The following is a 115,343-nucleotide window of genomic DNA, read 5'->3' as shown; positions in this document are numbered from 1 at the left end:
TAATTCTTGTTTGGATCTAGCAGTAAATCCAGCATCAATCAAATGGCGCAAACCCTGGCCGAGGCCAAGAGTTACCCCTGCCGTAAAAAGTAAGGCAAAGGAGGAAAGAGCCATTTGGAGTCTGTATGGTTTTAAATAAGAAAATGTTTTAGAGAGGACACGAAGATTTTTTGACTTAGGTCGGTCTGGAGTTTGCAAAGATTTATCCTTTTAGATCAATAAGTAGACCTCTGATTTCATCTAATTGTTTCAAAATCACGAACGCACTGTTGTTGGGAGAAAACATTGTTTTGGCGAGTAGATCCAATTTTTCATCTACGACCTTTACATAACGTACGTCTTTTTGGTCATTTCGTCCCCGTTGTGGGGCTTGCATGACCTTGTAGTTTTTTTTCAAAATTAGTTCTGCAATTTGTTTGATATGTTTTTTGTAAGATTCGAGATTTTTGTGATTCGGATCTTTGATGAGATCTTTTTCCAAATCTGGTAAATCTTTCCAAAGTTCATTTAGTTCCCTGGTTTCTTCTTTTCCAGAGGGAACAATGGATTCTAAAATTTCTAAAAAACTTTGTTTGGATTCATCAACTGGCCCAAGAGAACCGTTTAATTTTTCCTTGGATCCTTTTTTCGCCTGAGTGGATACCGACTTAGGGTTGTTGTTTTGGATGATCATAAACCCGCCTAGTGACGAGTGGGATTAATTGTGCATTTTCCGTGAAACACTACACCTTCTTCCACGATGAGGCGAGGAGTGACAATGTCTCCTTCCAATCGACAGCTAGAAAGTAATGTAACTCGTTCTGTTGCATAGATATTACCGCGAATTTCTCCACCGGCAACAACCACTCGTGCTTTGATATCTGTATCGACGATTCCAGATTTTCCTATAAGTACCTTTCCGGTAGTTTCAAGGACTCCTCGAAATTTTCCATCGATACGAATGAGGCCAGGGAATTTAAATTCACCGACAAACTCGGCTCCTTCCCCAATGATGCTATTAACTAAAAATTCTTCTTCTGTAGATGGATTCGGCATTATTCTTGAATTTGGTTGAGAAACGAAAACGGATTCAACGCTTGGGTACCAACATGTACTTCATAATGAAGATGGTAAATCGGATTTTCTGGAGATTTTCCAACATAACCTAAGATGTCACCCTTGGAGAGTTTTTCATTTTTCTTAACACGAATTCTATCAAGGTTGGAGTAGATTGTTTTCCATCCAAATCGATGTGATAATTTTACGTAGTAACCTGTAGCTGGTGAATATCCAGTATCAAAAACAATTCCAGGAGCAGTTGCGATGACTTCCGCACCAGGAAAGGATCCGATGTCGAGTCCTCTATTGAATTCTTCTTTTCCAGTCACTGGCGAAATGTATTTTCCAAAAGGAAATAATACATAACCTTTTGTTGGCCAGATGGATGGAGTGTTACGAATGATGCTCTTTCTTTTTTTGATGAGTTTGATGATCTCTTCAGAAAGTTCGGAGGATAATTTTAAATTATGAATGTCTTCTTTGATGCGGAAAGATTCATCAGTGATGTCAGACTGCGGTGTTCCTTGTAATGCGAGGAATTGTCCAGCTTGTCCACCCATCCCTTTAGAAACGCGAGAAGGATCTCCACCGAGTTTGATATAGAGGTTAGAAATTCTTTCGTAATAATATTGGATGGTTTCGTGAAGAGAGTTCACCTCTTCTTTCATCTTTGAAGATTGTCTGATAAAGTCTTTGTTTGTTAAATTGAGTTCTGTGAGTTGGTGGATGGATCCACTATGAGAAAGAACGTTCACAGCACTGATCACAAGAAGCACCACCATGATTCCAATAAAGATGGAAATGGCTTTGTAGGAGATGACAAAGTTAATTGTTTTTCGATCGGTGTGAGGAATGACCATAATCGTCAAACGTTCACGACCTTTTTTGTCAAGGTCCTCGTAACGTTGGGATAACTTAAGCTTCCATTCCTGGACTTTATACCGTAATCGGTAAAAAATTAGATGTAGTCTTTGTTTTGCTTCCACGTTCTCTTTCTAGCCTTCGACTATTTAAACAAAAGTTAATGCACCCACTATATCTTTCGATTGAATTTTCATTTTCATCCAGTGGAAATTACAAATCTTGCTATTTATGGGATATTCAACCATTGACACTCATTGCCACTTAGACATAATTCGGGAACAAGGCCAAGAGATTGAAGAAACACTGGCGAAATCCCGCATTGCTGGAGTAGACCGGATGGTTCAGATTGGGATTGATTTACCCAGTTCCATCGAAGCGGTTCGGATTTCTGAAACACATTCCAAAGATGATTTAGAAATTTTCTATTCGATTGGTTGTCATCCTACAGAAACTCATGAATTCCCTAATGCCGATCAGATTTTAGATTTAGCAAAATCCCGAATGAAAGATCCAAAATTTTCTGCAATTGGTGAGATTGGTGTCGATCTCTATCATGATGCGAGCACTCGTTTGGCGCAGAATGAAGTATTACGTAAATTTTTAGAATTTTCTTCTGAATATAAATTACCGGTAGTGATTCATTCACGTGACGCCTTTGAAGATACTTATGAAGCGCTAAAGGAATATAAGTCAAAAGCCTTTGGTGTGATTCATTGTTTTACTTATGATTATGAAGCCGCAAAACAGTTTGTAGATTTAGGTTATTATGTTTCTTTTTCAGGGATTGTTACTTTTAAGTCAGCAACGGATATCCAAGAAGCAGCGCGGAAGATTCCATTGGAAACTATCCTGATAGAAACAGATGCTCCCTTTTTATCCCCGATGCCACATAGAGGAAAACGAAATGATTCTTCTCATTTGCCATTTGTTCTCGAGAAAATGTTTTCTTTACGAACAGAAACTAATGCAGAAGTAGCAGATCGCATTTATCAAAATTCATTAAAATTCACACAAAGAAAGGCCTATCACCATGCTTGATATCAACCGTATTGTTCAAAACCCTGAAGAGTTACTTTCCACCTTACAAAAACGAGGTGTTGTCTCTACAGACATTGAAGCTAAAATTAAATCTGTCTCTGAAAAACAACGAAAGTTAAAATTGGAAGTAGAAGACCTTCGGGCCGAAAGAAACCGAGTTTCTAAAGAAATTGGAATTCAGAAATCACAAGGCAAAGACATCACTGAAATTTCAGCTTCGATGAAAGGTGTTGGTGATCAGATTAAAGCCATTGAAGAAGAACTAACCAAAGAAGAAGAATCTTTACATGAACTCAATTTAGGTCTTCCGAACTTACTCGATCCTTCTGTTCCGGAAGGAAAATCGGAAGCAGATAATGTTCTTGTGCGCCAGTGGGGAGATGTTCCTAAACTTTCCTTTGAAGCAAAGACCCATTTTGATATTGGGGAGGCTTTAGGTATTTTCGACTTTGAACGCGGAGTGAAACTTTCTGGTGCTAGATTTTATACCTACCGTGGTCTTGGTGCCAAATTGGAAAGAGCACTTATGAATCTAATGCTCGATACCCATACTTCGGAAAATGGATACGAAGAGATGTGGGTTCCTGTTCTTGTGAATGATGAATCCATGACGGCCACGGGACAACTCCCCAAATTTGCAGAAGATTTTTACCGATTGGAAAAAGACGGACTCAACTTGATCCCAACGGCGGAAGTTCCGCTCACCAATTATTACCGTGATGAAATCATTTCTGAAAAAGAATTACCCATTTCGGTTTGTGCACATACATCTTGTTTTCGTAGAGAAGCAGGATCTTACGGGCGTGATACACGTGGTCTTGTGCGAGTACACCAATTTCAAAAAGTGGAACTTGTGAAGTTTGTCGAACCGGAAACTTCGCAAAACGAACACGAAAAGATGCTCCAAGATGCTGAATCCATTTTGCAAAAGTTAAAACTTCCTTACCGCGTGATGTTACTTTGTAGTAAAGATATGTCCAGTGCCTCCTCCAAAACTTACGATATCGAAGTTTGGATGCCGGGACTTGGTCGTTTTATGGAAATTTCCTCTGTTTCTAACTTCAAAGACTATCAAGCAAGACGCGGAAAAATTCGATACAAGTCAAAGGAAGGAAAAAACCTGCTCGTCCATACTCTGAATGGTTCCGGTCTTGCGATCGGTCGAACACTCGCAGCAGTGATTGAAAATTACCAATCAGTAGATGGAACCTTCCAAATTCCGGATGTATTGAAACCTTACATTCGTTAGTAATTTAGGGCAGATGACCGAGGTGTCAAATGCCCTATTCGTTTTTTCCAAAATATAATACCAATCGCAAACCAAACCTTCTATCGTCGGATGAATTCAGTTTTAGGACACTTATCATTGAAGGGGGGATTTATACGCAATACAGATATCCAATCCGTCTCGGTGAATATCCGTTCAGCAGAAAAGAAACAATAAATAGCAGTTATGCGAATTGCGGATATTTCCAGTTCCTTATGTTTGGTATGGATGGTCAAGCTTGGGGAAATATGCGTAGTGCAGATATTTCCGAGAATGTGATCTGGTGTAAAAAAACGATCATTCAATATATAGTGAATTCGAAATTTTCCTTTGTTCCTTTATATCTATTTCTAGCCTTTTTCCTTTTATTTTCCCTTCCTGTTTATAGCCAAACACAAGGTAGTGAACCGACTTTGGTTGTGGCTCCGATCCAAGGTCCCATCAATACAGAATTCCAAGAATTTGGTCCGACGATGACACCTGATGCCAAAACTTTATATTTCTATTCGAAACGTTCGAGTAAGGGTTATACGGAAATTTTTAAATCAGAACGAAAAAAAGATGGGACTTGGGATTTTCCAGAAGAAGTGGATATTTTGAATTCTCCTTTTGATGACCAAAGCCCATTTATCTCTCGCGATGGAAAAACTCTTTTGTTATCCTCAAATCGAGATGGATCCGTAGAAGTAATGTTACCTGATGGGAAAGTCGGAATTTCTAGAGACTTATATGTTTCTAATTGGAATGGAAAGGAATGGGGTAATCCAGTCGCTTTGCCAAGTCCCATCAACACAGAGGAAATAGAAGAAAATCCACATCTCCTAGGTGATACTTTGCTTTTTACAAGATATCCCTTTGGTAAACCTAATCTTGCAAAAGTGTATTACAGCCAATTCAAAGATGACAAGTGGTCTACACCAAAACTTTTGCCTTCGCCCATTAATGATAATTATGCGACCATTGCTGCAGCTTTTAATGATGATGGTAGTATTTTGTTTTTTTCCTCGAATCGTCCAGGTGGTTATGGCGGATTCGATTTATACATGGCAAAAATAGATGGAGAATCCTTTAAGGACATTGAAAATTTAGGGGCGCCTATTAACTCGAGTGAAGACGAAGCATATATTGTTTTCCAGCAGGTCAAAAAAACATTTTTGTTTTGTAGAAGAGTGGATGGAAGGTCGTTTGATCTCTTTACGGCTTCTATCCCGAAACAAGAAAACATCGTACAAAAGAAACTGGAAGAAACCAAAAAAATTTCTTTGGATTCCGTTTATTTCGAAAGAGCCTCCTCTGTATTGAAACCAGAATCTTCGGTACCTTTGGATGCTATTGTTGATTATCTGCACGAAAATTCGGATAAAAAAATGAAAATTATCGGCCATACAGATCTAACAGGAACATTTGAAGACAACATGGTTCTCTCAAAAGAACGAGCGGAGTCCGTTAAACAGTATTTAGTCTCTAAAGGAGTGGATCAGAAACGTTTGGTAACAGATGGAAAAGGACCAACACAACCTATGGTTCAAGGAACAGATGAGGCATCGTCCAAAAAAAATCGAAGAACAGAATTTGTACTGATTGATCCTTAATTTTTCCTTGCCCTTTCTATTTCCGAAGAAAAGGTAATGGGGATGTTGCTTCTTCTCCGGATCCATTATTTTGGGTTTGTTTCTTTTTTAGTATTTTTTTTGTCTGTTTCTCTTTCGGGAGAATCAAGTCAGGTTTTAGAAAAAATTAAAAAGACAAAAACTCTGACTGTTTCCGTAAATGAATTTTACGATCCATTTTATATTGAAAATCCAAATCCCAATTTTCCAGGATTAGATGTAGAGCTCGCCCAAGAGTACGCTAAATTTTTAGATGTGGATTTGAAAATCATCCCACTCCGAACCTTCGACCAACATGCGAGGATGTTGGAAAAGGGTGATACTCAAATTGCGATGGCAGGACTTTCTTCTTCAATCAATCGTTTTAAAGATGTGTATTTCTCTGACCCTTATTTGATTTCGACACCGGCAGCACTAGTCAACAGAACAGCACTTCCTCCAGAACCAGAGGGACAGATTGTGACTGTTCAGTTGTTTAGAAATTTAAATGACCTAACAAATATTACGGGAATTTCTTATTCGGTACTAGCAAATAGTTCCAATCACCAGTTCCTTAGAGATGCTTTCCCAAAAGCACAAATTTTCTCTTATTTTACAAATGAAGCGGCTTTAAACGAACTAAAGAAAAATAATGTAAATGCGTTCGTTGCGGATTCGTTTTACATTCAGGCACTTTTACAAAAAGATTCTTCACTCAGGGCCAATTATCTTCCCATTCTAGGAGTGGTTCAGGAAGATCATATTAGTATGGCAACTGCGAAACGAGATGTAGAATTTCTTTATAACTTAAACTTCTTTATCAAAGAACTGAAACGTACAGGGAAAATTCAAGGTTTGATCAACAAATATTTTAAATCCAACCAATGGGTTAAAAAAGAATAAACTCAATGGTATTACGAAATTTATTTTTCTTTAGTTTAGTTTTTCTTTTGATTCCTCAGAGTATTTTGTTTGCGCAAGAAGAAGAATCTCAAAGAACCTTTATGAATTTTAATGGATCTTTTCGCGTCCGTGCTACGAACGTAGGTCGCGATGTTTTATTAGAAAGAAAAACGCCTATAACACCAATTAACAATTTAGAAAAAGAAAATACGGAGCGCCAACAAGCCGAGCAACAAACCATACAATCGGATTTAGAAAGAAGACAACAAGGATTACCTAGTCAAATCACGCGAAGAAAAGAAGACGTGAGTTATTACGATTCACGTTTTTTGTACAATATGAGTTTTTCCGCTAACAAATATGTGGAAGGCGTTTGGGGGATGCAAGTTGGTGATATTCCCTTTGGTGGAAAAGGACTTCGAGCAACTGGTCCCGATGGTTTCGATCCTGGTTTGGTTGGTCCCGGTTCTGGTGGAGAAAGAGGACGAACGGCCGCAGTCAATGTCCAAACAAACTTTTTATATTTAAACTTTCGCATCCCTGAATCGGGATTATTTATTAAGGTAGGGCAACAACTTTTTAGTTCTGCCCAAGGCCGTGTTTTGTTTTCTACAGGAACGGGTGTTAGTATCCTTAAAAACTTTCAGTTTTTACGTTTGTCCTTGGAAGGTGGGATTTTGCGTGCTCGTGACCAAAGTTTTATGGACGTGGATAAAAACGGATTTGCTGATAAAAATTACCAAAGTTCCAATATCTACTACAATCGATTAAAGTTTGAATATTTTCGTAATATCCGAAATGAAGTGTATGCTTATTTTTTAGATGATAATGATAAATCTGATAATGAAACTGCAAGACTTGCTTGGTATGGCATGCACAATGAATTTAATTTTCAAAAGTTTTCATTTATTGTTCATGGAATTCTGAATACAGGAACTGTAAAAAAACTTCGCGCTGTAACTGATACCAACGATGTCACTATCTACAATACAACCCAAAGACATTTTATCAAAGGGGGAATGTATGATTTTCAATTTACTTATCGTTGGAGTGAGTCACTTAACTTTAATTTGATTGCTCTAGGAACTACAGGAAGACCGGGATATGACGAAAAAGGTCATGAAGCGAACTTAAAAGGTAATGGATACCGAACTTTAGCTCCCGGGTTTTCCATTTCGAACATTGCGACCGACTTCACAGGTGGTTATGCTTTATTTAATGGTTCTAGTTTTTCTGGATTGAATGAATACGGTTTTTATTCCAACATCATTGCTTTTGGTCCTTACCAATTTACCTTGGGTTACTACCAGTTATGGGCAACCAAATCACCAGAGATCCGAATTAATCGCGAGTTTAGCGAACTTAACGGATACAGAACTTCCACTTATATGGGTATGGAATATAATTTTAACATTCGCTATAACGTTACTTCTGATTTTCAAATCATCTTTCGATCTGGTTATTTTGTCGCGGGTGATGCACTTTTTGTACTATTAGACTCTAAATATGGAAGAGTGCTTCGGGAAGCATTCATCGTATTTGAACATCGATTCTAATTTAACTACAAAGTTGAATTTCTATTCTAAATTATAGAAGTTGCAGAAAGTTAATAAAACTTTCGCATAATATTAATTAAAGAGTTAATCTAGACTTAATTGCTTTGCCTAAAGTGTATTGGTCAGAATATTCTAAGGTTCCACCAATGGTGATCCCATGAGCAATTCTAGTGATTTTAATTTCCATAGGTTTGATGACTGTGGATAGGTAAGAGGCCGTCGCATCTCCCTCGAGGGTAGGATTGGTTGCAATAAGAACTTCCTTGACCGCACCTTCTTCCAAACGTTGCAACAGTTGGCGAATCCGTAATTGGTCAGGACCAATCCCATCTAACGGAGAAATTGCACCATTCAATACATGATATTTGCCCACGTATTCTTTTGTGTTTTCAATGAAGAAAATATCTTCTGGTTGTTCGACAACGCAAAGGATTGCATTATCTCGTCTATCTGACAAACAAATAGAACAAACTGAATCCTCAGTAAGGCCACCACATTCATCACAAAATCGTAATTTGGCTTTCGCTTCTTCGATATTTGAGAGCCAAGCTCGAAAGGAGGAAGGATCCATTCTTAGAATGTGGAATCCGATTCTCGTTGCACTTTTTTTTCCAATACCAGGAAGACTAGAGAATGATTGGATTAGTTTTTGGAATTGTGGATCAGACAGGTGGAAATCCTCCATCCTTTTGCATTTGGTTGAAAACGCCTTCGAAGTCACTTGGATTGAAACCAAGAACATTTTTCATTTCATGAGCCATAGTTTCTTTGGCTTTTCTCTGTACTTCGTTTGTTGCAGAAAGGATTAGATCTTCTAACATCTTTTTATCATCAGCATTGAACATAATGGGGTTGATGTTAAGATTGGTAAGAGTTCCATCAGCGGTTGCAGTTACTTCCACCATTCCTGCCCCAGCCGAAGCAGTGACGCGAATCTGAGCAAGTCGTTTGGAAAGCTCTTCTTGTTTCTCTTTGATGTTCCCTAGTTGCGAGAAAGCTTCTCGCATTTGTTTCATTTGATCAAAAATTCCCATAGTACCTTTTGGACTTATAAATTCTTAAATTGGTTAGGGTCTACTTCCATACCGGAAAATTTTTCTTTCAGAAGTTTTTCCATATCTTCGGCCGCTGCTGGACCTGATGGCATAGGTTTGGGTGTAGCGACAGGATTTTGTTGTGTTGCAGGATTTGGTTTACTCTCTAGTTCTATATTTGGCTTTGATTTTTCAGCCACAGGTTGTACTGGTTCTGATTTTGGGACAGCAGGTGTCGCAACAGGCTCAGTTTGTTTTTTTACCGGTTCCAAATTTTCCGGAAGATGAGAAATATCACCTTGGACAAGTTTGGTGAGTTCCGCGATTTTTGCTAACAGTCCAGATACACTAGGTTTTTCGCGATCCAATATCAATTTACGGAATTGAATTTCCAAATACACCTTCATCTCGTAGGAACTGCGAAGTTTCATTAAATTCAATTTTTCATGAACAGAAAAAATTCTTTCAGCGAGTAAAACTAAAATCTCACGATCTAAATCGCGATAATTTTGTTTTAGTTTTTGTAAATCTTCTTGGGGAATGTTGATCGATTCTCTATCGGCTAAATTGTCTTTAATGAGGAGGAGGGAATTCAAAAATTCTACGAAGTCCCAAACGAATTTACTGAGATCAATCCCAGCTTGGAAAAGATTTTCAAGTGTTTCAAATATTTGTGCACTTTGTGCGGAATCTAAGAGTTGGTTTAAAAAATCGGTAAAGGTATCAATTCCATGATATCCAATCATTTTTCGAAGTTTGGCGCCAGTAAGATTGCCATCTGTAAAAATAACGGCTTGCTCCATAAAGGACAACGTATCTCGTACGGAACCATCACCTTTTTTTGCGATCCAGAATAAACCTTCAGAATCGTATTTTAAATTTTCTTTTTCACAAAGAGTTTCGATGTAGTTTTGTAAAACCGTTACAGGAACTTTTCTAAAATGAAAGTCTTGGCAACGAGACAGAATTGTCTCCGGAATTTTATGATACTCGGTAGTTGCTAAAATAAAAACAACATGAGCCGGTGGTTCTTCTAAAGTTTTGAGTAGAGCATTAAACGCAGCCCCACTGAGCATATGTACCTCATCCAAAATATAAACTCTGTACTTTCCACCCATCGCATTGAATTTTACATTTTCCCGTAATTCGCGGATATTATCAACACCGCTATTGGAAGCTGCATCGATTTCAAACACGTCGTTTGAATTTCCTTTTGTAATCTCCAAACAAGATGTACATTCGTTACAAGGTTCTACTCCATCTGGTCTCTCACAGTTCAGACGTTTTGCCAAAATTCTTGCAATGGTGGTTTTACCAACACCACGAGGGCCTATGAAAATATAAGCATGGCCAATCTTTTTTGATTTAAATGCATTTTGTAAGGAACCAACCGCAAGGTCTTGGTAAATCACGTCGCGAAAGAATTGGGGTCTGTATTTTCGAAAGAGTACTTGGTGGTTTTCGCTCATGTAAGTTCGTTTCTCGAGGGGCTATGAAATGAAAAATTTGTGAATCACTTTGATCTTGGAAGTTCGTATGGTGGAGGCAATGAAATATTTATCAAGGTGATAGATATTTTCTTCTGAAACTGGAAAACAGAACACGAAGCCTAGTATTACGATTTGGAGAGATTTCCAATGAGTTCAATTCAGAGTGGAGATTGAACTAAGGATTGGAAAGGAAGTTGGTGTAAAACCTGGCGGAGAGACCGGGATTCGAACCCGGGGTGCTTTTGGCACACATGCTTTCCAAGCATGCACAATAGACCACTCTGACATCTCTCCAATGGTTTCTACTGGCTTCCATAAAAAGAAACGGTCGTTAGAATTCTACCTTTTCTCTTTGAAAAAACTCAGAAATTCAAATTTTATGTGGGATCTTGGAATGAGTGTACACTTGGGAAAGTGATTTAGTAGATAAATGGACTCAGTTGTGTAGGAAGAAATTCCTTCCCCAGGCTTTGCCGGAACAAAATAAACCACTTCTGGAATTTTTACTCGTAAGATAGCACCAGCACAAAGGAGACATGGTTCTAAAGCAGTGATTAAAACGCAATCAGTGAGATAGCGGCCTTCCGTTTTGGAAAGTGCTTCTTCAATAGCTAGGATTTCACTATGCTTTGTAGGGTTTAATGTTTGTTCGACGGAGTTAAAAGTTTTGGATAAAAGAATGCCGTCTTTTGTAAGGATTTCAGAATAGGAAGGGATTTCGTTTGGATGGTTGGAAACTGCTTCCGAGTATCGTTTTAGAAACGAGTCGAATGCTTCCACGTGCGCCCAAGAGGATTTGAACCTCTAACCTTCTGATCCGTAGTCAGATACTCTATCCAGTTGAGCTATGGGCGCAATGAATGCTTGAAGCACTTTTACCCAGTCCAAAAGAACGGGTATCTCTATGGTTTTTTTCAAGCGGATGGAGTAAATCAAAAATCCAGAAATTCCTAGATAAAGTAGTACGGAAAGTAGATGGATGGTGGCAGCAAAATAGAGTCCGACAAAAGGGAGAATGGAAACCGCTTGGGCGAATAATAACCCTAACAAGAACAAACAAGTATTAACTGCGGAGTACAAACAAACCATTACAAAGTTTGGATTGTTTCGTTTCCAAGTAAATACAGGGACCCACGAAAAATACAAAGGTAAAACAGCAAAAATTTTTGCAGCTTCATCAGTGACTAAGTAGGCCTGTAATTTTTGTAATTTGTCTTTGATTTGAGTGGTATTCATGACGGTAACAACGGAGACGCAGGGATTCGAACCCTGGGTACGATTGCTCGTACGACGGTTTAGCAAACCGCTCCTTTCGGCCACTCAGGCACGTCTCCAGCGACTCGGAGAAGGTAGGATTCGAACCCACGGTGGGATTACCACGACGGTTTTCAAGACCGCTGCTTTAGACCACTCAGCCACTTCTCCAAGAGTACCTATCCGTTATGTTAAATGCGAGTGCAGTGTCAAATGAATATTCAATGAATGGTTCTAGAGAATGGAAAAGTTGCGTATAAAACTAGAAAAGTGGGTGAATGGTGGCTTTTGTATAGCGCATCATGAGGGACATGCCGTCTTTGTTGAGGGTGGCATTCCGGGCGAATTGGTAGACATAAGTCTTTATAAGACCGGAAACAAAGAATGGTTTGGATCTGTTTCCGAAGTCATCGAAGCTTCCGATCGAAGGACTCCCTCTGATTGTTCCGTTTTTATGGAATGTGGTGGTTGTAGTTACCGCCATATTTCCTACGAAGACGAAATCAAAATCAAAACATCACTTTTGGAAGGAATGTTCCCGCAGTGGAAATCTAAAATACAAGTATTCATCGGGCCAGAGAACGAATATCGAAACAATGTGCAATGGCAATCTAATGGAAAAGAAATTGGATATTTTGCAAAAAATAGCCACAGGGTTGTGAACGAATCTCAATCTGTTTGTAAAACTGTCGATAAACGATTGTTATGGGATTCAATACCACAAGGGCTGAAAAAATCTGTATCCAAACAAAAATCCATCCAACTCAGGCTTTCTTCAAAATCGGTTGTGAATTATGAAAGAGACCAAACAGAAATTAATGTTTTTAACACAAAACTAAAAGTTCCCGAAAGAGGTTTTTTTCAAATCAACAGATTTCTTTTGGAACCTTGGCTTGAAAAAATCAAAACCCTCTTACCCGATTCTAGTGAAATTTTGGAATTATTCTGTGGATGCGGAACCATTGGAATTTCCATACGGGAAAGAATTGCTTCTCTTTATGGAATCGAATCACACGAAAAAAGCATTCGTTATGCAAAGGAAAATGCCAAAACCAACAGTGCTTTGATGTTTGAATATGAAGTCAGTGATTTGTATCAAAAACATTTACCGAAACATACTTCGAAATATCCAATTTGGATTGTGAACCCGCCAAGAGCCGGCCTAACAGAGGGAATCATTGAATCGGCTTCTATGTTTTCTCCGAAACAAATTGTATATTCTAGCTGTAATCCAAGTACTTTAAAAAGGGATATTACTAGATTAGAAAAGATAGGATACCGATTACAGTATATGGGTTTATTTGATTTTTTTCCAAGAACGCAACATTATGAAGTACTTGTGAGTTTAAAAAAATAACAAATGACTCAACTCACAAACAAAAATCTGTGAGTTGGATCTTTACCTAAATTTAGGTTATTTTTCCTTTGTTGTGATTTTGAAAGGAAGGTAAGCCGGGCAGAATCCAATAGCAGAGGTTGCAATCATCACAAGGCCAATCACAAAAAGAACAATTGCTGTTGTTCCTTCCACGACTCCACTTAAATACAAACCACCTAATACCAATCCGACGACTACACGAATGATCCGGTCATAAAGACCCATATTTTGAAACATATCCACTCTCCTTAAAGTAGATTGGACGAAAAATTCTCTTTGGATTTTTTATTTATTTTTTTCTAACCATTCTAAAATCAGCTTGGTTACCTCTTCTCTTTTTTCCCAATGAAGGAAATGTCCCGCATGATCGAAACCAATTTTACGAAATCCACACGGAAAGTCAGTTTCATCTAACAAATGTTCAAATAAATTTTTATGAAAACAACCATCATTTAAACCGTAGAGAATTTGTGTGGGAACAGTAATTTGTGAATCTAAAATTCCTAAAATACTTTCTCTACCTGATTCGGTGAATAGGTCGTTTAAATTTCGATAGTAGGCTAGGGCCGAAGATAAAATTCCTGGATTTTGAAAGTTGGCTTTAATCTCTGCTAAATGGTCTTGGTTGGGAGAATATCCGGGCGACCAATCTTTCCATAAATAGTCAACCAAAGCAAATCCATTAGAACGAATGGTAAGTTCTGCCAAAAAGGGAATTTGAAACAAAACCACATACCAAGAATGAATGGTTTGTTGGGGTGCCCAAAGAAAAGAGTCTTGGTATGTACGTAGCAAGGGGACACCAAGACTTGTGATGGATTTAATTCGGTTAGGGTAGTACATTCCGGCCGCAAATGCAATCACGGAACCCCAGTTGTGCCCTACCAAATGTACTGAATCCCATCTGCGGTCTTCCATCCAGCCAAGAATGTCATCCACGAGATCTACTACATGTAATTTATGGGCATGAGAAATTGTTGAAGGTTCGTACCCTCGCATAACGGGTGCAATGCACTGGAATCCTTTTTTGCCAATTTGTTCCATAATGGGAGCAAAGGTTTTATGATTATCGGGAAAGCCGTGTAGGAAAAGAACGGGATCGCCTGATCCTGTTTCTAAAGTGGTAAATACGCTGGATAAATTTCTAATTTCCGAGTGGTGCATTGTTTACCAACTTTTCTTTTTTATAGGTTGTTCGAAAGAATTGTAACACAATTTCCCTTGTATCCAAGTCCTTACTTAAGTATCCGTATTGTTTTTCATTTTGGTAATAAAATCCATTCGGCCAGATATGACCACCATTAGGGATCAAATATCCCTCTACTTTTTGGTCCGATTGACAATCGGTAAATTGAGTATATTGAATGTCTCGTTTCCAGAATTTGTTTAAATGTCTTTTTTGAGATTTTATTTCTTCTTTGCATGAGAAACTAGAACTCCAAAATTCTAATGATTCCAAATAGGATATCACATCTCCTGCTGGAATTCTTTTTGCATTGGGGCTTGAGTCAGACGGAATGGAAACAGTCCCACCTTTATATGGTACTACGTCATCCGAAGTTCCCATAATGAATCCAATTGATTTTTGTGGAGGGGGATTACATATATCTTTTAAACCCTTAGAAGTTACCGCTGCTATCGAATATCCAGAACTAAATAAATCGTCTGCTTCGCATAACAAGCGCTGTGTCATAAAACCACCGTTGGAAATACCTGCCACATGAATACGGTTATAATCAATCGGAATTTCTTTATCGATAAAACGAATCATGTCCCGAAAAAATTCTACATCATTTGTATTTCGTTTGTCTGTTAAGGAATGTGGGATTTTTCGTCCATCATTCCAACGATTGGCATAACCATCTGGATAAACGGCAATAAAACCATACTCTTCTGCTTTTTCTGACATTCGAGTTAGATAAATCATTCCTTCGCCGCTACCTCCTCCGCCGTGTAAAAGAAAAATCACAGGTAGACGTTTTTCGTTAATTTGTTTGGGTACGTAATAACGAAAAGTACGTACAATCCCATCCGAAGAGATTGATTCTAGTTTATGTTCTTTTACTGGTACAATCGATGGAAGGGATTTACAAAAAAAGGAAAAGGAAATCATGACAAGTAGTAGATATCGTTTTTGATTAGTAAAGATCCAATTCATAGAAACAAAGATTCATACCAAACAATAGTTTCTCTTACTTTAGGGTCACCTTCGAGTGGATAGTTTGGATGGAATTCTTTATCTACGGTCGGATCATAGGGCCCCGACTTTCCTTCAAAACAAACAGCATTCTCAGACAAACAAACCAAACTATGCCATACACCCGGTTGTAGATCAATTCCTCGTTTGGGACCAATGGCTGAAAGTTTATGAGATTCTTTGATCTCTCCATTTTCTTTAAAAATTAAAAATCCAATTTCACCTTCGAGAACCACAAAAGTTTCTGGTTTTGGATCCGACAAATGTCTGTGAGGTGGAATGTATGTATTTTTTGAAAGAACGTTGAGAAACCTTTGGTAGACTTCCTGTTGTTCATGGAAGTTATGATTAGTACGTTTTCTTTCGGCGTTTTGAGCTTTTTTTACGAGGGTTCCGATTAAGTCGGAATCAATGAGTTGTATTTCCTGCAAGTTGACCTTCCAATTCCTGCTCGATGAAGGCTAACATATCCGGAACACAAGCCGTACAAGTATCAGCCGCTCCCATCTCGCGGGCGACTTCTAGTATAGGGCGATTGGATTCTTTGACAACATTTAAGATAGATTCAAAGAAAACTTCTGCACAGTGACACTTGATCATGGTTCTGAGAATCAGTCTCTAGGTATCTAAATGGTACGACAAGAATTTTTTTTGAGCAGATTAAGGCAAATTTCCTAGAATTCCAGAAAATCTGCCTAAAATTCTCTAATTTTTTGGTTTGAGGAGTGGTTCGTAGGTTTGGTTCAGAGTTTCGAGGGCCGATTTCCACTGAAAACGTTTGGCATTTTTTTCACCCAAAACTTTTAAAACACTGAGTCTTTTAGAATCTTTCAATAGAGAGAGCAATTGGTTTTGGAAGGAATCCGAATCTTTGGGATCAAAGGCTTCGTAACTATTTCCTAAAACTTCTGGTAATACGCTGGCGTTAGATGAAAAAACCGGTGTTCCAACACTTTGGGCTTCCAAAACAGGAAATCCAAATCCTTCAAAGAGAGACGGATAGAGAAATAACCTTGCTCCTTGGTAAACAAGAGGAAGTTCCGCGTAAGGGAGATGGGATAAAAAATAAATTTGATTAGGATGTTTTCTTTGGATTTCCAAAAACTCTTCTGGGATTTCTCCTTTGAGACCACCCACCACTAAAGGTAAGGAAAGTTTTTGTTTTTCCCAAAGTATTTCTAAATTGGATAATAAAAAAGGGAAATTCTTATGTGTTTTTCCAATTCCTACAGTAAACAAATAGGATTTTGGAAGGTTATGTTTTTTGATAAATTGAGAAACTTTTGTTGTTGGTTGTTTCGAGAAGTTTTGTAAGTCGATTCCGTTGTAAACAACAGTAACTTTATCTTTTGGATAACCGAAACTTTCTACCAAATCCTGTTTGGTGTATTCCGAAACAGTAATGATTTTACGAGCAAACCATTTGATCCAGCGAAAGACAATTTGCATATACACTCGTTTGACGAGAGAACTATGAGCCGTTTTAAAATGATAAGGAATGAGATCGTGAATGGTAACAATACAATTACGAATGTAAGGAAATGGGATATTGAAATGAGGGATGTCTAAAAGATCCATTTCTGCCATCCGGCGATGACCTAAAAATTCTTTAGGCGAATAGATACTGGTTTTGTATTCAATGATTTCTGCGTTTTTGGGGAGGTCATATTTTTTTAAAACGGTGGGGTCACCAAAAATAAAAATATCAGCTACCTTTGCCGGAATGGGCCAAAATTTTAAAATATGTTGGATACGAATTCCAATCCCCGAATTTTCGATCATTCGTGCATCGTAACCTATTTTCAGCCGCATTGGATCTAAATTATGTCCTTTAGAATTAAATTAAAAAAAGGAAATGTGTCTTTTCCTTATCAGTCAAGTCTAGTCAAATTGGTAGTGAATATTCTGCATTCATAATTTGGACGGCAGGATCACAGGGAACTTATCTGTAAAAGGAATCAGATGGAAAACTTAATCGAAGAAATCCTAAAACAAATTGGTGAAGATCCTACTAGAGAGGGTCTCATGAAAACGCCCAACCGAGTGAAAAAGGCTTATGACTTTTTAACTAGTGGGTATAAAGCCGATTTGAACCAAATTGTGAACGGAGCTATCTTTGAAGAGAATACAACAGGGATGGTTCTCGTAAGAGATATCGAAATGTATTCCTTATGCGAACACCACTTACTTCCTTTTTACGGAAGGGCTCATGTTGCCTACATTCCTAATAAAAAGATTATTGGAATCAGTAAAATTCCAAGAATTGTAGATGTATTTGCGCGTCGTTTGCAAGTTCAGGAACGCCTCACAGACCAAATCGCGCAAGCCATCCAAGAAACATTGGATCCTTTGGGTGTGGGTGTTGTCATTAAAGCAAAACATTTATGTATGATGATGCGCGGAGTAGAAAAACAAAACTCAGAACTATTCACTTCCAGTCTACTTGGTCTATTCAAAACTGATCCCACTACCCGGAGTGAGTTTTTAGATTTGATCCGAACCGGTTCCCACTAAGTTCATTTTTTAAATCCAAATTTTCAGATTCATGCTGGACTTTTTTAAAAAAAAGTTCAGCATTCTTTCTCTAGAGGGAACCAATGCCGAAAGAAAGAATCGTGGCACCGTCCAAAGACTTCGCTAAGCTTGCGAACGTTAGTTTAAAAGAATACAAAGCCAAATATAAAGAATCCATTGAAAAACCCGAAAAATTTTGGGCTGAACAAGCAAAACGCCTAACTTGGTTTAAAAAATGGTCAAAGGTTCTCAAACATGACTTTGCCAAGGCAAAAGCAGAATGGTTTGTTGGTGGGAAACTCAATGTTTCTTACAATTGTTTAGACAGACATTTAGATTCTCCTTTAAAAAACAAAGCCGCACTCATTTGGGAAGGGGACAACCCTGATGAATCCAAAGTTCTTACCTATCAAGACCTCCACCGCGAAGTGAATCATTTTGCAAACGTTCTAAAAAAATTCGATGTGAAAAAGGGAGACCGGGTTCTCATTTACCTCCCCATGATTCCAGAACTTGCCATTGTGACTCTTGCCTGTACTCGCGTGGGTGCTGTACATTCTGTTGTTTTCGGTGGATTTTCTCCTGAGGCACTTCTTGGTCGTATTGAGGATTGTAAACCAACACTGGTGATTACCGCTGATGGTGGGTATCGAGGTGGTAAACCCATTGAGTTGAAAAAGAATGTGGATGTTGCTTTGGATGAAACTAAAGTTAAGGTAAAAGATGTAATTGTTGTTAAGCGAACAGGCGATGAAGGGAATTTAAACTGGAAAGAAGGTAGAGACCATTGGTATCACTACTTGATGAAAGACCCGGACATTAAAAAAGAATGTGCGCCTGCAGTTATGGATTCGGAAGATCCGCTTTTTATCCTTTATACTTCCGGTTCAACGGGAAAACCAAAGGGAGTTCTTCATACAACCGCTGGATATCTTCTAGGTGCTAATCTTACGTTTGCGACCATTTTTGATTATAAAGAAACAGATACTTACTGGTGTACGGCAGATATAGGTTGGATTACCGGTCATAGTTATATTCTTTATGGACCTTTATCGAATGGGGCCACTTCCCTTATGTTTGAAGGTGTACCTAGTTATCCCGATGCTGGTCGGTTTTGGGATGTGATTGATAAATACAAAGTCACTGTATTTTATACAGCTCCAACGGCCATCCGTGCACTTATGCGAGAAGGTATCGATCATATTAAGAAAAGATCACTTAAGTCTTTGCGTCTCCTCGGTTCTGTAGGGGAACCCATTAACCCCGAAGCTTGGGAATGGTATTATACCAATATAGGAAAATCTAAATGCCCGATTGTGGATACTTGGTGGCAGACAGAAACTGGATCGATTATGATCTCAGGTGTTCCAGGAGCCATTCCACAAAAACCAGGTTCAGCAAGTTGGCCATTCTATGGAATTTTACCTGTACTTGTAGATAACGAAGGTATAGAAATCAAAGGGAAAGGGGAAATTTCGGGAAACCTATGTATTGCAAAACCTTGGCCTTCTATGATGCGAGAAGTGTATGGAGATCCAAAACGTTTCTTCGATACCTACTTTTCTCAATTTAAGGGTTACTACTTTACGGGAGACGGAGCCAATAAAGATAAAGATGGATACTTTCGCATAACAGGAAGAGTCGACGATGTCTTAAATGTTTCGGGCCACCGAATTGGTTCTGCTGAAGTGGAAAGTGCTCTTGTAGAACATAAATCTGTAGCCGAAGCCGCAGTAGTGGGATTTCCACACGATATCAAAGGCCAAGGGATTTATGCTTATGTTACCGTGAAACAAGGTGTCACAACAAACGATGCATTGAAGAAAGAACTCATCGCCATGGTAGAAAAAGTGATCGGTAAAATTGCAAGACCAGAAGTCATCCACTGGGCACCAGGACTACCGAAAACTAGATCAGGGAAAATCATGCGCCGAATATTAAGAAAAATCGCCAATAACGAATTTGATACTTTAGGAGATATCAGCACACTTGCCGATCCATCCGTTGTACAGTCGTTAATTGATGATAAGAAAAAGTTCCATAGTTAGTTTTTTTTGGTGTTTGTTGTTCTATAGATCTTGTGGGAGGGCAGAAAAAACTCCCATCACCCGCAAGAATTCTTGTTCTTCAAATTCCATATCTCGATCTTTTAATCTTTGGCGATAATCATTGGCCTTTGCCGTATCTCGTTTAGAAAACCAATGAATACAAAACAGTAAATACTCTCTGTTTTTACGATATGTACTTTGGTGGTTTTCTAACTCTGTAGCTGTGATTTTTTTTTGGTTTTGGAAGTCTTTGACAAGGGAATCAATGGCAAGAGTATCTCTATCTTTTCCAAGATTCGCATAACTTTGACGAATTAGAAAAAGAATTTCACCAGCGTCCGAGTCAGGATAAAATTTTAATAAATTATAAAACCCACGACGAAATAAGGACAAAGCTTCTAAATATCTTTGTTTCTCCTGAAGATACACTCCGTAACGTGTGAAGTATCTTGTTTCAGTTAAAAATACAGTGGTTGTCCATTGATAAGCCTGTTCTAAAAGTTCGGAATTTCTACCCCTTCTTGCAAGGATTAAGGTTTCATACATCCCTTCTTCTCTTGGGAAATAAACTAAATACCGTAAACTCAAATCATCAGCTTCTTTCCATTTTTTACTTTTGATATTTTTTTGAAGGCTTGTTTGTAGTGCCTCTTTTTCGGAAAGAAAAGTTTTGTCTGATTCTAATATTTGAATATAGGATTCGTAATCGGATTCCAATCCAAGTTGTCTGGATAAGATGGCTGCTGTATACAATCTGTACTTTGCATTTGGTTTTTGTTCTAAGTAAATTTTGGTATAGAACAAAGCTTCTTTAGGTTTTCTTTCCTTTTCATAAAAATCAGCAACATAGAGAACTAAATCTAGTTGGTCATTTTTCTTTTTGATGGATTCTTCATAGGCGTGGATTCCGTCGAAGATCTGCCCCAGTTTTATATGAGCTCTTGCAGATAAATTGTAATATCGATAGTCTGGATCTGGATTTATTTCTTTGGCTTTGATGAGAAAATCGAAGGCTTTGGCAGGAGTTTCTTGGATAATTTTGTCCTCAGCCATACGTAATAGATCTTCATAACCGTACAAAGCCTTAACGGGGTTCAGAACCTCTGTTTGTGCTAAATTTGGACTGGAAACCAGAAATAGACTTGTTACCAGAACACCAAATTGCCATATTCTCCTAGACCGAAGTATCATCTATGGATTCTCATCGGTCATCTTCTAAATAATCTTAGAAATTCAAATAAACAATCTCAAAGAGGATCTCATGAATGTAGAGTTAATCATCATCGTCATGGCACTAGTTTCCATAGTCACGGCGATATTCTACGCGGCTCGGGTGGTTCGCATCCAAGTGGGCGCAGGCGGCGGCAACGAAAAAGAAACCGCTAAATTGAAAGAAATCTCCGCTGCGATCGCAGAAGGGGCCATGGCCTTCCTTCTCAGAGAATACCGAGTCATATTACTATTTATCAGTTTCATGACGGTTCTCATCTATTTACTTTTGGATAACCCAAAAACTGAATTCAACGAAGGTATTTATACTGCCGTTGCTTTTGTTTCCGGTGCCCTCATTTCTTGCCTTTCTGGTTTTATTGGAATGAAAATTGCGACTGCTGGTAATGTTCGCACTGCAGAAGCCGCAAAAACTTCTCTTTCCAAAGCTTTCCGCGTTGCTTATGATTCTGGAGCCGTAATGGGTTTTGGTCTGATTGGTCTTGCTGTTCTTGGTATGATTGGACTATTTCTTCTATTCACAGGAACTAATGTCGGTGTAGCTAAACACATCCTTATGGAATCACTTGCTGGTTTTGGTTTGGGTGGATCTTCCGTTGCGCTTTTTGGTCGTGTGGGTGGTGGTATTTATACCAAAGCTGCCGATGTTGGTGCTGACCTTGTTGGTAAAGTAGAAAAAGGAATTCCAGAAGATGATCCTCGTAACCCAGCAACCATTGCTGATAACGTAGGAGACAACGTAGGTGATATTGCTGGTATGGGAGCTGACCTTTTTGGTTCGGCCGCGGAAGCAACTTGTGCGGCTTTAGTGATTGGTGCGACAGCATCAGCTCTTGCTGATAATAACTCTGCTTTGCTTTACCCACTTTTGATTTCTGCTATTGGAATTCCAGCTTCCCTCATCACTACTTTCTTTGCTCGCGTGAAAGAAGGTGGAAATGTAGAAAAAGCTCTCAAACTCCAACTTTGGATTTCTACATTCATCGTAGCCATTGCACTTTATTTTGTAACTGACATCTTTATGATCGATAGTTTCCAAATCGGAGACAAAACCATCACTAAGTGGAATGTTTTTACTTCCGTCGCATTAGGTTTGTTTGCTGGTATGTTTATTGGTTGGATCACTGAGATTTATACTTCTCATTCTTACAAACCAGTACGTGAAGTTGCTGATGCTTGTGAAACAGGTGCTGCGACGAACATCATTTACGGACTTGCTCTTGGATACAAATCCACTGTGATTCCAGTGATTTTACTTGTGATCGTAATTGTTGTTTCCAATATCCTTGCGGGTATGTATGGAATCGCGATAGCCGCTATTGGTATGATTTCCACTATTGCCATTGGTCTTACGATTGATGCTTATGGTCCAGTGTCTGATAACGCTGGTGGAATTGCAGAAATGGCCGAACTTGGAAAAGAAGTTCGTGATCGAACTGATAACTTGGATGCAGCGGGAAACACCACTGCGGCCGTTGGAAAAGGTTTTGCGATTGGTTCTGCAGCTCTCACTTCCCTTGCATTATTTGCTGCCTTTATCACAAGAACACAAAATGCTTCTAAGGAATTGGGAGAAGGTGCGATTGATCTCACTTCTATCGAACTTTTGGATCCTTTGGTTTTTGGTGGTCTTCTCTTTGGTGCTATGCTTCCATTTATCTTTTCTGCAATGACAATGAAGTCTGTAGGAAAAGCTGCTCTTGATATGGTAAAAGAAGTTCGTCGCCAATTCAAAGAGATCCCTGGTCTTATGGAAGGAAAAGCAAAACCTGAGTATGCAAAATGTGTAGATATTTCTACTTCTGCTGCTCTTCGTGAAATGATTCCTCCTGGTCTTCTCGTTCTTCTTAGTCCGATCGTGGTTGGATACTTGTTTGGTGTAAAATCACTCGCTGGTCTTCTTGCCGGTGCCCTAGTTTCTGGTGTGGTTCTTGCGATCTCTTCCGCTAACTCTGGTGGAGCATGGGATAACGCTAAAAAATACATCGAAAAAACAGCTGGCGGAAAAGGTTCAGAAAAACACAAAGCTGCGGTTGTAGGTGATACAGTAGGAGATCCATTTAAGGATACTTCTGGTCCTGCGATCAACATTCTCATCAAATTGATGGCGATCACCTCACTTGTGTTTGCTGAATTTTTCGTAACAAAAGGTGGAATCATTTTAAATTTCTTTAGATAAGAAATCTAATTTGAGATCACAAAAGTCTGGTGGAGAGTTTCTTTAGAAGTTTCCACTAGCACTAGATTCAATTTTCCTTCATTGGAAAACATAGAGAGCCGGCGGAAACGTCGGCTTTTTTTATAAGGTTGTAAAACTGAAACTTGTGTTTGTGCCGAGAGTCAGTCCAAAGATCGATTGGATGTTTTGGTTTAGTGTGATGGTGTAAGTGGTTCCGGTTGTCAGCGCACTTGCCGGTGTCAGGGTAATCGTTCGGTTGGAAGCACCACCACTAAGACTGGGACAAGATGGAGAACAGCTGATATTTGTATTAAGGGAAGTGGAGTCGAGAGCCTGAGTCATTACAATGGTAATGGTAGGAGTCAGTGAAACCCCGGTTGCCCCATTCGTTGGGTTTGTTGATTCAATAGTGAAAGTTGAGGAAGTTTGTGTGACCAGTGGTAAAACAAGAACTCCCAAAAGGGAGGGATTTGGTTCTGGAATACAAGCCAGGGAGGAAAAAAGAAACAAAAATAGGATTCGAATTTTCTTCCACATAGGCATAGGTTCTAGATTTAGTTTCGACTAATTTCCTTTGGTAACCGTGCAGAGTTTTGCGTAAATCCCGAAGAAATTGTAGGTTTCTAGCTCAATAGACGTAATTTCTTTGATGTTTCCGTTCTTTTGGGAGATTTCTACAGAGGAGTCCCCAAGTGCGAGGAGGCCAAGGTAGGACTTCGCGCAAGCGATTCCTTCCTTAGAAGCCGAAAGTCCAGTTTCCATCATACTGATCCTTTGGTCCTCATAAAGAAGACCTTGGGTTCCGAACCCAGAACTAGCGCAGGAAAATGAAAATAGCTGACAACAAATGAGACCGGAAAGTAGGGTCATTCTTCCTGACGGTTTATTTTTTAAGTTCTTTATCCAAGGTTTCCGAAAGTTTGTTTTGTAGAATGATGATGTCGTCATAGAGTTTTTTTATCTGTTCTTCTTTGTTTCGAATCTTTTCTGTCAGTGCATCTAATGACTTGTTAGATACATTGTTTTTTTTTGAATGGAATTCCTTCAATTTGGATTCTATCTCTTCATAGATAAGCCCACTCTTTAGTTTCTTTGCGAATTCATTTAACGAGTCAATATTCTGTTTCATCGTCCCGTCACACGCAAACAAAGTTCTTGGAAAAAGAAATATTGGTTTTTATAATAATGGTCTATGCTGTGGATTTCTTTCGGTCGGGCCGCTCTAGGAACATAATCTAAACTAGCACTTCCGATACTTACCAATCCAAAATAGTTGGTCGTACATGATTCAACAAAACTGTCGGAAGTTATAGGAGGTTTGCCAGGTGAGTACCAACCTTCTTGTCCTTTATTCTGAAACAATGTTACCGAAGGATTTCCTATTTGTACACTAACACAGTGAAAAATGAAAAAGGCCGACGGTAACAGGAAAAAAATTTTCATACACTACTGACTTGTATCAAAGAAATAGAAATAGGAAAAACGAATCCCTCTATCCATTGCATTGTCTGCCTTAGGTAAGACTCCAAGCAAAACAGAGAAATTGAAACTACCGAAATTCTCGGTGTTCATAGAGATCCCGGGATAAAAATTAAAGTATCTTAAGTTCTTATCCGCCACTTTATCTATTGGCTCTCTATATTCAAGTTCAGTGAAGATACGAACGGAATCAGCGATAGCAAAAGAAGGTGCGATTCCTACTTGGTAATACCTTTTGAACTCCTCTAAACTAGATTCCCTTCCATGTCGGTTGGTTTCCGTTTGGAAACGAAATTCGGACATGATTTGAAAAATACCTGATTTGTAACCGAGTCCAAAGTTAGGACGAATCAAATAAAAATCAGGATTTTCCCTTTCTCGGAATTCTCCATTTCTTTTTTTGTCATAGAGTCGTAAACCACCACCGATTAAAAATTGTGAAGAGCCATTTTCAAAAACTTTTCCATATTTGAGTCCAGCATTCCAACGATCCCAGGTGATTTCTTTTGATGAATCTGTCTGGGAGTATTCGTTTCTACCAATGGAAGAAATAACAGAGAAAGATTCTGAGAATTTGTATTCTCCTTCTACGTTGATGTTTTTGTTAATTTCTTTGACTTCATTAAAATTTTTGTCCCAGTAACTAACGGTGCCTCTGATTTTTGAATACACGGCCACAGGTTCTACTTGTAGAGGATGGGCAAAACCTTTATTGTTAGGTTGTGAATATAAAGATGCTGTGAGGGGAAGGCAAAAAAGGGAACTGATGATAATTCTTTTCATATTTAAAATCCTACGTTGGTAATCGGATAAATTAATCTCGCAAACTTATCAGCAAGAAAAGTGTATCCTAAGTTATTTGCATGAATACAATCTAACATAAGTTCTGCGCGAGAGTTTGGTTTTCCACCCAATGTGTTTCTTAGGTCAATATAGATGAAGGAAGGTTCTTCTCTAGTGATGTCTACAAGTAGGTTATTAAAAGCATCTAACTGTGTAGAAGTAAATACAGCCGCATCTGGAACAATCAAACCAATGCGATCAAACTTGGATTTACAACCTTCATCAGAACCGGCGATAACTGGTGGCATATAAGGATTTGGATAATCGTACCCATGAATGATCCATTTTAGAGGAGCACCTCCAAATCTTGCGATTTTGTAAGCATTTCCAGTTGCGATCATATGTTTGAGGTTTGTTTTGATTGTCGCAAATCTTTGTGTTTGTACTGCGCTGACATTTCCTATGTATTCAGTAAGGTTGGCTTGGATGTCATTTCCACCTAAGGATAAAATGATGACTTTCATATCAGCACCACCTTGGTCGATAACTTGGAATTGAAGACCTTGGCTGACAACTTGTTGTAACGTTTTTCCACCGAGAGTGGCGCCCACAAATTGATAGTGATATCTGTTTTCTAATTGAGGTCTAAGTGTTTCTACAAGTGGAAATCCAAGAAGGATGTCTGTCCAACTATCACCGATGATACCAGTTTTGGCAGGGGTTTCTCCGTTGCAAATTGCATAAGTAGTACATAAGAGATTTGCACCGATATCATCGAAGTAATCCTTTTTGGTATCACAATGGATGAGGAATATTAGCATTCCTAACAATACTGTGTATTTAATTTTTTTCATTGGGTTTTGTTTCCTTCCAGATGTGGTCCATGATGAATGCGCAAGAAATATCGCCGGTCAGATTTACTGAAGTTCTACACATATCTAAAAAGCGGTCAACTCCAAAAAGGATAGTAATGCCTTCGATGGGTATATGGAAAGTATAGAGGATAGAAGCAAGGATAACGAGTCCTACTCCCGGGGTTGCAGCCGTTCCAATGGAGGCTGCTGTCACGGTTCCAACTAACAAAAACAAGTCTAAGGCTGAAAGGTCTACATGGTATACTTGGCTAAGGAAAACAGTAGCAACTGCTTGGTACAAGGCTGTTCCATCCATATTAACTGTTGCGCCAAGGGGAAGAACAAAGTCAGCTACCGTTTTCTTTAGTTTTAATTTTTCTTTCGCCAGTTTTAAAGAAAAGGGAAGTACGGAGCTGGAACTGGAGGTAGAAAATCCAAGGATCGGAATTTCGCGAACTTGGTTCAGGAAACGAAGTGGATTTTTTCTTGTAAAAATCAGAATCAAAACCGAATAAAAAACTAGGATACAAAAAAGCCCGAAAAGAACGGTTCCGATATAGGAGAGAAGCCCAAGTAACAAAGAAAACCCGATCTGCACTATGGCATAACTCATTAGTCCTAATACCGCAAACGGTGCCAATTTCATTGCGGCGGCCACTACCCAAAGACAGAAACTTTCTAAGGAATGGCAAAATGCTTTTAAAGCAGTCCCAGATTCTTTTGAAGTCAGAAAAAAAATACCGAGAATCATCCCAAAAAATACAATAGATAACATTTGTTGTTTGGACCAGACGTTCACTAAGTTTTTAGGAATGATACTGGATATGATCTCAGGAATTGATTCCTCATTTTCTGGTAATTTGGTATTTGGGATGGTAAGGTTTTTTTCTATTGTTTGGTTTTGGATATGGTTCCCCGGTTTGATGATAAGTGTGAGTGAAATTCCAATACTTACAGAAACGATGGTAGTAAAAATAAAATAGAAAAGGGTTTTACTTCCTAAACTCCAAAGATCGTTTAAGTTTCGTAAACTGGAAACACCAAGAGCAATAGAGACTATGACTAAGGGAATCATAATCATTTGGAGTAGATTTAGAAAAATATCACCTGGAAGTTTCATCCAAGGTAAATAAGGTTTTAAGGTAAGTGTGGAAACAAAACCGGTTTCTGGATTTAACAGAATTCCTAAAAACAAACCTAACAATAGAGATACGAGAATTTGAATCCAAAATGCAATTTTGGGAAAGGACATTTCCAAAGTCTAAGCCTTGGAAATTTAATGTAAATGAAATTAAATGCTGATATAGGTTTGGAAGAGGCGAATTTTATGAAAAATGGTAGCACCGTTTTTGATTTTACGTATCTCTACAGTGTATTCGTCTTTGGCTCGTTGGATTTCTTTCATGGTTTTGTGAAGCACTGCTTTTTTTTCAGGACGATTGTCCCATTTATAAGCGGCTTCTTGGCGCATTAGCTTTTCTTCGAGTTGGCGGATGGTTTTTTGGTGAGAAAGTTCTACTTTATATTCTTCTTTTTGAAAGATTGACAAAGTTTCTTTTCTTAAAATTTCTTTTTTGGTTTCTGCTTCTTTTTCAACAATCGGATAACAATGAATAAATGCTTCTTCTAGTTTCGATAAAGGAATTTCTTTTTCAGGAACATAAGTTTTTGCTTCTGTCCATTCGGCAGGTTTTTCGGTAAAAACTAAAGTTTTCTTTTTCTTCAAATCAAATTCCATGAAGAAGAGGTCTTTTCGTTTGAGAGAAAAATCAAATTCTACTTGGAAAACAAAAAGTATTTTTTGACTTAAATGATTAGAGATTAGATATTTCTTTTTGCGGCCCACATCACTTTGAGTGAGTAACTCTGTTACCTTCTCTACAAAAGGATGTCCAAAGGCCATAAATTCGAGTGAGTCATTGGTTAAAGCAAGGTCAGAATCGAAAGTTGCTTTTTTAACTTTCCCTTCTGCATTTTTGTATTCGTAAGATCCTTTGTTTATGAGAGTGAGGGTACCCGGTAATAAGTTTTGAAAAAACTTAGAACCTTGTGCAACTACTTCTTCTAAATGGCTATTGTTCCATTCTCTTTCTTCGAGTGTATGGTCGTAATAATCTTTTAAATTAAAGTCTAAAACTTTTGGTGTGACGAGAGCGTTGAGTTTTTCAAATCCTTTCTGAGCTACTTGGATGCGGAGATCAAATTCTGTTTCTAATTCTTCTTTGGTTTTCGTTCCTGTTACGAACTTCATAAGGCTAGAGTTGAAATCTAGTTCCTCTTCGATGGTACCGAGTAAGTCATCGGAAGCACCAATGGATTCTTCAAACAAACGGATTTTATTTGTGAGTACTTCTAAAATCCTTTCAGCAACAGTATCTTTGGAAGCAAAGTTAAATATATAGACATTGTCTTTTTGACCAAAACGATGGATCCTTCCAATTCGTTGTTCGATCTTAAGTGGACTCCAAGGTAAGTCATAATTAAAAAGTATATTAGCAAATTGTAAGTTACGACCTTCCCCTCCCGCTTCTGTACAAATTAAAATCTCGTAGTCTTCCTTAAATTTTTGAATGGCGACTTCCTTTTCATCCATACTTAAGGAACCATGGAAAGGGGAAACTTTGAAGTCAGGTTCTAATACAGATTGTAAGTGGTCTTGTGTGGTTCTAAACTGCGTGAAGATAATGAATTTTTTATGGCCTTCTTTTTTAAGGCGGTAGAGTGTTTCTTTTAATTTTTGAGTTTTTTTATCTTCTTTGATTTGTTTTCCCAAATGAATGAGTCGATTTAAAGTAAAGAGCTCTCGTTTGATCCTTTGGAAACTAGACATTTCTTCGTCTTCCAATTCGGTAATGAATTCTTCGACACCTTCCGTTTCATCTAAATCCCAATCATCTAGAGTCGTTTCATGTTCTTTCATGTAATGGAATTTGGATTCCAACATAAACTTACGTTTTTGTAGAGCTGAAAGGAGTGCGATGACAGAGGAATCTAGTAATTTCTGGAATACAACCATCACAAATCCAATGGCACGGTTTTTGGTTCCCATTGCCATATTGTATTCTCTTTTTACATAGTCAGTAGTTTCGTCATAAAACGCACGTTCGATGGGAGATAAATCAATTCGAACTGTTTTGGCAAATCGTTTGGTAAATCCACCCACTTCTACCTTTCGACGGCGAAGTAATACTTTGGAGATTTTTTCCTTTAAGTCACCTTTTTGGCCAACGACATAATCATTTACAAAAGTGTGATAGGGACCAAGAATATTTGGATCTACTAAGTGTAAGAGATAAAACAACTCTTCTAATTTTCCACGAAAAGGTGTGGCAGTGAGAAGGAGGAGGCATTCCGTTTTACGTGCAATTTTCTCTGCAAATAGATACCCACGAGTGATTTTAGAATAATCGCGTCTGAGTCTATGTGCTTCATCAAAAACAACGATATCCCATTTAGTTCCGAGGATTTCTTCGGCATACCTTGGGTTTTTGATAAAATCGATGGAGGTAATGATTTTGTTAAAATTTCGCCAATGATCCGGGCCGTTCGTAACAAAGTTCCTTCTGCGAACGATGGCAAATTCCTCATTGAATTTGTTTTTCATCTCTTGTTGCCATTGAACAAGAAGAGGAGAAGGAGCAACCACAAGCACTCGTTTGAGACCGCGGCGAAACATAAGTTCCTTTACAGCTAGGCCAGCTTCAATGGTTTTTCCAAGCCCCACTTCATCTGCTAAGATAAACCTTGGTTTTAAACTATTAGCTACAATGAAAGTGGATTCAATTTGGTGAGGAAGGAGACGAGTTCTAGAATTTGAAAGAGAGGATAGTTTATTAAAATTATAAGTCAGTTTGAGTTGACTTGCTGCAAGGGATAAGTCCATTGCTTTGGGAAATTCTTCCCAAATACGCAGAGACTCTGGATATTGATTTAAAAATTGTAATTGTTTGTTTGATTTATTAACCGTTCGAAAAATTTCTTTGGATTCAAAGAATAATTCGACTGAGGTAGCAGTCTCTTTCGTGACTTTAGCTAGACCTAACTCTGGTTCATCGACGAGAAACCCATACTCATTTGTTTGTTTTGGTTCAACCGTTGTTTCAAAATCTAAACTTAATTGAGTAGGGATGTCCATCAAACTCCTTTCTGATTTCCCCAAAGCACTTTGTGAATTTGAAGCGACAAACGACACTTAGGTGGATTGTCTACTTTGATCCATTCAACTAGTTCTTTGGCATCCACTTCACCGTGGACTGGCGAATACAATATATTTGTCTGTATTTTTTGTTCGCGAATGACTTCAATACTTCTATCAAAGTCGATTCTATCTCGCACAACGAACTTGATTTCGTCAAGTGAATTATGTCTCTTTTCTAGAATCCGGAAATTTTCCTGATCCATACGCTCTTCCATCCCGGAGCCAGGTAGTTTGTAGTCCATAGTGAAAATAAAAAAAGAATCTTCGGTGATTCGTTCGCTTCCATTGGTTTCCACGCGGGAAGCTGGGTAGGGCAAATTATGACTGATTCTGTGGTTGTAGATGCGATTGGCAAGGGATGTGGATAGATCACGATTTTTCCCTTCTAAGGGTTCGCCACCAGTGAGTAATACTTGGTATCCGTGGTGTGAATCTAGCGTTTCTAATTCAGTCCATATGGTATCGAGAGTTTTTTCTTCGCCCTGATTGGGACCTAAGGCATATGCTGTGTCACACCATAAGGCTCTTGTTTCCGTTTTGCCACAACGTAAGGAACATCCAGCAAATCGTATGAAGACAGTTGGTATTCCTTGCGAAATTCCTTCGCCAGAAATGGATGAATAGACTTCGTGAATTTTTCCAAACATTGTGTGATTCTCTCTATGTCAGAATACTTTAAATTGTTCTTGCGGAAACATTAATTCAGAATTTGCTTTTAGGGTCATGTTCATAGATGCCAAATTGGAATATCCGCTGATCAAAGAAAAAGAGGTTCAGGAAAACCATCTTTTACTTCGATTCCGAACCCCTGCCAATCCCAAAATTGATGAAAGGAAACCTTTGGTCATCGGTCTTGCCGTGGATAAAAGTTGGTCTATGAAGGGCGAAAAAATGGAATCTGTGATTGATGCTTCTTGTGCACTGGTTAACTGGCTGACAAGACATGATGCAGTCACCATCATTGCTTATTCTGCTGATGTGCAAATCATTCAACCAGTTACCCACCTAACAGAAAAAGTTTCTGTCACTGACAAAATTAGAAACATCCAAGTTGCTACATCTACTAATTTAAGTGGTGGATGGTTGTCTGCCTTAAAGAGTTTGTCGCAATCCAAAATTGCGAATGCTTACAAAAGAGTATTGTTACTCACAGATGGAAATCCTACCTCAGGCATTAAGGAAAAAGAAGCACTTGTAAAAATTGCCGAAGACCATTTTGCAATGGGAATCTCTACAACTACCATTGGGGTAGGAAAAGATTTTAATGAAGAGATGTTGGTGGATATTGCTAAGGCTGGTGGTGGTAATTTTCATTATATAGATAACCCAGAAAAGGCGTCTGATATTTTCTTCGAAGAATTTGGAGATATTGGAGCTTTATATGCGCAAGCCATTGATGTGGAATTACAATTAGCTCCCGGTGTTAGGTTGAAACAAGTTTTGTCAGAAACCTCCCACCAAATTCTAGAAGAATTTGATGAGTTTTTAGGTGATTCTAAGACGATATCTAGGCAAAAAATTAATCTTCAGTTAGGTGATCTCAGGGCAGACGATATTCGCAATTTGGTTTTACGTCTCGAAATTGATGATCGGGTGAACCTAATTGAATCTCCTTTTTGTGAAGTAAATGTTTCGTATTACAATTTATTACAACAGAATGTTTTGGAATCGGTGAAAGATTCCTTTCAATTTCCTAAAGGCAAAAATCGTGGAAAACAAGATCCCGATGTGCTTGTGGAAATTTTGGTAGCTAATGCAACTTTGGGGATTAAAGAAATTACTGATTTGATTCGACGTGAACATGTAGAAGATGCCAAAGCAATACTATTTGGACTCATTCAAGATATAAAAAACAATCTACATTTTGCTCCAAACGCACTCGGTTCTGTACTCAATCGTTTACAGGTATTAGAAACAAAAATTACAACTAAATCGGATGATCTAAAAAAACACCTATTTGTGAATTCGCAAATGATGTTAAAAGGGCCTGAAAAATTAGATTTAAAAGATATGGTTCTTCATGATGAAATTTTTGAATATCGCACTATAGGTGATATTGACTTATATAAATGTCCGGAAATCAAACTTCTCATTGAACAAAAGATGTCCGAAGGATACAGATATATGATTTTTGATTTTGCCAATACTTCACATATTGATTCTTCAGCAATTGGGATGGTGATTCAAATTGTGGGTTGGTTACGGCGTCGCGGAGGAGAACTTGTGGTTGCCAACATTCATGATTCCGTAAAAAAAATTTTTGAAATCACTCGGTTGTACAACCACATTCGTGTAGCAGAAACTGTTTCTTCTGCTAAAGAAATATTACAAAGGATTATTTACGCTAACGAAGGAGATAAGAACTAAAGTTTAAGCCAACCATCGTTCAGCTTCTTCAATTGCCTCTTTCAATTCACCGACAAGAGTTGGTGAAATAGCGACACCTTTTTGAGTGGGTTTTAATTCTCCGTTGGGATCGGTATACCAAACTCGAATATTAAAAAAAGTTTGTCCTTTGTATTCGGAGATTTCCACGCGGATGACTTCTCCGCGACCTTTGTCAATGTCTCGAATGATTCCTGTTTTTGCCATATTAGTAAGTCTCTACAAAAAGTTGTTCTTTTTCCTCTAGGTGTTTTTTAAATTCATCATACGAAAGATCAGTTGCGCAAGCAGACATGATTTCTTGTATCACTCCTTTCTCCATTCCCTTGGGGCCGCCACAAATATAAAACTTACCGTTTCCATTGACAGCATTTTTAATCGCTTCTGCATTTTCTTTTGCCCGATGTGTGATGTACATCTTTCCACCATCAAAGGAATTTTTTTCTTCTCGGCTAATCGCCGTTATAAAATGAAAGTTAGAGTGATTTTTGGAAATATCTTCAAAATAATCACGAAGTACGATTTCGTCGGAATAGGGCGCTCCATACACCAACCAAACATTTCCTTGAAAAGAGATGAGTTTTTGGACAAGGAGTTCTTCCACCATCCCAAAAAAAGGACTGATTCCTGTACCTGTTGCAAAAAAGAAAATATCACCAGTATAATCCACTTGAGGTAAAAGGAATTTTTTACCAGCGGGTCCTGTCATGGTAACAGTATCACCAGGTTTCAAATCACAAAGATAATTGGAACAAACTCCCTTATGAACAAGGTTTCCATTTTCATCGTATACATTGTCTCTTTTCACTACAAATTCGATATTGTCCTTGGTTTGACCAAAACTGAACGAAGGTGAGGCGATCGAATACAAACGAATGGTATACGAAGGGTCGGCCGATCCTTTTGTTTGTTTTTCTGGATCCACACCAGGAGGGATGATTCCCGCACTTTGGCCGATCATGTAAGGATAAGTATTATGGTCGACGGCGATGGTGATTCGATGCACTGCCGAATCTCCTTCAGTCGCTGGGCGTTTGCCTTTGCCTGGTTCAGGAGTCAAACGGGTGTTTGCCAGAACTTGCGCTAAGATGGGATTGGATTTTTTAAACAGATTGATCTGAGGGGTAAGCAAAGTCGTCCTCGTAACGGGTGGTTTTTGGTCAAGTTTGACACTCGGATGGTTCGGGAAAAGGAGAAGTTAGAGTTTTCATTTTTCCTCCTCGGAATTATGTCTCTTCTTGACTCATTTTTTGGACTTTTTAAACTTTAGTCATTCCGGCCCCCTCGCCGATCCTAAAGACAACGGGGAAAACAAATTGCATGAGATCTATTGAAGCACAAGAAAAGAAACCGTTGCCATTTCCAAATACCGTACTTCATCAAAAGTTGGAATCATTTACAAACACGATGCTCCAATCTCTGCAAACCAAGGCAAAAGATGAAAAAACCTGGGCTGTTCTTTCGATGTCAGGTGAAATTTTAGCACACGGCCACCAACTTCCAAAAATCGATCGCAGTTCTGATTCTTTATTTTCCATCTAAATCCGGGAGGTTCTATGTTGAATCATAGTTTCCGACTCTTTTTTAAAATTCAGCTAATAATTGTTAGTTTAGTATGTCTTATGACTTCTTTCTCAGTTTCTGCGGAACCGTATGGAATGGCGGGTTGTGGGCTAGGTTCCATGGTTTCTGTTTGGAAAAATGATATCGGGCAGGTCCTTGCAGCGACAACCAATGGTAGTTTGTCATCGCAGACTTTTGGAATCACTTCAGGAACTTCCAATTGTACGACAGATGGGATTGTTCGAGCTGATAAGGCACAAGAGGTATTTGTAATTTATAATGAAGAACCTTTGGAATTAGAAACAACGCGAGGAACTGGAGAAAGAATACGAACCATCGCTTCTTTACTTGGTTGTCCAACTCATGGATCACAATTGGGAAAACTGATGAAGGAAAAACATTCTTTTATCTTTGATAAATCCAAGGAAGGCGATTCCGTTTCCAGATCAAAAGTCATTCTTTCCAGATTAAAATCCAAAATTGCCGAAGACTCTGAATTGAAACAAGCTTGTTTGTATTAATCGTGGATTACTCGAGAGATTTCTGAGTTATACCGATGTGCCGCTTCTGTTTGGTTCAAATACCCAAAAGCACCTAACTCAAATAAAAAAGCAGCAGTGATTCCATAACCACCATCTGGTACGGAATCACATCCTTTTTTCCCAGCAGGATGAATTTTCCAATCGCGTGGGTTGAGAAATTGAAAATTTTCCGGACAAACCACGTGACCATAATTTTTGCCATCTGCATGACGTGCTTCATGTAACAAAACAAGGACACGGTCTAGGCGATTTAAACTAAAAAATGCCCGTCCGAGTAATACATCTCCATCATGGTACATTGCAATGTAATCGCCGGTTGACCCGTAAGAATATTTTTTGATTCGAGACTGGATCCAACGGGAAAGTTTTTTGCCTGAGAAAGCAAATTTAAAAATCGATTCAAACTGAGTCAGTCGGTTGTAAGTAGATTTATCGATTTTGATTCGTTTTGGTTCCAAAGTTTCCAAATAGGAAAACGATTCTTTTAAAACTTTTGATTGTTTAACATTTAACTTTGATTCATCGGAGTGTAATGCCACTCCTGATAAACAATAAAGAACAGTTACAATAAAAAATGTTTTATACGAATTGAGTTCAAAAAGTGGCTTGGAGTCCACCATAGTAAAACCTGGGACGAATAGGATTGTATGTAAGCTCGTATTGGTCTAGAACGTTGTCCACTCCTAAAAATAGAGACATTCTTCCATCGAAGAATTTTTTCTCCATTCTCACGTTTAGGAGTGTGAATGGTTTTCCATACACAACTTTGTTATTTTCTTCAACGCTTTTCGTTTGTTGGTCAATTAGAGCTGTACTCGATCCGGCAGTGAATTCATTGGTTGTACTATAAAACGGCCGTTTGTCTAAACGTTTCGCTCGGAGGGCAAATTCCCAACCGCCAGGTGCGTTCACAAAAAAGTTCATTGTTCCTTGGTGCAGGGCACGCCCTTCTAAGGGTCTATCGGTTGTTAGGTCTCTAGTGTCGGTTTGGTTATAACCCAATTCCAAAGCAAAATACTTGAGAAACCGAACTCGGGATCCAGCTTCCACACCCCTCGTATAAGCACGTTGTATGTTCTTCAATTGAAAATTAGCAAATTCGCTGGTTCTTGTTCCAAAACTATATTGAATGAGGTCAGTAATGTCATTGCGAAAGATACTTAAAGATAGGGTCCAAAACTTAAAGGGAGTGTACTCGATGTCTGCATTGACCGTTGTTGATTTTTCTGGCCTTAGTTTGTCATTTCCATCCACAACATATCCCACTCCAGGGTTTTCAAAACGTAAATACAACTCGCGAAAAGAAGGAGGTCGAAAACCTTTTCCGTAACTTGCGCGAAAGACCAGGTTGCTCGTGATATCTACTTTGGTGGCAATTTTAGGGGTAGTTTGTCCACCAAATTGGGAGTCGACGTCATGGCGAACTCCTGGAACTAACCGCCAAACAAATCCTTGGCGCCAAATGATCCACTCGTCTTGAATGAAGGCGGCTCTTCTTGTTCGATAAGCATTCCTTCTTTGTAAACGATCCGATTGTAATTCTTCTGAATAGGATTCAACACCAGCAGTGACCATATGGTCTTTATTGATTTCATGATCAATCTGAGCGACACCTTGCGATGAAAATTCGTTGGTGAGTTCTTTTACATCCAGTTCATTGGAATTTCTTTGGTCTAATTTATAATGGTTTTCCCAACGAGAAAAATTCCCTCGTAAAGAAACCATGTTTCGTTTTCCGTATGTATATTCTAAAGCACCTAACCCAAGGAAATCGTTAGTTAGATTGGTTCTATCAAATACACCACCATTGGATCTAGAATCAACTCCAGCTTGGTTTCGGTTTAAATAATTAATTCCTGTTTTTACTTTAAATTGACCATCAGGGTTGAAAGTCATGTTTCCACCGACGTTGTTATCTTGGAATGCGTTTCCCGTTGTGGCCGGAGTTTTGGGATCTAAGTCATAAGCAGCGGATTGATTGAACCCACCAAAAAAATTAGTTGCTACAAAATCATTTTTGAAACCCACATCAGCGATCATGTTTTTTTCGCCTTGGGTTCCAAAGTTGGTTTGTCTTCCGTTTCCATAGGTAGTTCGGAATTGATAGTGTTCTGGTTTTTCGGCTTGTTTGGTGATGATATTGATCACACCACCGATGGCATCAGCACCGTATAAAGATGATGAACTACCTTTTACAATTTCTACTCGTTCAATGTTCTGTACCTTAAATCGAGTGAGGTCAATGGTATTGTTCAATCTTCCTGCAATACGTTGTCCATCCACAAGAAATAGTACATATTTGGAATCGAGTCCAAGCATCTGCACTTGGGAACCTCCAAAAAAAGGAGTGACGTTGATTCCGGTTTGGGTATCTAACACCTCACCTAAGTTACGTGCACCCGTTTGTTCAATTCGTTTTCTAGAAATTACTTCCGTTGCCACTGCTGAATCTTTGAGACGTCTCTCCCCACGAGAGCCAGTAACCACGATCCCATTTTTATTATCTAAATCTTTGAATCGGTCCACTTCTTCGGTGGGAGTTTCTTCTTTATTTCCCTCTTCAGAAACAGGAGTGGTGGTTCCTGTAGTTTGAGGATTTGTATTCTCACCTGTAGTATTTGTATCCGTTGTTGTTGGCGGAGTTGTAGTGTTTTGTGTTTGTTGGTCTGTCGTTTTCGTTTTTTTTCCCGTTTCGCGAGGACGTGTTTGGGAATGGATTTCTCCGACAAAAAGTACAAAAAGACAAATGATAGGTAAAAGAAACTGAATCAAACAATGCATTAGGGAAGTTTTTTCCATCGGATGGTCGGATAACCGGAAGTTCCCGCATCACTATAGTAATTTTCGATATGAATGGCGTAAGTATTTAAACCTGTTCCTGAACGAATGAGAAAAATATCAGGTTTAGGAGTTAAGAATCCAATGGTATAATAATACCACTCCGTTACAATTGCATTTCCTACATAAACCGCACCAGCTCCACCTATTCCTTGTGTAGTGGTAGCTGCATCAACTGTAAATGTACTACAGCCTTGGCTTGCCGCAGAAGTAGAACTTGCCACTGCAAAATCAGTAGTATTACTTTTACAAGCTCCTCCGAGTCCAAACCGATTGGTTTCTCCGGAGTTTGTCGCAGCTTTGTATCTGTTGAATGCAAAGTCCCAGGTAAGGGAATCTTTTTCTGAAAAAGGGATTTGTTTGTTCCCTTCAAATTGAAAATAAATATAAAAATCTAAATTGGTCGCATTAAACCTAGTTGTGTAACTTCCGTCACCGTTGGCTCTTGAAAAAACAATTTTATCTAAAGCATTGGGATTCCCTGCATTGACCAGGTTGGTGATCAATTGTTTTACAAACAAGTCTTGGTCTGACAAGGCAGACTCCTGCCTTGCGCAAAAACTCAATAGGAAAAGGATCCCAATGATAAAATACTTCAATTTTCTTTATAAGCCTGCAACTGTATAAGTTACGCTAGCAGCTTGTCCACGAGATGGAATCGCGTAAAAGAAAATATGATAATCAGCAGCAGCTGTAAAAGTGATCGTTCCTGATCCAGAAACTGTATATGAATTCGTAAACTCACTATTAGAATCTGTTAAACTAGTCGGTGTAAAACCTGTTCTAGTTGAAGTTGTCAGTGGGCATGTTGAAGATTGATATACAATTACAAAAGAGTTTCCGCTAAGAGCAACAGTGGTTCCGTTTTTCGCAGTAAGTTTGAGGGCAGCTGTTTGATGACCTACAACTGGTACTGAACCGATTTTGCTAATAGTAGCCGTTCCGTTGGCAGTCACAATACTTTGCCAAGTGTTGATACTTGCTCTCGGAGGTGCTGTAACCGTGCAATCACCTGAAGAAGTTGTTAAAGCTGCAAGAGCGAGGAGAGCAGTGTTGTCTTCCTCTTCTTTTTTTTCACACTGAAAGGAGAGTCCGGCTATCAAACTCAAAAGGATTACTAATTTTGTCTTATTTTGAAGGGATTTCATAGAACCTCGGTCTTTTTTATCCAAACTTGAGTACTAGTAATGAGAATCAAATTCATTTTACCCAAGACCAGAATTTTTTCCGATACTGACAAAATCATGACAGAAGTCTTAGTACTGGTACAACTTTGGTCATTTAAATTTCTTTCCAATCGCTAAGATAGGAAAGTTCGCTACAAATCTAGTCTTAAAAAAATCAATTGTAAGGAAAATGATTTTTCGTCTACTATGCCTAGGTCATGTCTCTCAAACAAATTACGATCTACATTGAAGAGTCAGACCATACTTTTTATAATCGAATACTACGGGACATAACTGCTATTGAAACATGCAATGTTCATAGTTTTCAATCTGTTCTTGATATCAAAGTAGGCACAATCCAAGAGTCTGCCGTTTTCTTATTTTGGAATGATTCCAAAGTTTTAGAAAAACAAAAATTCATTTTTGAACAATTCCCCGAATCACCTTATATATTACTTTCAGTAGAACCACTAAGTCCACTCGAATTAGCACGAGCAGCACACCCAACCTATTTACATCTTACCGAATCAACTTATTCGGTTGGTAACTTAGATTTAATATTAAACTTTGCAGAACGATTGATAGAGGATATGAATCGTTCCATTGCTTATGACAAAATCAGAGAAAAGGTAGTTGTACTTCAAAATGTTTTTGAAGAGTCATTAGATATTTTAATGCAGATTGATCCAGGTACTAACCAGATCATCAATGCCAACAAACAAGCAGTAGTTGTATTAGAATATCCTCTAGAAGAAATTGTAGGTAAAGAATTTTCGATATTTTTACCTCCAGTGGAAGTGGATGAAGACGTAGAGTTTGAAGGAAATTTAATTGAGAGTACTGCCTTAAAAACTAAATCAGGAAATTTGATTCCCACTGAGTCTTCATTTCGATTATTTCCTGTGAACGGTAAAATGGCAATTTGGGCAACCTTTCGAGATATTGCTGAAAGAAAGAGATCTCAAGAACAAGTAAAAAATCAAAAAGCTTTTTATGAATTTATTTTAGATAACCTAGACTCTGATATTGCTGTGTTGAACTCAAACTATCAGTATGAATATACAAATCCTGTGTTTCTATCGAATAAAGAAATTAGGAAATGGTTATTTAAAAAGACGGATGCAGAACTTGCAGAAAAATTGGAACTCTCTGCTGAATTCTATGAAAAACGCAAAAAATACTTAGATGTTGCCGCCAAAGAAAACGAAATTGTTGAGTTTGAAGAACTGATCCAAGACAATAACGATAAAATAACCTATCTTTTAAGAAAATACATTCCTATTGATGATACAGAGACTAATCAAAAAAGGTTTATTAGTTTCGGCGTTGATATCACAGAACGAAAACTTTCAGAAGAAAGAATCAGTTATTTGGCTTATTATGATGCACTTACAGGGCTTTCTAACCGTACATTATTCATCGATCATGCAAACCAAGCTTTAAAAAATCATAAGTCTACTGAGACTTTACTTGCATTCTATTTCTTTGATATTGATAACTTCAAGTTTATCAACGATAGTTTAGGTCATACCAAAGGGGATATCCTTTTGCAAATGGTGGGTGCGAGACTCAAACGTGTGATGACAGAAGTTGATACTGTAGCAAGATTTGGTGGAGATGAGTTTGCCATTTTAAAAGTGGATATTCAAAACAAAAGTGCTGCTGCCGAATTTGCTCAGAAGATATTAGAAATTTTGAGCCAACCATTCCATATTATGGGTCGTGATTTATTTACTACGATTAGTATGGGAATTGCCCTTTCACCGAACGATGGAGTGTCTACTTCAGAGCTTTTAAAAAATTCGGATATGGCGATGTATAAAGCGAAAGAACTGGGTAGAAACAATTTCAAATTCTATACAAATGAACTTATCCTTCGTTCTGAAAAAAGATTGTACATTGAAAACTCATTACGTAAAGCCATTCAAAATGACGAACTTCTCCTTTATTTTCAACCAAAAATGTCTACAATCACCAACCAAGTTTGCGGAGCAGAGGCACTCATTCGTTGGAAACACCCGGAAAGAGGTTGGGTTCCTCCAGTAGAATTCATTCCTGTTGCGGAAGATTCTGGAATTATCGAAAGGATTGGAGATTGGGTCTTAGAAGAAGCCTGTAGATTAAAAACCGAATGGAAAAAACAAAATCTTCCTTCTTTTCCTATTAGTATTAATGTCAGCGGAAAACAATTAGCGCGTGCTAATTGGTCTCATCGAGTACAATCAACAATTTTGCAATACAATATTAATCCTGAGGAAATCGAATTAGAATTAACTGAAAGTTCGATTATGGAAAACCCAGAAAAAAGTATAGAAGCCTTTGAATACTTGTCGGGACTCGGTATTAAAGTTTCAATTGATGACTTTGGAACCGGTTATAGTTCACTGAGTTATCTAAAAAAGATCAATGCAGATGTAATCAAAATTGATCGATCATTCGTTATTGATTTAGAGTTGAATGAGGATGATCGAGTCATTTGTAAGGCCATTATTAATATGGCACATTCATTGGGTATGGAAGTCATTGCCGAGGGTGTTGAGAACGCCGCGCAAAAAGATTTATTACATGATTTGGGTTGTCATATGATCCAAGGTTATCTTTACAGTAAACCACTCCCTGCAGACGAATTTGTTACCTTTGTTAAAAAAATTAACGAATCTGCAAAAACAAAATAGCCGAAATTGAAAGAGATGATACGGTTATTATCCTTATTGATTGTAATTTTGTCCTTTGTACGTGCAGTTCCTGCGGAATCGAGAGAGGTCAAAAAAAAACCAACAAAAACAATTTCTTCTAATTACTTTGTAAAAAAGGAAGAAAAGAATTTTTCCTTACTCATGGAAGCAAGAAGGTTTGGAAGAGGGGAAGTTATCTTTTTACGTTTAACTCCTAAAGATAAAAAGTGGATTAACGAATCTTTTAAGGTCAGTTGGTTGGGAAAAGATGTGATTCTTACCAAAAGGGAAAAAAGTATGGTAGCCTTTTTACCAATTTCCCCCGATACACCCGCGGGTGCGATGACACTAGAAATTGTATCTAAGATATTTTTTGTCAAACGTGGCCAAAAACAATATCAAATCATTTTGGAACCTACGAAGTTTCAAGTGATCAAAAAAAATCCTCAGATTAAAGTGGATGAAAAGTTTATCACAAAAGAACTTCCTAAAGAAACTTTAGATTTTATCCAAGAATGTAAAACTGCTAAAGAATCAGCCTTCTCGAAACAAAGTAATTTACAGTTTGTTAAAAATTTTAAAAAACCATTGGAAAAGATTTTTATTACCAGTAAATTTTATGTTAGGCGGGATTATAATAACAAACAGGGCCGACCACATGGCGGAGTCGACTTTCGCGGTAAATCAGGAACACCGGTTTACGTAATCCAAGATGGGGTTGTGGTCCTCGCTCGTACGACTTATTATGAGGGAAATTTTACAATCGTAGATCATGGGAATAAGATCTTTTCTTTTTATATGCACCAAAATGAAATCAAAGTCAAGGTTGGTGACGTTGTGAAACAAGGTCAGGAAATTGGAACTGTGGGTTCTACTGGAATGTCGACAGGCCCTCATCTCCATTTAGGAGCTAAGGTAAATGATATCCTTGTGGATCCACTTTCTTTAATTGCCCTGCAATCGATTTCCGAATCGAATTGATGCTAAAAATTCACGGATACCTTGTTCGTGAATTTCGCCCTTCTCTAAATTTTCAGTTATGTGTAATAAAAGTTTATCTCGATTTGGAGTTTCCACAAGGATAAATCCTGTTTTCGCATAACGTGGTCTTAGTAGGTCATAAAATGTCCAAAACTTGGATGTAACAATAAAGGGCTCCAATTCTTTCTGTTGAATTTCTTGGATGTCTTCGATATCACCTTTACTCACTTGTATTTTTAGAAATTCGGAAAATTCAGAGATTGCTTGGTTTTCTTGGAAACCCAAATAATCAGGAAAGTAAAAAATGCGAACAAAAGGATACCTTTCTGCATCATGATCACTGAAAGCAAGTAATCCCGCAATTTGACCTGCTCCCGTTTTGTTTTCCATAGTTAAGTTTTCTGGTTTAAAAAAGTAAAATCCTTCAGGGAGCGTAAAACCAAACTGCAGTTCTTCATTCCAATATTGGTTGTTGTCTACAACGCTCCAACCATTCAGGTCCTTTTCTTCAATTTGGTATTTGTTTTTGAAGAGTAAATAGGCTGATAAAACTTCTGCACCTTGTAATGCCTTAAAAGAAATTAGAGCATTACTTGCTATCAGACAAGCTGCTATTAAAAGTCGCGCATAGGTTTCAAGGTGTAAAACACGAACAAGAAAGGTGATGGCGATAAATAAAAATAAAAACACTGTCCCGGCTTCAAAAACCAAAATTTCTGCCAACCAGAGAGCAAAAATAAAAACAATAGCAACACCTATCTCAATTAGAGGATGGAAGGTTTCTGCCCAATATCGGTTGATTACATATAAACTAGCATAAGTAATCAACAACCCAACGATTAGAGAAACAATACAAAGAGCTAAGATGTAGTGCCAAGGCAAATGTGATTCGTGATAAATGAAAAAAGGGATCGCTATCAGTGAATATATGGTGAGAAGGTTTCTTGTGGTTTTCGGTGCTAAGTATTTATTAAAGAAACCACTTGCATGATTTTGGATTTTAGTTAGTATTTGCTTCATGTCGGCGATCACAGACTTCTTTCAAAAAATCCAAAACCAAATTGTAGAAATCCAAACTACCATCAACCAGATCAAAACCAGTTGGGAGAATTTTCAAAAGTTTTGGGATTTGTTTTTTACTTTAGTCCCTTGGGAAGTTCTCCTCTTACTCATCTTTTCTGTCATCCTCCTTTCCGTTTTCAATTCAGTTTCTCCCAAAACTCCAAAGGCCAACCTTACGATTGCGGTTTTATTACTTTCTGCCCTTTGGATCTATTTTTGGGGATTGTTCGGAAAGGAAGTCTCTTATTCCAAAGTTATCTTTGTTTCTTTCTATATTTTGATCCCCTTACACGCAATTGGTTTGTTTCAAATCTTGTATCGTTTTGGGAAAAAACTCTATTGGAACAAAAGACGGATCCAGCCGAAAACTTGGGATTCTGCCCTGCACCAACTCTCTCTTGATTACCACCAGTTGGTAGGAAAGGCTCATTTGTATCACACAGAAATCCAAGAGAATCGGGACAATCTGTACCAAGAAATGGAGCGCCTGGAACTTTCGCTGAAAGGAATTAAATCTCTCCTTTCGCAAAAGAACCAAACGATTGTCAAAAGTGTCGAGGAAACCTAAACAAAACTATTATTTTTTACCAAGCACTTGTGGATAAAAACCAAGAGGGGATTGTACATCATGATCGTGGGCAGGGATAATTTGTAGTTCTGGATTTTTAAGGAGGAGATTGTGAACTCGCGAGATTTCTTCACCCAGACCGGCAGTGTCAAAATCAACAATCCATCTTGCCCCTCTGGGTTTGTGTTTTTTTTCCAAAAACCCTTCTCTTCGCCAGACAACATCTCCTGTAAGAAAGTAAGTTTGTCCATTCTCTGTATGTAAAAAGAGACCGACCGAACCTTCACTGTGACCTTTCATGGGAACAAAAACAGCAGTTCCATCTCCATACCAGTCCAAACTCTTCGCATAAGATGCATAAGGTTTGTCTTGAAATTGCAAATGTTTCCAATTTACAGAATCTCCATCAAATTGAGAAACAATATAACCCGATTCAATTTTGGGATGATTCAATTCTTCTGGTAAAGAATGGATTTTTGCTGAAGGAAAGTCTTTTAATCCGCTGGCATGATCCCAATGCAAATGTGAGAAAAAAACATCCTGAATGGAACTTGGATTCACACCGTTTAATTCTAATTGTTCTTTTGCGGTTTGGATCAACTGGTATTCCATGAGTAGTTTTAAATAGAAAGGAAACATTTGGAACTGTTCTTTGATTTTGATTCCAAGCCCAGTATCAAATAAAAAATTTCCTTTAGGATGTTGGATATAAAAACCGGAATGTGCTACAGTTACTACTTTCAGAACAGATCCACCTTCAATCACAAAAGCTTCTAGGGTTTTTGCCTCTCCCGTTTTCAGTATCGAAAAGACAAGAGGTGATTTTCCTTTTGGTTTGGGAATGAGTGAGGTCGTTTCTTTAGACTCTAAGGTTACGGACGGAATACTTTCATTGGGGTATCCGAGAAAATAGACTAGGAAGAGAACGATTGGAACAAGAGTTAGGTTTATTCGGATCAGAGTTTTTTTCGAAAGTTTCATATTTGATAGGTTTCCTTTTTAAAATTAATTTTGTTTGAAAAGTAATTCAGCAGTTTTTGCGGCCACACGTAGTGGTTCCGGCGACTTTTGGAGTTTGGAAAGTAATAAAGCACCTTCCCATAAAGAAAGTAAGGAAAGAGATAAATTTTTAGCGGTGCGAGAAGTGTAACCTTGCTCTACCAAATAAGTCTCAAAGGTTTTTAACCAGAGAGAATAAATTTCTGCACAAACATTTGAAACACTAGGAACCGAGTTAGAAGTTTCCATTGCAGTTGTTGCAATTGGACATCCTTTTTTGTAATCACTGGAAACAATCCTGTTTTCTAAGGCATGGAACACTTGTTTAATGGCTTGGGCGGGTGATTCCGCTTCTACTAGAACCGATTGAAAAAATACATTCAATTGGTTACCTGAATGGAGGAGGGCCAGGTTCGTCAGTTCATCTTTTCCACCAGGAAAGTGGAAATAGAGCGAACCTTTGGGAGTTCCCGTTTCCTTTCCCAGTTCGGTAAGACCTGTGGCTTCATAACCCGTTTCTTCCAAAAGTCCGGACATGACCTCGATCATTTTTTGTTTGGTTTCTAAGCCTTTTTTGCCCACAGGACCATTTGGGAAAAGATAATAGACCGGTCAACATAAAAATAAAATGAACTCATTTTCTAAAAATGAAAAATTCTGGTTTGTTCTCTGTTTCCTTTTCATGGCCCCAGGGTCAAAATTCCCGTAGAATAAATCTCATTGTTTTTTCTTGGTCCGGCCGATAAACTAAGTAGTACGGATTTCGGGACGAAGTATGATCAATAAAAAGCCATCGCTAACAGGAAGACAAAAGGCCGCCATCTTTTTGGTTGCTGTTGGAAACGAAGTGGCATCCGAAATCTTTAAACACCTTCGTGAAGACGAGATCGAACAAATCACGTTCGAAATTGCTCGTTTAGATAAAATCACTCCAGAAGACAAAGAGAAAGTCCTTGTAGAGTTCAATGAACTCATGATGGCTCAGGAATTTATCACCAATGGTGGTATTGACTTTGCGCGAGGGCTTCTCGAGAAAGCTCTCGGTAACCAGAAAGCTATCGATATCATCAACCGACTCACTTCGTCATTACAAGTAAGGCCTTTTGACTTCATTCGTAGAACGGATCCGGCCCACCTACTCAACTTTATCCAGGGGGAACATCCGCAGACCATCGCACTTATTTTATCTTATTTGGATCCACAAAAAGCATCCAACATTCTATCCAACTTACCGCACCAAATCCAAGCGGAAGTGGCAAAACGAATTGCGACTATGGACCGGGTATCACCGGACGTACTTCGTGAGGTGGAACGTGTGCTCGAACGTAAACTTTCCACTCTTGCTTCTGAAGATTATACGTCTGCTGGGGGTATTGATTCTGTGGTAGAAATTCTGAACTTAGTAGACCGGGGAACTGAGAAAACCATCATTGAAGCCCTGGAAGAAGAAGATCCAGAACTTGCAGAAGAGATTAAAAAACGAATGTTCGTATTCGAAGATATCGTTTTACTTGATGACCGCGCGATTCAAAAGGTAATGCGAGAAGTAGATAACACTGATTTAGCGAAAGCGCTTAAGTCTGTAGATTCTGAAGTACAAGATAAAATCTTTAAAAACATGTCCAAACGTGCTGCAAACCTTCTCCGAGAAGATATGGATTTTATGGGTCCTGTTCGTTTGAAAGACGTGGAAGATGCGCAGCAAAAAATTGTAAACATCATTCGTAAACTGGAAGAAGCTGGCGAGATTGTTGTGGCTCGTGCCGGAGAAGACGAACTTGTGGTTTAATCTACAAGATTCGTTTTGTTCTAAGAAGTAGTCGGATATTTTTTGTAAATTCGAATCTTTGAAAATTCTATTTTGTTCGGTTGCTGAACTTTCCCCATTTGGGTGGAAATTCGACTAATGCATCCTTAGGAGAAATTTCACCTCGTTCTAATCTTTGGTTGAGAGTGATGAGTTTGTGAAGGTTTCCCATAGAAAAGGAAAATTCGGTAATATCAAAATCATCCAAACGCACTTTAGCATTTCTACAAAACAGTTTGAGTTCTGATAAAATCAAAGTGACTCTTGCGTTGGCATAACGAGCTACGATCTCTTCAAATTCTTCTTCATTGAAAAATTCTTTTTCTAAATCATAATCGAATTCTTGTCGGATGAGATCGATGATTGATAGTCCAAGTTCTTTTGCGACCAAAACGACATAATCGAACTTAGATCGTATCCAATCATCGGATTCCAATAATTCGACAGCGGAACGAGGAATATTCAATTTCTCTGATAGTTCGACTCTTGTGAGTTTTCGTTTTTCGCGATAGGTTCTGAAGTGGTTTACTTTTTCCATGTTTTAAAAAAAAATCAAAAATTCCGTTAATAACGGTCTGAAACGGTTCCAAAAACGTCCTTAACGTTCTGAAAGAATAACATTCGCATGGATTGGATTGACTTGCAGTAAGAAAGAAGCGTTACGCTCAAGTTACGCTAAATTTCCTTTTTAGAGTCCACCACCGAGGTTAGCCTAGGTGGTGGACCCGTTTTTTCCACCCTTTTCTTATTTCCATCGTTCGATTTCGTCTTTTTTGCGTGTTTTGCGCGCATTAGGTTGTCGGTATTTCATATTTTCCCCGGATCAAGGCGAAGTAAGAGGATTTCTTTTTGAGATGGGATCAGAAAAAATTCTTTATAATCGTTGGAAAGGGTTACGATGGAAGCCGTCAAAAGGAAACCATTGATGTACAAAACCCCATCTTTTAGAATTAGTTTAATCTTTATTAGTTTGATTGCCTTTTATTCTACCAATTGTGCCTCGTTAGAAACACCAAATCGTTTGCGTAAGGTGATTGATTTACAAGGGCATCGCGGAGCAAGAGGACTCAAACCGGAAAATACCTGGCCTGCTTTTGAAGAAGCAATCAAATATAAGATGGTCACACTAGAGTTGGATACTGTTCTTACTAAGGACAAACGAATAGTCATCCACCACGACTCGGATACAAACCCAGTCATTTGTCAAAATGTGAATGGTTCAGAGATCAAAAAAATATCTCTCTACGAACTGACATTGGCGGAACTACAATCCTACGATTGCGGAACTAAAAAAAATCCAAACTTCCCAAATCAAATTCCAGTACCCGGAACGAAACTCCTTTCTTTAGAAGAGTTTTTTGAAAAGGTATTGTTTGCGGAAAAAAAAACGAAAGAGATTTATGAATTCAATATCGAAACAAAATTTCCAGATGATGGATCTGCTCCTGATAGTTTAGTAAAAGAACATACAGAAAAGTTAATCCAAATCATTGAAAAATATAAAGTAACAGAAAGGTCCACTATCCAGTCCTTTGACCTTCGTACTTTAACTTTTTCCAAAGCAAAAAATTCGAAAATCAAAACCAGTGCTTTGTTTGTTCCTACATATTTCCAAGGTTTTTTAATGACCATTGGATTTGGAAATGGGTATAGGGATAAGATTTTGTCGTTAACGAAAGACAAACAAGCGGATATCATTTCGCCATACTTTTTGTATGTCACACCAAAATTTGTAAATGAAGCACATAACAAAGGTATATTTGTCATTCCTTGGACTGTGAATACAGAGAAAGAAATGAAACGATTGGTTTCTTGTGGTGTAGATGGAATTATTTCTGACTATCCAGACTTATTAGATTCTGTAGTCCGTAAAAAACCTTAAAGTCCCGACACAACAGTACAAAGGGAAGAATAGAGAGAGAGGTAATTTGTTGCCTCTTTTTCGATTCGATAGATATCCACGATCCCTCCGGCATTAGCTGCTGAACTAATACTTGCATTGCCGGAGGTGAAAAAGAATCCGTATCTTTTTACACATGCCTTTCCTTTTTTTAAAGGAAATTTAGGTAAGTTTCGTTCTGATAAACCTAAAGAATAAGATGCGTACAAAAGCCCTGTAGGACCTAAACCTTGTGGTTGTCCTAAGTTTAGACAACTAGTCGAAAAACTACAAAGTAGAAATAATACCCCAAGAGTTGATGAAGACAAAGAAATTAATTTTGTTTTCATTCGTTTCCGGAGACCTCTACGCAAAGGTTCGCATAAATGCCTAAGATGGCAAAGGTTGTCCAATTAGTTTCCGTTACGTTTTGAATTTTAGATCTAGATTTTAAAAATTCCAAAGATGCATCTCCGAAGGAAATAAGTCCGAGTACAGAGTGTACGCATGACGTTGCCCTTCGTTTGGATGATTCCCCTGTTCCAAAAATTCCAATTTTTGTTTTTGTATAGAAAAACCCTCTGAGTCCAAAACCTGGGGAGGCGCAGTTACTAAAAAACAAACTAAAGATGGTGATCAGTAAAATAGAAAAGATTAAAACTCGATTCAAAAAATTTCCTTAGTTGTTAATCAATTCTTTATGTTTGTTTTTCATTTGGATGCATTTTTTTTCAGAATCAATTTGTTTCAAAAGAGTTTTTTTAATCGGAGCAGGAAGTCTTGGATGGTTTCCTGTAAACTTCTTTAGAATGAGTAGTGTTTCATCAGTGCAAAAATCTGGTGCCAAACTTTTTGCAAAAGCATCCAAATAGTTTTCATCTTCACCTCGATTGAAGCGGTCTAGGGCATCAAAATAAGTATCTAAAAAACTCAATTGGATGTCTTTTTGGTTTTCGGGAAAAAGTGAGTAGGAAACCACTCGTAAAGTTGAAGAGGAGAATTGACTCGACTTGGGATTCAATAGAATTTGGATCCATTTTTCTTTAACAGACTGATTTGGTTCTGCACTTTCGGCCGCCAAACTAGAGTTTACTCCACGACTGGATGGATCTACTTTTTTCTCACGATCAATAATTGCCTGTATTTGTGTCCTGTCTGTTTCCAAGGAACTGAGTTTTACGATGAGACTCCATCTTAAGTCTTGATCGATTTTTAATCCATTAACGATGAGTTTGTTTTCTAAAAAGTCGTACAATCTTTTTTTAGAAACCATTGTATATGTGGAATCAATCAGTGACACAAATAGATATCTTTGTTCGTCACTTCCTGGTTTTGATTTATTCAGTTCCGCCCATAAAAAACTTTGTAAGGCATCGAAGTCACGAATTCGTTTTTCTTCAGGAAACCAAAACCGACTAGTTACATAAGTAGAACCGTTGTCACCTGCTAGCCGAGATAAAATCCAACGTTTGTTTTTGGTATCAGATTCTTTTGGGTACAGACGAATGGCGGTGTCTTTGAATTCGTCAAATGTGATGTTTGCTAACTGGACTTGTCTAAAATAATCAGTCCACAAAATGAGTTTTCTCATTGGGTCTGTATCATTTTCTAAAACATATTCCAAATTTTCTTTGTTAGGTTCTGTCCATTTCCAAATCGCAAAGTCATGATCTTCTGCATTGATAAAACTGTAATCGGGACAAGATTTTACAGGAAAAATAGCATAGGTAGAACGACCAGAATAAACAATGGGGAATTCTTCGAAGGAGAGTTGTTTATTTGTTTTATCAAAAAAATAAAGGCCAATAACGGTTTTGTGATCTCTGAGTTTGTTTTCCAAACCGGGAGCTGATTGGACAATTTTCCAATAGAATTGGTTTTCTGCACAGACAGTTGTTAACTCTATCTGGTTAGTACCTTTGGTTTCCAACCAATCTTTGGACCATTTTTTCATGGGAAAACCACTTGCAAATTCCAACTCTTTTAAAAAGTCAGTGAGGGTAGAATTTGAATAAGAATATTTACGTAGGTAATTTTGAACTCCACGTTTAAATGCATCTTCTCCAATAAAATAAACTAATTGTTTGAGAACGGAGGCACCTTTTCCGTAAGTGATTCCATCAAATTGAGTGAAGGCTTCCTCAGTATCAGAAACTTTTGCTTCTACTGGATGGTTCGTAATATAACTATCTTCGTCGTAAGCCCATTGTTTCATTTTTTCAAAAAAACTAATCCAAGTTTCTTTGAATTCGGAATTTTTTGCTTGGGCTAGACTTGCCATATAGGTCGCAAAACTTTCGTTAAGCCAGAGTCCATTCCACCATCGCATGGTGACCAGATTTCCAAACCACATATGTGCCATTTCGTGTAAAACAACATCAGAAAGATTTTCCCTCTGGGATCTTGTCATGGGTGCACGAGATACAAAACGTTCAGAAAAAGTTACGGCCCCAACATTTTCCATAGCTCCAAAATTAAACTCAGGAACAATGACTTGATCATATTTTAAAAACGGGTAAGGAATTCCAAAATAAGAATTAAAAAAAGCAAATCCTTCTTTGGTAAAGGTAAACCAGTCTTTGGGATCCACATATTTTGCCAGAGATTTTCTTACGAATAAACGTAAAGGGATGGATTCAAAATGATCTTCCCAAACTTGGTAAGGGCCTGCGTGGAGAGAAAAAACATAAGTAGAGATTTTTGCTGATTCAGGGAACGAATAAGAAATTTCGTCTGGGTTTGTTCCTTTGGATTGGCCATTAGGAAGGGTTGTGGAGATTACCTTCCAGTTTTTAGGTACGGTTGATTTTAGTTGGAAAGTAGCTTTTAAATCTGGTTGGTCAAAACAAGGAAACATTTTGTTCGCATGAAAAGCTTCAAATTGAGAATACAAATATACTTCTTTATCATCGGGATCGGTGAATTTATGAAGACCGTTGCCTGTTTTTGCATAAGGTGTTTCAAATTCAACGGTAAGAGTGTTGTTACCAATCATTAGATTGTTTGCTGGCAATTGGAGATGACCATTTTCGTATGGAAGATTTGTGAGATTTTCTTCGTTTAAAACAATACTTTTGATTTTCCCTTGGTAATAATCCAACCGCAGGTCTTTGAGTTTTTTTCCCAAAAACTGAATTTTGACCTTTCCTGTAAAACTATCTCCCGAAGTTAAATGAACATCCAAATCATAATGAATGTCTTCAATGATTTCAAACCGAGTTTCGGCTTCCGATTGTGTTAGGTGGTAAACCGGTTTTTTGAGACGGCAATCCAAAAGCAAAACAAGTGAAAGTAAGGTAAAAATTTGTAAAAGTTTTTTCATAGATGCTCCGTCTCGTTATGGTTGAAAATTACGATATAAAATGGCCCAGTCGATAGACTTTCGATTTTTCCATTCTGGTTCGCTATAGTATTTGCCACCAAGCGAATTTAGGATCATTTCCATATAGTCTTCGCCAGGATCAAAGTCTTTTGCGTTGAGGAAAATGGAACCACCCCATTTTTTCTTGGCTTGGGTATGGCTAAAGACACCAGACAATTCTTCCAATTTTTCATTAGAAAGTGGAATTTTGTATTTGGTTGTGAGTTCCATTACAAGATTTTTTACTGTTTGGATTTGTTCAGGTTGTTTTAAAAGTTCTTCAGTGTCTTTGGCAATGATTTCGATTTGGATGCAGTTGTCGTTTGTTCCAGTCGCAGCGGCCGCCCTATCTTCTAAGACATCCACTAATTGATAAGCCTTTCCATTGTTATCGATCATGATGGATGCGGTTAGGTTACGCGCTTCCAGTGTGCGAAGGGATTTAAAATATTCTGAAATGGCGGTGTAATGTAAAACCACACAACTAGGTTTGATTTTTCCGCGGAAAGTGTATTTAACACGATATTCTTCCGGAGGAAAACCTTTTTCATCTTTTTCAAGATAGGTAAAAGAAACTTTTTCTGGTTTTGTGATTCCTCTACCATTGGTAGGTTTGAAGGTTTCTTTTAGAATGTCTTTGTTTTCTTTTTTTAAAACCCAACCGGTAACAAAACGATCTTTCCAATCATCCTCTTCATAAAATTTGCCATCGATTTCAGAAAGGATTTGTTTGAGTGCTAGTTCACTTCCGCAAGGAGAAAAATCTACAAATCCGCCAAACCGTCGTTTGGTTTGATTGTGAGTGAAAACACCAATTTTGGAAATAACATCATAATTGGATTTGGGAATGTTTAGTTCTTCTGTCAGATAAGAAATGATTTGGTTCAAGGCTCCCCGTTGTTTTCGGTTGTTGTAGAGAGTTTCTTGGGTTCCTTCGTATACGATGTGAATGGATTCTAAATCAATTCCTGGTGCGGCCGACCATTCATGATTCAAAAACTGTGGGTCACCAAAAATATTTCCTTCTGAGTCCACATAAACATGAAACATAAATTGGTTATCAACGGAAAGTTTGAGGAAATCAGAGAATTTACGTTTTCCCGAATTGTGAAGGATGATGGCAGAAACTGATTTTGGATCTCGCGATTTGGCGAGAGAATTCCATTTTACATTCTTTACCGACTCAAGTTCGTTATAAGATACCAAACCTTGGATACGAATGGATGGATAGTCAGGTTCCCTTCGAAAAATACCAATACATCCAGTAAAAATAAGGAAAATGAGTGATAATTTTACAAGTTTCTGACACAATGGGTTCAAAAATAAAACAAGGACAAGTGACTTGGAGCCGTATACACCCTTTATCCTATCGCGAAATCGTTTCTTAAAGTTTTCTCTCAAATGTTTTGCCTTAACTGCAGTTTCGATTCAGGGAGTGAATTGTGGTCCAGGACTTGCCACTCCCACTCTCCGGGGAATTTCCCCAGAACAATATCATAGTTTTCGTAGCTTGCAAGAAGTCTTCTTAAGCGACAACCCCATTCCGAATTTTGATTTAGGATTAGCATTGGATAATTATGTGTACGGACATCCTTATCCGATTGAAACAGAAAGCGTTATACAATTGTTAGCTACTGTTCCTTCCTCCATTTTAGCAGCCATGGCACTCGATTTTTCTTTCACACCTATTGTGAAACTTCCTATGGAAGAAAGAATCAAAAGATTACAAGAGTGGAAACATTCCTCACTTGGTCTTAAACGTGGAGTTTATGCTATCCTTAGACAAATTTCATTTTTCCTTTTAAGTTCCGACAAAGAGTACCAAAAATTTGTCGGTTATATCCAATAAGGCGGACACCATGGGAATTCCTGTTTTTAACGAAAAAATCATCACTCCAAAAAAACATTCAAATGTAATTAAAGAAAATAATATCCAAGATGGTAAGTGGGAACTAAATGCTGATGTTGTTATCATTGGTTCTGGTGCCGGTGGAGCCGTTGCTGCGAGTGAACTCGCGAGAAATGGTTGGAAGGTAGTTCTCGTTGAAGAGGGGAGTTACTTCACACCTACCCAGTTCAATTCTGATGAATTCATCTCGCAAGCAAGACTCTATCGAGATGCGGGGTTTATTGTTACCGAAGAACAAACGTTATCGATTTTACAAGGAAAGTCCATTGGTGGATCCACAACCGTCAATTGGCAAACTTCACTTTACCCACCTGACTATGTAACTACGGAATGGAGTGAACGATTTGGTTGGCAAGGTTACTCGCGTGAAGAAATGGATCCTTTTGTTTCTGAAGTCCATGAAAGACTCGGCGTTCACGAAGTTCCAGATAACTTAGTGAATGCGAATAACAATGTCCTTCGTGTTGGTGGAAAAAAAATTGGCCTCACTCCACAGGTACTTCGTAACAACAACCGTGGTTGTATTGGGCTTGGTCGTTGTGGACTTGGTTGTCCTATCAACGCTAAACAATCTGCATTTTTAACTTGGATTCCCGATGCGATTGAAGCTGGTGCGATTGTTGTTTCGAATATGCGGGCAGCAAAAATCAAAGAAGGAAAAATCAAAACTGTCATTGCCGAGTTTACTCCCGATGCTTATGAAAAAGCTCCTGCCGAAGTGATCGAAATCATGGAAATCAGTGCACCAGTTGTGATTGTGAGTGCCGGTGCAATTGAAGGCCCTGCTCTTCTGCAAAGGAGTGGGATTGGGAATGGATGGGTGGGTAGAAATTTAAAAGTTCATCCTACATCCACAATCTTTGGAAAATTTGATTCCGAAATCAAAATGTTCCAAGGTCCACCACAATCCATTGTGATCAAAGACGGTCACAATCAAAATGGAACTGGTTACGGATTTTGGTTAGAGGCAGCTCCCTACCGTCCTACTTTGGCATCGTCACTTGTTCCATTTTACGGCAAACAACAGTTTGATGTAATGAAGGATTTTACAAAATACAACGCTGGGATTGTTCTCGTTCGTGATGGAGCGGATGGGGAAGCCAATGCAAGTGTGAAGTATAGTTTGGGTAGACGAAAGGTTTATTTTGAACTAACACCTACAGACGGTCTCAATATGTTACGTGGACTAAAAGCCCTTGCAGAAGTGACTGTGGCTGCCGGTGCTAAAGAACTGATTTTTCCTTTCACTCGGTTTACAGAGCCATACAAAGTCACAGGGAACGACAACTTTGATTGGATTTTGAAAGAAAGCACCAAACCAGGGGATCTAACTGTTGGTTCGGCGCATCCTCATGGTTCTATCCAGTCAGCAAATGATCCAGAAAAGGGTGCCGTTGATTTAAATTTGGAAATTTATGGCCATAAAAACATATTTGTCATGGATGCCTCAGTTTACCCTACAGGACTTTCGGTGAACCCACAAATAACGACTATGAGTATCGTTCTCAGAGCCTCGAGAAATTTGGCTTCGCAAAAAGAAGAAAGAACGAAGATCTAACTTTTTTCCAAAAATCCCTTTCATTCCCATGGGTTCTAACTAGTTTGGAATCCGTGCGGAAATATCTTTCCTTAGTTTTTATCTTTGTAATCTTCCAACCTACACTCTTCGCGATTGATAGTGATGCGATGAAGGAAGGCAAAAAAGCTTTTTCAAAAAAAGCGTATGGCGAAGCGATTAAAAAATTTACAAAACATGCCGACTCACACCCGCAAGACGGTGAGGCGTATATGTATTTGGGTTATATTTATGAATATAAAAAAGATTACCCTAAATCCATTCAAAACTTTAGAAGGGCTGCTGATTTAGATTTGGACAAAGACCAAAGAAAAACTGTCCTTTTAAAACTTGCCCTATTTTTTAATTACCACCAAGACTGGAATTTATCAGCCACATACTCTTCTCGTTATCTGAAATACGATCCTAAAAATGAAGAAGTTCAAAAGATTTACAATCGTGCTGTGGGCAACAAAGGAAATCCTTCTTCAACACATACGTATTCGCACCCAACAAAAGTGGAATCTAAACCTTCCGAACCAAAACAATCAGATTCAAAGAAAGAAAATTCTAAAAAACCAGAAGAAGTTTCTGAATCATCAGAAGGTACAAAACCAAGTGAGTATTACGAACAACTTTTAGTGAACCAACCTAACTTGGAAGATGTACGTTGGGATTATGTTTTGGCTTTGTTCGAAGAGAAAAAATATGATTTAGCAGAAACCAATCTTAAGAACCTAATCGAAAAGAATCCATCTAGATCCAGATACCATTATAAATTGGGAATTGTCAAACTAAGACAGGATGATCCAAAGTCTGCGATTGAATCATTTGAACGTGCCAAAAAAAATCCGTTTTCCAAAGACACCAATGTATTTTTATATTATGTATATTTGAACGAAGGAATCGCATTTCAGAAGTTAGCTGAATTGGATAAAGCAGAAACATCTTTCCAACATGCTTACAAACAATTACAAAAAGACCCTCCCCTTTTGGCATTGGCAAGATTGTACGAACAAAAATCCGATTGGGAAAATTGTATTTCTTCGGCCGACAAAGCATTGTCACTCAATCCAAACCAAGTAGAATCACATATGTTTCGTTTTGTTTGTATGTTTGAAGCTGGCAAAAGAACAAAAAAATTTGATACAAGTTTTACCAAATACTCTGAATTTATCGATTCTAAATTTCCTGACCTAACCCAAACCCCCGAGAAATACCAGGTCGGATTTATTAAGTTGGCAAGGAGGTATACCGAAACCAATGCTTTTGACAAAGCCGAAACTTATTTCTCCGTATTGGAAAAAGTTCCTGCAAATCTTGAGTCGAGAGAGTTTCTTTTCTACCGTGGTCGAAATTATTTTTATTCAGGTAAGGTAGATGCGGCCATTTCTATCCTTCAAAAAGTAACAGGTTCTTCCTCAGGACATTATCTGCTCGCCAGATGTTATTCTAAAAAGGGAGATCTTGTGAAAACCAAAGAACAATTTAAGTTGGCCGCAGATTTGAAGCCAGAGTATTGGACTGCAGAAACTTTAGAGAAGGACTTTAAAGAGGTTTGGAAGGATTCCTCCTTTCGAGAATTCATTGGTACAAAAGCCGGCACAGTGAGTGCTCAAGTCCATCCATAATCGATACCAGATATTGGTTAAAAATTTCCAGTAAACACAACCTCGGAAAATAACTTCCGAGGGTAAAACAATCTAATCTTCTTTAGAATCTTTTCCGGAACCAGGACTTTTGAACAAGTCAGCTCTTAATTTTTTAAAAGTATCAACAGAGATTTGTCCAGGAGCTTTCGGTTCACCTAAAGTCATATAGGTGAAGGAAGAATGAAATTTATCACCAAATACTCGCGAAAGAATTCCGAGTTCACCCATACAAATTCCGATCATCGTATTGGTTTTGGATAAAAGTTTAATATCATTTAAAAAATCTGCTGTTTCTTCTATGTCTTCTGGTGTGATAGCAAACTTGAAGATTGGATTTTTTTTCTTCACTGGTTTCGCTTTATTAATGTAATTCGTCATTTCATTCGCAAGAATAGATTTTTTGAAAGAATGGTAGGAATAGATAATCCGATAGTTGAGGGTTTCGTAATTACGAAAGATAGTATCTTCACGATTCAATTCAATATCCAGGTAATTGGCATTATCATTAAAATCTTTGAGGATTCCTTCTACATCTTCATGGAAAAGTTTTACATAAGAACGGACACTGCTGTCTTCTGCTCTTCTGTAGGTAAAAAGCACAGGAAGACCAAGTGCTTTCAATTTTTTCTTCATCTCTTTTTGAATATAGTTTCTAGAAAAAAGATCCAATCGGACTTCGATCACATCGACTTCCTTTACATCTTTTTTTTGTAAATGGCGAAGTTCATCTTCACCAACAGAAGCTATGATTTTGTAGGATTCTGGCATAATATCTTATAGTCCTTTTTGTAATAAATCGTGAAGGGAAATCATTCCCACAAATCGACCTGTTTCATCCACAACGGGAGCCACAGAAATCGGACGTTCCCGCCCTTCCATTTTGATTAAAACATCGTATGCTTTTTCCTCGGGTCGGAAACTACTTGGTTTTGCATTCATCATGTCTTTCGCTGTTACAGTCGGAAGAAGTGTGTTTTTAGTGAGATACTTGCGAATATCGTAGTCAGTGATGAGACCAATGAGTTTGGATTCTGAATCTACTACACCTGTGGCACCAATTCCTTTTTCCGTGATTTCCTTTAAGATGGTTTCAAGATTGGCATCTACAGAAATCGAAGCATTCCTTTCGCCTTTTCGCATAACATCCGATAGATACAATGAAAGCCTTTTTCCCAATCGACCTGCAGGATGGTATAAAGCAAAATCATTGGCCTGAAAGTTTTTTAATTCCATAAGAGCCACAGCAATGGCATCTCCAAGTACCAATGCTATAGTAGTACTCGATGTAGGGGCCAAATCTAAAGGACAAGCTTCTTTTAATACAGGAGTAATGATAACCACGTCCGATAGAGCTGCTAACTTTGATTTGTTGTTTGCTGTGATTCCTACAATTTTTGCTCCAATCTTGCGAAGAGTTGGTAGAATGTAATTTAATTCTTCGGATTCTCCACTTTTACCGATAGCAAGTACAACATCATCCGGTCCAACGATTCCGGAATCTCCATGGGAGGCATCTGTCGGGTGTAAAAAATAAGCAGAGGTTCCTGTAGAAGAAAGTGTATGCGAAATTTTTTTAGCAATATCACCTGATTTACCAACACCTGTAACAATCACTTTCCCAGAAGATTTTAAAATCAAATCAATGCAGTCCTTTACGGATGGATCTAATTGATCACGAAAATGGACAAGAGATGAAATTTCATCATCTAGTGCTTGTTTTACGATGGATATAGTATCTTTTTCTTTCATGTGAGTAATTCCTCCCAGGCCAAATCATCCACTTCAACTTCGTATACAAAAGCGGTGTTAATCTCCGGAATACGAAGTATCACTTTTGTTTTATTTTTAACTTTTATAATTTCCATAGTTTTGCCTACATAGGCACCGCCAATGATGCGAACTTTTTTCCCTTTTTCCAATACGGATTCTGGACTGATGATCAATGATTCTGCATATTTTTGAAGACCAAATTCTAAAATATCCAAATCATCTTGGGTCACAGTCGCGGGTTGGCCCTTATGAAATACAAAATGGTGGGAGCCCGGTAATTGGAGGACTTTATTTTTATCCCGCCAAAAAACAATTTTTACAAAAATATAAGAGGGCAGGATGGGAGTATGAATCCATTTAAACCTGTCTGTCCATTTTTTGCGTTCTTTGCGGATGGGAAGGTAGTTTTCCAAATGGTATTTTTTTAGAAGTAAACTGAGTTTTTTTTCGGCCCTGGGTTTGGTATAAACAATGTACCAAGCACTTTCTTCTATGGAGGGATTAATCTCGGACATCTAAACGGAACCTAATGGGTAGAACAAATTCTTTACCTTTGGAATATTGGAACTGCCAATCGGCGAGTTGCCGACGCACTTGTAAATCAAAGACCGCATACCTACATGCGGTGACCACTGCAATTTTTTCTAGAGTACCATCTTCTTTTACGAGCAATTTATAAACACAAACATCCTCTAATTTTTGTTCCAAGGCGAGAGGAGGATAACTTAGGCAATTTTGGAATTCGGCGATTTCTTTTTCCACGGTTTTGGCCCCATCCTCTGGTGTGGGATTTGTTTGAGAAGAGTCCGAAGGTTTTCCAATTCCTGAAGAAAATTGCAAACGAATCGTAGAAACGGCTCCACCCTCTTTTAGATTTAAAAATGGAGAATCTATGTCCCTTTGGAGGTTATAGCCAAATAGAGCAAATAGAACCAGAAGATGAGATCCAAAAGCGATGGCGAGAGCCTTGTATTTCGGACCTTCAAAAAGAATGTGCATTCCAAGTTCATGAAAAACTTTATTGGAGAGAATGCAATCTCCATTTTCATTGTCCGTATATGCCTTCCAGTTGGGGAAAAATTTTTAGAGTATCGACGTATGGTGAGTCCCACGGAACTTCCGTTGGTGTTGTTGTGGATGGAGTTCCTGCGGGGCTTCCATTTCCAGAAGAAGAAATTCAAAAAGATCTAACGCGCCGTAGACCTGGGCAAAACGATCTTACCACTCCTCGTGATGAAAAAGACCGAATGGTTGTTGAATCGGGAGTGTTTGAAGGAAAAACTACCGGTAGTCCCATCCTCATGAAAGTGAACAACCAAAACACGATTGGAAGTGACTATGATGAAATGGCTCATGTCTTTCGTCCTTCACATGCAGATTATACTTATTCAGAAAAATATGGTCATCGTGCCCATGTGGGTGGTGGCAGATCTTCGGTTCGAGAAACCATCGGCCGCGTTGCCGCTGCAGGTCTTGCTCGTGTGATCTTAGAACGTGAGTTAGGTATCTCCACTGTTGGTTGGGTGGATACTATCGGCCCAATTGATTCAAATATTAGTGAATTAGAATATCCTATCTCAAGGGATATTGTTGACAAGTTTCCAACAAGATGTCCAAATCAATCGGCTAATGATGAAATGGAAACTCTCATTCGTAAACTTCGAGATGAAGGAGATTCGGTTGGTGGAGTGGTTAAAGTTGCCGTGCGAAATCTTCCTCCAGGTCTTGGTGATCCCGTTTATGATAAATTAGATGCCGATCTCGCAAAGGCAATTTTGTCTATTTCTGCATGTAAAGGATTTGAAGTGGGTTCTGGATTTTCCGGTACTCGCCAAACAGGCAGTAAACACAATGATGAGTTTTATATTGAAGAAGGAACAGGAAAAGTAAAAACGAGAACTAACAATTCTGGTGGAATCCAAGGTGGAATTTCAAACGGAATGGATCTGGTTATTCGTGCTGCGTTTAAGCCAACTTCAACGATTAAAAAAGAACAAAGAACCATTAACGATAAAAACGAAGAAACCATTCTAAAAGCTAAGGGTCGTCATGATCCTTGTGTGTTGCCAAGAGCCGTTCCGATTGTAGAAGCTGTGGTCAATCTTGTGCTTGTAGATGCTTATTTATACCAAAGGGCATTACAACCAAAATGGTTTATGAAATATGCGAATTTAGATTCTATACCAGAACAATGAAGGAATTCTAAAACACATGAATCGACCTAAAGTTTATAAAATTTTACTTCTCGAAGATGATGAAAGTACGGCAAAACTGTTATTACATACGTTAGAAAGGTATAACTTTGATGTTACCCACGTTGTGGACGGAATGTCCGGGCTTACTAAAATCAGAAACAACAGTTATGATTTAGTAATTAGTGATGTGAATATGCCTTATTTGGATGGGATTAGTTTTTTAGAAAAGGGAAAGGAAATGTTAAAGATGACTCCGGTCATCATGTTAACTGCAGTTGGTGAAAAAGACCAAGTACGACGTGCTGCCTTTAGTCATGTTACGGCTTATCTCCTGAAACCCATCGCTAACCAAGCTCTCTTGGAAAAAATTGCACAAGTACTGCAGTTAAAACCGGAAAACATCATTGATAAAAAGGAATTTCCATTAGTGATCAACGTCTCCGAATTATCCATTTCTCAGATGTTATTGGAGATTAAGGGTTGCCCGGGCAAAAAATCTTTAGAAGAGATTTATGATCGGTTTATGTTGTCTCTCGCAGGTCGTGGAACTTTCACCAATTTGAGAATCAATCTCGATAAGACCTTCTTTTACGAAGTTCGAGCCTTACAGATCTTGGATGATCTCACTGCAAAAATTCTAAAACATACCAATATTCGAGCAAGTTCCTTCTTTTTGGATTCGGAATTCTTCAATGACAATGTAGTGAATTTACAACCCTACAGCTATCTTTCCGAGGTAAATATAATTTCAAAATGAAGGTTTGACAAAAACCAATGATAGGGTCTAATCAAACGTAGGGGGCCTGTTCTTTGGTTAAGATAAAGATAGACGGAGTCGAATTCGAAGTCGACGAAAAGAAAAACCTCATCGACGCCACAAAAGAAGTTGGAGTCGAAATCCCTTACTTTTGTTACCACCCAGCGTTAAGCATTGTCGGTATGTGCCGCATGTGTCTCATTGAAATTGAGGGCGTTCCTCGTTTACAAGCAGCTTGTAACACTCCTGTAAAGGAAGGAATGGGGATCATAACAAAATCAGACCGAGTGAAAGAAGCTCGTGCTGGTACCATGGAATTTCTCCTCGCAAATCACCCGTTAGATTGTCCTGTTTGTGATAAAGCTGGTGAATGCCGTTTGCAAGACAACGCATTTGGTTCCGGTTCTGGACATTCCAGATTTGAATTTGATAAACGTAATATTCCACAAGAAGAGATTGGAACGAATCTCATCATCAATCATAATCGTTGTATTGTTTGTTATCGCTGTGTTCGTTTTGAAGAAGAGAAGGTCGGCCAGTCTAACCTTGGTCTTTTTGAACGTGGAAATCATTCCATCATTGGCCTTGCTAAATCAGAACCAATTGATCACAACTACCAAGGTGCTTTGGCAGATATTTGTCCTGTCGGTGCACTACTGAATAACAAAACATTATTTAAATCACGTGTTTGGTGGTATAAATCACAAAAATCAGTATGTCATGGTTGTTCTACAGGTTGTAACGTTACAACGAACGTAAGAGATAATAAAATGTATCGTTATATGGTTCGCGAGAACTATGATGAAGGTATGTTTTTTCTTTGTGACAAAGGCCGATTTGATTTGGATTGGATGAATCAAAATCGCCTACATAGTTATTTGGAAGGGGGAAAACCTTCCACATCGAAAGAAGTCATTTCAAAAATTGTAGATCGAATCAAATCGGCAAAAGCGATTGCTGTGTTAGGTGGAGCTCATGAATCCAATGAAACATTAGAATCATTGAAAAAAGGTCTCGCACAGATTTCGCAGGAACTTGGTGGAAAGTCCATTCAATGGGAATCGAGAGTCACTGAGGCACAAAACAAAGAAACGGAACAAGTGGATTTTTTACTTACTAAAGATACGCACCCGAACACAAGAGGTGCCGTAGATTTAGGAATCACGACTACTTCTGGAGTTTCTGGAATCCTCAGTGCTATCAAGTCTGGATCTATTGATTTGGTGATTGTTTTGAAGGAATCTATCCCTGAAGGAATTGATCCATCTAAGGTAATTTCTTTTGATACCAATTTGACTGATGCAGCAAAGAACGCAAGTTTGGCGGCACCAATTCAAATATTTGCAGAATCTGCAGGTAGTTTTACCAATAAAACGGGTCTGAAACAAAACTTTGAACAATCTATGAATGCAATCAAAGGACTATTATCTTCGGCAGGTGTTGTGGATTCAATTTTCCAAAAACTGACTGAAAGAGTGGAGGCATCCGTTGGGAACCATTAATGTAGTCAATGTCGCCAAAAAACACCAGTTTTCTTGGTATGAGAAGTTCTATTTTTGGTCCATCGGTAAAGGCCTTTGGATTACACTCAAACATTTCCTCAAGGTGGCTTTGTTCAATAAACAAGTAACCATCGAATATCCTGATAAAAAACGCCAGTACTCTACTCGTTTTCGTGGAATGCACTCCATGAAACGTGATGAACAAGGTCGGGAAAGATGTACTGCTTGTTTTTGTTGTATGTGGATTTGTCCTGCCAATGCAATTCATATCGAAGCAGCAGAAGTTCCTTCAGAACGCCAACACCTCCATCCGGAAGATAAGTTTGCAAAGAAGTTTGAAATCAACTTACTGCGTTGTATCTTTTGTGGTCTTTGTGAGGAAGCATGTCCTAAAGGTGCCATTTATTTGGATGGAACTGGTGAGATGGCAGCTGACAACCGTGAAGATTTATTTTTAACCAAAGAAAGAATGATGGAAAAAACAGGTGGTCCGATTCTCGGCCAAAGGAATTAAATTCATTCTGTTTGTTTTGTCTCCCCGGTAGATTTTTCTGATTGGAAACTACCGGGTTTCTTTTTATAAACGCAAACGTTTTGATTAAACTCGTGAATGGATTTTTTTTGTTTCTAAACCCTACAAACAATTTTTCCGATCTAGAATTTACAAACAAATTCATGGCAAGAAATTCTTCTAAAATTCTTCTCTGTATTTTGATTTCTATCATTCTATTTGGATATCATTCTGCACTTTCTGCTGAGACAACCATCATTGAAAATGAAGAAGATGAAAAACGTGTTTTAGAAAATCATGCGTTTGAGAAACTACGATTTGGTCTCGCCAATCATATTCATTATTATAAAGTAAAAAAAACAAAAAATACAGTTGTTGAACAACGATCGGGTCGAAAACGATTGTATGATCACAACTTGATCCTTCGTTCCATCTTTCGAAATCGGATTCTACACCATGAATATGGTTCCATCGGACGGTGGTTAGATGGTGCAAGTTTTATAGATTTTGGAAGTGCCATTCTTTATGAAGAAGGTGCGGTCACGGTTCGAGATTTGTACGAAGACCAATTCCTATCTCGGTACATTAAAAAAATTGTAGCAACCGATATTAATGATCCGGAATACGATCACACTCGTTACATAGAAATTCATATGACGGAAAGGGATCCTTTCCCCTTTGCTTTTAATGAAATTCCTTACCGATTGGACGACCCAGAATACATTCGAGTACTCACAAGGATCTATACCCCGAATGAATTTTCACCGGTGATTTTTCGTAGTACCAATTCTGGGCCTGATTTGTTTTATACTGTAGAGGAGATGCGAGACCATTTCCGATCGGTTTTGGATGCAAATCCTCACCGCACCATTTTGTACTTCTTCAATCGTTATATTTTCTTTCGAACTCCTTGCGAATCCAAGTTCCAACTCATCGGAACCATCGATGAAAAGGTCGGAGTGAACCATAGTTTTAGCGCATGGCGATACGTGGACTGGAACAAAAGGGAATTTTCTGAAGCCATCGAGCCCAATTTTCGATACATCCGGATTGCCGATGAACGAAATGAAAGCAAAGCGGACCAATGGGATTCTATGATTTCGGGATATGGGTGCCAAATCCGAGCAAAAATGGTCTACTACCGTCACAAATTCATGAAAACTATGACGAAATGATGATTTTTTTACTTTTCTTGTGAGGCGAACTCTGTACGTTTTTCCTAGAAACACCCAGAGAGAGGTAAACCCATGGGGAATTCCTATATTATTGATGCTGTCCGAACTCCGAGAGGAAAGGGCAAAAAACGCGGGACACTTGCATCCGTCCACCCACAAGAATTAGCTGCTGCCACATTAAAAGCCATCCAATCACGTACCGGAATTGATCCCAAAACGGTAGAAGAAGTTGTTATGGGTTGTGTATCCCAAGTTGCTGACCAAGCTGCATGTATTGCGCGTTATGCGGTTATGGCAGCTCATTGGCCAAAAGATGTTCCAGGTTATACTGTGAACCGATTTTGTGGATCAGGATTACAAGCACTCAACAACGTAGCAAACCATGTTGGATCGGGAGCTATGGAACTTGGGGTTGGTGGTGGAGTTGAATCCATGAGCCGTGTGAAAATGGGTGATGATATGGTCGGTCGTGATTTTAACGTTGGTAACGATAAAATTGCCGCACATTACAATCTCGTTCCACAAGGGATTTCTGCAGACCTAATCGCAACTAAGTATGATATTTCTCGTGAAGAAGCAGATCGTTTTGCCGAATCTTCACAACAAAAAGCACATGCAGCCATTCAAAATGGATATTTTAAAAAATCTGTGATCCCAATTACTTTGGATGATGGTACTGTTGTGACTGAAGAAGAAAACCCACGTTTGGAATCTGATTATGCATTCCTTTCTGGTCTTGGTCCTGTATTCAAAACAATCGGTGAAAAAGAATTAGATGCCATCGCATTACGTTCTTATCCAGAAGTAACAAAAATCAACCACATCCATACACTTGGAAACTCTTCCGGAATCGTGGATGGTGCGGCTGCGATTTTAGTTACCAATGATGATGGTTTGAAAAAATACGGTTTGAAACCACGTGCTAGAATTCTTGCAACAGTGGCAACTGGTGAAGATCCAACGATCATGTTAACAGGCCCTGTTTCTGCTTCTCAAAAAGCATTGAAACAAGCAGGACTTACTGTAAAAGACATTGACCTTTGGGAAATCAACGAAGCATTCGCCTCTGTTGTGTTATATGTAAAGAAAACACTCGGAATTGATGAATCCAAAATCAACGTAAATGGGGGATCGATTGCCCTTGGACATCCGCTCGGAGCAACGGGAGCCATCTTAACTGGAACCGTTCTAGATGAGTTGGAAAGAAGAGACCTTCGTTACGGTCTAATCACTCTTTGTATCGGTGGCGGAATGGGAATTGCGACCATCATTGAAAGATTGAAGTAAACTTACCATTTGAACAAACACGTTTAGATCCTGTAAAATTGGGGTTTAAACGTGTTTCGTTGATTCACTCCTTTGTTAGTAAGCTAAGATACCAATACCACTGTCTGTAGCGATTTATGGCAAAGCGCATAACCTGGTCTTGTTGGGTAGCTCCCTTTTTTCATCCACAAACAGCGATTTTATCCTAGTTAGGGATTTTTACGTATTGCGTTTATTTCAGGAAAAACTGAGTAATGTACTATGAACGTAATCGAAACCATTCCGGGAATCCATTGTAAACAATGCGATTTTAAAGTGGCAGAACAAACTTCCTTTTGCCCCTCCTGCGGAAGTGAATCCATTGAGACTGTAAGTCTAAAACCAAATGGAATCATCCATTCGTTTACGGTTGTATATGTTGGATTTGGCCATATGGCTGCACGTGCTCCTTACGTTTTGGCGATTGTACAAACGGAAGAAAATGTAAAACTAACTACTGTGATTGAAGGTGTTACTGACTTTAACGTCGTAAAAATTGGAGACAAGGTTCGATTCAAAGGTATGGACGAAAAGATTGGCCCTGTATTTCAATATTAGAATTTTTTAATTACGTATTATCTAAATCGCATCATTCATTATGAATGTATGTTAGTGGTATTAAATTGTTTTGTAAACGATATAAGTGAAAAATGAAATCGACTTCTTCAAAACAAAAAAATAAATCCAAACAAAAATATCCCATTCCATCAGAAGAAATATCATCATATTATTTTAACTTAACTCCTGTAATGTTAGATAAATTTATGGAAATCCGAACTTGGATTTATGAATTATCGGAATCAGATGAACGTATTGGTGAAATTGAAGAATGTTTAAAATGGGCTGAGCCGAGTTTTTTAACTCCCAAAACCAAATCAGGTTCTACTATTCGTATAGGCAAAGTGGATGATTCCGAATTTGCCCTTTATTTCAACTGTAAAACCACGATAGCAAAGGAGATTGCAATTGAATTTCCTGAATTGAATTGTGATGGAAGAAGGGCATTATATTTATCAGCCAGTAAAAAACTTCCCAAATCCAAACTCATTACGTGTTTAAAGAAAGCATTGTTATATCATAAAAGAAAATCAGATTTATCTTAGGAACTAAAGAGGACTTGGTTCGTTCATTGTAATTCTATGGATTCAGAGGAAAGTGTAGATCATGAAATCAAAGGCAGGTTCTTTCCAATATAAACTCCGAGTTCGGTATTCAGAAGTAGATTCTCAAGGGATTGTTTTTAACGCCAACTATTTGAATTATTTGGATGTAGCTATTACCGAATACTTTCGATCGAAAGGAATTTCTTATTCTGAATTTATCGATCGTTACCAACTTGATTTTCATGTCGTACAATCGTTAATTGATTATCGAAATGGTGCTAAGTTTGATGATGAGTTGGAAATTTCATTAGATCCAAGTTATCAGTCGTCTAAAATTTTTTGGTCGTTTCAGATTCACTGCAACGACAAACGAATCTGTTCAGGGATGCTTACTTATATTACAGTGAGTCATGTAACAAAGAAAATTGTCTCGTTACCGAAAGAGGTGGGTCAATTGATGCAGTTTGAACTGAAGGTAGATTTAAAACCCACTGAATGAGCTGGTTTTGAAAGTCTAAGATTTTTTTCACAACCATCTCAAATCCCCGCGCCACCGATCGAAGCGGAAATCCTTTCCGTATACAATTCATTTTGATATTAAAATTGAATGGGAAAGATTGGAGCGGAGAGCGGGATCGGTTTTCCAAAAAGTGAGGTACCTCGATGGATTCGAGGCGCCCACAGAATGTAAATCAAACATATTTAGAAAGAATATAAACCTTAGAAGTTACTCGTTTTTCTTTGACCTTCAGGTTCTTTTTGTCCTCGCCAACCGCCACCAAGTGCTTTATACAAACCAACGTTAGATTCTAATAAACTGTATTTTAATTCATACACTTCGATTTGAGCTTCTAAGAAATCCCGTTGTGTGAATAAAACATCGATGTAATCAATGCGGCCGGCTTTAAATAGAATGTTAGAAATTTCTACTGATTCTTTTAGGTTCAATACTTGTTTGGTTTTTGCTTCAAACTTTTGGTTTAAATTGTTTATTTTTACAATTTGGTTGGTGACTTCTGTAAAAGCTTTCAGTAGGGAAACTTCATAATTGTATAAAGCTTGGATTTGAAGATTGTTTGCCGTTGCGTAGTTCGCTTCAATGGCTTTTCTGTTGATGAGTGGAGCAATGATTCCACCGCCTAAACCATAAGCGAGCGATACAGGTGTTCCTTTAAAATGTTTAGAATTAAAGGCTTCATATCCAATGTTTCCATCAATCATAAGTGAAGGATAAAATTTTGCCCGAGCCACTTCGACATCCAATTTTCTCGATTCTAAAATCAAGGTAGCTTGTTTGATGTCTGGTCGATTTTCCAAAAGATCAACAGGAACTGATTTTTGAATTTCAGGAAGTGTGATGTCTAAAAAATCTCCTGATTTTCTTGTGATTTTTTCTGGGAACCTTCCGAGTAAAAAGTTCAAACGGTTTTCAGTGATGGCAATTCGTTGGACGATATCAAACTTTCTTGCTAAGTTTTTAGAAACTTCTGCTTCAAAACGTTTTACGGCGAGTGAGGTTGTTCGCCCAGCTTCTCTTTGTAGAACAACAATCTCTTTGACTTTGGTTAGTACTTCAATGTAGTTCTCCACCAAAGTGAGTTGGTTGTCGAGGGCGATGAGTTCAAAATAAGTATCAGTTATTTCGGCCACTAAGTTAGTGACAACATATCGTTTTCCTTCGATTCCAGCCAGATAACGAAGATAAGCTGACTTAGTTGCGTTTCGTAATTTTTTCCAAATATCAATTTCCCAACTCATCACAAGCCCACCATGGGCAAAGAGAGTAGGAGAATTTGCATTTGGTGTACTAAAACGTTCTTTTTGTTCGCTTCCACCATCAGCTTGGAGGGATAATTTTGGAAGGTATTCCCCTTGTCTTGCAAACACTTCATTGTTAGAAATATTGATTTCTTGTTCTAAGATTGCAAGTTCCTGGTTGTTTTCAATCGCAACGTCAATGAGTTCCACTAACTGTGATTCTTTGAAAAATTCCTTCCAAATTTGATTTACCAACTTCTCCGATTTTTCGGAACTTTCCCAATTTAAAAATTCATCAGGGAGTTTTAAATCTTCTTTGTCTCTTTCTAAAAGAGCGGGAATACAAGAGAATGTGAATAAAAATATTGAGGTAATGATAATTCGTTTCATTTTACTTCTTTCCCCTTTTCATTTTTTTTCTTTCTACTTCTGAACTTAGGTAACTCTCAGGAGATTCTGTGAGTGGCATAAGATCTTCTTTATAGATTAAAGTTTTACCTTTTGCTATGTTTGCAAAGATAATGTATAAGCCTGGAACGATAACCACACCAAAGATAGTTCCGAATACCATACCACCTAACGCACAAGCACCGATTGTATGATTGGCGATGGCTCCGGGGCCCGTTGCAAAAACCAGTGGTAATAAACCGGCAACGAAAGCAAACGATGTCATAAGGATGGGGCGAAATCTTGCTTTTGCCCCTTCGAGAGCAGCGTCAAATATTGTTAAACCTGCTTCTTGTCGCTGCCTTGCAAATTCTACAATCAACACGGCGTTTTTCCCAAGAAGACCGATTAACATAATCATCCCAATTTGTGCATAGATATCGTTGGCAAGACCTAACAATTTCAAAAGAAAGAAAGTTCCGAAAATTCCTGGTGGGAGTGATAGGATCACCGAAAAAGGAATGATAAAACTTTCATATTGAGCGGAAAGAACAAGATAAACAAATACGATCACCGCGAGGAAGATAAAGATGGCTTCATTCCCTCTGGCAGCTTCGTCGTAGGAAAGACCTTCCCAACCCACTTCAAATCCTGAAGGCAAATTTTGTGAGGCTTTGCGAATTGCTTGGATGGCATCTCCGGTCGTATAACCTTTATTTGGTAAAACATTGATTACCGATGATGTATAAGCATTGTATCTTGTAATTTCATTGGCACCTTGTTTTTGTTCGAGAGACAAAAACGCTGAATAAGGAACCATTTCACCTTTGTCATTTGGAGTGAATAAACTCAAAATATCAGATGGTAACCTACGAAATTCAGGAAGTGATTGAACATAGACTTTAAAGAATTGGTTAAAACGAATGAACCCTTGTTCATAAGTACTACCAACGAGAATGTCCAAATTGTCCATAGCTTCACCTATGTTGACACCTTTTTGCATCGCCAATTTTCGATCCAATTTTACTTCGAGTTGTGGAAACTTTGCTGAATAAAAAGAAAATAGTCCTGTTAACTCTTCTCTCTTTCTAAGTTCACCCATGAACTCTTCATGAACTTTATCAAAGGCCGTATAATCTCCGCTATTTGTTTTGTCTAACAAACGAAACATAACGCCGCCGGCTGCCCCAAATCCTGGAACGGCTGGAGGTTCAAAAAACTCAATGATGGCACCGAAGTTTTTTGTATTGTGTTCCAGTTCTTCCATCACATCGTGAACGGAATTTTTTCGATCCGACCAATCTTTTAAACTGATAAGGCAAGTTCCTGCGTTGGAACCTTCACCTTCTGTTAAAATTTCATAACCAGCAAGGGAAGCAACTGAGTCCACACCTTCAATTTTAAGTGCAACTTCTTGGAGTTTGCGAGCAACATCGTTTGTTTTTTCAATCGTTGATCCGGGAGGAGTTTGTATGACGGCGTAAATCATACCTTGGTCTTCTCCTGGAACAAATCCGGCGGGAACAATTTGTGTTAGTACCAGAAATCCAACAGTAAAACCAAGAAGGATGGAAACAATAAACACTTTCGATCCAGAAAAACGATGCATTAAGTTTACATATTTTTCTGTTACTTGATCAAAATAGAAATTGAATTTGGTTAAGAAGATATCGATGGGATTGTGAGTTTTTTTATCGTGAGAATGTGGTTTTAGAATCATGGCTGTTAACACTGGAGTGAGTGTTAAAGCTACAAATCCTGATAACACAATAGACGTTGCCATTGTGATCGCAAACTGTCGGTAAAAAACTCCCACAGGTCCCGGTAAAAAAGTTACAGGAACAAAAACCGCTGTCATCAGGAGTGTAATGGCAATGACTGCACCACTGATTTCTCCTAAAACACTTTTTACAGATGCATAAACACTTAAATGTTCTTCCGACATTTTTGCATGCACTGCTTCCACAACAACGATCGCATCATCCACAACAATTCCGATGGCAAGAACCATCGCAAATAGTGTAATCAAGTTTATGGTAAGACCTAAGGCTAACATAAAAGAAAATGCACCAATTAAGGATACGGGAACTGCTATGATGGGAATGAGTGTGGACCGCCAATCTCCTAGGAAGATAAACACAACGATGGCAACAAGGACAAAGGCTTCTACCAGTGTATGAATTACTTTTTCGATTGCGGCATCGATAAAATTTGAAACGTCATAACTGAGTTTGTAATCCATCTGCGGAGGAAATGTTTTTTTCAGTTCCTCTAACTTTGATTTGATATCCTCGATAACTTCCTTTGCATTACTTCCCTCCGTTTGTTTGAACATGATGGCGGCGGCGGGATGACCGTCCACATCGGAATAAATATTATAAAACTCACTATCCAGTTCCACTTTGGAAATATCTTTTAAATATAAAACTTCCCCGCCGGTTTTGGCTCGGATGATGATATTTTCATATTGTTGTGGTTCGTTGTACCAACCTTCATAAGTGAGTGTATATTCTAATGATTGAGCTTGTTTTCCGGAACTTTGTCCAAGCCGGCCTGGTCTTGCAATGATACTTTGGTTTTGAATGGCTTTCATCACTTCGGATGTGGTTACATTGTATGCACGCATTCGATCTGGATTCAACCAAACACGCATGGCGTACTGTCTTGTTCCCAAGATCTTTGCCTGACCAATCCCATGGATTCGTTTTAATTCAGGAAGTAAGAAAACCGTGGCGTAATTATAAAGAAACTTCTCACTAGCATTGGGATCTTTGCTGTATAGGTTTACGTACAACAACATACTTGGTTGTACGGGTTGTACAAAAATTCCCTCAAGACGAACCAATTCTGGAACACGATACATCATCTGATCGACCCTAGTTTTTACTTGAACTAAGGCATCGTTTGGATTGGTTCCTGGTTCAAATAAAACTTGAATGATTGCATCACCAGAGCTTGTGGATGATGAAATCATATATCGCATCCCAGCAACTCCGTTGATAGCTTGTTCGAGAGTTGTGATGGTTGATTGGACTAATACTTGGGCACTCGCACCAGGAAAGGATAAAGTAATGGTTACCCTAGGTGGTGCAATTTCAGGAAATTGTGATACTGGAATGTTCTTGATGGAAATCAAACCAACAAACACAATTAATACGGATAAAACAATAGCAAGGACGGGCCTTTGGAGAAATTTAGTAAACATAAATTGACCTCCTAATGAGCAGCTAAGTCGAAACTTTTTAGTATATTCTCACGAGATTCCACTTTGTATTTGATTACATCGTCATCGTGAACTTTACCGAGCCCTTCCAAAAGAATGATATCATTTTCAGAAATCCCCGACTCTACAACAAAGAGATGAGGAATTTCATTTGCTATTTTGATCTCAGTGGCTTTGATTTTACCTTTAAGATTGATTATATATACATAGTGTTTATCTAACACTTCGAAAGTTGCTTTCTGAGGAATGATCAAAGCATCTTTCAGTTTTTCATGAACGACAACGTTACCTGTTTCTCCGTGGCGTAAAAGTCTATCTGGATTGGAAAATGTCGCTCGAAAGGGAATGGTACCGGTTTCACTGTCGAATTCACCTTCAATAGTATCGGCGACTCCTTCATACTTAAAAAATTGGTTATTTGCCATTAGAAATTTAACTTTTAATGGTTTGTCCCCTGATTTCTTTTCACTTGTGAAATTCAGATAATCCTTTTCTGAAACATTGAAATAAACCCAAAGTTTAGAAATATCTGAGATTGTTGTTAAAAGCGTTCCTTCTTCTACCAAACTTCCCAAACGAACTTGGAATCGATCTGTAATCCCTGTAAACGGTGCTGTTACTGTTGCTAAGTTGAGATGGATTTGTGCCAGATCCATTGTGGCTTTGTTTTTCTTCAGCCTTGCTTTGATTAATGACAATTCTGTTTGAGATACCACATTCTCTTTAAAAAGTTTTTCTGTGTTTTCGTACTCTATCGAAGTGGATTCATATTCGGCTTTTGCTTTGTCATACTGAGCATTCACAAGCATAGGCATCACTTGAAAAAGTTTTTGGCCTTTTTTCACAACTTTCCCTTCATCCATATAGATGTTGGTTAAATATCCTTTTTCAAATGCTCTAATTTCAATCCGTTGGATGGCTTTCACTTGGGCCACATAACTTTTTTCAATCGTTACTTCTTGTTTCCAAGGGTAAGCTGCTGTAAGTGAATTTTTTTCATCATGATTGCGGGAATGACAATCCACTAAAAAGAAACTGGATAAGGTTACACTAACGATAAGTATAAAAAATTTACGAAACTGCGAATTTGTAGGTTCTAGAGAAAATTCCATGGTATCCTCACTTTGTTCAATCGAAAGTTGAAACAAATGATTTTGATCTAAGATCATCCGGCGACATAACAATTATGCGCCATTCAAGGTAAAAGATGTTAGATGGAATTTTGGGGAGGGGCGCGGTTCTTCTGTCTTTTTAAGATTTGATTGGAAATGGGTTCCTGAAGACGGAAACTTAAATATTCAGAGGAAATTTCAACAAGTGAGGGAATATACGAAGATAAAGATGAATGAATGTGATTTTGGTGAAGTGAATCTAACTTGGCTTCTTCTTCGGTTGGTTCAGAAATATTGTTAAGGAATACGTTTAAATCGTACAAACTTGAGGTATTGTAAGATTTTGTTTTAACGTTGGTCGTAAGACTCGCTGGGTACCCTTCAGTGTTTGTACTGATGAATACAAGTGAGAATAGCATGATCGCGATCCTACTTGCGATAGTCTTTGTCATTACTTGAACCATCTACTGCCAGCGAATTCCCAAAAGGAGAATTGTCAACAGTTTAAAACAATTCTAAATCTAATTCAATTTTATTAATACTGAATGTTAGATTTAATTGTTTCTTAAAAATTTTCTATTTTGCAAAAATAACAGCTTCATTTGGGAACAAAACTAAATCTCCAGTGTCCAACTCCTTTTCTAATTCAAAAGAGGAAGTTCTGTTTGCTGAACTAAATAAAATTTCGTTTAACACCCATTTTCTTGGATAAGAAACACTTATTGGTTTTGATGAGAAGTTTAAGAATACATATGTTTCTTCTTTACCTTCTCTTCGTCGATAGTAAAGCACTTGTTTGTTTGTACTAAGTAATACTTTTAGTTTACCTTTTCTTAATGACTTCCTATCTTTTCTTAACTGAATCAGTTTTTTATAAGTAAAAAAAAGTGAATTTGGATTTTCTTTCTGAGATTCCACGTTGACCGAGTTTGCATCTTCATACAAAGGAAGCCATGATTTTCCTGTTGTAAATCCAGTGGTATCCGAACCATTCCAAGGCATAGGAATTCGTTCAGGGTCACGGCCTGGATGGAAAGGCCAATAACGTTTACCTACTGGATCTTGGATTTTATTATAAGCAACTTTCTGGCGTTTCATTCCAATCTCTTCACCGTAATAAAGAAATGGAGTGCCACGAAGAGTTAACATCATACAGGCGGCAAGTTCCGCACGTGCTTTTGTATCAGCACCTTTTTCGTACCTAGTGATATGACGTGGGAAATCGTGGTTAGAAAGAGTATAGTTGGGCCAATTATCTTCCCCGAGAGCAGATTCAAAATCTTTTACAATTTGAAAAAATCGTTCTGCTTTCCAAGGAGAGAAAAGGAACATAAAATTAAATGCAAGATGTAATTCATCATCACGGCCACAGTAAGTTGCAGGAAGGAGAACATTTCCAGGAAAATCTTGCATGATTTCACCAACAAACATTCGTTTTTCGGAATAGGAATCTAGAAGTTTACGCATACGACGAAGAATCCCGTGCATTTCTGGACGGTCACGATCATAGGCATGAACTTGTTTATCGTAAGGTCTTGGGCCTTTCATAAAGTAAGAAGCATTGTTACGTAAAAACTCATCTTTTACATATAAATTGACTACATCCAATCGGAATCCATCAACGCCCATATCCAACCAATACTTCATCATTTTGAAAATGGCATCTTCAACATCGGGGTTACGCCAGTTGAGATCTGGTTGTTCTTTAAGAAAAGAATGGAAATAGTATTCGCCAGTTCGTTTGTCATATTCCCATCCAGAACCACCAAATGCACCGAGCCAATTATTAGGTGGTCCACCGTGATTTGGTTCTTTCCAAATGTACCAATCTCTTTTGGGACTATTAACTGAGGATCGGGATTCAATAAACCATGGATGGAGGTGAGAGGTATGGTTGACTACCAGGTCCATTATGATTCGAATTCCACGTTTGTGAGCTTCTTTTAACAACCGTTTAAAGGTCTGAATGTCACCATAAACAGGATCAATTTCTTCGTAATCAGAGATATCATAACCAAAATCAAACATGGGAGAGGGGTAAACTGGCGATAACCAAATGGCATCAATCCCAAGGGAATCTTTGGAACCTGCTAGGTAATCCAACCTTTGGATGATTCCTTCTAAATCCCCAATCCCGTCTCCATTGGAATCCTGAAAACTACGCGGGTAGATTTGATAGATAACTGCTTCTTTCCACCATACCATATTAAAAGTTAATCTCCATGATTCCTTGGTTTTCTTTTACTCTTGCAACAGAGAGGATTTTTTCTTTGATTGCGAGTAGTAGTCCCGTATCTTCAATTTTTTTACCATTTTTAGTTTGGATATGAAAGGAGTCGTAAGCAAAATCCGCACTGGTTGAGATCCTAACAAATATCACTTCTAGTTCAAAGTCGAGTAATGTTTTTAGAATTCGATACACAAGTCCAATAGAATCGGGGACTCTGACTTCTAATACAGAATAAGATTCAGAAAGGTCGTTGGCAAATTTTACCAGTTCCTCTACCATTCCATCAGGAATTTGTGGCAGAGTTTTCCAAATGTTCGTTGTGGAGGCCAAATCTTCGATATTCGTTTTCCCTTCGATACAGTCAGCAAGTGTAGATTCAATGTCCAAAATTTGTTGTTCTGCGATCTCACCACTTCCATATTCATCGGTGATTTGCGCTTGTAAGATGAGTTGGTCTTCCTCTGTTCTAAATAAACGTAATCCTACTAAATTAAGTCCTAATGAGGAGATAGTTCCTGATAAATCAAGTAACATTTGTTTGTCGGATTGTGCAAAAATGGACAAAGTCACAAAAGCTGGTTCTCGCTCTGTGATCATTCGGAAGGGAAGTCCCGAGATTTTCCATTCAGAAAGTAAAATAAAATGTTGGTACACTCGTCTTGGAGTATTGTAATTTAAGTAGGAAGAAGGTTTAATTTTCATTCCAAACTCAACAATATGTTCGGATTGTTCGGCAGTGAGACCCTCTTTTTCGACTAAGTATGTCTCCAAAGTGGATTCGATCCGTTCTTGGGTATCCGCTTGATTTCCTTTTTTTTGTAAATAGGTCAAAGTGGATGTGAATAGAAAGTGGAGAATTTCCTTTTTCCAGTTGGTTAGGATTCCTTGCCCTACCGATTTTGTATCGATAATGGTAAGAATATATAACAACCGCAAGGTGTTTTCATTCGAAAACTGTTTGGCAAAGGAAGATATGAGTTTGGGGTCGTAAATATCTCTTTTGGAAGAAAGTTCGGACATCACAATGTGCTCTGCGACAAGGAAACGTAAAAGTTCTGTATCTTCCTCTGACAAACGAAAACGTTCTGCAATAATGAGAGCAAGCTCTGCACCATATTGGCTGTGATCACCTTCCTTTACTTTTCCTGCATCATGGATGAGAATCGCTAGTGCTAAAATTTCGATTTTTTCACATACGTTAAAAACGTCTTGTACCTGTCTATCTTCCCATAAGTCGGCAATGAGAACATCAAGTTCTCTTAAAATAAGAAGAGTATGTTCGTCCACCGTGTATTGATGATGATAACTAAAGAGTGGAAAGTTTGTGCAAGCTCCAAATTCAGGGATTAGTTTTCCTAAAATGTTACATTCATGCATGAGTGTGAGTGTATGCCCGATTCTTTTTTTCTGACGTAACATCGATAAAAAAGTATCTAAAACAGATTTTTGGTTTTTGAAATCATCATCTAAGAAGTGTGATGCGAATCTGATTTCGTTTAAATCAATCCTGGATGGTTCTTCTTCGTTTAATTGGGACTCTGCAAAAAATTGAATGATGTCATCATACAAACTATCTGGATTGGAAAGTTCTTTGTGAATACGTTTTTTGTTGCTATTTGTTTTTTCATCCAAATAGGTTCCAATGTAAAAATACACTTCCTTTTGGGCTTTGTAAAATTGACTCATAAAGGATTCGAGAGTTTTAATTTCGTTTTTTGGTCCAAAACCTAAAAATTCAGCCACCTCAGCTTGTAGCCCTAAATCCAATCGATCGTTTTTCCGCCCGCTAATGATATGAAGAGCTGATCTTGTGAGAATTAAAAAATCATAAGCTGATAATAGGGGAAGACTATCTCCAATCAAATAAAAATCAAAAATTCCACCTTCAGCAGAATCAAGTAAAGGGTTTGTTTTTTCGATCCAATACATATGTTGTATATCACGAAGTCCTAATGGATCATTTTTAATATTAGGTTCGGAAAGAAGGATAGGATTATAAGAATTGATGATTCGTTCTCGAAGATAAGACAACTTCCATTCATTGAATCCTTTGATTTTTTTTTCAGGAATTTTTTCTAAAAAATCTGTTTTGTATTTTTGAAAAAGAACTTCAGAGCCCACAAGAAATCGCGAATCAAGAACAGCATGGAAGGTTTCGATTTGATCCAAATACAAAAAGGATTCTTTGATAGTGCGGCAGGAGTGCCCCACTTCCTTTTCGTTGTTATATAAGAATGTATTAATTTTTGATATGATTTCGCCGAGGACTTTGTCAGAAAGTTTTCCGTCATGTAAATAGAGAAGGTCGATGTCTGAATATGGAGCTAGTTCCCGGCGACCATAACCCCCCACGGCAATCAAACAAAGATGGTCTTTAAGCGGAATTCCATCGGAGACTTCGTAAAAAAGAGTCCGAATGGCATCGTCTACTAGATTACTCAACTGGCGTGTGAAGAGTCTGCCGGAGGAAACTGTTTTGGCTTTTGGAAAGGTCCTTTGCAGTTTTGCCTTGAGTTCTGATTTCATCATGTTAAGATGGGATCTCCTACCTTATTGGACAACTTTAACATGAATCCGAAGATTAAAATCACAATTCAGTTTATTTTCAGCCATCTTTCCGCCTATCTTCTCGTTTCCATTCCTTACTTTCAGTTGGTAATGAAGGAATATTATGAAGGAGAGGCTGCCGTTTTCCCATTGTTTCTTGTCACGGCAAACGATGGCGCCGTTTGGTCTAGAGCTATGTTTTGGTTGTTTCCGTCTTTGATTTTTCAGGCATTTTTAATTGTAAGTTTTTTAATTTTGATTTGGGACTGGTTTCGTTTACAAACCTTCAGCAAACAAATGTTTGTTTTGGTTTGGATGAGAACGATCCTTGGTGGTCTTGCAGCCATTTCCCCTGCTGTAGGAAGTTTGGAAGGAATGGTATTTTTGATTCCAGAAGTTTCCCTTTCGATTCATATTTATGTGGTATTTGAAATCTTTTTACAGTCCCTTGTACAAGCAGGAATTTTTCTTACACTCGTGAATCGCGGGAAAAAATCATAAATACTGGTTCACTTCACCATGAGAATCAAATCAAATTTGAAAACATTCAATGATAAATGAAACTGAGATATAATTTTATGCACATTCCTAATCTTTCATTTCTAAATGCTTTCGGGACGAACCTATTTCGTTTTCCCAATCAAAGAATCAAAATTCTCCTGATCGGAATATTTTACCTTTCCACCAATCTTTTGTTTGCTGATGGTTGGGAATCTTCGATTTGGAAGGAGAAAACTTATCGCAACCAAAGAGTATCGAGTGCTGATCCTACCAATGGAAATGATGACTTTATCAAAATTCCAAAGAAAAAAACAGTAACCATTGCAGAGATCAAAACAAGAGGTGTGATCAAACATATTTGGATGACCCTTGCCAGCAAAGATGTAATGGCCAGAAAAAACGCTGTGATTCGGATGTATTGGGACAACCAGACCCATCCATCCGTGGAAGTTCCGTTAGGTGAATTTTTTGGTCAAGGTTGGGGAGAAGAATACATTATGAATTCTGCCCCGCTTGTGGCGGCTCCCAAAAAAGGAAAGTCTATGAATTCTTACTTTCCTATGCCCTTCGAATCAGGTGCAAAGATAGAAATTGAAAATGAATCGGACGAAGATATCAGTAATTTTTATTTTTATATTGATTATGAAGAATGGAAGGAACCTCTAAGTTCCAATTTACGTTTTTTTGCGCAGTGGAACCGAGGTATTACACAACCTAACACGACAAATGGGAAAGAAAACGAATGGGGACTTCTTGGTGAAACAGAAAAAACAGTTTTTAAAAAGGAAAATTATTTCTCAGTTCTCGAAACAGAAGGTAAAGGTCAGTTCATTGGCCTAAATTTGTATGTGGATTCTCCCACACCACTTTGGTATGGTGAAGGGGATGATTTGATTTTCATTGATGGAAACCAAACAGTAGCCAATCTAAAAGGAACAGGAACCGAAGATGTTTTTAACACAGCTTGGTCACCAAAAGAAATCTTTATGCATCCATACTTCGGATATCCACGAGTTTCTGATTCGATTGGTTGGTTAGGTAGAACTCATTTGTATCGATTTTGGGTAGAATCCCCCATTCGTTTTGAAAAAAATTTCCTATTCTTACTAGAGCATGGGCATGCAAATTCCTTGACCTTAGATTTAATCTCTGTTGCTTATTGGTATCAAGGTCTGAATCCAAAACCAATGAAGGTTTTGCCGAAAAAAGAATTCCGTGTCAACAAACCGGAGATTAATTTTCGTCACATCCATAAATGGCGGGATTCATTCCGAAGCGAAAAAGGTTATGGGGAAATTTGGGGCAATGAATGAGATCAATACAAATATGTTTGCGAGAGAAATTGTATCCCAATCGATCGATGCAATTGTCGTTTTAGATACAAATAACAATATACTTTATAGTAATTTAGCGTTACAGTTGTTAACTGGTTACTCAGAAGAAGAGTTACATCAGAAAACATTTTCCTTCCTATTCCCTCCCAACGAACGGGGAGAACAAAGTTCCATTGAAACCTTTGTTAGCTCCAATGATTCCCATTATATCGCCGGATTTTTAAAAGAACTGGAACTTGTAACAAAACCGAAAGGGACCATCCCTGTAGAAATCCGTGCCTTTATGATTCGTAACGAAAACCAGGTCTTTTATGCGGCCATCATTCGAGATGTACGGGAACGTAGAAGACTCGAGGAACAAAAAAACGTTCTCATCAATAGTTTGAAACGCCTGGCTTATATGGATGAACTCACCATGTTGCCAAACAGACGTTCCTTTTCTGAAAGTTTACAAAAAACGGTCGCTACCGTCAAACGCCGCAACCGTGAATCGGTTCTTGCAGTTCTCGACATCGATCATTTCAAAGTCATTAACGACACCTATGGTCATGATATTGGGGATTTGGTTTTGAAAAAAATGGCCAATATCTTTGTGGATTGCCTTAGGGAAGAGGATACGATCGGAAGGATTGGTGGGGAAGAATTTGGTTGTATCTTACCGGATACCACAACCGAAGGAGCTACCATTGTTCTTGACCGACTCCGCGAATCCGTCGAAAACCACCGGTTTTTCATTTTCGATAATTATTACCTCAATATCACTCTGAGTATAGGTTACACCAAAGTGCATCCCATCCAAAAACCAGAGGAAATCTTGAAGTTAGCGGACATTGCTCTCTACCAAGCCAAGAACCATGGCCGCAATCAGATCCAAGTTTATCCAGTGTGACATAAATTTAGCAGATTCTTCTAAACTCTGCTAAATTTCCAGACTCCAATTCCCTTCCTGCTTGACGAAAAAATCCCAAATCCGTAAACTTTAAGCATAGATTAGCACTCTAATCATCAGAGTGCTAAAGGAAGTGCCAAGAAGGATATGGATCTTTCGCCTAGACATCGTTCTATTTTGAAAGCTTTGGTTGAGGAATTTGTTTCGGACAACAAACCGGTCGGATCCAAAACCCTTTCTGAAAAATACGATATCGGAGTTTCGCCGGCTACCATTCGGTCTTGCCTAGCAGAACTAGAAGAGATGGGTTTCATTGTGGCACGTCACACTTCGGGAGGTCGGATTCCGACGGAACGAGGTTACCGGTTGTATGTGGATAGTTTGGTAACTCTTTTTGAGTTAACCATGCGCGAAAAACAAAGGATCCAAGAAGAATATCTTCGGATGCAATTTCGATTGGATCAGGTGCTTGTTGCGACATCCAAAGTATTGGCTTCCCTTTCACAATCGGCGAGTGTGGTTCTCGGTCCGGAAGGATCACTTGATACACTCAAACATATAGAACTCATCCATGTAAACGGTGGAGAGGTTCTTATGATTCTTGTTATGCGGTCAGGAACTGTGCTCAATCGAAATATATTTTTCGATTATCACATCTCACAAGAGACTTTGTACCAAATTTCAAGGTATTTGAATGATAACGTCAAAGGTTTTGATGTTCATGAAATTCAAAGTAATCTGATTCCTCAGATGATGATAAAAAAAGAAGGTCCAGAAGGATTTTCTCAATTTGCACCATCCATTGCAAGGGCCATGGGATCAGACAGTTTGTCCGTTGATAATTTATATATCGATGGATTAAAAAACTTATACGAAAACTTTAAGGATGAAGAGGAACAATTAGAAAACATCCTGCATCTATTTGATGAAAAACAGTTCCTCAAAGAGTTTTTTAGCGATTATGTTCCGATGGATGGTGTTTATACCATTATCGGAAAAGACGGCAACGAGAAGTTAGGTGGCGTAACCATCATTACAACTAATTACCGTATGGGAGAAAAGAGGATTGGTTCCATGGGAATCATTGGTCCTCAGAGGATGAATTACAACAAAGCATTACCTTTGATTGAATTCACCTCGAAGTTAGTTTCAGAAATGATAACGAAATTGAGCAGATAGTAGGAGGAAAAATGGCAGAAGAAACAAACCAATCCGTGGATGAACAAACTGTGGTAGTCGAAGAAGGACAGGCCATGTCGGATGAAGCCATTGAACAAGCAGTAGAAGGTGCCGAGAAAGAACTCGATAACGCTAAAAAGGAAATCGAGACGTTAAAAGATTCTTGGTTAAGAGAACGTGCGGAGTTTCAAAACTACAAACGTAGAACTGCAAACGACTTGTTAAATGCAAGAAAAGAATCCATCAAGAAGTTCGCAGAAGGCCTAACAGGTGCTTTGGACAACTTAGAACGAGTTTCTAATGTTCCGAACCAAACTCCGGAAGTAGTCGCTTTCGTTGAAGGGATCAAGATGGTTCAAAAGGAATTTTATTCCGTATTGGAAAAAGAAGGAATCAAACGTTTAGATCCGAAAGGAATGGCGTTTGATCCTATGCTTATGGAAGCAATTGCTTCTGAGGAAAGTGCAGAGTTTACAGAAGAGACTGTTGTGGAAACTTACCAAGCTGGTTATTACCATGAAGAAGGTGAAAACAAACAATCTATTCGCCCTGCACGTGTGAAAGTGGGAAAACCACAAAGTTAATATTAGTAAGAAGGAGAAGACTATGTCTAAGGAAAAAATTATCGGTATCGATTTAGGAACCACTAACTCTTGTGTGGCGGTTATGGAAGGTGGAGACCCTGTTGTCATTCAAAACTCAGAAGGGGCAAGAACCACTCCTTCGATTGTTGCCTTTACCGCAAAGGGTGAAACCATTGTAGGTCAGTTCGCAAAGAACCAGGCAATTACGAATGCAATCAATACAATCCGATCTGCGAAACGTTTTATCGGTCGTCGTTTTAACGAAGCTGGTGACGAATCAAAGATGGTATCTTACAAAGTGATCCGTGCTGGAAATGACGGTGTCAAATTTGAAACCGTTTCTGGTGAATTCACTCCACAAGAGATTGCGGCTCGTGTTCTTCAAAAAATGAAGAAAACAGCGGAAGACTTTCTTGGCCATGAAGTAAAAAAAGCAGTGGTGACTGTTCCGGCTTACTTCAATGACGAACAAAGACAAGCAACAAAAGATGCAGGACGAATTGCAGGCCTTGAAGTGGAACGTATCATCAACGAACCAACAGCAGCAGCGCTTGCTTATGGTTTTGATAAGAAAAAAACTAGCGCAAAGATCGCCGTATATGACTTAGGTGGTGGAACTTTTGACGTTTCCATTCTCGAACTTGGTGATGGCGTATTCGAAGTAAAATCCACAAATGGGGACACTCATCTTGGTGGTGACGACTTTGATAACGTGGTTATGCAGTGGATGATCGACGAATTCAAAAAACAAACAGGAATTGATATTTCTGGAGATAAAAACACAGTACAACGTTTGAAAGAAGCTGCTGAAAAAGCTAAAATCGAGTTGTCTGGAACATCTTCCACTCAAATCAACCTTCCATTCATCACAGCAGATGCTTCTGGTCCAAAACACTTGGATATGACACTCACCAAAGCAAAGTTTGATGAAATTACAAGATCACTTGTTGAAAGAACTCGTATTCCATGTATCAATGCATTAAAAGATGCAGGATTATCAGCGAGCGAAATCGATGAAGTTATCCTTGTGGGTGGATCGATTCGTATCCCTGCGGTGCAAGCTCTTGTAAAAGAAATTTTTGGTAAAGAACCAAATAAATCTGTAAACCCTGATGAAGTGGTAGCTGTTGGTGCTGCAATCCAAGGGGGAGTTCTTGCAGGTGATGTAACAGATGTATTGTTACTCGATGTAACTCCACTATCTCTTGGTATTGAAACTCTCGGTGGAGTGATGACAAAACTCATCGAAAGAAATACAACCATTCCTACAAGAAAATCTCAAGTGTTCTCTACTGCTGCAGATAGCCAAACAACAGTTTCGGTTCATGTATTACAAGGGGAACGTGAGATGGCTAGTGCCAATAGAACACTTGGTCGTTTTGACTTAGTGGGAATTCCATCAGCACCAAGAGGAGTACCTCAAATCGAAGTAACATTTGATATCGACGCAAACGGTATTGTTCATGTATCTGCGAAAGATTTAGGAACAGGAAAAGAACAAAAGATTCGTATTGAATCTTCTTCCGGATTGTCTGAAGAAGAAATCAAAAAGATGGTAAAAGATGCAGAAGCACACGCAGAAGAAGATAAAAAACTTCGCGAAGCCGCTGATACTAAAAACGAATTGGAAGCAATTGTTTACCAATTAGAAAAAACCATCGGTGAATCAGCTGACAAACTCGACGAATCAGAAAAACAAAGAGCTCAGGACGAAATCAAACGCGGCCGTGAAGCAATGGAATCTGGTGACGTAGAAAGAATGAAAGCTTCTCGTGATTCTATCCAAGAAGTCGCAATGCAAATTGGACAAAAGATTTATTCGCAAGCTGGTCCTGAAGCAGGAGCTCCGGGTGCAGACCAAGCAGGTGCTGCTGGTCAAGGTGCAAGTGAATCTTCTGCCGGTGGCGAAAAGGTCGTTGATGCGGATTACACCGTAGTTGATGAAGATAAAAAATAAATAGAGAAAAAGAAGTAAAACTATGAGCGACCGTGGTTACTACGAAGTATTAGGCGTTTCGAAAGGTGCCTCTGATGATGAGATCAAGAGCGCCTATCGTAAGTTAGCCATTAAATATCACCCTGATAAAAATAAGGGTGATAAAGAAGCGGAAGAAAAATTCAAAGAGGCAACCGAAGCCTACGAAGTGTTACGTGACGCACAAAAACGTGCAGCTTATGATCAGTTCGGCAAAGCAGGTGTAAACGCTGGAGCCGGCGGAGGATACGGAGCAGGAGCTTATACAGACTTCTCCGATATCTTTGGTGACTTTGGCGACATCTTCAGTGAATTTTTCGGAGGCGGAGGTGGTGGCGGTAGCCGCGGTGGTGGAAGAAGGTCCGGTCCTCAAAGGGGATCGGATCTACGTTATAATTTAGAAGTTAGTTTAGAAGACGCAGCTCTTGGAAAAGAATATAAAATAGAAATTCCACGACTGGAAACTTGTGTGGATTGTTCTGGATCGGGAGCCTCCAAAGGATCTTCACCTACCGTGTGTCCTGATTGTTCGGGAACAGGCCAGGTGCGAAGGACCCAAGGATTTTTTAGTGTGACTACCACTTGCCCTCGTTGTAAAGGAAAAGGAAAAGTCATTTCCAATCCTTGTAAAACTTGTAAGGGTGAGGGACTAACAGAGAAAAGACGAACCATTCATATTAAAATTCCTGCAGGTGTTGAATCTGGTAGCCGACTCAAAGTTTCTGGTGAAGGTGAGTCTGGCCCGAACGGTGGCCCAAGTGGAGATTTGTATGTGGTCACACATATCAAAAAACATCCAACTTTTGAACGCCAAGGAAACGATTTAATTGTTCAAAAAACAATTTCTTTGTCCATGGCTTGCCTTGGTGGTGAGATTGAAGTGCCTTCCATCGACGGAAAAACCATCCAACTTAAAATTCCAGAAGGAACGGAAAGTGGACAAATCTTCCGATTGAAAGGACATGGAATCCCATATCTTGGTTCTTATGGCAAAGGGGATCAACACGTGATCATTAAAGTAGAAATTCCTAAGAAACTTTCTAAAAAACAGAGAGAACTTATGGAAGAATTTGCCCGTGAGTCCGGCGAAAAGGTCGGCAGTGGCGGAAAATCTAAGTTGTTTTTCCGCTGAACTTTTGGAGTATTGAGAGCATCTATGGATAAAAAAGTCCGACTCGGAGTCATTGGTACTGGTCATATGGGCCAATACCACGTAAACGTTGCTAAACAGCTTTCTGATGCTGAACTCATCGGAATATTTGATGCCAACTTGGAACGCGCCACTCAAATTGCTGAAAAACACAAAACAAAAGCGTTTCCTACGGTGGAAGAATTGTTGAAGGAAACAGATGCTATCGTCATTGCAGCACCAACGTTCCTTCATCATAAAATCGCAAAACAAGCATTAACTGAAAAGAAACATGTTTTGGTAGAAAAACCTATTTCGCAAACTGTCGAAGAAGCTAAAGAACTTGTAACTTTAGCAAAACAAAACAATTTAATTTTGCAAGTTGGACACGTGGAAAGATTTAATGGAGCTGTTTTGGAACTCGGAAAAATTGCCGAACATCCACTCCTCATCGAATCTAGAAGGATAGCACCTTACAACAGTCGTATCACTGACGTTGGTGTTGTTTTGGATATGATGATCCACGACATTGATATTGTTTTGAACTTGGTAAAGTCTGAAGTGAAAGAAGTGAAAGCTGTTGGATCTTCCGTTGTTTCCAATCACGAAGATATTGCTAGTGTAGTTCTTACTTTTGCAAATGGGTGTGTTGCATCACTCAATGCTTCTCGTGCTTCACAAGCAAAAATTAGAACACTCAATATCTCTCAAAAAGATTCATATGTATTTTTAGATTTTACAAACCAAGAAATTGAGTTACATAGACAAGCAAGTTCTACAACTCAACTCGGTAGTGGTGAAATCAAATACCGACAAGAATCCATCGTAGAAAAAATCTTTGTTCACAAAGACAATCCTCTCAAACAGGAACATGAACACTTTGTTAAATGTATTAAAGGAGAATCCGAACCAATGGTGAAGGGTGATTCCGATATTAAAACATTAGAAGTTGCTTACAAAATCCTGGAAGAAATTCACGGCAAAAAATAATGACAGAAAATTCTGATTCAACTCGCGGAAAGTTACTTATTTCAAATTCCAGTGTGATTCAGGATTTTTTTCATAAAACCGTTGTCCTTATGGTGGACCATGACGACGACGGAGCTTTTGGTCTGGTTTTAAACAAACCCACCGACCAAACAATGGAATCATTAATCAAAAATTTACCGGATACTGTTTATTCCAATAAACAGGTATATTCTGGTGGTCCTGTGGACAATATGTTCGTATCCATTTTGCATAACGGTACTCAGACGGAAGATCCCGGCGTTGAAATTGTTCCGGGAATTTATATGGCACGCAGTTTTGATACAATGATTGAAGTTCTTTCTTCCGATCAGATTCAGTTTCGCGTTCTACAAGGATATGCGGGTTGGTCTTCCGGCCAATTAGAAAGTGAGTTTGACAGGTTATCTTGGGTTGTTTCTGATCAAGTGGATGAATCTATTGTTTTTCGCGAAGATGACTCTGAAGTTGTTTGGCGAGAAGCTCTCCGAAGTAAGGGCGGAATCTACAAATACTTTGTTGACCATACAAAAGATCCATCTCTCAATTGATCCAGTAAATGAATTACTGATATGAAACTTGCGTCTAAAAAGATTGTGCTGAGTTCTGGTTCTTCTCCCTTAGGAAGGGAACTTTTGCCACTGCTTCTTTCTGAAGGTGCACTCGTTGTTGTTGGTGATTCGAACCCAGAAGAAATTCCAAACCATCCCAATCTTCAAAAGTATAAAATTGATCCTTCCAAACCAGATCAAATGGAACGATTGATTGAATCGGCCATTGAAACGTTAGATAAAATTGACGTTTTTATTTTAAACTCAGAACAAGTCACTTATGCAGAAGATGAAAAGGAAGATTGGAATAGATTAAAAGTTTTATTCAATGCAAATACTTTAGCACCGATTCACACCATACAACGATTAACGAATTTAATTTCTGTTGGGCTTCATATAGTTTTAGTTAGTTCCGATTTGAGTAAAACTCCAACCCCAGGATTTGGATTGTATGGATCATCCAAATCTGCTTTGGATTATTTTTGGGATTCTTTTCGAAAACAAATTGGAAGGGAGTTCCGATTTTCGAGAGTCATTGCTCTTGAACCAAAACTTTCCCAGCCGAAACGACTGGCTGGCCGGGTTTTACAATCGGTTCTTCGTCCAAAGAAGAGAAGGTATGAACAAATCTCCCAGTTAGCAAATCGGTTTTTACTAAAATTTTTACCTTTTTTACGTTTTTTCCGAACTATGGCTTATGGATTTCGGTTAAAACAGGAAAAAAAGAAGAAAATTTCCCAAGTAGATTTGTCACCATCCTCCGAAAATTAGCCATTTCGTACCCTAAATATACAACACCTCTCACAATTTTTTCCCGATGCTTAATATTTGAACATTAAAAACACTTCGTTTAACTGTCTTATGTCGGATGGGGTAGATATCCATCCTTTCGGGTCATATCTTCCATTTGGTACAAATATTGCTAACTAAGTAAGCAGAGGGTACCCCCATGTTTATCGCAGACTATAGTGCCAAAAATATATATGATGAGATGTTTTCCAGCGAAGGTTTTCCTCGCAAAAGTTATGACTTCGTAAAAACAAAAATGGAGAGTTTGGGTGGGATCGAACTCGTAAAACGTAGTACTTCGGCAGAAAGGGCTCTCATGTCACTTGGGATCACCTTTACTTTGTATGGTGATGGTGGTGAACAAGAAAGGATCATGCCTTTTGATGTTATTCCCCGTATTGTTCCAAGTGAAGAATGGATCAGTATGGAAAAAGGACTCAAACAAAGAATCCAAGCACTTAATTTATTTTTAACAGATATTTATGGAGAAGGAAAAATTCTAAAAGATAAAATCATTCCTCGCGAATTGATTGAGTCAAGTTCCGGATACCTCAAACAATGTATTGGTTTAAAACCTCCTAAAGATATTTGGATTCATATTACAGGAACGGATTTGGTGCGCGATGGTGCTGGTGCCTTTCATGTATTAGAAGATAACTTACGTTGTCCATCTGGTGTATCTTATGTATTGGAAAATCGTGAAGTGATGAAACGAACCTTTCCTGAACTTTTTGAAAAGTTAAACATCCGCCAAGTTTATGACTATCCTTATCACTTAAGATCAATGTTAGAGAATCTAACAGACGTAGTGGATCCGGTGATTGCTGTTTGGACTCCTGGTGTTTTTAACTCTGCTTATTACGAACATAGTTTTTTGGCGCAAAAGATGGGAGTTTATCTTGTCGAAGGATCCGATCTCATCGTTGAAAATCATAAAGTTTATATGAAAACTACCAAAGGACTTCGTAAAGTTGATGTGATTTATCGCAGGATTGATGATACCTTTATGGACCAGTCAAGTTTTAGGCCGGACTCTTTACTTGGTGTGAAAGGAATTTTTGAAGCATTTAAAAGGGGAAATGTTGCCCTTGCCAATGCTCCAGGAACTGGAGTGGCTGATGACAAAGTTATTTACTCTTATGTTCCTAAGATCATTAAATACTACTTAGGCGAAGAACCAATCATTCCGAATGTTCCTACCTACCTTTGTTCTGAAGAGTCGGACTTAAAATTTGTTTTGGATAACATTCACAACCTGGTTGTAAAAGCGGCAAATGGTGCTGGTGGTTATGGAATGATCATCGGCCCGAAAGCAAGTAAACAAGAACAAGAAGATTTTAAGGAACTGATTAAAGCAGATCCAAGAAATTATATTGCTCAACCGGTTTTAAATCTTTCTACAGTTCCTACACTCATTGCAGATAAAATTGAATCAAGACATGTTGATTTAAGGCCGTTCATTTTGTACGGAAAAGATATTTATGTAATGCCGGGTGGGTTAACTCGCGTTGCGCTTCGTAAAGGATCACTTGTGGTCAATTCATCCCAGGGAGGCGGTTCAAAAGACACCTGGGTTCTAGGATAAAGGTGTTATATGTTAAGCCGAGTTGCCGAATCAGTTTTTTGGATGAATCGATATATCGAGAGGGCAGAAAATTACTCAAGATTTATTGATGTCAATCACCAGTTATCTTTGGACTTACATGAAGAGGTGCCCAACCAATGGTTACCTCTCGTACATACAACAGGAGATATTGAATTATTTGAGAAAAGGTATTCTAGTCCAAGTCCGGTCAATGTCATAAGGTTTATGACTTTTGATGAAGAGAATCCGAATTCTATTTTTCAATGTCTTTCGAGAGCCCGTGAGAATGCCCGAACTATTCGTGAAAACATTTCCACTTCTATGTGGGAAGTGTTAAACGAGTTTTATCTCTTTGTAAAAGATTATCGTAAAGTTTACTTAGAAAGTTCTGAGTTACACGGAGATACTCTTTCAATGGGTCTCTCCGACTTTCTAAGCACAGTTCGAAAAAGTTGCCAAAGTTTTTATGGATGTTCTGATGCTACCATCTCTCATGATGAGGTTTGGAACTTTTCTTTACTTGGAAGATTTTTAGAACGAGCAGACAAAACCACGAGAATTCTCGATATGAAGTACTTTATTCTACTTCCTTCTGTTCATGATGTGGGTTCTACTTTAGATTTATTACAGTGGTTATCCCTTTTGAAATCGGCCTCTGCACATGAGATGTACAACCAAAAGTACAAACGTGTTGATCCAACGGATATTGCTGAGTTTTTGATTTTGAATGAAACCTTTCCTAGATCCATTTTCTTTTGTATTCAAGAGATGCAAGAGGCTTTGGAAAAAATTTCAGGAATTAAGGAAGGTTTGCCAAGGAACTTAGCGCAAGATGCAACTACAGTTTATTTGAATCGTTTGCGATCAGAAAATATCAAATCCATTTTTGATAAAGGTCTACATGAATACTTAGATGATATTCAGATAGAACTCAATCATATAGGTTCCAAAATTGTGGAACGATTTTTTACAAACTAACTATGAGTATACGAGTTGCACTGTCCCATATTACAACCTATCAATATGATAAGTCGATAAAATTATCACCGCATGTGATCCGGCTTAGGCCAGCTCCACATACTAAAAATCATATTGTTTCTTATTCTCTAAATATTTTACCGGAACAAAAATTTCTCAACTGGCAACAAGATCCATTTGGAAATTATTTGGCTCGGTTGGTATTTCCTGAAAAAACCAATATCTTACAAGTAGCCGTTGATTTAGTAACCGATTTAAAGGTAATCAATCCCTTTGATTTTTTTGTAGAAGAGTATGCAGAGAACTTTCCTTTTACATATGATAAGGTATTAAAAAAGGAGTTAACTCCTTATTTAAAAGTAAAAAAACCTGGGAAGTTACTGACTCCATACTTAAAAACAATCGATAAAACGCCGAGAAGAACTGTTGAGTTTTTAGTTGCTTTGAATGCAAAAATTTACTCTGACGTTGGTTATGTGATCCGTATGGAACCGGGAATCCAAACTCCCGAATTCACTCTTTCTTCAAGAATGGGATCTTGTCGTGATTCTGCTTATTTACTGGTTCAAATTCTTAGGAATATGGGTCTTGCTGCAAGATTTGTATCTGGTTATTTGATTCAATTAAAAGCCGATGTAAAGTCTTTGGACGGACCTTCTGGTGCGGAATCTGATTTTACTGACCTACATGCTTGGGCAGAAGTTTATATCCCAGGTGCTGGTTGGGTGGGTCTTGATCCTACCTCTGGTCTTTTTACGGGAGAAGGGCATATTCCTTTAGCGGCCACACCGGAACCGGAATCAGCTGGTCCGATTTATGGTTTTGCAGAAAAAGCCAAAGCAGAGTTTTCCTTTCATATGGGAGTGGAACGGGTTTTAGAAACTCCAAGAGTCACCTTACCTTACCAAGGCGAAGATTGGGAACGAATCATTCGTTTGGGTGACTCCATTGATAAACGGATTCGAAAAAATGATATAAGACTTACGATTGGTGGAGAACCAACTTTTGTCTCCACAGAGAATCGGGAAGCACCGGAATGGAATTTTGATGCTTTAGGTTTTGAAAAATATTCTAAATCAGAACAACTTATCAAACGACTGGGAAAACATTTTGCTCCGGGTGGACTTTTACAATACGGCCAAGGGAAATGGTATCCAGGAGAACCTGTCCCTCGTTGGGCGATGATTTCTTATTGGCGTAAAGATGGTGAACCCATTTGGAACCATCCCTATTTACTTGCAGATGATCGTTATACGGGTTCAGCCACAACAGAAGATGCAAGAAGGTTCATTAGTGTTCTTGGGAGTCGTTTAAACATACCTTCCAAATCAATTCATACTGCTTATGAAGATAATTTGTATTATCTTTGGCAAGAAGCAAATCTACCAACAGAAACCGAATTGATGTTAGATGGATTGAACACTTACGATAAAATGGAACGGGAACGTATTTTGAGAGTGATTGATTCTGGAATCCATCGCGAAGTCGGTTATACAATCCCACTGGATTATGATGTTTTCAAGTCATCATGGATATCCGATGAATGGAGTTTTCGCCGAGGGAAAATGTTTTTAATTCCTGGTGATTCTCCCATTGGGCTCAGGCTTCCCTTACATTCACTTGGTGGAAAATCATATTATCCTTATCCAGAAGATCCGTCGACACCCAAACCCTCCTTACCTAAAGCAAAGGAATTGGGTCAGTCTCCTTTTTCATCAACAAATGTTAGTTATTCTATTGGTGGAATTCATACAAGGACAGCTCTTTGTGTGGAACCTAGAAATGGAAACATTCGAGTGTTTTTGCCACCAATCCAATCATTAGAAGGTTGGCTCCGGCTCATTTATGCAATCGAACAAACAGCTTTAGAAACAGATATACCGATTGTATTAGAAGGTTATGAAGCTCCTCATGATCCTAGGTTGAATCGTTTTAAAATCACACCGGATCCTGGAGTGATTGAGGTCAATTTTCATCCATCTTCTTCTTTTGGAGAGATTGTAGAAAAAACGCAAGTTCTATATGAAGAAGCCACGCAACTACGATTGACTGCAGAAAAATTTTTGATCGATGGTCGTCATTCCGGCACTGGTGGTGGAAATCATATCACTCTCGGTGGTGCATCTGTTGGTGATAGTCCATTTTTAAGAAAACCTTCGCTTTTACGAAGTTTGGTGGCGTATTGGCAAAATCATCCAGGACTCTCTTATTTGTTTTCTGGAATGTTCATTGGGCCAACTTCTCAATCACCAAGAATTGATGAAGCTAGAAATGATTCCTTACATGAATTAAAAATTGCCTTTCAACAAATCGATTCTAACAGACATACACCGCCTTGGATGTTGGATCGAGTTTTAAGAAACATCTTAATTGATATTACGGGAAATACTCACCGAACAGAAATTTCCATTGATAAACTTTTTGATCCGGGATCACCTACAGGACGTTTGGGGCTTATCGAAATGCGTGCGTTTGAAATGCCTCCTCATTACCAAATGAGTGTCATACAACAAGCATTCATGATGGCGATCATTTGTCGGTTTTGGGAAGATCCATATTATGGAAGTCCGATCAATTGGAATACAGAGTTACATGATCGTTTTATGTTGCCTTACTTTGTGTATCGCGACTTTAAAGAAGTAATCCAAGATTTACAAAATAGTGGATTTGGATTTTTATCAAAAGACTTTGATCCATTTTTTGAATTTCGATTTCCTCAATATGGAATTTGTTATTTGGATGGAATGGAAATTGAATTACGAATGGCTTTGGAACCTTGGAACGTACTTGGTGAAGAAAATACAACGCAAGGAACTTCGAGAGGAGTAGACTCTGCTACAGAACGAGTTCAAGTGAAAATAAAAGGGTTTCATCCAGAAAGATACCGTTTGAGTTGCAACGGATACGAAGTTCCACTGCAAGCCACGTCTGTTCAGAATGAATATGTTGCTGGCGTAAGGTTCAAAGCATGGACACCCGTTTTTACTTTACATCCGCAAATCCCTGCGCAACAATCTTTAGTGTTCGATGTTTACGATACTTGGAATCATAGAGCACTCGGAGGATGTACGTATCATGTGTCCCATCCAGGTGGATTGTCGTACCAAACCATTCCTATCAATGGATATGAAGCCGAATCTAGACGGATTTCGCGTTTTTGGACTCATGGTCACAAGATGGGAAAAAGTTTACCACCGATCCGATTGGAAAATAAAGCCTTCCCATCAACATTGGATCTTAGGATGGTTACATTCAAATAGATGATGACTCAAGATCCTTATCATTTAATCGGAAATTACAAAACGATTCCAGGCGTTTATGATGAACTTTATGATGGGGAAGGTCAAATTCGGAACAAATATAAGTTCTTAGTCAAATCTTTCCAAGAACTCGGGCCCGCAGAACTTGTCAATCGTCGGCGTGATACGGATCGAATTCTCAGAGAAAACGGTGTTACTTACAATTTATACCAATCGGACTCACCAGAAGCGAAGGAAAGACCTTGGGATTTGGATTTGTTTCCTTTGGTTATGGAAAGTGAAGAGTGGCGTGTTTTAGAAAGAGGGTTAAATCAACGAGCCGATTTGTTAGATGCTCTTGTCAGAGATGTTTACTCCAAAAGACGACTGTTATACGAAAAAAAAATTCCTCCCGAAATTCTTTTTAATGAAACTTCTTTTTTGCGTGCTTGTGATGGAATGTATGATTCCAATCACTTCCTTACTAAAAACCCAGCTCTTTTATTTTTTGTATGCGATTTGATTCGTGCTGCCGATGGCAATTTTTATGTTTTAAATGATAGAGTTCAAGCTCCCTCAGGTTCCGGTTATTCTTTAGAGAACCGAATTGTATTATCTCGAATTTTTCCAAGTATGTATCGAGATGCGATGGTTCACCGCGTTGCCGTTTATTTTAGGTCACTTCGTAAATCATTAGTTCAACTTGCAGGCGTTACTGGTCGTGAGCCGGTGATTGTTCTTCTGACTCCTGGACCATCTAATGAAACGTATTTTGAACATGCTTATTTGGCTGGTTATTTAGGTTATACTCTTGTCCAAGGGGAAGACCTAACTGTTAGAAAAAACAAAGTCTATATGAAAACCGTGGAAGGTTTGCAACAAATTGATTTGATTCTAAGAAGGGTCGATGATGATTTTATGGATCCATTGGAACTAAGGGGGGATTCCCTTTTAGGAGTTCCTGGACTTTTAGAATCGGTTCGTTCGGGGTATGTAAAAATTGCCAATCCCATAGGAACTGGGTTTTTAGAAAACCGTGCGCTATTGCCGTTTTATTCTGATCTATGCCGTTTTTATTTAGGAGAAGATTTAATTCTTCCTATGGCTCCCACCTATTGGATGGGAACAAAAGAACATTTTCAGTTGGTATTACAAAATCCAGAAAAATATGTTTTTAAAACAGTATCACGCACAGATGAAGAAAAACCTGTTACCTTTATTGAATTGAGTGGAGACAGAAAGGATTCGTTTTTACAAAAATTAAAATCATCACCAAATCGTTTTATTGCTCAGGAGATGATCGCTTCAGCCACGGTTCCAGTGTTAGGTGAAAATGGGTTTCGACCTGGCCGAGCGATTATGAGAACTTTTGTTTCTTCTTCAGGTTCCGGTTATCAGACAATGGCCGGCGGGTTGGTGAGAGTCTCTCCTTCTTTAGATGATTTTTTCATTACGAGCCAAAGAGGTGCTTGGAGTAAAGACCTTTGGGTTCTTGCAACCGAAACACAAAAAGAAGAATCCTTACTTGTTACTAAGTCAGACCAAGTTTTAATTTCCAGAAAAAGTTCAGGTGTTCCGAGTCGTGTCGCGGACAATCTATTTTGGTTAGCTCGGTATTTGGAAAGATCCGAAAATCAAACAAGAGTGATACGTGAGGCAACATATAAGGTTTTGCAAGTTGAAGATGGTTACGAAAGAGAGTCCTTGGAAAATGCATTAAAACTAGTAACGCATGTAACTAATAGTTATCCAGGATTTTTAGGGGATGATGCGAGCGAGTTGTTTTTGAATCCATTTTCTGAATTACAACGATTGACTTCGGATCGTGGAGTTGTCGGAAGTTTGGCCTTTCACTTACGAAGTTTGGTGATTGCATCTAAATCGGTTCGAGACCGGCTTTCCGATGATATGAAAAAAATTCTCCTTCATTTAGAAGATCAATCCAATCATCAAATTGAATCCTATGATCAGATTATTGACTTTTTACAAAAGATCGTTGTGAACCTTTCTTCGCTCACAGGTTTATCTTTTGAAAATATGAGTCGGGAAGCAGGTTGGTATTTCCTTAACTTGGGACGTCGAATTGAAAGATCTATTAATATGATTTTGATGTTACAAGGAATGATTCGTTGGGACAGTTTTAAAGATAAAGCATCTTTTGAAACTTTTTTACGTATTAACGACATTCGTTTAACTTATAATAGACGTTATAGTGGAAAAATTGATCAAGAATCTGTATTAGATATTTTGTTGTTTGATACTTCAAATCCTAGATCATTTGCATATCAGTTAGAACAAATCAATTCAGACATTAAGTTTTTACCTGGAAAAAATGAGAAAGTTGTGTATTCAGAAGACCGAGCTGCGTTACAACTTTATACCCACTTCAAAATGAAAGATATATCCATCTTCTTTGAATCGGAAAATCCGTTAGAATCTGTTTCTATTTGGTTAGAAGAATTACATAACCATTTGAAAAATTTATCCGATGCATTAGCATCAAGATACTTTAACTATACCGAAGAACAAACAAGGATCGGTGATGGTAATGGCTGATTTTAAGGTAATTCATAAAACTAGATACAGTTATGATGATACCGTTGCCTATTGTCATAACATGGCCCATATGTATCCTTTGACTTCACCACATCAAGATTGTTTTAGAACTCATGTAACAGTAAATCCGAAACCAGTTGTTTCTTCTTTTAGGCGTGATTATTTTGGAAATCAAGTATTTCTATTTTCAGTTGAGGATCCGCATCGGTCTTTAGAGGTTGTTGTGGAATCAACGGTGCGAACGCACCAAGCTTCGGGTTTAGATTTATATAAATCAACACCTTGGGAGGAAATATATTCACTCATTCATGAATCAACGTTAGATGCTGATTTATTATCAATCGAATATATTCAACCTTCTTCATTCATTGCAGCAAAAGATAGTTATTCAGAATTTGCACGAATGTTTTTTACGAATGGGAAACCTGTTTATGCCGCCGCATTGGAGATGACGAGTTATATTTATCAAACATTCCAATATGATCCCAAAGCCACCAGTATCAATACTCCTATTGATCAAGTTCTAAATGAAAAAAAAGGTGTGTGCCAGGATTTTTCGCATCTAATGATTGCCGCCTTACGTTCATTAAAGATTCCGACTCGTTATGTGAGTGGATACTTAGAAACATTACCTCCTCCTGGAACAGGAAAATTACAAGGAAGCGATGCCACACATGCATGGGTTTCTGTTTATTGTCCTACATTTGGTTGGATGGATTTTGATCCAACAAATGGAAAGGTCATCACTGAAGAGTATATAATCACGGCTGTTGGCCGCGACTATGCTGATGTTTCTCCTTTAAAGGGAATTTTGTTTGGTGGTGGCAAACACAAACTCAAAGTAGAAGTAGATGTAATTCGAGAGCAAATATGAACTCTTTTAGAAAATTTTACAGAGAAAATGAATCTTTGTAGAGAGAATCATAGGTTTGTGATAAAAGGAAATCATTGGGAGGCGGGTCTAGTTCCCCTCCCTAATCAGGGCGGGGATATCCATATTCACGCGTAAACTATCCCAATTTCCCCTTCCACTCTTCTTCCTTAAACCCGACTAAAAACCAACCTTCTCCTACAACAAAAGGTCGTTTGACCAAATTTCCGTTAGCAGAAAGTTCTTTATAAATTTGTTCTTCCGATAGGGTCCCTAATTTTTCCTTCCAATTTCCTTCTCGATAATCTTTTCCTGAGGTATTAAATAGTCTTTTGATATCACCTAAGTATTGTTTTGCTTTTTTTAACTCTGTCACCGTTGGCGGGGTTTCCCGGATTGGAATTTGTTTGAAATCTACTTTTTTGGATTTCAAATATTTGAGGGCATTGCGACAGGTGCTACATCCAGAATATTCGTAAACTTTGGGATTAGAATGACTCATAAGACTGATTTTCTTACTTACGATTTTTGCGGAAACTTTTTATTGGAACTATGCTTGTCCAAAATAGTATTCCCTTGGCTCCGCTTACGACGTTTCGTCTGGGTGGTGAAGCAAAATTTTTAATTTCTATAAAGACCACAGAAGATCTCAGAAAGGCACTTACATTCTGCAAAACTGAAAACATATCCTTTGTGATTTTGGGTGGCGGCTCCAATACCATATTCAGAGATTCTGGATTTCCGGGAGTTGTCCTTCAAATACAAATTCCAGGTATTCGTTGTTTAGATACTGATGACAACCATACAATTTTTCAAGTTGGGGCAGGCGTACCTTGGGATCATTTTGTTGAATATGCAGTAAAACAAGGATTAGCTGGAATTGAGTGCCTTTCCGGAATTCCTGGTTCTGTAGGTGCATCTCCCATTCAAAATATTGGTGCTTATGGCCAAGAGGTAAAAGATTCTATTTTAAAAGTGGAATGTATGAAACCGTCTGGTGAAATTATAATTATTTCCAATGAAGATTGTAAGTTTCGTTATCGAAATAGTGAGTTTAAATCGGGAATTTACCAAGACTATATTGTAATTTCTGTTACATTTCAATTGTCAAAAATAGCTGCACCCAGTTTGCGTTACCCAGAAGTACAAAAAGCATGGGAAAAATACAAATCTGAAAATCTCTCGAAAGAGATATCTGGTCTGGAACTTCGCAGTTTCCAAATGGAAACCCTGAGAAGTTTAGTGATTCAACTGAGAAAGAAAAAGTCTATGGTGTTGGATGAAAATGATCCAAACACTCGTTCTGCGGGATCTTTTTTTACTAACCCCATTTTATCGGATGAGGAAACCGGACAATTTTTGAAAACCGCAGAAGATCTTGGTTTTGAAAACCCGCCGGTATATCCGGAATCACCGGGATTTAAAAAAATTTCTGCAGCGTGGCTTATTGAAAACTCAGGAATTCAAAAAGGAACGAAATATCCGGGTGGGGTGGGTATCTCAGAGAACCATTGTTTGGGTCTAATCAATATAGCAGGAACAACAGCTGCACTACTGGAAATGGCCGAATCGGTCAGACGGAGTGTATTTGAAAAATTTTCTGTTCGATTGGAAATGGAACCGGTCGTAAGACCCTAAAAAAGATTTGGTAATTGTCGATATAACAAAGAGAATGGGGATGGAATGAACTCGAAACTTAAAAAATACCTGATTCTATCAGGACTTGGTGTTTCTTTACTGCTGGTTTTGGCCTTAATTGGATTTTTCGTTGTCGACGAAATCAAAGGTGGGGCAGTGGGCGATGGTCAAAATAAATATGAACTCATCATCGATTCAGGAGAACCATCTTCGAGTGTAGTAAGAGAGTTAGCTGCTGCAGGAATGATTAAATCGTCCGTATACTTCAATTATTTAATGAAGTTTACTAGGGCCGGAAATAAAATCAAACAAGGTGTTTATGACATCAATGACGGAATGAGTTCACGTAAAATTCTAGATGTCATCATCTCAGGTAAAGTGAAACTAGTTAATTTTACTGTTCCAGAAGGATATAACAATCGTCAGATTGGAGACTTGTTGGTTTCCAAAAAACTCGCCATCTCCAGAGAAGAATTTTTGAAAGTGGCTCAAAGCCAGGCATTACTTACAAAATACAATATTCCAGCAAAAACATTAGAGGGATATTTATTTCCTGAAACTTATTCAGTTCCTTTGAATTATCCTTTGGAAAGAATCACAGAGATGATGATCAAACGATTCTATAAAAAACTAGAATCCATTCCAGAGGCAAAAGACATCAAACCGGCCGACCTACATTTTCGTGTGGTTCTTGCATCAATTGTAGAGAGAGAAGCTGTAAGAAAAGAAGAAAGGCCAATGATGGCAGGTGTTTTTCTCACTCGGATTGAAAAAAATATTAATTTGGAATCTTGTGCGACCATCCAATATTTATTTGATAAACCCAAAAAAAGACTCTTTGAATCCGATCTAAAAATTGTATCTCCATACAATACATACATCAATGGCGGATGGCCACCGGGACCTATTTCTAATCCTGGTTTACCGGCCTTAGAAGCGTCTTTCAAACCAGTAAAATCAGATAAGTTATTCTTTTTATTAAAACCAGATGGTTCTCATTATTTTTCTGCGACATTCAAAGAACATTTGGATGCAAAAAAGAAATTTATAGATGTTTTATATCAATAACAACAAGAACGTTTAAGTTAACAATTATAGTATCGAATATTAATCTACAATGGATGAAAACATAGTTGAACTGAACATAACGATCGGTGGGATTTCTAAAGAACTTTTGGACGTACAAAAGGTTTTAGATGCCTACCGAGAAAAACAAAAATCAAAAGAAGCAATTGATGAAGAAGCAGTTACCTTTATTACAAAAGCAGAACTTGTTATTGAAAAAGCTGAAAAAGGAGACCTCCAACTAACTCCTGACCAAATCCGCCGAATCAAAAGTAACCTCGTAAAAATCTTACAACGAATCAAACGTTAATCCTCCTTTAACCAAACCTTCATACAACCTTCACCGGCTTGTCATTCCCTTGTAACAAATAAAGAACATAGTTTCCTGTAGCTAGAGGGAGAATTTTTACGAACCCCTTTCGGGAAGACCCGCTAGCCAAACAAATTCGAGTTTTTCGAAAGAGGATTTAAAATGAAAAAATTTATCAATAAAAGCCTAGTTTTGGCTATCATAGCAATGATGGGCTTAACTGCGGTGAATTGTGAAAAGAAGAAGGATGATAACTCACTTCTCTTCGCTGGTTTGGCATTTTTGTTAAACCAACCAGAGTATACGGTGGTGTTAACAGGAACTTTGAAAACTTCTGGTGGACTACCGATAAAAGACGGAAAAGTTACTGTTTCTGACACAAGCGGAATCTTATCAAGTGGGCAATCAGCACTTTCTGACTTTACTACCTGTCAAACAAACTCATACGTAGCTGCAGCGGGAGCAGGCGCTCTTGACGGTGAATTCGTATTAAGTTTTCGATTAAACTCACTAACAGGGAATCTCACTTTATCCGCTGTAGAAGCAGTAGGTGCAGATAATACAACTTCTTGTTCAACTGTTACAGCTCTTGCTGGAAGTGCTTTCACTAACTCATTAGGTGATGGTGCACTTGGTGTTAATATTGATCTAACTAACAGAACTAATGTGGGAGCATTCCCTGTAACCGCAGCTGGTTATTCTGTAACTATAAAATCAGTGAACATTTTTGTTAAGGGTGAGTATCCTATCGTGAGCCCGACTATCGGAGAAAATGTTTGCGATGGTAATCGTCTTTTGGGTGGTCCAGTAATTAAATCTGGTTCCATTTCTGGATCAGAGACGTGGTCTGGTGGAATCTTATTACAAGGTACCGTGTTTGTAGAAACAGGTGCAACGATTACTGTAACTCCTGGTACGGCAATTTTTGGCCAAAGAGGATCTTCTATTTTCTTTAAACAAGGATCCAAGTTAGTTGCCAATGGAACCGCAGCTGATCCAATTTGTTGGTCTTCAGCAAGTGCACTCGGTTCTCGTTTTCCTGGCGATTGGGGTGGTATTGTTGTAATTGGAACTAGTGGTGCATCACGTGCATCTAACACTGAAGGTACAACTCCTCAAGGTTATGGTGGAGCACTTGGTTCAGATGTTGAAAACTTAAACTTATCATACAACATTGTTGAATTTGCAGGAAACGAAGTTGCGCCAGGTGACGAATTAAATAACCTTTCGATCTACGCATCTAAATCAGTATTGAGCCACGTGCAAGTTCATAGAGGTCTTGATGATGGATTTGAAGCATGGGGAGGTTCAGGAACTTGGTCTAATCTTCTAGCAACTGGTGGACTAGACGATGACTTTGACTTGGATGAAGCGTTTACTGGAACAATGACAAATTTAATTGGTCATAAGTATCCTTCTTCCTGCGGTGGTTCTTTTTCAACAGATCCACATGGTTTTGAAATGGATGGAACTGATGCAACAAGTGGTGCTGGTTCATCTTGTGCTTCTGGATCTTTAAACAGATGTACAAATCCAACCATCACAAACGTTACTTTAATTGGAGCAAATATCCCTGCAGGTCAAGGAATGAGACTTCGTGAAGGATTTGCCGGAACAATCAACCGAGCGATCATTTATGGATTTGCTGATGCAGCGGCCGTAAGTACTTCAACAACGGGAACTTTTCCAGCAGTAACGGGTACGATTTCTAATCTAGCCTATGAAACAGGAAAAACTACGGCGATCACGCCTACTGGTTCTACTACAATTTCTGCTACCCCAATCACATCTGATGGATCAACAGCGAATTGTGGTTTTGGAGATTCGAAACCAGATTATAAAACAATCTCGTCACTTTCCGGAACTTACATTGGTGGTGCTACTACTGATTGGTTTAAGAGCTGGACTGTTTATCGAGCAAGATAGTTGATTAAAACTTTACTTAGTGACCCAATGGGTCACTAAGTATTATATGAAACATTTTCCTTTATATATACTTCTTTTATTTTTTAGTTTTTGCGAACGTGATGATTGGCGCGCGGAGATGGAGAAAGAAAACCAAAAAGTTATTTCTCAAATCCAAAAAGATCACAAACTTATAGAAGGTTACAAAGCTAATCCAAAAGATTGGGAGCAATCTTCAAAAACAAAAGAACTCGCCGTTTCAAATTTCCTACAAGAAATATCTAAGTTTGGAAAGCCAGAAAAACATTATGTGACTTGGAATGAAAAACTTTCAGTTTTATTTCCAAATATCAAAGGATCGGGCACAATGTTGGATACAACTCCTCTTTTCGAATACAAGAAAATGTTAGAAGAAAGAGAAACAATGGCACTCACTGAACTCTCAAAAATATTGTTAGGAAAAACATTCCAGATCAATTCAATCGTATGGGAAAAACCAAGACAATATGGAAGTCTTATGGGATATAAACCCAAGAGTATTCAATTGAAGGTTGAAGGAAAGTTAGTCGTTATCCAGCAAATCAAAATGATCTTTCAAACAAATTCAGGTTATAAAATTGGCGTTTTAGGCCCCTAATGATGTAATCGTTTTGTAATAATTAGTTCACGTAAACGTAACTCAATTCAAATCCCTTTTCATTTACGTATCAGTAAATTCTATAAGCTTGGCTCTGAAGGAATTTATGAACTTAATAAAGAAGATAATCATTCTGCCTACTCTGATTCTATTTACTTCTATTGGCCTTTTTGCTCAAAGTAATGGCTCAATTCGAGGAACTATCATTGATTCAGAAAACGGAGAGCCAGTATTTGGTGCTACAATCGTTGTTCGATCAGAGAAAAAATTTGCAAAGACTGACTTTGACGGAAAGTATACTCTCGAACTTCCTCCAGGTACTTATCAAGTTGAATACCAAATGTATGGTTACGGTCCTCAAAATAGAACGATCGTTGTAGGGGCCGGAAAACCCAGTCAAATGAATGTAACATTTGGTGCTCAAGTGTTACAAACCGTAGAAGTTAAAGATCGAGCGATCAATGAATCGGACGCTTCATTACTTCAAGTACAGAAAAAATCGGCAACAGTATCCGATGCAATTGGTGCAGAATCGATTAAAAAATCACCAGATTCATCTGCTGGTGATGTGATCAAAAGGGTCACGGGGATTACATTGATTGGTGGTAAGTATGTGTTTGTTCGAGGTTTGGGTGAAAGATATTCCTCTACCTATTTGAATGATGCGTATATACCTTCTACAGAACCTGACAAAAGGGTTGTACCGTTGGATTTGTTCCCAGCAAATTTAATCAAGAATATCCGAGTAATAAAAACTTTCGTACCGGAAGAGTCTGCAGAATTCTCTGGTGGACTTGTTAAAATTGAAACTAAAGAATATCCAGATGAATTTACTATGAAAGTTGGATTCGGAGTCGGTTATAACGGAAATACAACTCGGAAGAAATGGCAGACATTTGAAGGTGGAGATTTTTTGGGAAGGCCAACTTCTAACCAAGAACTTCCTTCTGCGGTAAAAGCAGTTCCGGATTTTTTACCTTTTGAACCAGGAAGTCGTTTTGGTGGTATTAATCCTACGTTGATCAATATCGGTGCTACTTCTTTTCCTTCACAATGGACACCAGACACTACGAAAGCGCCGTATGACAAAAACTTTAACTTAACTGTTGGAAATACTTTTAAGTTAACGGAATCAGGACAGAGATTAGGTGTTATATTTGGTACTACTCATTCAGTAGACTATCGTTTTAGACGTCAAAAAGATATAAGATACATTCCAGGAAATCCTGTTTCTTTATCCGTTAAAGATTTAACTACTGTATCACCATTGCAGACACAAGATGCAGATATCTATGTTGAAGACCGTTTGTTCGGAAACAATTTAAACTTTGCTTATGAACCAATGAGTGGCCAACAATTCTTCTTAAAGAATTTTTATTCAGTTTCTTCAGAAAAATCAGTTCGAGAATCAGTCGGAACCAATAACATTGATAATTTTCAATTTTTCTCTCAAACCAATGACTTCATTAGTAGACAGTTGTTTAACTCCAGTTTTGGGGGAAAACATGCTGTTAACTTAGGTTCTTTGAGTAGGCCACATACACTTGATTGGCAAGTGAACTATGGAGAAGCTAAACGAGATGAGCCGAACTTAACACAACAAGTATGGCGCCGACCTCAAACAAGTCCGGTAACTACTGTTCCAACTAGGTTAGGGAATAACCCTGATGGTTCAAGGTTTTACTCCACATCGAATGATACTGTTCGAAGTTTTAGTGTTGCTTATGAAGTTCCTTTTGACCAATGGAACGGACTTAAGTCTTCATTTAAATTTGGTGGTTCCGCTTTGGATCGCTTCAAATCATTTACCTTTCGAGAATTTGGATCCAAATCAAATATAGGATCAACTACGAGTGACTTATATCCTGTACCTGGGGAAATCGTTTATAATCCTTTAGAATTCTTACGAACGAATAGTACAGGTCTTGCAAATAGAACTTTTTCAGAAAGACAAGTAGAACCAAATGCTTATGATGCATATCAAAAGTTACATTCATACTTTACTCAATTTGATGTTCCATTATTTCCAAAATTTCGATTCATTGGTGGAGCTCGCTATGAGGATTCTTACCAAAAAGTAAAAACATTTGTCCTAAAAGAACAATTCGATGTTAGACGACCTGGTTATGGTTGTGATACAGGTTCAGAAGGAGAAAGAATCCTATTAGTAAAGAATAACATTTGTTCTGCTGACAACAACGGTGTTGGTGAAATTAGAACAAAGGACGTCCTACCAAGTGTGAATTTCGTTTATGAATTTCTTCAGGACCAAAATTTACGATTTGGATATACACAAACGCTGACTAGACCAGATTTTCGTGAAATGTCTCCTTTTGCGTTCACGCCATATTTTGGTGGAGATCGAATTCGAGGAAATCCAAACCTTCAAAGGACTTACATCCATAACTTTGACTTTCGATATGAATACTTTATGGGTGGAGCAAACTATGTTGGTGCCGGTGTATTTCATAAAGATCTTTCCAATCCAATTGAGTTGATTGGACAACCAGTTGCGGGGCAGATATCACCTTTCTTTACTTACGCAAATGCAAGTCGCGCAACTATTCGCGGTGTGGAACTAGATTTCCGAAGAGAATTTTTTGATCGATTTCGATTTGAAACTAACGTGTTTTTTATCAAATCTCTCGTAAATGTTGTCTCTTGGGAGCAGTTTGCTATTTCAAAGGCTGGTTTGTTAGATCCTATTGATAGAAGTTTTTCTTATGATCCAACAAACATTCGCAGACCGTTACAAGGTCAGTCTGATTTTGTAGCAAATTTGAAGTTTGATGTATATTTGAACAAACTAAAGACAACTACGATAGGTTTATACTATAACTACTTTGGCGACCGAATCTTTGTTGTTGGGGCAAACGGAACTCCTGATGCTTATGAACGCGGAGTTGGATTAACTGACATTGTGTTCTCACACAAAATGGATGATAAACTGGATTTTAAATTTGCGGCAAAGAACGTAACAGATCAAAGATTTAGAATTTATGTTAAAGATGAATTACTCAATGAAGAGAAACTATTCCGATCCTATCGAGAAGGGGTTTCATTTTCGATGTCAATGGGCTATAAGTTTTAAGGAAACAAAGGCCCCACTTTTGTGGGGTCTATTATTTAAAAATCGTTCTATCCTGATCCGTCATGATTTTGCCGGATCACTCGCCTTGAACATCATTCAGTTAACGAATTCAAATCATCCTCGTTAGAAATTTCTTTCTTGTTTTTCTTTAATGAAACTCCCAAAATTCTGCAATGAAAAAAAGAATGAATGTGAGTTGTAATCTTAAAAATATCAGTATTCTAAAAAATATTGTATTCGTCTCTATCTATCTTTTACTCTTTCCATTCTTTTTTCTTTCTGCTGATTCTGATTTCAATTTGAATCTTAAGAAAATCGCCGAAAGAACCGAACGAATTTCGGTAAAAATACCTTCAGACCATTCTTATTTTACCGCTGCACCCACTTCTTATACGAATGCGATGTCAGATGGAATACCGGCACCCAAGTTAGTTTATATAAATTCAGATAATTATTTTCTAGCATACAATGATGGTGATTCCAATGGAAGAATAGTAAGTCTAAACTCAAATTTTAAAATATTAAGAGAGTTGGTAAGTCTGAAAAACTTTCGAATTGAAGATACCATCGCAGATTCCAATGGTTTAACTGTTCTATTATCCGCATTCGATATTGAGAAAAAAAGAAATTCTGAATCTAAAAATTTTCATTCTGCTTATATCAACCAATACACAACTTCTGGTGATTTAATCTTCAGTACTAAAATAGTGGGTACAAAAGAGTATAAAAAGGTTGGCGATCAGGGTATCGACACAGTATTCGGGACTCTAACTTTAATAAAAACAGCTGACAATAATTATGCGACTTACTTTTCAACCTATCGAAAGTGGGATGATGGGGTCACCCACCAAAGCGAATATCTGGCTTTATTTGATCATGGCGGCAAACGAATTTTAAAATCTGATGGTAAATCACCAGAAGGTTTTACCTGGAATGTGAGCCATAGTTTTCGACCAAGGTTTATTAACGATGGAAACCAATTAGTAATGGTAACTGTTGGAGATGCTTATCCAAGAGGTTTAGTTGTTGATAGTTTTCCGTTGCGGAAACGTGAGTTACCAATTGTTGTTCCGAAAGCTGGACCTAATGAAACTTACCAATATGTACCTATATCCACCGGAGACTTATATTCACGGGATGGGCAAACTTGGATTACTTTTGATTCTAATATTGACCGGTCATCCTACGACATTGGTTTATTGATTAAAAGTAATGGGATACTTTCTAAACCTATTTATTTAACAAATACTAGTAAACAAAGAGAAAGAATCCCAAGAATTGTTCCGTTTGGAAAAGAATATTTGTTTCTTATGTGGATGACAGATGACGGTAACGACAAAGATAAATGGTTTCCAAAAATTTCAAAGATGGGTTTGGAAGCATGTATCATTCAAAAAGATGGGACTATCATTTCTAAACCAGAAAGTTTTGGTCCTGGTAATGGACTCTATTTTCGATCGGCCGCTCGTTTTTTTCATTTGCCGGATGGCAGATTTGGTTGGGTCAATGATATAACTGGTTTGGCTGATCAATTGGAGATTGTTTTGGTATCCTCATTAAAAAACGAAACCAATATAGTTGCACCTACCGAAGCCTCTATACCCCAACCGGATAAAGTAAAAATCAATCCTGCGCTTGGCAAACCTTTGATAACTGCCATTTATGAGGGAAATGAAAAGGAAGCGATTTCCCTGTTAAATCAAGGCGCAGATCCAAATGCAATGTACGAAGGCTGGTCTGCTTTGTTGTATGCTGCTTATTTTGGACGTACTGATGCAGTGAAAGCACTCATTTCTTATCAAGTAAATACAGATTTTACTGTGGATGGTTGGAATGCCCTTCGTTTATCGGAAGTTAGAGGGCATATACAAATTTTTACATTGTTAGAACCTTTGACTAAAACTCTGTCCAGATCTCGAAATCAATTCCCAAACCCTAAAAATCCTCTTTCTCTAGGGATAAAAGGCAGAAATTTGCGAGCAGAAATAGAACCAGTCGATTCAAATCAAAATCTAAAGAGTTTAGGAATACCGATAAATTAAATTTCCAATCTCTCCTAAAGTACAGATTGTCCTTAAAAAAGCAAAAATGAATTCAGGAACTTCTTTCTTTTTGTCGACTAATGTTGGCTAATAGGTAATTTGAATCTTTCCGATTCCCAATTTCTTCCTAGAAACTATTATATTTAACGATTTAAAACTTTGGTATATACCAAAATAAGATAATCTATATAAATTAAAGTCAAAACTTTGTTAATTTAAAGTATAGTATTCATCTTTAAAATCAGTGAATGAAGCGATCGGGAAGACTTATACAAAAAAAAATTGACAAATTAGGTCATAAAAAACCTAGTATCAAGAATAATTAATAAACTAACAGATAATTATTGTTAGTTATTGATTTGGATGAAAATTAATATGCTAAATTTAAAAAATACGTTTATCTCTCTTGCCAGTTTAACTGGAGTTTTGCTGCTCTTGTTTCTTTATTTCTTGTTATATACCAAATCTTTTCTAAATCTAAATTAAAGAATTTAGATTTAAATCATGTTAGACATACTAGGTATAGGCTTCGGCCCATCTAATTTAGCTTTGGCTATTCAAATGCATGAATTAAATGTATTTGAAAACAAAAAAGTAAAGTTCATTGAGAAAAAGAAATCTTTTGTTTGGCAACCTGGCTTGTTGCTTCCAAACACAAATTTACAAATCCATTTTCTCAAAGATTTAGTAACACTTATCAATCCGTGTAGCAAATTTACATTCATAAACTATCTGAATGAAAACGGAAGGTTATTAGACTTTATCAATCTTAATATTAGTTGTCCGTCAAGGTTTGAATTTAATGATTATTTGACTTGGGCCGCCAATAAATTCTCTGATTATGTTATTTATAATTCCTATATCAAACAAATTAATCCAGTGGTCAAATCTGGAGAAATTCAATATTTTAATGTTAATTATATAATTGATAATGAAGAATTTAATGTAGATGCAAAGAATATTATTCTGGCATCTGGAAGAAGTCCCAAAATACCAGAAATTTTTTCCCATGAATATGATGGTGTATCAATTATACATTCTGATAAATTTACTTCTACAGATTTATTCGAAAAAACAAAACAAGAAAAAGATGGAATTTGCAAAGTGGCAATCGTCGGTGCTGGTCAAAGTGCAGCCGAAATTTTTAACCATCTCATCGAGAACATGGGTTCAAATGTAAAATTGTATAATTTTATTAGAGGATATGGTTATAATCCGTCTGATTCCTCTCCTTTTCGAAACCAAGTGTTTAACCCTGAATTTGTTGATATATTCTTTCAGTTAGAAAAAAACTATCAGAAAGAAATTTTAAATAATCTTTCTAATACAAATTATTCTGTCGTTGATTCCGATTTAATAGAAGAAATTTATACAAAATTATATCATATGCGTCATATTGAAAAGAGTGATAAAGCAACTATCCTTTCAATGACTGAAATAGAAAAAGTGGAAAGGACACGTGATAATAAAATAAATCTAACATATAAAGATAAACTAACAGGAAATAACAAAATCGAAGAAGTTGATTATATTATATTATCAACTGGTTATGACCAAGTTTTCATAAAAAATAAATACTTCATCGGATTTAATGATTTATTAGAACAAAAGAATAATGGTGAAATTGAATTAAATCGCGATTACTCTGTAAAATTCAATGTTCCATCGAATTCAAAAATATTTTTACAAGGGTATTCCGAGAGTAGCCATGGAATATCAGATTCGCTTATCAGCGTAATAGCCAATAGAGCCAATATCATTGCAAAAAGTTTAATGTTAAAAGAAGTAATCAGTAAATGAAATTAAAATCAAAAGAATATCTTTTCGAAAAAGATTATGGTGTATGGGCAACAAGAATTAATAATCTTTTTTCAGAGTTAAACCAGGCCCCATTTGAGATGGCAATTACTAAAATATCATGTGGTGAGACTATAAAAAAACACAACCACGACGAATCAGAAATATTTATATTATTTCAAGGATCACGTTTAAGTGCATCTATCAATAATCAAACTTTGGTTCTTAATAATGGTGATATGATTTACACTGATCCCCACGAGTTTCATGAATTCACAAATAATGAAACAGAAGAATGTATTCTGTTTTCAATTTGGTGGAAACAAACATAGGATGGATTTTGATCTAATAATCATCGGTGATGGATTATTTGGAAAGTTAATGGCACATTTCGCGGCCAAAAACAAAATTAAAGTTTGTTTAATCGGAAAACGAAATTTTAAAAAAATTTCTTCAAGTTATAGATCAGAAGCATTTGTACAATTTATAGGTAGTTTTAATTCAAATTATATTCACGAATCTATAAATTTTTATCAAAATTTACTACAAAACAAATTAGAAGCATTTTCAGTCTATAGTTATATAAATGAAAAAAAGGAAGAAGATAAAAATTCAGATCAATCCTTATTTTCTAATCATTCATCGCTATCAAAAATAAACGCTGGCGAGGGGTATAAATTAGATTCTCATGACGTTTTAAGAAAATTAAATCATGAAATAATTAAACAAAAATTAATCTATATAAAGGATTTCGAAAATTTAACCATTGCGGAATCAAAAATTGAAAACATTGTCACTGTTTCAATATCCAATAAACATAGGTTAAAAACTAAAAAAATAATATTCGCAATAGGTCCGTGGTTTAGTTCGTTATTCAAAAGTTTTTTAACAAAAAAAATCACAATCTTTGAATTAAATTCCAAAGATTTGTATTGTGAACCAGGGCTACATGTCTGTCCTAAATTAGACAGTTTTGTATATATTAATCAATTTAAACGATCTTTGTTATGTGTTGATATCAAATCTTATATAGAAGCCAAAAAAATTCATTTGGACTGTGCGAAACTTAGCGCCGAAGAAAATACATTGGCATTTCAACTAATAAATAAAAATTTCAACTTTTCGAATAAGGTTTTTAAAAGTATAAAATTAAAATCAATAGGATTCGATTCCTATAATCCTCACTATAAAAACTTTCCAATTGATCAGTTAATTTCCCTTAATAAGGGTACAAACATTTTTTCGGTACCACCGATGAATGGAAGTGGCTTCAAATATGCTCCATCCTTAGCAAAAAAATATATTTTCAGTATATTAGAAAATCAATACGCAAACTTTAATACTTTATCAAAAGAAATCTGGAACGAAACGGAAATAAATCCTGAAGAAGGCATAACAATAAATATATGACGATTCAATCGGTAGAAAACTTTAAATTTAACATAAGACCTATTTCAAAATCAGAGATAGCTAAAAAAACTGCTATGTTCGACTTAGAATTAGTTAATAAAGTTGGTGAGGGTGTGATATTCTCATTTCTAAATGAATTTATCCATTCATTAAGAGAAGAAAAAATTTATACAGTGCTTATTATATCTTGTTATGACCATGATTTTGAACTGGTTGAATTTTTCCAAAAAATGAATCTAAATAAAATTTTTGAAATCGATTCTTGGCCAACTAAAGAGCTTAGCTTTTCAAAGAAAAACTTCTACCATCTCCATTTAGAGGATTATAATTAATATGAATGATATTGAAATTAGATTTGGTAATCGTACTGACCTAAATGAGATAATTGAAATTTATAATGAATGTATTGACGATGAAAATCCTTCAGTTGCCTATGAAAGTAAATTAGATGTTAATCATCCACCTGATTGGCTGATAGAAAAAGTTAACAATCAATCCTTGATTATCGAAAAGTTGAATAATGAAATTAGAGGATTTGCTCATATTGGTGAATTTATATTAGCTCCGGAAATCAGTGAATTTTGCCAGTTGGGAGTTTATGTAAAACGTATTCATAGAAAGAGTTTAATCGGAGCGCGATTATTACTTGGTATCATTAAAGTTGCTTCTTCTTTAGGAAAAGATAAAATATTTTCTTTCGTTTTAGAATCTAACACAGCAAGTCTCAGAGCTACAAAACGAGTTTTGAATTTTCTTGGTATATTACCGGCAGTAGCATTTATTCGAAATGCTCATTGCGGTATTCATATTTTTGAAAGGAATTTGAAACAAGGATTTAATAAAGAAGAAATCCTTTTTTTTGAAAAACACATTAATACATATTTTCAAACAGGAGTTTTGTAATTGAAAAAATATATTTGGACAATTCTATTCTTTTTTTCTGTATTAGGTCATATTCTATTAGATGGAATACTAACTGATCGATCAAATTTAATTCCTACAAAAATTATCCCAACACTAATTTTAATTGGTTATCTAGTTAAATATAGAAAGAGTTTGTTATTTGATAATAAATTTTCATTCTTTTTGATAACGTTGGTATTAATTTTGTTTGGTGACATTTGTTTGTTGTTCCCAAAACTTTTTTCCTTGGGTTTGATACTATATATTGTAGCCCAAGGAATATATACTTATATATTCCTTAACAGAAATACGATTTCGATATCGAGTATTGTTGGATTTTGTGTTTATGGAATTTTTGCAATTACTTTGTTTATAACTAAAGTAGATAAAAGTTTAGTGATTCCTGTAATCATATATATCTTTGCCTTGATGTCTATGGGATATGCTGTTTTTTCAAATAGAGACAAAAAATATTTTTTACTTTATATCGGAGCAACCTTATTTATTTTTTCTGATACGCTGCTTGCTTATATCCGCTTAAATCATATCATCTCTGCTTTTTGGAATGCTACGATTCTACTCACTTATTTTTCTGCTCAGTTTTGTTTGGTATTCGGGTCTCTAAGAAATGAAAAAGAATAAATCGTTAAAGGTGGTTTATTTGCCACCTCCTTGTGCAAATGGCGATTTACATTTTGGTCATATTGCCGGTGTATATTTACCGGCCGATATATTCAGTAGAGTGATTGAAAAACTATATCCGTCTTCTCGGGTAATTACGATAGCAGGTTCAGACGAGAACAATACGTATGCTTTAAAAAAATCATTCCTAAATAATGTTCCTCTTACTGAATCCTTGGATTTTTATACGAATCGTATTCATAAAAGTCTTAGTTTTCTGAGTATTAAAATGGATCAATTCATTAGAACATCTTCTGAAACTCATTCCAATATGAGTAACTCTATACTGGAAAATTTAAAAAAGTCAAATAAAGTAACTATGAATGATAGTTATCAATTGTATTCAGAAAAAGAAGATTCCTTTATATCTGATTCTTTAGCTATTGGAGAATGTTATAAATGTGGAAAAGAAACGGATGCTGGTACTTGTGAAAATTGTGGCGAACTAATTCAACATATTAAATTAATCAACCCTAAGCACTATCAGTCGAAAGAAAAATTAGTTTTAAGACCGTCACAATCATATTCTATTAATTTTAAAAATCAAAATGATAAATTAGAAAGGATAATTAATAAACAAAATTGGCCAAAAAGAATTAAATCTTTGGCAATCCAATGGCTTCGATCAAATCAATTTTCTAGTTTAGAGATTACAAAAATCTTCAAATTTGGATTAAAAATCAAAAACAGTTCTGTTAGTGATTTAAGTATTCCTTTGTGGTTTGAAGCCGTATGGGCATATTATACAGGAATATTTGAATCTTTACGTTTAAATTCTATAAATTCATTCTTTAATACAATTCGGAAAGTTAAGATTGATTTGTATTTTTTTATGGGTCAAGATAACCGCTTTCATTTTACCATATCAGATATTTTGGTTAGAAACCTGTTGAGATTAAAAAAAATTCGTTCTACGGTGAATATCCAACCATTCTTTACAATTAGTAACGAAAAGTTTTCTACGAGCAGAGATAGAGCTATATTTATTGGGGAAGTCGAAACATATTTTAATTCCAGTTTTCTTCGATTTTCTTTATATCACTTCTACTGTTCTAATAAAACAGATTTTAATTTAAATGTCTATTTTGAAGCGATTAAAGAATTAAAAAACATTAAAGATTTTATTTCTAATTTTAAAGTTCTAGAGAATTCCAAAAAATTTGATTCTAAAGATTTTAGTAAATTGACTTATATTAAAATGTTAAGAAAAGACATTAAATTGAATAATAATAAATCCTTAATTAAAATTTTGAATAAAATTCAAAAACAAATTCTAAGAACAAAGATTG

At 37.7% G+C, this 115,343-nt stretch carries 108 protein-coding genes and 4 tRNA genes (1 of these 112 running past the window's edge); 59 read left to right on the top strand and 53 right to left on the bottom strand.

The window, feature by feature from the left end; all coding sequences use genetic code 11:
- The 4 genes in view from EHQ49_RS01850 to EHQ49_RS01835 are tightly spaced (at most 8 nt apart) and all read right to left on the bottom strand, a layout consistent with a single transcriptional unit that may run on beyond the window.
- Positions 1-198, bottom strand: partial view of an ABC transporter transmembrane domain-containing protein gene (locus EHQ49_RS01850; RefSeq protein WP_135575794.1) — the 5' portion only. It extends 1,626 nt beyond the left edge of the window; only the first 198 of its 1,824 coding nucleotides appear in the window; it begins with the start codon at positions 196-198; its stop codon lies beyond the left edge, outside the window.
- A gap of 4 nt (positions 199-202) precedes the next feature.
- Positions 203-673, bottom strand: coding sequence for a YaaR family protein (locus EHQ49_RS01845; protein ID WP_135575792.1), 471 nt, complete (start codon positions 671-673; stop codon positions 203-205).
- A gap of 8 nt (positions 674-681) precedes the next feature.
- Positions 682-1,035: a bactofilin family protein gene (locus tag EHQ49_RS01840; RefSeq protein WP_100788910.1), complete on the bottom strand. Its 354-nt coding sequence runs from the start codon at positions 1,033-1,035 to the stop codon at positions 682-684.
- The gene (locus tag EHQ49_RS01835; protein ID WP_035983074.1) at positions 1,035-2,024 is read right to left on the bottom strand and encodes a M23 family metallopeptidase; all 990 of its coding nucleotides are present in this window, start codon (positions 2,022-2,024) and stop codon (positions 1,035-1,037) included. Before EHQ49_RS01835 ends, EHQ49_RS01840 begins: the two co-directional genes overlap by 1 nt.
- Positions 2,025-2,130: 106 nt before the next feature.
- On the opposite strand from EHQ49_RS01835, the gene EHQ49_RS01830 reads away from it, so the two are divergent.
- From EHQ49_RS01830 to EHQ49_RS01810, 5 genes are read left to right on the top strand one after another with little or no spacing between them, the layout of a single operon-like run.
- Positions 2,131-2,940, top strand: coding sequence for a TatD family hydrolase (locus EHQ49_RS01830; protein ID WP_208732144.1), 810 nt, complete (start codon positions 2,131-2,133; stop codon positions 2,938-2,940).
- Positions 2,933-4,189, top strand: coding sequence for a serine--tRNA ligase (serS, locus tag EHQ49_RS01825; protein WP_135575788.1), 1,257 nt, complete (start codon positions 2,933-2,935; stop codon positions 4,187-4,189). The genes EHQ49_RS01830 and serS overlap by 8 nt, the downstream gene beginning before the upstream one ends.
- A gap of 29 nt (positions 4,190-4,218) precedes the next feature.
- Entirely contained in the window at positions 4,219-5,799 is a 1,581-nt protein-coding gene (locus tag EHQ49_RS01820) for an OmpA family protein (protein WP_135575786.1), read from the top strand.
- A 42-nt stretch (positions 5,800-5,841) separates the two neighbouring features.
- Positions 5,842-6,699 carry a substrate-binding periplasmic protein gene (locus EHQ49_RS01815; protein ID WP_135575784.1) on the top strand — a complete coding sequence of 286 codons (858 nt, stop codon included), beginning with the start codon at positions 5,842-5,844 and terminating at the stop codon, positions 6,697-6,699.
- Between the two features lie 5 nt (positions 6,700-6,704).
- Positions 6,705-8,255: a hypothetical protein gene (locus EHQ49_RS01810; protein WP_135575782.1), complete on the top strand. Its 1,551-nt coding sequence runs from the start codon at positions 6,705-6,707 to the stop codon at positions 8,253-8,255.
- 76 nt (positions 8,256-8,331) lie between these two features.
- Here the strand turns inward: EHQ49_RS01810 and recR are convergent, their stop codons facing one another.
- The 6 genes from recR to EHQ49_RS01780 all read right to left on the bottom strand — a co-directional run bounded on the left by recR (position 8,332) and on the right by EHQ49_RS01780 (position 11,634).
- The gene (gene recR, locus EHQ49_RS01805) at positions 8,332-8,940 is read right to left on the bottom strand and encodes a recombination mediator RecR (RefSeq protein ID WP_135575780.1); all 609 of its coding nucleotides are present in this window, start codon (positions 8,938-8,940) and stop codon (positions 8,332-8,334) included.
- Positions 8,918-9,283: a YbaB/EbfC family nucleoid-associated protein gene (locus tag EHQ49_RS01800; protein ID WP_208732171.1), complete on the bottom strand. Its 366-nt coding sequence runs from the start codon at positions 9,281-9,283 to the stop codon at positions 8,918-8,920. Before EHQ49_RS01800 ends, recR begins: the two co-directional genes overlap by 23 nt.
- Before the next feature lie 20 nt (positions 9,284-9,303).
- Positions 9,304-10,758: a DNA polymerase III subunit gamma/tau gene (gene dnaX, locus EHQ49_RS01795; RefSeq protein ID WP_135575776.1), complete on the bottom strand. Its 1,455-nt coding sequence runs from the start codon at positions 10,756-10,758 to the stop codon at positions 9,304-9,306.
- Positions 10,759-10,986: 228 nt separating this feature from the next.
- Positions 10,987-11,073 (bottom strand) — tRNA-Ser (locus EHQ49_RS01790).
- Positions 11,074-11,118: 45 nt separating this feature from the next.
- Positions 11,119-11,559 (bottom strand): nucleoside deaminase, encoded by a 441-nt coding sequence (locus EHQ49_RS01785; protein ID WP_135575774.1) that lies wholly within the window; start codon positions 11,557-11,559, stop codon positions 11,119-11,121.
- A 1-nt stretch (position 11,560) separates the two neighbouring features.
- Positions 11,561-11,634 (bottom strand) — tRNA-Arg (locus EHQ49_RS01780).
- Between the two features lie 160 nt (positions 11,635-11,794).
- Between EHQ49_RS01780 and EHQ49_RS18710 the strand changes: the two genes are divergently transcribed.
- On the top strand, positions 11,795-11,971 hold the full coding sequence (locus EHQ49_RS18710; protein ID WP_167482979.1) for a hypothetical protein: 177 nt from the start codon (positions 11,795-11,797) through the stop codon (positions 11,969-11,971).
- 55 nt (positions 11,972-12,026) lie between these two features.
- Here the strand turns inward: EHQ49_RS18710 and EHQ49_RS01775 are convergent.
- Positions 12,027-12,113: transfer RNA gene (locus EHQ49_RS01775), tRNA-Ser, on the bottom strand.
- Between the two features lie 7 nt (positions 12,114-12,120).
- Positions 12,121-12,204: transfer RNA gene (locus EHQ49_RS01770), tRNA-Ser, on the bottom strand.
- Between the two features lie 70 nt (positions 12,205-12,274).
- On the opposite strand from EHQ49_RS01770, the gene EHQ49_RS01765 reads away from it, so the two are divergent.
- Positions 12,275-13,390 (top strand): class I SAM-dependent RNA methyltransferase, encoded by a 1,116-nt coding sequence (locus EHQ49_RS01765; protein ID WP_135575772.1) that lies wholly within the window; start codon positions 12,275-12,277, stop codon positions 13,388-13,390.
- Between the two features lie 57 nt (positions 13,391-13,447).
- Here the strand turns inward: EHQ49_RS01765 and EHQ49_RS01760 are convergent, their stop codons facing one another.
- From EHQ49_RS01760 to EHQ49_RS01735, 6 genes are all read right to left on the bottom strand, one after another.
- Entirely contained in the window at positions 13,448-13,648 is a 201-nt protein-coding gene (locus tag EHQ49_RS01760) for a YgaP family membrane protein (protein ID WP_135575770.1), read from the bottom strand.
- A 48-nt stretch (positions 13,649-13,696) separates the two neighbouring features.
- Positions 13,697-14,575 carry an alpha/beta fold hydrolase gene (locus EHQ49_RS01755; RefSeq protein ID WP_135575768.1) on the bottom strand — a complete coding sequence of 293 codons (879 nt, stop codon included), beginning with the start codon at positions 14,573-14,575 and terminating at the stop codon, positions 13,697-13,699.
- Complete coding sequence (locus EHQ49_RS01750; protein ID WP_135575766.1) at positions 14,556-15,569, bottom strand: CE1 family esterase; 1,014 nt, start codon at positions 15,567-15,569, stop codon at positions 14,556-14,558. Before EHQ49_RS01750 ends, EHQ49_RS01755 begins: the two co-directional genes overlap by 20 nt.
- Entirely contained in the window at positions 15,566-16,039 is a 474-nt protein-coding gene (locus EHQ49_RS01745) for a WbuC family cupin fold metalloprotein (protein ID WP_135575764.1), read from the bottom strand. The genes EHQ49_RS01750 and EHQ49_RS01745 overlap by 4 nt, the downstream gene beginning before the upstream one ends.
- Positions 16,017-16,208 carry a (2Fe-2S)-binding protein gene (locus EHQ49_RS01740; protein WP_135572767.1) on the bottom strand — a complete coding sequence of 64 codons (192 nt, stop codon included), beginning with the start codon at positions 16,206-16,208 and terminating at the stop codon, positions 16,017-16,019. The genes EHQ49_RS01745 and EHQ49_RS01740 overlap by 23 nt, the downstream gene beginning before the upstream one ends.
- A gap of 105 nt (positions 16,209-16,313) precedes the next feature.
- Positions 16,314-17,420 (bottom strand): glycosyltransferase family 4 protein, encoded by a 1,107-nt coding sequence (locus tag EHQ49_RS01735; RefSeq protein ID WP_244241300.1) that lies wholly within the window; start codon positions 17,418-17,420, stop codon positions 16,314-16,316.
- Positions 17,421-17,570: 150 nt separating this feature from the next.
- Here EHQ49_RS01735 and folE point away from each other — a divergent pair, with 150 nt between their 5' ends.
- Together folE and acs are read left to right on the top strand one after the other, a co-directional pair.
- On the top strand, positions 17,571-18,122 hold the full coding sequence (gene folE, locus EHQ49_RS01730) for a GTP cyclohydrolase I FolE (RefSeq protein WP_135575762.1): 552 nt from the start codon (positions 17,571-17,573) through the stop codon (positions 18,120-18,122).
- Between the two features lie 83 nt (positions 18,123-18,205).
- The gene (gene acs, locus EHQ49_RS01725; RefSeq protein WP_135575760.1) at positions 18,206-20,170 is read left to right on the top strand and encodes an acetate--CoA ligase; all 1,965 of its coding nucleotides are present in this window, start codon (positions 18,206-18,208) and stop codon (positions 20,168-20,170) included.
- A gap of 21 nt (positions 20,171-20,191) precedes the next feature.
- On the opposite strand, the gene EHQ49_RS01720 is transcribed toward acs, so the two are convergent.
- Positions 20,192-21,361 (bottom strand): tetratricopeptide repeat protein, encoded by a 1,170-nt coding sequence (locus tag EHQ49_RS01720; protein WP_135575758.1) that lies wholly within the window; start codon positions 21,359-21,361, stop codon positions 20,192-20,194.
- 70 nt (positions 21,362-21,431) lie between these two features.
- Here EHQ49_RS01720 and EHQ49_RS01715 point away from each other — a divergent pair, with 70 nt between their 5' ends.
- A complete protein-coding gene (locus EHQ49_RS01715) occupies positions 21,432-23,579 on the top strand; it encodes a sodium-translocating pyrophosphatase (RefSeq protein ID WP_135575756.1) in 2,148 nt (715 codons plus the stop codon).
- A 120-nt stretch (positions 23,580-23,699) separates the two neighbouring features.
- Here the strand turns inward: EHQ49_RS01715 and EHQ49_RS01710 are convergent, their stop codons facing one another.
- The 9 genes from EHQ49_RS01710 to EHQ49_RS01670 form a co-directional block, all read right to left on the bottom strand.
- Complete coding sequence (locus EHQ49_RS01710) at positions 23,700-24,122, bottom strand: Ig-like domain-containing protein (RefSeq protein WP_167482978.1); 423 nt, start codon at positions 24,120-24,122, stop codon at positions 23,700-23,702.
- A 21-nt stretch (positions 24,123-24,143) separates the two neighbouring features.
- Positions 24,144-24,449, bottom strand: a complete 306-nt coding sequence (locus EHQ49_RS01705; RefSeq protein WP_135575754.1) for a TRL-like family protein — start codon at positions 24,447-24,449, stop codon at positions 24,144-24,146.
- Between the two features lie 13 nt (positions 24,450-24,462).
- Entirely contained in the window at positions 24,463-24,708 is a 246-nt protein-coding gene (locus EHQ49_RS01700; RefSeq protein WP_135575752.1) for a hypothetical protein, read from the bottom strand.
- Complete coding sequence (locus EHQ49_RS01695) at positions 24,705-24,941, bottom strand: TRL-like family protein (protein ID WP_244241298.1); 237 nt, start codon at positions 24,939-24,941, stop codon at positions 24,705-24,707. Before EHQ49_RS01695 ends, EHQ49_RS01700 begins: the two co-directional genes overlap by 4 nt.
- Before the next feature lie 84 nt (positions 24,942-25,025).
- Complete coding sequence (locus EHQ49_RS01690; RefSeq protein WP_135575749.1) at positions 25,026-25,841, bottom strand: hypothetical protein; 816 nt, start codon at positions 25,839-25,841, stop codon at positions 25,026-25,028.
- A 2-nt stretch (positions 25,842-25,843) separates the two neighbouring features.
- On the bottom strand, positions 25,844-26,695 hold the full coding sequence (locus tag EHQ49_RS01685; protein ID WP_135575747.1) for an SGNH/GDSL hydrolase family protein: 852 nt from the start codon (positions 26,693-26,695) through the stop codon (positions 25,844-25,846).
- Positions 26,682-27,947, bottom strand: coding sequence for a dicarboxylate/amino acid:cation symporter (locus EHQ49_RS01680; protein ID WP_135575745.1), 1,266 nt, complete (start codon positions 27,945-27,947; stop codon positions 26,682-26,684). Before EHQ49_RS01680 ends, EHQ49_RS01685 begins: the two co-directional genes overlap by 14 nt.
- 39 nt (positions 27,948-27,986) lie before the next feature.
- The gene (locus EHQ49_RS01675; RefSeq protein ID WP_135575743.1) at positions 27,987-30,830 is read right to left on the bottom strand and encodes a DEAD/DEAH box helicase; all 2,844 of its coding nucleotides are present in this window, start codon (positions 30,828-30,830) and stop codon (positions 27,987-27,989) included.
- Positions 30,830-31,540: a 7-carboxy-7-deazaguanine synthase QueE gene (locus EHQ49_RS01670; protein WP_135575741.1), complete on the bottom strand. Its 711-nt coding sequence runs from the start codon at positions 31,538-31,540 to the stop codon at positions 30,830-30,832. The genes EHQ49_RS01675 and EHQ49_RS01670 overlap by 1 nt, the downstream gene beginning before the upstream one ends.
- A 76-nt stretch (positions 31,541-31,616) precedes the next feature.
- Here EHQ49_RS01670 and EHQ49_RS01665 point away from each other — a divergent pair, with 76 nt between their 5' ends.
- Complete coding sequence (locus tag EHQ49_RS01665) at positions 31,617-33,260, top strand: VWA domain-containing protein (protein ID WP_208732143.1); 1,644 nt, start codon at positions 31,617-31,619, stop codon at positions 33,258-33,260.
- A gap of 3 nt (positions 33,261-33,263) precedes the next feature.
- On the opposite strand, the gene EHQ49_RS01660 is transcribed toward EHQ49_RS01665, so the two are convergent.
- Both EHQ49_RS01660 and EHQ49_RS01655 read right to left on the bottom strand, forming a co-directional pair.
- Positions 33,264-33,485, bottom strand: a complete 222-nt coding sequence (locus tag EHQ49_RS01660; protein ID WP_135575739.1) for a transcriptional coactivator p15/PC4 family protein — start codon at positions 33,483-33,485, stop codon at positions 33,264-33,266.
- Between the two features lies 1 nt (position 33,486).
- On the bottom strand, positions 33,487-34,410 hold the full coding sequence (locus tag EHQ49_RS01655; protein WP_135575737.1) for an FAD-binding oxidoreductase: 924 nt from the start codon (positions 34,408-34,410) through the stop codon (positions 33,487-33,489).
- Positions 34,411-34,598: 188 nt separating this feature from the next.
- Here EHQ49_RS01655 and EHQ49_RS01645 point away from each other — a divergent pair, with 188 nt between their 5' ends.
- Together EHQ49_RS01645 and EHQ49_RS01640 are read left to right on the top strand one after the other, a co-directional pair.
- A complete protein-coding gene (locus EHQ49_RS01645; protein ID WP_135575735.1) occupies positions 34,599-34,820 on the top strand; it encodes a hypothetical protein in 222 nt (73 codons plus the stop codon).
- A gap of 14 nt (positions 34,821-34,834) precedes the next feature.
- A complete protein-coding gene (locus tag EHQ49_RS01640; RefSeq protein WP_135575733.1) occupies positions 34,835-35,362 on the top strand; it encodes a DUF3015 domain-containing protein in 528 nt (175 codons plus the stop codon).
- Here the strand turns inward: EHQ49_RS01640 and EHQ49_RS01635 are convergent.
- The 4 genes from EHQ49_RS01635 to EHQ49_RS01620 all read right to left on the bottom strand — a co-directional run bounded on the left by EHQ49_RS01635 (position 35,359) and on the right by EHQ49_RS01620 (position 39,330).
- On the bottom strand, positions 35,359-36,003 hold the full coding sequence (locus EHQ49_RS01635) for a hypothetical protein (protein ID WP_135575731.1): 645 nt from the start codon (positions 36,001-36,003) through the stop codon (positions 35,359-35,361). The two genes, EHQ49_RS01640 and EHQ49_RS01635, sit on opposite strands and share 4 nt — an antisense overlap.
- Positions 35,978-38,164, bottom strand: coding sequence for a TonB-dependent receptor plug domain-containing protein (locus EHQ49_RS01630; RefSeq protein ID WP_135575729.1), 2,187 nt, complete (start codon positions 38,162-38,164; stop codon positions 35,978-35,980). Before EHQ49_RS01630 ends, EHQ49_RS01635 begins: the two co-directional genes overlap by 26 nt.
- Positions 38,164-38,757, bottom strand: coding sequence for an HmuY family protein (locus tag EHQ49_RS01625; protein WP_135575727.1), 594 nt, complete (start codon positions 38,755-38,757; stop codon positions 38,164-38,166). Before EHQ49_RS01625 ends, EHQ49_RS01630 begins: the two co-directional genes overlap by 1 nt.
- Before the next feature lie 69 nt (positions 38,758-38,826).
- Positions 38,827-39,330 (bottom strand): LIC20153 family lipoprotein, encoded by a 504-nt coding sequence (locus tag EHQ49_RS01620; RefSeq protein WP_341867062.1) that lies wholly within the window; start codon positions 39,328-39,330, stop codon positions 38,827-38,829.
- Positions 39,331-39,605: 275 nt separating this feature from the next.
- On the opposite strand from EHQ49_RS01620, the gene EHQ49_RS01615 reads away from it, so the two are divergent.
- Both EHQ49_RS01615 and EHQ49_RS01610 read left to right on the top strand, forming a co-directional pair.
- Positions 39,606-42,062, top strand: a complete 2,457-nt coding sequence (locus EHQ49_RS01615) for a sensor domain-containing protein (protein ID WP_135575724.1) — start codon at positions 39,606-39,608, stop codon at positions 42,060-42,062.
- Between the two features lie 15 nt (positions 42,063-42,077).
- On the top strand, positions 42,078-43,043 hold the full coding sequence (locus tag EHQ49_RS01610) for a M23 family metallopeptidase (protein WP_135575722.1): 966 nt from the start codon (positions 42,078-42,080) through the stop codon (positions 43,041-43,043).
- Here the strand turns inward: EHQ49_RS01610 and EHQ49_RS01605 are convergent.
- Complete coding sequence (locus tag EHQ49_RS01605) at positions 43,008-44,063, bottom strand: hypothetical protein (protein ID WP_135575720.1); 1,056 nt, start codon at positions 44,061-44,063, stop codon at positions 43,008-43,010. The genes EHQ49_RS01610 and EHQ49_RS01605 overlap by 36 nt on opposite strands.
- Between EHQ49_RS01605 and EHQ49_RS01600 the strand changes: the two genes are divergently transcribed.
- Entirely contained in the window at positions 44,062-44,673 is a 612-nt protein-coding gene (locus EHQ49_RS01600) for a hypothetical protein (protein WP_135575718.1), read from the top strand. The two genes, EHQ49_RS01605 and EHQ49_RS01600, sit on opposite strands and share 2 nt — an antisense overlap.
- Positions 44,674-44,682: 9 nt before the next feature.
- Here EHQ49_RS01600 and EHQ49_RS01595 read toward each other — a convergent pair whose 3' ends face one another.
- Complete coding sequence (locus tag EHQ49_RS01595; RefSeq protein ID WP_135575716.1) at positions 44,683-45,654, bottom strand: MBL fold metallo-hydrolase; 972 nt, start codon at positions 45,652-45,654, stop codon at positions 44,683-44,685.
- A gap of 24 nt (positions 45,655-45,678) precedes the next feature.
- Entirely contained in the window at positions 45,679-46,221 is a 543-nt protein-coding gene (locus tag EHQ49_RS01590) for a TetR/AcrR family transcriptional regulator (RefSeq protein WP_244241297.1), read from the bottom strand.
- A 226-nt stretch (positions 46,222-46,447) separates the two neighbouring features.
- On the opposite strand from EHQ49_RS01590, the gene fliG reads away from it, so the two are divergent.
- Positions 46,448-47,461, top strand: coding sequence for a flagellar motor switch protein FliG (gene fliG, locus EHQ49_RS01585; protein ID WP_004785217.1), 1,014 nt, complete (start codon positions 46,448-46,450; stop codon positions 47,459-47,461).
- A 67-nt stretch (positions 47,462-47,528) separates the two neighbouring features.
- Here fliG and EHQ49_RS01580 read toward each other — a convergent pair whose 3' ends face one another.
- A complete protein-coding gene (locus EHQ49_RS01580) occupies positions 47,529-48,017 on the bottom strand; it encodes a helix-turn-helix domain-containing protein (RefSeq protein WP_135575712.1) in 489 nt (162 codons plus the stop codon).
- 387 nt (positions 48,018-48,404) lie between these two features.
- Here EHQ49_RS01580 and EHQ49_RS01575 point away from each other — a divergent pair, with 387 nt between their 5' ends.
- Positions 48,405-49,361 (top strand): glycerophosphodiester phosphodiesterase, encoded by a 957-nt coding sequence (locus tag EHQ49_RS01575; RefSeq protein WP_135577663.1) that lies wholly within the window; start codon positions 48,405-48,407, stop codon positions 49,359-49,361.
- Here EHQ49_RS01575 and EHQ49_RS01570 read toward each other — a convergent pair.
- From EHQ49_RS01570 to EHQ49_RS01555, 4 genes are read right to left on the bottom strand one after another with little or no spacing between them, the layout of a single operon-like run.
- Entirely contained in the window at positions 49,358-49,708 is a 351-nt protein-coding gene (locus tag EHQ49_RS01570; protein WP_135575710.1) for a TRL domain-containing protein, read from the bottom strand. The two genes, EHQ49_RS01575 and EHQ49_RS01570, sit on opposite strands and share 4 nt — an antisense overlap.
- Complete coding sequence (locus tag EHQ49_RS01565; RefSeq protein ID WP_135575708.1) at positions 49,705-50,028, bottom strand: TRL-like family protein; 324 nt, start codon at positions 50,026-50,028, stop codon at positions 49,705-49,707. Before EHQ49_RS01565 ends, EHQ49_RS01570 begins: the two co-directional genes overlap by 4 nt.
- Before the next feature lie 9 nt (positions 50,029-50,037).
- Positions 50,038-52,680, bottom strand: a complete 2,643-nt coding sequence (pepN, locus tag EHQ49_RS01560) for an aminopeptidase N (protein WP_135575706.1) — start codon at positions 52,678-52,680, stop codon at positions 50,038-50,040.
- A 15-nt stretch (positions 52,681-52,695) separates the two neighbouring features.
- The gene (locus EHQ49_RS01555) at positions 52,696-54,120 is read right to left on the bottom strand and encodes a peptidoglycan recognition protein family protein (RefSeq protein ID WP_135575704.1); all 1,425 of its coding nucleotides are present in this window, start codon (positions 54,118-54,120) and stop codon (positions 52,696-52,698) included.
- Between EHQ49_RS01555 and EHQ49_RS01550 the strand changes: the two genes are divergently transcribed.
- The 3 genes from EHQ49_RS01550 to EHQ49_RS01540 are packed head-to-tail and all read left to right on the top strand — an operon-like array spanning position 54,062 to position 57,814.
- Positions 54,062-54,568, top strand: a complete 507-nt coding sequence (locus EHQ49_RS01550; RefSeq protein ID WP_208732142.1) for a hypothetical protein — start codon at positions 54,062-54,064, stop codon at positions 54,566-54,568. The two genes, EHQ49_RS01555 and EHQ49_RS01550, sit on opposite strands and share 59 nt — an antisense overlap.
- Before the next feature lie 10 nt (positions 54,569-54,578).
- A complete protein-coding gene (locus EHQ49_RS01545; RefSeq protein WP_135575700.1) occupies positions 54,579-56,186 on the top strand; it encodes a GMC family oxidoreductase N-terminal domain-containing protein in 1,608 nt (535 codons plus the stop codon).
- A 44-nt stretch (positions 56,187-56,230) separates the two neighbouring features.
- The gene (locus EHQ49_RS01540) at positions 56,231-57,814 is read left to right on the top strand and encodes a tetratricopeptide repeat protein (RefSeq protein WP_135575698.1); all 1,584 of its coding nucleotides are present in this window, start codon (positions 56,231-56,233) and stop codon (positions 57,812-57,814) included.
- 72 nt (positions 57,815-57,886) lie between these two features.
- Here the strand turns inward: EHQ49_RS01540 and EHQ49_RS01535 are convergent, their stop codons facing one another.
- From EHQ49_RS01535 to EHQ49_RS01520, 4 genes are read right to left on the bottom strand one after another with little or no spacing between them, the layout of a single operon-like run.
- Complete coding sequence (locus tag EHQ49_RS01535; protein ID WP_135575696.1) at positions 57,887-58,603, bottom strand: type I 3-dehydroquinate dehydratase; 717 nt, start codon at positions 58,601-58,603, stop codon at positions 57,887-57,889.
- Positions 58,604-58,609: 6 nt separating this feature from the next.
- Complete coding sequence (locus EHQ49_RS01530) at positions 58,610-59,584, bottom strand: KpsF/GutQ family sugar-phosphate isomerase (protein ID WP_135575694.1); 975 nt, start codon at positions 59,582-59,584, stop codon at positions 58,610-58,612.
- On the bottom strand, positions 59,581-60,120 hold the full coding sequence (locus tag EHQ49_RS01525; protein ID WP_135575692.1) for a UpxY family transcription antiterminator: 540 nt from the start codon (positions 60,118-60,120) through the stop codon (positions 59,581-59,583). The genes EHQ49_RS01530 and EHQ49_RS01525 overlap by 4 nt, the downstream gene beginning before the upstream one ends.
- Entirely contained in the window at positions 60,107-60,604 is a 498-nt protein-coding gene (locus tag EHQ49_RS01520) for an LIC_10042 family TonB-like protein (RefSeq protein ID WP_244241295.1), read from the bottom strand. Before EHQ49_RS01520 ends, EHQ49_RS01525 begins: the two co-directional genes overlap by 14 nt.
- A gap of 59 nt (positions 60,605-60,663) precedes the next feature.
- Here EHQ49_RS01520 and aroC point away from each other — a divergent pair, with 59 nt between their 5' ends.
- The 9 genes from aroC to EHQ49_RS01475 all read left to right on the top strand — a co-directional run bounded on the left by aroC (position 60,664) and on the right by EHQ49_RS01475 (position 68,652).
- Positions 60,664-61,800, top strand: a complete 1,137-nt coding sequence (aroC, locus tag EHQ49_RS01515) for a chorismate synthase (RefSeq protein WP_135575688.1) — start codon at positions 60,664-60,666, stop codon at positions 61,798-61,800.
- A gap of 16 nt (positions 61,801-61,816) precedes the next feature.
- Positions 61,817-62,557 (top strand): response regulator, encoded by a 741-nt coding sequence (locus EHQ49_RS01510; RefSeq protein WP_135575686.1) that lies wholly within the window; start codon positions 61,817-61,819, stop codon positions 62,555-62,557.
- A 53-nt stretch (positions 62,558-62,610) separates the two neighbouring features.
- Positions 62,611-64,059 (top strand): NADH-quinone oxidoreductase subunit G, encoded by a 1,449-nt coding sequence (locus EHQ49_RS01505; protein WP_135575684.1) that lies wholly within the window; start codon positions 62,611-62,613, stop codon positions 64,057-64,059.
- The gene (locus EHQ49_RS01500; protein ID WP_135575682.1) at positions 64,046-64,573 is read left to right on the top strand and encodes a NuoI/complex I 23 kDa subunit family protein; all 528 of its coding nucleotides are present in this window, start codon (positions 64,046-64,048) and stop codon (positions 64,571-64,573) included. Before EHQ49_RS01505 ends, EHQ49_RS01500 begins: the two co-directional genes overlap by 14 nt.
- Positions 64,574-64,734: 161 nt before the next feature.
- Complete coding sequence (locus tag EHQ49_RS01495) at positions 64,735-65,745, top strand: hypothetical protein (protein ID WP_135575680.1); 1,011 nt, start codon at positions 64,735-64,737, stop codon at positions 65,743-65,745.
- A gap of 72 nt (positions 65,746-65,817) precedes the next feature.
- A complete protein-coding gene (locus tag EHQ49_RS01490) occupies positions 65,818-67,032 on the top strand; it encodes an acetyl-CoA C-acetyltransferase (protein WP_135575678.1) in 1,215 nt (404 codons plus the stop codon).
- A 240-nt stretch (positions 67,033-67,272) separates the two neighbouring features.
- Positions 67,273-67,608, top strand: a complete 336-nt coding sequence (locus EHQ49_RS01485) for a Zn-ribbon domain-containing OB-fold protein (RefSeq protein WP_135575676.1) — start codon at positions 67,273-67,275, stop codon at positions 67,606-67,608.
- A 92-nt stretch (positions 67,609-67,700) separates the two neighbouring features.
- On the top strand, positions 67,701-68,153 hold the full coding sequence (locus EHQ49_RS01480; protein WP_135575674.1) for a hypothetical protein: 453 nt from the start codon (positions 67,701-67,703) through the stop codon (positions 68,151-68,153).
- 61 nt (positions 68,154-68,214) lie between these two features.
- Entirely contained in the window at positions 68,215-68,652 is a 438-nt protein-coding gene (locus EHQ49_RS01475) for an acyl-CoA thioesterase (RefSeq protein ID WP_135575672.1), read from the top strand.
- A gap of 221 nt (positions 68,653-68,873) precedes the next feature.
- Here the strand turns inward: EHQ49_RS01475 and EHQ49_RS01470 are convergent, their stop codons facing one another.
- The 6 genes from EHQ49_RS01470 to EHQ49_RS01445 form a co-directional block, all read right to left on the bottom strand.
- The gene (locus EHQ49_RS01470) at positions 68,874-70,301 is read right to left on the bottom strand and encodes a TolC family protein (protein WP_135575670.1); all 1,428 of its coding nucleotides are present in this window, start codon (positions 70,299-70,301) and stop codon (positions 68,874-68,876) included.
- Position 70,302: 1 nt separating this feature from the next.
- A complete protein-coding gene (locus EHQ49_RS01465) occupies positions 70,303-73,503 on the bottom strand; it encodes an efflux RND transporter permease subunit (RefSeq protein ID WP_135575668.1) in 3,201 nt (1,066 codons plus the stop codon).
- Positions 73,504-73,514: 11 nt separating this feature from the next.
- A complete protein-coding gene (locus EHQ49_RS01460) occupies positions 73,515-74,633 on the bottom strand; it encodes an efflux RND transporter periplasmic adaptor subunit (protein WP_244241294.1) in 1,119 nt (372 codons plus the stop codon).
- Positions 74,634-74,731: 98 nt separating this feature from the next.
- A complete protein-coding gene (locus EHQ49_RS01455; RefSeq protein ID WP_135575666.1) occupies positions 74,732-75,052 on the bottom strand; it encodes a hypothetical protein in 321 nt (106 codons plus the stop codon).
- Positions 75,053-75,209: 157 nt separating this feature from the next.
- Positions 75,210-76,838, bottom strand: a complete 1,629-nt coding sequence (locus EHQ49_RS01450; RefSeq protein ID WP_135575664.1) for a glycoside hydrolase family 13 protein — start codon at positions 76,836-76,838, stop codon at positions 75,210-75,212.
- Between the two features lies 1 nt (position 76,839).
- Positions 76,840-79,392 (bottom strand): [protein-PII] uridylyltransferase family protein, encoded by a 2,553-nt coding sequence (locus EHQ49_RS01445; protein WP_135575662.1) that lies wholly within the window; start codon positions 79,390-79,392, stop codon positions 76,840-76,842.
- A gap of 39 nt (positions 79,393-79,431) precedes the next feature.
- Between EHQ49_RS01445 and EHQ49_RS01440 the strand changes: the two genes are divergently transcribed.
- From EHQ49_RS01440 to EHQ49_RS01370, 15 genes are all read left to right on the top strand, one after another.
- Positions 79,432-79,911 carry a hypothetical protein gene (locus EHQ49_RS01440; RefSeq protein ID WP_135575660.1) on the top strand — a complete coding sequence of 160 codons (480 nt, stop codon included), beginning with the start codon at positions 79,432-79,434 and terminating at the stop codon, positions 79,909-79,911.
- A 56-nt stretch (positions 79,912-79,967) separates the two neighbouring features.
- Entirely contained in the window at positions 79,968-81,224 is a 1,257-nt protein-coding gene (locus EHQ49_RS01435; RefSeq protein WP_244241293.1) for a glycoside hydrolase family 172 protein, read from the top strand.
- Positions 81,217-82,134 (top strand): sensor domain-containing diguanylate cyclase, encoded by a 918-nt coding sequence (locus EHQ49_RS01430; RefSeq protein WP_135575658.1) that lies wholly within the window; start codon positions 81,217-81,219, stop codon positions 82,132-82,134. The genes EHQ49_RS01435 and EHQ49_RS01430 overlap by 8 nt, the downstream gene beginning before the upstream one ends.
- 147 nt (positions 82,135-82,281) lie before the next feature.
- Positions 82,282-83,313, top strand: a complete 1,032-nt coding sequence (gene hrcA, locus EHQ49_RS01425; RefSeq protein ID WP_135575656.1) for a heat-inducible transcriptional repressor HrcA — start codon at positions 82,282-82,284, stop codon at positions 83,311-83,313.
- Positions 83,314-83,324: 11 nt separating this feature from the next.
- On the top strand, positions 83,325-83,897 hold the full coding sequence (grpE, locus tag EHQ49_RS01420) for a nucleotide exchange factor GrpE (RefSeq protein ID WP_135575654.1): 573 nt from the start codon (positions 83,325-83,327) through the stop codon (positions 83,895-83,897).
- A gap of 22 nt (positions 83,898-83,919) precedes the next feature.
- Positions 83,920-85,854: a molecular chaperone DnaK gene (gene dnaK, locus EHQ49_RS01415; RefSeq protein WP_135575652.1), complete on the top strand. Its 1,935-nt coding sequence runs from the start codon at positions 83,920-83,922 to the stop codon at positions 85,852-85,854.
- A gap of 22 nt (positions 85,855-85,876) precedes the next feature.
- Positions 85,877-87,004 (top strand): molecular chaperone DnaJ, encoded by a 1,128-nt coding sequence (dnaJ, locus tag EHQ49_RS01410; protein WP_135575650.1) that lies wholly within the window; start codon positions 85,877-85,879, stop codon positions 87,002-87,004.
- A gap of 24 nt (positions 87,005-87,028) precedes the next feature.
- Entirely contained in the window at positions 87,029-87,991 is a 963-nt protein-coding gene (locus EHQ49_RS01405) for a Gfo/Idh/MocA family protein (RefSeq protein WP_135575648.1), read from the top strand.
- Positions 87,991-88,557 carry a YqgE/AlgH family protein gene (locus EHQ49_RS01400; protein WP_135575645.1) on the top strand — a complete coding sequence of 189 codons (567 nt, stop codon included), beginning with the start codon at positions 87,991-87,993 and terminating at the stop codon, positions 88,555-88,557. Before EHQ49_RS01405 ends, EHQ49_RS01400 begins: the two co-directional genes overlap by 1 nt.
- A 21-nt stretch (positions 88,558-88,578) precedes the next feature.
- Positions 88,579-89,328: an SDR family NAD(P)-dependent oxidoreductase gene (locus EHQ49_RS01395; protein WP_135575643.1), complete on the top strand. Its 750-nt coding sequence runs from the start codon at positions 88,579-88,581 to the stop codon at positions 89,326-89,328.
- A gap of 178 nt (positions 89,329-89,506) precedes the next feature.
- A complete protein-coding gene (locus EHQ49_RS01390; protein ID WP_135575641.1) occupies positions 89,507-90,931 on the top strand; it encodes a circularly permuted type 2 ATP-grasp protein in 1,425 nt (474 codons plus the stop codon).
- A 9-nt stretch (positions 90,932-90,940) separates the two neighbouring features.
- Positions 90,941-91,909 carry an alpha-E domain-containing protein gene (locus EHQ49_RS01385; RefSeq protein WP_135575639.1) on the top strand — a complete coding sequence of 323 codons (969 nt, stop codon included), beginning with the start codon at positions 90,941-90,943 and terminating at the stop codon, positions 91,907-91,909.
- 2 nt (positions 91,910-91,911) lie between these two features.
- Entirely contained in the window at positions 91,912-95,169 is a 3,258-nt protein-coding gene (locus tag EHQ49_RS01380; protein ID WP_135575637.1) for a transglutaminase family protein, read from the top strand.
- On the top strand, positions 95,170-97,704 hold the full coding sequence (locus tag EHQ49_RS01375) for a circularly permuted type 2 ATP-grasp protein (protein WP_135575635.1): 2,535 nt from the start codon (positions 95,170-95,172) through the stop codon (positions 97,702-97,704). It begins immediately after the preceding gene.
- Complete coding sequence (locus tag EHQ49_RS01370; RefSeq protein ID WP_135575633.1) at positions 97,697-98,578, top strand: transglutaminase family protein; 882 nt, start codon at positions 97,697-97,699, stop codon at positions 98,576-98,578. The genes EHQ49_RS01375 and EHQ49_RS01370 overlap by 8 nt, the downstream gene beginning before the upstream one ends.
- Before the next feature lie 136 nt (positions 98,579-98,714).
- On the opposite strand, the gene EHQ49_RS01365 is transcribed toward EHQ49_RS01370, so the two are convergent.
- A complete protein-coding gene (locus EHQ49_RS01365) occupies positions 98,715-99,077 on the bottom strand; it encodes a Spx/MgsR family RNA polymerase-binding regulatory protein (RefSeq protein WP_135575631.1) in 363 nt (120 codons plus the stop codon).
- 50 nt (positions 99,078-99,127) lie between these two features.
- Between EHQ49_RS01365 and EHQ49_RS01360 the strand changes: the two genes are divergently transcribed.
- The 14 genes from EHQ49_RS01360 to EHQ49_RS01295 all read left to right on the top strand — a co-directional run.
- Complete coding sequence (locus EHQ49_RS01360) at positions 99,128-100,213, top strand: UDP-N-acetylmuramate dehydrogenase (RefSeq protein ID WP_135577657.1); 1,086 nt, start codon at positions 99,128-99,130, stop codon at positions 100,211-100,213.
- Positions 100,214-100,258: 45 nt separating this feature from the next.
- Positions 100,259-101,281: an endolytic transglycosylase MltG gene (gene mltG, locus EHQ49_RS01355; protein ID WP_135575629.1), complete on the top strand. Its 1,023-nt coding sequence runs from the start codon at positions 100,259-100,261 to the stop codon at positions 101,279-101,281.
- Positions 101,282-101,330: 49 nt separating this feature from the next.
- Positions 101,331-101,588: a hypothetical protein gene (locus EHQ49_RS01350; RefSeq protein WP_135575627.1), complete on the top strand. Its 258-nt coding sequence runs from the start codon at positions 101,331-101,333 to the stop codon at positions 101,586-101,588.
- A gap of 162 nt (positions 101,589-101,750) precedes the next feature.
- On the top strand, positions 101,751-103,514 hold the full coding sequence (locus EHQ49_RS01345) for a hypothetical protein (protein WP_135575625.1): 1,764 nt from the start codon (positions 101,751-101,753) through the stop codon (positions 103,512-103,514).
- Positions 103,515-103,560: 46 nt separating this feature from the next.
- Positions 103,561-104,130, top strand: coding sequence for a hypothetical protein (locus EHQ49_RS01340; protein WP_135575623.1), 570 nt, complete (start codon positions 103,561-103,563; stop codon positions 104,128-104,130).
- Positions 104,131-104,236: 106 nt separating this feature from the next.
- Complete coding sequence (locus EHQ49_RS01335; protein WP_135575621.1) at positions 104,237-107,221, top strand: TonB-dependent receptor; 2,985 nt, start codon at positions 104,237-104,239, stop codon at positions 107,219-107,221.
- Positions 107,222-107,412: 191 nt separating this feature from the next.
- A complete protein-coding gene (locus EHQ49_RS01330; RefSeq protein ID WP_244241292.1) occupies positions 107,413-109,263 on the top strand; it encodes an ankyrin repeat domain-containing protein in 1,851 nt (616 codons plus the stop codon).
- A gap of 504 nt (positions 109,264-109,767) precedes the next feature.
- The gene (locus EHQ49_RS01325) at positions 109,768-111,063 is read left to right on the top strand and encodes a SidA/IucD/PvdA family monooxygenase (protein ID WP_135575617.1); all 1,296 of its coding nucleotides are present in this window, start codon (positions 109,768-109,770) and stop codon (positions 111,061-111,063) included.
- A complete protein-coding gene (locus EHQ49_RS01320) occupies positions 111,060-111,392 on the top strand; it encodes a cupin domain-containing protein (protein ID WP_135575615.1) in 333 nt (110 codons plus the stop codon). The genes EHQ49_RS01325 and EHQ49_RS01320 overlap by 4 nt, the downstream gene beginning before the upstream one ends.
- A gap of 1 nt (position 111,393) precedes the next feature.
- The gene (locus EHQ49_RS01315) at positions 111,394-112,470 is read left to right on the top strand and encodes an FAD-dependent oxidoreductase (protein ID WP_167482977.1); all 1,077 of its coding nucleotides are present in this window, start codon (positions 111,394-111,396) and stop codon (positions 112,468-112,470) included.
- Positions 112,467-112,802 carry a hypothetical protein gene (locus EHQ49_RS01310; protein WP_135575611.1) on the top strand — a complete coding sequence of 112 codons (336 nt, stop codon included), beginning with the start codon at positions 112,467-112,469 and terminating at the stop codon, positions 112,800-112,802. The genes EHQ49_RS01315 and EHQ49_RS01310 overlap by 4 nt, the downstream gene beginning before the upstream one ends.
- A 1-nt stretch (position 112,803) precedes the next feature.
- Positions 112,804-113,373 (top strand): GNAT family N-acetyltransferase, encoded by a 570-nt coding sequence (locus EHQ49_RS01305; protein ID WP_135575609.1) that lies wholly within the window; start codon positions 112,804-112,806, stop codon positions 113,371-113,373.
- Complete coding sequence (locus EHQ49_RS01300; protein WP_135575607.1) at positions 113,374-114,015, top strand: lysoplasmalogenase family protein; 642 nt, start codon at positions 113,374-113,376, stop codon at positions 114,013-114,015.
- Positions 114,002-115,343 (top strand): class I tRNA ligase family protein (locus tag EHQ49_RS01295; RefSeq protein WP_135575605.1); only part of this gene is annotated, 1,342 nt, incomplete at its 3' end. The genes EHQ49_RS01300 and EHQ49_RS01295, both read left to right, overlap by 14 nt.

It is taken from the genome of Leptospira perdikensis, from assembly GCF_004769575.1.
In the GTDB taxonomy this organism is placed as follows: domain Bacteria; phylum Spirochaetota; class Leptospiria; order Leptospirales; family Leptospiraceae; genus Leptospira_A; species Leptospira_A perdikensis.
Note: the sequence above shows the minus strand (reverse complement) of the source record. Positions and strands in the feature narration are given on the sequence as shown.

What these genes read in the sequence shown, in the direction of transcription:
- EHQ49_RS18710 (WP_167482979.1), top strand. Translation starts at nt 11,795, where the DNA reads ATGGAAACCGCTTGGGCGAATAATAACCCTAACAAGAACAAACAAGTA.
- EHQ49_RS01665 (WP_208732143.1), top strand. Translation starts at nt 31,617, where the DNA reads ATGTTCATAGATGCCAAATTGGAATATCCGCTGATCAAAGAAAAAGAG.
- EHQ49_RS01845 (WP_135575792.1), bottom strand. Translation starts at nt 673, where the DNA reads ATGATCATCCAAAACAACAACCCTAAGTCGGTATCCACTCAGGCGAAA.
- dnaX (WP_135575776.1), bottom strand. Translation starts at nt 10,758, where the DNA reads ATGAGCGAAAACCACCAAGTACTCTTTCGAAAATACAGACCCCAATTC.
- EHQ49_RS01830 (WP_208732144.1), top strand. Translation starts at nt 2,131, where the DNA reads ATGGGATATTCAACCATTGACACTCATTGCCACTTAGACATAATTCGG.
- EHQ49_RS01740 (WP_135572767.1), bottom strand. Translation starts at nt 16,208, where the DNA reads ATGATCAAGTGTCACTGTGCAGAAGTTTTCTTTGAATCTATCTTAAAT.
- EHQ49_RS01460 (WP_244241294.1), bottom strand. Translation starts at nt 74,633, where the DNA reads ATGGAATTTTCTCTAGAACCTACAAATTCGCAGTTTCGTAAATTTTTT.
- mltG (WP_135575629.1), top strand. Translation starts at nt 100,259, where the DNA reads ATGAACTCGAAACTTAAAAAATACCTGATTCTATCAGGACTTGGTGTT.
- EHQ49_RS01530 (WP_135575694.1), bottom strand. Translation starts at nt 59,584, where the DNA reads ATGAAAGAAAAAGATACTATATCCATCGTAAAACAAGCACTAGATGAT.
- EHQ49_RS01765 (WP_135575772.1), top strand. Translation starts at nt 12,275, where the DNA reads ATGGAAAAGTTGCGTATAAAACTAGAAAAGTGGGTGAATGGTGGCTTT.
- EHQ49_RS01535 (WP_135575696.1), bottom strand. Translation starts at nt 58,603, where the DNA reads ATGCCAGAATCCTACAAAATCATAGCTTCTGTTGGTGAAGATGAACTT.
- EHQ49_RS01840 (WP_100788910.1), bottom strand. Translation starts at nt 1,035, where the DNA reads ATGCCGAATCCATCTACAGAAGAAGAATTTTTAGTTAATAGCATCATT.
- EHQ49_RS01720 (WP_135575758.1), bottom strand. Translation starts at nt 21,361, where the DNA reads ATGATACTTCGGTCTAGGAGAATATGGCAATTTGGTGTTCTGGTAACA.
- EHQ49_RS01405 (WP_135575648.1), top strand. Translation starts at nt 87,029, where the DNA reads ATGGATAAAAAAGTCCGACTCGGAGTCATTGGTACTGGTCATATGGGC.
- EHQ49_RS01310 (WP_135575611.1), top strand. Translation starts at nt 112,467, where the DNA reads ATGACGATTCAATCGGTAGAAAACTTTAAATTTAACATAAGACCTATT.
- EHQ49_RS01370 (WP_135575633.1), top strand. Translation starts at nt 97,697, where the DNA reads ATGGCTGATTTTAAGGTAATTCATAAAACTAGATACAGTTATGATGAT.
- hrcA (WP_135575656.1), top strand. Translation starts at nt 82,282, where the DNA reads ATGGATCTTTCGCCTAGACATCGTTCTATTTTGAAAGCTTTGGTTGAG.
- EHQ49_RS01660 (WP_135575739.1), bottom strand. Translation starts at nt 33,485, where the DNA reads ATGGCAAAAACAGGAATCATTCGAGACATTGACAAAGGTCGCGGAGAA.
- EHQ49_RS01685 (WP_135575747.1), bottom strand. Translation starts at nt 26,695, where the DNA reads ATGAAAAAAATTAAATACACAGTATTGTTAGGAATGCTAATATTCCTC.
- EHQ49_RS01595 (WP_135575716.1), bottom strand. Translation starts at nt 45,654, where the DNA reads ATGAAACTTTCGAAAAAAACTCTGATCCGAATAAACCTAACTCTTGTT.
- EHQ49_RS01610 (WP_135575722.1), top strand. Translation starts at nt 42,078, where the DNA reads ATGATACGGTTATTATCCTTATTGATTGTAATTTTGTCCTTTGTACGT.
- EHQ49_RS01600 (WP_135575718.1), top strand. Translation starts at nt 44,062, where the DNA reads ATGTCGGCGATCACAGACTTCTTTCAAAAAATCCAAAACCAAATTGTA.
- recR (WP_135575780.1), bottom strand. Translation starts at nt 8,940, where the DNA reads ATGGAGGATTTCCACCTGTCTGATCCACAATTCCAAAAACTAATCCAA.
- EHQ49_RS01755 (WP_135575768.1), bottom strand. Translation starts at nt 14,575, where the DNA reads ATGCACCACTCGGAAATTAGAAATTTATCCAGCGTATTTACCACTTTA.
- pepN (WP_135575706.1), bottom strand. Translation starts at nt 52,680, where the DNA reads ATGAAAAAACTTTTACAAATTTTTACCTTACTTTCACTTGTTTTGCTT.
- EHQ49_RS01705 (WP_135575754.1), bottom strand. Translation starts at nt 24,449, where the DNA reads ATGACCCTACTTTCCGGTCTCATTTGTTGTCAGCTATTTTCATTTTCC.
- EHQ49_RS01305 (WP_135575609.1), top strand. Translation starts at nt 112,804, where the DNA reads ATGAATGATATTGAAATTAGATTTGGTAATCGTACTGACCTAAATGAG.
- EHQ49_RS01760 (WP_135575770.1), bottom strand. Translation starts at nt 13,648, where the DNA reads ATGTTTCAAAATATGGGTCTTTATGACCGGATCATTCGTGTAGTCGTC.
- EHQ49_RS01430 (WP_135575658.1), top strand. Translation starts at nt 81,217, where the DNA reads ATGAATGAGATCAATACAAATATGTTTGCGAGAGAAATTGTATCCCAA.
- aroC (WP_135575688.1), top strand. Translation starts at nt 60,664, where the DNA reads ATGCCTTCCAGTTGGGGAAAAATTTTTAGAGTATCGACGTATGGTGAG.
- EHQ49_RS01575 (WP_135577663.1), top strand. Translation starts at nt 48,405, where the DNA reads ATGTACAAAACCCCATCTTTTAGAATTAGTTTAATCTTTATTAGTTTG.
- EHQ49_RS01380 (WP_135575637.1), top strand. Translation starts at nt 91,912, where the DNA reads ATGAGTATACGAGTTGCACTGTCCCATATTACAACCTATCAATATGAT.
- EHQ49_RS01395 (WP_135575643.1), top strand. Translation starts at nt 88,579, where the DNA reads ATGAAACTTGCGTCTAAAAAGATTGTGCTGAGTTCTGGTTCTTCTCCC.
- EHQ49_RS01390 (WP_135575641.1), top strand. Translation starts at nt 89,507, where the DNA reads ATGTTTATCGCAGACTATAGTGCCAAAAATATATATGATGAGATGTTT.
- EHQ49_RS01440 (WP_135575660.1), top strand. Translation starts at nt 79,432, where the DNA reads ATGAATCCGAAGATTAAAATCACAATTCAGTTTATTTTCAGCCATCTT.
- EHQ49_RS01470 (WP_135575670.1), bottom strand. Translation starts at nt 70,301, where the DNA reads ATGAAACGAATTATCATTACCTCAATATTTTTATTCACATTCTCTTGT.
- EHQ49_RS01615 (WP_135575724.1), top strand. Translation starts at nt 39,606, where the DNA reads ATGTCTCTCAAACAAATTACGATCTACATTGAAGAGTCAGACCATACT.
- EHQ49_RS01480 (WP_135575674.1), top strand. Translation starts at nt 67,701, where the DNA reads ATGAAATCGACTTCTTCAAAACAAAAAAATAAATCCAAACAAAAATAT.
- EHQ49_RS01715 (WP_135575756.1), top strand. Translation starts at nt 21,432, where the DNA reads ATGAATGTAGAGTTAATCATCATCGTCATGGCACTAGTTTCCATAGTC.
- EHQ49_RS01815 (WP_135575784.1), top strand. Translation starts at nt 5,842, where the DNA reads ATGTTGCTTCTTCTCCGGATCCATTATTTTGGGTTTGTTTCTTTTTTA.
- EHQ49_RS01495 (WP_135575680.1), top strand. Translation starts at nt 64,735, where the DNA reads ATGGCAAGAAATTCTTCTAAAATTCTTCTCTGTATTTTGATTTCTATC.
- dnaK (WP_135575652.1), top strand. Translation starts at nt 83,920, where the DNA reads ATGTCTAAGGAAAAAATTATCGGTATCGATTTAGGAACCACTAACTCT.
- EHQ49_RS01605 (WP_135575720.1), bottom strand. Translation starts at nt 44,063, where the DNA reads ATGAAGCAAATACTAACTAAAATCCAAAATCATGCAAGTGGTTTCTTT.
- EHQ49_RS01820 (WP_135575786.1), top strand. Translation starts at nt 4,219, where the DNA reads ATGCCCTATTCGTTTTTTCCAAAATATAATACCAATCGCAAACCAAAC.
- acs (WP_135575760.1), top strand. Translation starts at nt 18,206, where the DNA reads ATGCCGAAAGAAAGAATCGTGGCACCGTCCAAAGACTTCGCTAAGCTT.
- EHQ49_RS01635 (WP_135575731.1), bottom strand. Translation starts at nt 36,003, where the DNA reads ATGGTGGACTCCAAGCCACTTTTTGAACTCAATTCGTATAAAACATTT.
- EHQ49_RS01455 (WP_135575666.1), bottom strand. Translation starts at nt 75,052, where the DNA reads ATGCTATTCTCACTTGTATTCATCAGTACAAACACTGAAGGGTACCCA.
- EHQ49_RS01385 (WP_135575639.1), top strand. Translation starts at nt 90,941, where the DNA reads ATGTTAAGCCGAGTTGCCGAATCAGTTTTTTGGATGAATCGATATATC.
- EHQ49_RS01750 (WP_135575766.1), bottom strand. Translation starts at nt 15,569, where the DNA reads ATGAATTGGATCTTTACTAATCAAAAACGATATCTACTACTTGTCATG.
- EHQ49_RS01315 (WP_167482977.1), top strand. Translation starts at nt 111,394, where the DNA reads ATGGATTTTGATCTAATAATCATCGGTGATGGATTATTTGGAAAGTTA.
- EHQ49_RS01710 (WP_167482978.1), bottom strand. Translation starts at nt 24,122, where the DNA reads ATGCCTATGTGGAAGAAAATTCGAATCCTATTTTTGTTTCTTTTTTCC.
- EHQ49_RS01450 (WP_135575664.1), bottom strand. Translation starts at nt 76,838, where the DNA reads ATGGTATGGTGGAAAGAAGCAGTTATCTATCAAATCTACCCGCGTAGT.
- EHQ49_RS01690 (WP_135575749.1), bottom strand. Translation starts at nt 25,841, where the DNA reads ATGAAAAGAATTATCATCAGTTCCCTTTTTTGCCTTCCCCTCACAGCA.
- EHQ49_RS01580 (WP_135575712.1), bottom strand. Translation starts at nt 48,017, where the DNA reads ATGGAAAAAGTAAACCACTTCAGAACCTATCGCGAAAAACGAAAACTC.
- EHQ49_RS01340 (WP_135575623.1), top strand. Translation starts at nt 103,561, where the DNA reads ATGAAACATTTTCCTTTATATATACTTCTTTTATTTTTTAGTTTTTGC.
- folE (WP_135575762.1), top strand. Translation starts at nt 17,571, where the DNA reads ATGGAAAACTTAATCGAAGAAATCCTAAAACAAATTGGTGAAGATCCT.
- EHQ49_RS01435 (WP_244241293.1), top strand. Translation starts at nt 79,968, where the DNA reads ATGAAACTGAGATATAATTTTATGCACATTCCTAATCTTTCATTTCTA.
- EHQ49_RS01325 (WP_135575617.1), top strand. Translation starts at nt 109,768, where the DNA reads ATGTTAGACATACTAGGTATAGGCTTCGGCCCATCTAATTTAGCTTTG.
- EHQ49_RS01680 (WP_135575745.1), bottom strand. Translation starts at nt 27,947, where the DNA reads ATGTCCTTTCCCAAAATTGCATTTTGGATTCAAATTCTCGTATCTCTA.
- EHQ49_RS01590 (WP_244241297.1), bottom strand. Translation starts at nt 46,221, where the DNA reads ATGATCGAGGTCATGTCCGGACTTTTGGAAGAAACGGGTTATGAAGCC.
- EHQ49_RS01350 (WP_135575627.1), top strand. Translation starts at nt 101,331, where the DNA reads ATGGATGAAAACATAGTTGAACTGAACATAACGATCGGTGGGATTTCT.
- EHQ49_RS01490 (WP_135575678.1), top strand. Translation starts at nt 65,818, where the DNA reads ATGGGGAATTCCTATATTATTGATGCTGTCCGAACTCCGAGAGGAAAG.
- EHQ49_RS01465 (WP_135575668.1), bottom strand. Translation starts at nt 73,503, where the DNA reads ATGTTTACTAAATTTCTCCAAAGGCCCGTCCTTGCTATTGTTTTATCC.
- EHQ49_RS01475 (WP_135575672.1), top strand. Translation starts at nt 68,215, where the DNA reads ATGAAATCAAAGGCAGGTTCTTTCCAATATAAACTCCGAGTTCGGTAT.
- EHQ49_RS01365 (WP_135575631.1), bottom strand. Translation starts at nt 99,077, where the DNA reads ATGAGTCATTCTAATCCCAAAGTTTACGAATATTCTGGATGTAGCACC.
- grpE (WP_135575654.1), top strand. Translation starts at nt 83,325, where the DNA reads ATGGCAGAAGAAACAAACCAATCCGTGGATGAACAAACTGTGGTAGTC.
- EHQ49_RS01375 (WP_135575635.1), top strand. Translation starts at nt 95,170, where the DNA reads ATGATGACTCAAGATCCTTATCATTTAATCGGAAATTACAAAACGATT.
- EHQ49_RS01570 (WP_135575710.1), bottom strand. Translation starts at nt 49,708, where the DNA reads ATGAAAACAAAATTAATTTCTTTGTCTTCATCAACTCTTGGGGTATTA.
- EHQ49_RS01360 (WP_135577657.1), top strand. Translation starts at nt 99,128, where the DNA reads ATGCTTGTCCAAAATAGTATTCCCTTGGCTCCGCTTACGACGTTTCGT.
- EHQ49_RS01645 (WP_135575735.1), top strand. Translation starts at nt 34,599, where the DNA reads ATGAGATCTATTGAAGCACAAGAAAAGAAACCGTTGCCATTTCCAAAT.
- EHQ49_RS01630 (WP_135575729.1), bottom strand. Translation starts at nt 38,164, where the DNA reads ATGCATTGTTTGATTCAGTTTCTTTTACCTATCATTTGTCTTTTTGTA.
- EHQ49_RS01445 (WP_135575662.1), bottom strand. Translation starts at nt 79,392, where the DNA reads ATGATGAAATCAGAACTCAAGGCAAAACTGCAAAGGACCTTTCCAAAA.
- EHQ49_RS01670 (WP_135575741.1), bottom strand. Translation starts at nt 31,540, where the DNA reads ATGTTTGGAAAAATTCACGAAGTCTATTCATCCATTTCTGGCGAAGGA.
- dnaJ (WP_135575650.1), top strand. Translation starts at nt 85,877, where the DNA reads ATGAGCGACCGTGGTTACTACGAAGTATTAGGCGTTTCGAAAGGTGCC.
- EHQ49_RS01735 (WP_244241300.1), bottom strand. Translation starts at nt 17,420, where the DNA reads ATGCGGCTGAAAATAGGTTACGATGCACGAATGATCGAAAATTCGGGG.
- EHQ49_RS01810 (WP_135575782.1), top strand. Translation starts at nt 6,705, where the DNA reads ATGGTATTACGAAATTTATTTTTCTTTAGTTTAGTTTTTCTTTTGATT.
- EHQ49_RS01640 (WP_135575733.1), top strand. Translation starts at nt 34,835, where the DNA reads ATGTTGAATCATAGTTTCCGACTCTTTTTTAAAATTCAGCTAATAATT.
- EHQ49_RS01520 (WP_244241295.1), bottom strand. Translation starts at nt 60,604, where the DNA reads ATGCACATTCTTTTTGAAGGTCCGAAATACAAGGCTCTCGCCATCGCT.
- EHQ49_RS01320 (WP_135575615.1), top strand. Translation starts at nt 111,060, where the DNA reads ATGAAATTAAAATCAAAAGAATATCTTTTCGAAAAAGATTATGGTGTA.
- EHQ49_RS01675 (WP_135575743.1), bottom strand. Translation starts at nt 30,830, where the DNA reads ATGGACATCCCTACTCAATTAAGTTTAGATTTTGAAACAACGGTTGAA.
- serS (WP_135575788.1), top strand. Translation starts at nt 2,933, where the DNA reads ATGCTTGATATCAACCGTATTGTTCAAAACCCTGAAGAGTTACTTTCC.
- EHQ49_RS01345 (WP_135575625.1), top strand. Translation starts at nt 101,751, where the DNA reads ATGAAAAAATTTATCAATAAAAGCCTAGTTTTGGCTATCATAGCAATG.
- EHQ49_RS01335 (WP_135575621.1), top strand. Translation starts at nt 104,237, where the DNA reads ATGAACTTAATAAAGAAGATAATCATTCTGCCTACTCTGATTCTATTT.
- EHQ49_RS01485 (WP_135575676.1), top strand. Translation starts at nt 67,273, where the DNA reads ATGAACGTAATCGAAACCATTCCGGGAATCCATTGTAAACAATGCGAT.
- EHQ49_RS01700 (WP_135575752.1), bottom strand. Translation starts at nt 24,708, where the DNA reads ATGAAACAGAATATTGACTCGTTAAATGAATTCGCAAAGAAACTAAAG.
- EHQ49_RS01545 (WP_135575700.1), top strand. Translation starts at nt 54,579, where the DNA reads ATGGGAATTCCTGTTTTTAACGAAAAAATCATCACTCCAAAAAAACAT.
- fliG (WP_004785217.1), top strand. Translation starts at nt 46,448, where the DNA reads ATGATCAATAAAAAGCCATCGCTAACAGGAAGACAAAAGGCCGCCATC.
- EHQ49_RS01510 (WP_135575686.1), top strand. Translation starts at nt 61,817, where the DNA reads ATGAATCGACCTAAAGTTTATAAAATTTTACTTCTCGAAGATGATGAA.
- EHQ49_RS01525 (WP_135575692.1), bottom strand. Translation starts at nt 60,120, where the DNA reads ATGTCCGAGATTAATCCCTCCATAGAAGAAAGTGCTTGGTACATTGTT.
- EHQ49_RS01400 (WP_135575645.1), top strand. Translation starts at nt 87,991, where the DNA reads ATGACAGAAAATTCTGATTCAACTCGCGGAAAGTTACTTATTTCAAAT.